This is a genomic window from Bradyrhizobium sp. CCBAU 53351, assembly GCF_015291745.1.
Lineage (GTDB): Bacteria > Pseudomonadota > Alphaproteobacteria > Rhizobiales > Xanthobacteraceae > Bradyrhizobium.
This window is the reverse complement of sequence record NZ_CP030060.1, coordinates 346,029-461,075: the sequence shown is the minus strand read 5'-3', so window position 1 is coordinate 461,075 and position 115,047 is coordinate 346,029. Positions and strand designations below refer to the sequence as shown.

The 115,047-nt window shown below is 59.8% G+C and carries 106 protein-coding genes and 3 pseudogenes (2 of these 109 running past the window's edge); 79 read left to right on the top strand and 30 right to left on the bottom strand.

The features are described from left to right. Positions 1-458, bottom strand: partial view of a hypothetical protein gene (locus XH83_RS37145; RefSeq protein WP_232995564.1) — the 5' portion only. 40 nt of this gene lie to the left of the window's left edge; the window shows 458 of its 498 coding nt (coding positions 1-458); its start codon is at positions 456-458; the stop codon falls past the left edge of the window. Positions 459-1,114: 656 nt separating this feature from the next. Between XH83_RS37145 and XH83_RS37140 the strand changes: the two genes are divergently transcribed. The 7 genes from XH83_RS37140 to XH83_RS37110 all read left to right on the top strand — a co-directional run bounded on the left by XH83_RS37140 (position 1,115) and on the right by XH83_RS37110 (position 8,215). Next, on the top strand, positions 1,115-2,350 hold the full coding sequence (locus XH83_RS37140) for a Tm-1-like ATP-binding domain-containing protein (protein ID WP_232995565.1): 1,236 nt from the start codon (positions 1,115-1,117) through the stop codon (positions 2,348-2,350). Between the two features lie 5 nt (positions 2,351-2,355). Next, positions 2,356-3,186: a phosphoenolpyruvate hydrolase family protein gene (locus XH83_RS37135; RefSeq protein WP_128929488.1), complete on the top strand. Its 831-nt coding sequence runs from the start codon at positions 2,356-2,358 to the stop codon at positions 3,184-3,186. Positions 3,187-3,218: 32 nt separating this feature from the next. Continuing rightward, on the top strand, positions 3,219-4,997 hold the full coding sequence (locus XH83_RS37130) for an FAD-dependent oxidoreductase (RefSeq protein ID WP_232995567.1): 1,779 nt from the start codon (positions 3,219-3,221) through the stop codon (positions 4,995-4,997). Positions 4,998-5,094: 97 nt separating this feature from the next. Further along, positions 5,095-6,507: a pyruvate kinase gene (gene pyk, locus XH83_RS37125; RefSeq protein WP_128929489.1), complete on the top strand. Its 1,413-nt coding sequence runs from the start codon at positions 5,095-5,097 to the stop codon at positions 6,505-6,507. Positions 6,508-6,714: 207 nt separating this feature from the next. Then, entirely contained in the window at positions 6,715-7,095 is a 381-nt protein-coding gene (locus XH83_RS37120; RefSeq protein WP_128929490.1) for a helix-turn-helix domain-containing protein, read from the top strand. A gap of 20 nt (positions 7,096-7,115) precedes the next feature. Further along, positions 7,116-7,496 (top strand): CidA/LrgA family protein, encoded by a 381-nt coding sequence (locus XH83_RS37115; protein WP_128929491.1) that lies wholly within the window; start codon positions 7,116-7,118, stop codon positions 7,494-7,496. Continuing rightward, entirely contained in the window at positions 7,493-8,215 is a 723-nt protein-coding gene (locus tag XH83_RS37110) for an LrgB family protein (protein ID WP_128929492.1), read from the top strand. The genes XH83_RS37115 and XH83_RS37110 overlap by 4 nt, the downstream gene beginning before the upstream one ends. 78 nt (positions 8,216-8,293) lie before the next feature. Here the strand turns inward: XH83_RS37110 and XH83_RS37105 are convergent, their stop codons facing one another. Continuing rightward, positions 8,294-9,190 (bottom strand): LysR substrate-binding domain-containing protein, encoded by an 897-nt coding sequence (locus XH83_RS37105; protein ID WP_128929493.1) that lies wholly within the window; start codon positions 9,188-9,190, stop codon positions 8,294-8,296. A 109-nt stretch (positions 9,191-9,299) separates the two neighbouring features. Here XH83_RS37105 and XH83_RS37100 point away from each other — a divergent pair, with 109 nt between their 5' ends. From XH83_RS37100 to XH83_RS37075, 6 genes are all read left to right on the top strand, one after another. Beyond that, entirely contained in the window at positions 9,300-10,049 is a 750-nt protein-coding gene (locus XH83_RS37100; RefSeq protein ID WP_128955190.1) for an SDR family NAD(P)-dependent oxidoreductase, read from the top strand. 24 nt (positions 10,050-10,073) lie between these two features. Beyond that, the gene (locus tag XH83_RS37095) at positions 10,074-10,925 is read left to right on the top strand and encodes a transketolase (protein WP_128929495.1); all 852 of its coding nucleotides are present in this window, start codon (positions 10,074-10,076) and stop codon (positions 10,923-10,925) included. Further along, complete coding sequence (locus XH83_RS37090; protein WP_188637396.1) at positions 10,922-11,932, top strand: transketolase family protein; 1,011 nt, start codon at positions 10,922-10,924, stop codon at positions 11,930-11,932. The genes XH83_RS37095 and XH83_RS37090 overlap by 4 nt, the downstream gene beginning before the upstream one ends. Positions 11,933-12,111: 179 nt before the next feature. Beyond that, entirely contained in the window at positions 12,112-13,137 is a 1,026-nt protein-coding gene (locus XH83_RS37085) for a TRAP transporter substrate-binding protein (protein WP_128929497.1), read from the top strand. Then, on the top strand, positions 13,134-15,029 hold the full coding sequence (locus XH83_RS37080; protein ID WP_128929498.1) for a TRAP transporter large permease subunit: 1,896 nt from the start codon (positions 13,134-13,136) through the stop codon (positions 15,027-15,029). Before XH83_RS37085 ends, XH83_RS37080 begins: the two co-directional genes overlap by 4 nt. Positions 15,030-15,373: 344 nt before the next feature. Further along, entirely contained in the window at positions 15,374-15,958 is a 585-nt protein-coding gene (locus tag XH83_RS37075; RefSeq protein WP_237864935.1) for a cyclic nucleotide-binding domain-containing protein, read from the top strand. A gap of 57 nt (positions 15,959-16,015) precedes the next feature. Here the strand turns inward: XH83_RS37075 and XH83_RS37070 are convergent, their stop codons facing one another. Next, a complete protein-coding gene (locus XH83_RS37070) occupies positions 16,016-16,246 on the bottom strand; it encodes a hypothetical protein (RefSeq protein WP_128929500.1) in 231 nt (76 codons plus the stop codon). Between the two features lie 319 nt (positions 16,247-16,565). On the opposite strand from XH83_RS37070, the gene XH83_RS37065 reads away from it, so the two are divergent. Continuing rightward, positions 16,566-16,745, top strand: a complete 180-nt coding sequence (locus XH83_RS37065) for a hypothetical protein (RefSeq protein WP_128929501.1) — start codon at positions 16,566-16,568, stop codon at positions 16,743-16,745. A 477-nt stretch (positions 16,746-17,222) separates the two neighbouring features. On the opposite strand, the gene XH83_RS37060 is transcribed toward XH83_RS37065, so the two are convergent. The 5 genes from XH83_RS37060 to XH83_RS37040 form a co-directional block, all read right to left on the bottom strand. Beyond that, on the bottom strand, positions 17,223-18,044 hold the full coding sequence (locus XH83_RS37060; RefSeq protein WP_232995569.1) for an SMP-30/gluconolactonase/LRE family protein: 822 nt from the start codon (positions 18,042-18,044) through the stop codon (positions 17,223-17,225). A 114-nt stretch (positions 18,045-18,158) separates the two neighbouring features. Continuing rightward, the gene (locus XH83_RS37055; RefSeq protein WP_128929503.1) at positions 18,159-19,262 is read right to left on the bottom strand and encodes an ABC transporter ATP-binding protein; all 1,104 of its coding nucleotides are present in this window, start codon (positions 19,260-19,262) and stop codon (positions 18,159-18,161) included. Positions 19,263-19,272: 10 nt separating this feature from the next. Continuing rightward, on the bottom strand, positions 19,273-20,112 hold the full coding sequence (locus tag XH83_RS37050; RefSeq protein ID WP_128929504.1) for a carbohydrate ABC transporter permease: 840 nt from the start codon (positions 20,110-20,112) through the stop codon (positions 19,273-19,275). Continuing rightward, positions 20,109-21,035, bottom strand: coding sequence for a carbohydrate ABC transporter permease (locus XH83_RS37045; protein WP_128969536.1), 927 nt, complete (start codon positions 21,033-21,035; stop codon positions 20,109-20,111). The genes XH83_RS37050 and XH83_RS37045 overlap by 4 nt, the downstream gene beginning before the upstream one ends. 57 nt (positions 21,036-21,092) lie before the next feature. Next, a complete protein-coding gene (locus tag XH83_RS37040; RefSeq protein ID WP_128955162.1) occupies positions 21,093-22,529 on the bottom strand; it encodes a sugar ABC transporter substrate-binding protein in 1,437 nt (478 codons plus the stop codon). A gap of 653 nt (positions 22,530-23,182) precedes the next feature. On the opposite strand from XH83_RS37040, the gene XH83_RS37035 reads away from it, so the two are divergent. Together XH83_RS37035 and XH83_RS37030 are read left to right on the top strand one after the other, a co-directional pair. Continuing rightward, entirely contained in the window at positions 23,183-24,250 is a 1,068-nt protein-coding gene (locus XH83_RS37035) for a HoxN/HupN/NixA family nickel/cobalt transporter (RefSeq protein ID WP_128929507.1), read from the top strand. Positions 24,251-24,552: 302 nt separating this feature from the next. Further along, positions 24,553-26,577: a TonB-dependent receptor gene (locus XH83_RS37030; protein ID WP_128930141.1), complete on the top strand. Its 2,025-nt coding sequence runs from the start codon at positions 24,553-24,555 to the stop codon at positions 26,575-26,577. Positions 26,578-26,579: 2 nt separating this feature from the next. Here the strand turns inward: XH83_RS37030 and cybH (XH83_RS37025) are convergent, their stop codons facing one another. Then, the gene (cybH, locus tag XH83_RS37025; RefSeq protein ID WP_128929508.1) at positions 26,580-27,305 is read right to left on the bottom strand and encodes a Ni/Fe-hydrogenase, b-type cytochrome subunit; all 726 of its coding nucleotides are present in this window, start codon (positions 27,303-27,305) and stop codon (positions 26,580-26,582) included. 342 nt (positions 27,306-27,647) lie between these two features. Between cybH (XH83_RS37025) and XH83_RS37020 the strand changes: the two genes are divergently transcribed. The 43 genes and pseudogenes from XH83_RS37020 to argE all read left to right on the top strand — a co-directional run bounded on the left by XH83_RS37020 (position 27,648) and on the right by argE (position 75,240). Next, on the top strand, positions 27,648-29,759 hold the full coding sequence (locus tag XH83_RS37020; protein WP_164938218.1) for a methyl-accepting chemotaxis protein: 2,112 nt from the start codon (positions 27,648-27,650) through the stop codon (positions 29,757-29,759). Positions 29,760-29,876: 117 nt separating this feature from the next. Beyond that, positions 29,877-31,193: a DUF3422 domain-containing protein gene (locus tag XH83_RS37015; protein ID WP_128929509.1), complete on the top strand. Its 1,317-nt coding sequence runs from the start codon at positions 29,877-29,879 to the stop codon at positions 31,191-31,193. A 69-nt stretch (positions 31,194-31,262) separates the two neighbouring features. After that, on the top strand, positions 31,263-32,279 hold the full coding sequence (locus tag XH83_RS37010) for a HupU protein (protein WP_128929510.1): 1,017 nt from the start codon (positions 31,263-31,265) through the stop codon (positions 32,277-32,279). Continuing rightward, a complete protein-coding gene (locus XH83_RS37005; protein ID WP_128929511.1) occupies positions 32,276-33,715 on the top strand; it encodes a nickel-dependent hydrogenase large subunit in 1,440 nt (479 codons plus the stop codon). The genes XH83_RS37010 and XH83_RS37005 overlap by 4 nt, the downstream gene beginning before the upstream one ends. A gap of 210 nt (positions 33,716-33,925) precedes the next feature. Next, complete coding sequence (locus XH83_RS37000; protein WP_128929512.1) at positions 33,926-35,017, top strand: hydrogenase small subunit; 1,092 nt, start codon at positions 33,926-33,928, stop codon at positions 35,015-35,017. 29 nt (positions 35,018-35,046) lie between these two features. Beyond that, positions 35,047-36,837 carry a nickel-dependent hydrogenase large subunit gene (locus XH83_RS36995; protein WP_128929513.1) on the top strand — a complete coding sequence of 597 codons (1,791 nt, stop codon included), beginning with the start codon at positions 35,047-35,049 and terminating at the stop codon, positions 36,835-36,837. 9 nt (positions 36,838-36,846) lie between these two features. After that, a complete protein-coding gene (gene cybH, locus XH83_RS36990) occupies positions 36,847-37,590 on the top strand; it encodes a Ni/Fe-hydrogenase, b-type cytochrome subunit (RefSeq protein ID WP_128929514.1) in 744 nt (247 codons plus the stop codon). 16 nt (positions 37,591-37,606) lie between these two features. Next, complete coding sequence (locus XH83_RS36985; protein WP_128955163.1) at positions 37,607-38,185, top strand: HyaD/HybD family hydrogenase maturation endopeptidase; 579 nt, start codon at positions 37,607-37,609, stop codon at positions 38,183-38,185. Positions 38,186-38,211: 26 nt separating this feature from the next. Continuing rightward, the gene (locus tag XH83_RS36980; RefSeq protein WP_128929516.1) at positions 38,212-38,508 is read left to right on the top strand and encodes a HypC/HybG/HupF family hydrogenase formation chaperone; all 297 of its coding nucleotides are present in this window, start codon (positions 38,212-38,214) and stop codon (positions 38,506-38,508) included. 253 nt (positions 38,509-38,761) lie between these two features. Further along, positions 38,762-39,208, top strand: a complete 447-nt coding sequence (locus tag XH83_RS36975) for a hydrogenase accessory protein (protein WP_128929517.1) — start codon at positions 38,762-38,764, stop codon at positions 39,206-39,208. Continuing rightward, complete coding sequence (locus XH83_RS36970; RefSeq protein ID WP_128955164.1) at positions 39,205-40,068, top strand: hydrogenase expression/formation protein; 864 nt, start codon at positions 39,205-39,207, stop codon at positions 40,066-40,068. The genes XH83_RS36975 and XH83_RS36970 overlap by 4 nt, the downstream gene beginning before the upstream one ends. Continuing rightward, positions 40,065-40,274: a rubredoxin gene (locus XH83_RS36965; RefSeq protein WP_128929519.1), complete on the top strand. Its 210-nt coding sequence runs from the start codon at positions 40,065-40,067 to the stop codon at positions 40,272-40,274. The genes XH83_RS36970 and XH83_RS36965 overlap by 4 nt, the downstream gene beginning before the upstream one ends. After that, positions 40,271-40,780, top strand: a complete 510-nt coding sequence (gene hybE / locus XH83_RS36960; protein WP_128929520.1) for a [NiFe]-hydrogenase assembly chaperone HybE — start codon at positions 40,271-40,273, stop codon at positions 40,778-40,780. The genes XH83_RS36965 and hybE overlap by 4 nt, the downstream gene beginning before the upstream one ends. After that, complete coding sequence (locus XH83_RS36955; protein ID WP_128929521.1) at positions 40,777-41,868, top strand: nickel-dependent hydrogenase large subunit; 1,092 nt, start codon at positions 40,777-40,779, stop codon at positions 41,866-41,868. The genes hybE and XH83_RS36955 overlap by 4 nt, the downstream gene beginning before the upstream one ends. Next, entirely contained in the window at positions 41,861-42,202 is a 342-nt protein-coding gene (gene hypA / locus XH83_RS36950; RefSeq protein ID WP_128929522.1) for a hydrogenase maturation nickel metallochaperone HypA, read from the top strand. Before XH83_RS36955 ends, hypA begins: the two co-directional genes overlap by 8 nt. Beyond that, positions 42,202-43,107: a hydrogenase nickel incorporation protein HypB gene (gene hypB / locus XH83_RS36945; protein ID WP_128955165.1), complete on the top strand. Its 906-nt coding sequence runs from the start codon at positions 42,202-42,204 to the stop codon at positions 43,105-43,107. The genes hypA and hypB overlap by 1 nt, the downstream gene beginning before the upstream one ends. Positions 43,108-43,109: 2 nt before the next feature. Continuing rightward, complete coding sequence (gene hypF, locus XH83_RS36940; RefSeq protein WP_164933597.1) at positions 43,110-45,365, top strand: carbamoyltransferase HypF; 2,256 nt, start codon at positions 43,110-43,112, stop codon at positions 45,363-45,365. Further along, the gene (locus XH83_RS36935) at positions 45,365-45,601 is read left to right on the top strand and encodes a HypC/HybG/HupF family hydrogenase formation chaperone (protein WP_128929525.1); all 237 of its coding nucleotides are present in this window, start codon (positions 45,365-45,367) and stop codon (positions 45,599-45,601) included. Before hypF ends, XH83_RS36935 begins: the two co-directional genes overlap by 1 nt. After that, a complete protein-coding gene (gene hypD, locus XH83_RS36930; RefSeq protein WP_128955166.1) occupies positions 45,598-46,740 on the top strand; it encodes a hydrogenase formation protein HypD in 1,143 nt (380 codons plus the stop codon). The genes XH83_RS36935 and hypD overlap by 4 nt, the downstream gene beginning before the upstream one ends. Beyond that, entirely contained in the window at positions 46,737-47,777 is a 1,041-nt protein-coding gene (hypE, locus tag XH83_RS36925; protein WP_128929527.1) for a hydrogenase expression/formation protein HypE, read from the top strand. The genes hypD and hypE overlap by 4 nt, the downstream gene beginning before the upstream one ends. Before the next feature lie 8 nt (positions 47,778-47,785). Then, positions 47,786-49,486, top strand: a complete 1,701-nt coding sequence (locus XH83_RS36920) for a hydrogenase maturation protein (protein WP_128955167.1) — start codon at positions 47,786-47,788, stop codon at positions 49,484-49,486. Continuing rightward, complete coding sequence (locus XH83_RS36915; RefSeq protein WP_128929529.1) at positions 49,483-50,937, top strand: sigma-54 dependent transcriptional regulator; 1,455 nt, start codon at positions 49,483-49,485, stop codon at positions 50,935-50,937. Before XH83_RS36920 ends, XH83_RS36915 begins: the two co-directional genes overlap by 4 nt. Continuing rightward, a complete protein-coding gene (locus XH83_RS36910) occupies positions 50,912-52,273 on the top strand; it encodes a sensor histidine kinase (RefSeq protein WP_128929530.1) in 1,362 nt (453 codons plus the stop codon). Before XH83_RS36915 ends, XH83_RS36910 begins: the two co-directional genes overlap by 26 nt. Positions 52,274-52,486: 213 nt before the next feature. Beyond that, positions 52,487-52,729: pseudogene (locus XH83_RS40530) on the top strand (hypothetical protein); the annotation flags it as partial. Positions 52,730-53,300: 571 nt separating this feature from the next. Next, a complete protein-coding gene (locus XH83_RS36900; protein ID WP_128929531.1) occupies positions 53,301-54,176 on the top strand; it encodes an ABC transporter substrate-binding protein in 876 nt (291 codons plus the stop codon). Beyond that, positions 54,173-55,063 (top strand): amino acid ABC transporter permease, encoded by an 891-nt coding sequence (locus XH83_RS36895; protein WP_128955168.1) that lies wholly within the window; start codon positions 54,173-54,175, stop codon positions 55,061-55,063. The genes XH83_RS36900 and XH83_RS36895 overlap by 4 nt, the downstream gene beginning before the upstream one ends. Further along, on the top strand, positions 55,060-55,827 hold the full coding sequence (locus XH83_RS36890) for an amino acid ABC transporter ATP-binding protein (protein ID WP_128929533.1): 768 nt from the start codon (positions 55,060-55,062) through the stop codon (positions 55,825-55,827). The genes XH83_RS36895 and XH83_RS36890 overlap by 4 nt, the downstream gene beginning before the upstream one ends. Before the next feature lie 45 nt (positions 55,828-55,872). Further along, positions 55,873-57,222, top strand: coding sequence for an LLM class flavin-dependent oxidoreductase (locus tag XH83_RS36885; RefSeq protein WP_128929534.1), 1,350 nt, complete (start codon positions 55,873-55,875; stop codon positions 57,220-57,222). A 199-nt stretch (positions 57,223-57,421) separates the two neighbouring features. Further along, positions 57,422-58,357, top strand: a complete 936-nt coding sequence (locus XH83_RS36880) for a LysR substrate-binding domain-containing protein (protein WP_128929535.1) — start codon at positions 57,422-57,424, stop codon at positions 58,355-58,357. 238 nt (positions 58,358-58,595) lie between these two features. Then, positions 58,596-60,191 carry a hydantoinase B/oxoprolinase family protein gene (locus XH83_RS36875; RefSeq protein WP_128929536.1) on the top strand — a complete coding sequence of 532 codons (1,596 nt, stop codon included), beginning with the start codon at positions 58,596-58,598 and terminating at the stop codon, positions 60,189-60,191. Between the two features lie 17 nt (positions 60,192-60,208). Further along, positions 60,209-62,332, top strand: a complete 2,124-nt coding sequence (locus XH83_RS36870) for a hydantoinase/oxoprolinase family protein (RefSeq protein ID WP_128929537.1) — start codon at positions 60,209-60,211, stop codon at positions 62,330-62,332. A gap of 350 nt (positions 62,333-62,682) precedes the next feature. After that, on the top strand, positions 62,683-63,156 hold the full coding sequence (locus XH83_RS40525; RefSeq protein ID WP_128929538.1) for a transposase: 474 nt from the start codon (positions 62,683-62,685) through the stop codon (positions 63,154-63,156). Further along, positions 63,153-63,507, top strand: a pseudogene (gene tnpB, locus XH83_RS36860) (IS66 family insertion sequence element accessory protein TnpB). The gene XH83_RS40525 and the pseudogene tnpB overlap by 4 nt, the downstream one beginning before the upstream one ends. A 50-nt stretch (positions 63,508-63,557) precedes the next feature. Continuing rightward, positions 63,558-65,117 carry an IS66 family transposase gene (locus XH83_RS36855; RefSeq protein ID WP_128929539.1) on the top strand — a complete coding sequence of 520 codons (1,560 nt, stop codon included), beginning with the start codon at positions 63,558-63,560 and terminating at the stop codon, positions 65,115-65,117. Further along, positions 65,114-65,740, top strand: coding sequence for a UPF0149 family protein (locus XH83_RS36850; protein ID WP_232995571.1), 627 nt, complete (start codon positions 65,114-65,116; stop codon positions 65,738-65,740). The genes XH83_RS36855 and XH83_RS36850 overlap by 4 nt, the downstream gene beginning before the upstream one ends. A 486-nt stretch (positions 65,741-66,226) precedes the next feature. Then, entirely contained in the window at positions 66,227-66,721 is a 495-nt protein-coding gene (locus XH83_RS36845) for a flavin reductase family protein (RefSeq protein WP_128929540.1), read from the top strand. A gap of 14 nt (positions 66,722-66,735) precedes the next feature. Then, the gene (locus XH83_RS36840; RefSeq protein ID WP_128955169.1) at positions 66,736-68,172 is read left to right on the top strand and encodes an NAD-dependent succinate-semialdehyde dehydrogenase; all 1,437 of its coding nucleotides are present in this window, start codon (positions 66,736-66,738) and stop codon (positions 68,170-68,172) included. 47 nt (positions 68,173-68,219) lie between these two features. Next, the gene (locus XH83_RS36835; RefSeq protein WP_128929542.1) at positions 68,220-69,491 is read left to right on the top strand and encodes a hypothetical protein; all 1,272 of its coding nucleotides are present in this window, start codon (positions 68,220-68,222) and stop codon (positions 69,489-69,491) included. A gap of 243 nt (positions 69,492-69,734) precedes the next feature. Further along, entirely contained in the window at positions 69,735-70,994 is a 1,260-nt protein-coding gene (locus XH83_RS36830) for a Glu/Leu/Phe/Val dehydrogenase (protein ID WP_128929543.1), read from the top strand. 328 nt (positions 70,995-71,322) lie between these two features. After that, positions 71,323-72,612 carry an NAD(P)/FAD-dependent oxidoreductase gene (locus XH83_RS36825; RefSeq protein WP_128930144.1) on the top strand — a complete coding sequence of 430 codons (1,290 nt, stop codon included), beginning with the start codon at positions 71,323-71,325 and terminating at the stop codon, positions 72,610-72,612. Between the two features lie 64 nt (positions 72,613-72,676). Continuing rightward, positions 72,677-73,093 carry a RidA family protein gene (locus XH83_RS36820; protein WP_128930145.1) on the top strand — a complete coding sequence of 139 codons (417 nt, stop codon included), beginning with the start codon at positions 72,677-72,679 and terminating at the stop codon, positions 73,091-73,093. A 4-nt stretch (positions 73,094-73,097) separates the two neighbouring features. Further along, complete coding sequence (locus tag XH83_RS36815) at positions 73,098-73,772, top strand: DUF1028 domain-containing protein (protein WP_128929544.1); 675 nt, start codon at positions 73,098-73,100, stop codon at positions 73,770-73,772. A 304-nt stretch (positions 73,773-74,076) separates the two neighbouring features. Then, positions 74,077-75,240, top strand: coding sequence for an acetylornithine deacetylase (gene argE / locus XH83_RS36810; protein ID WP_128955170.1), 1,164 nt, complete (start codon positions 74,077-74,079; stop codon positions 75,238-75,240). Positions 75,241-75,699: 459 nt separating this feature from the next. Here argE and XH83_RS36805 read toward each other — a convergent pair whose 3' ends face one another. From XH83_RS36805 to XH83_RS36775, 7 genes are all read right to left on the bottom strand, one after another. After that, positions 75,700-75,855, bottom strand: a complete 156-nt coding sequence (locus XH83_RS36805) for a hypothetical protein (protein ID WP_164934241.1) — start codon at positions 75,853-75,855, stop codon at positions 75,700-75,702. Further along, positions 75,856-76,041, bottom strand: coding sequence for a hypothetical protein (locus tag XH83_RS40520; RefSeq protein WP_367401020.1), 186 nt, complete (start codon positions 76,039-76,041; stop codon positions 75,856-75,858). A 75-nt stretch (positions 76,042-76,116) separates the two neighbouring features. Further along, entirely contained in the window at positions 76,117-76,356 is a 240-nt protein-coding gene (locus XH83_RS40515; protein WP_128929546.1) for an SDR family NAD(P)-dependent oxidoreductase, read from the bottom strand. An 84-nt stretch (positions 76,357-76,440) separates the two neighbouring features. Then, a complete protein-coding gene (locus XH83_RS36790) occupies positions 76,441-77,445 on the bottom strand; it encodes an Ldh family oxidoreductase (RefSeq protein WP_164934240.1) in 1,005 nt (334 codons plus the stop codon). A 31-nt stretch (positions 77,446-77,476) separates the two neighbouring features. Continuing rightward, complete coding sequence (locus XH83_RS36785) at positions 77,477-78,535, bottom strand: ketopantoate reductase family protein (protein ID WP_164934239.1); 1,059 nt, start codon at positions 78,533-78,535, stop codon at positions 77,477-77,479. A 35-nt stretch (positions 78,536-78,570) separates the two neighbouring features. Then, entirely contained in the window at positions 78,571-79,545 is a 975-nt protein-coding gene (locus tag XH83_RS36780) for a flavin reductase (RefSeq protein ID WP_128929549.1), read from the bottom strand. Positions 79,546-79,599: 54 nt separating this feature from the next. Beyond that, positions 79,600-80,517, bottom strand: a complete 918-nt coding sequence (locus XH83_RS36775) for an SMP-30/gluconolactonase/LRE family protein (protein ID WP_128929550.1) — start codon at positions 80,515-80,517, stop codon at positions 79,600-79,602. 205 nt (positions 80,518-80,722) lie between these two features. Here XH83_RS36775 and XH83_RS36770 point away from each other — a divergent pair, with 205 nt between their 5' ends. The 5 genes from XH83_RS36770 (at position 80,723) to XH83_RS36750 (ending at position 86,693) form a co-directional block, all read left to right on the top strand. After that, positions 80,723-82,021 carry an NtaA/DmoA family FMN-dependent monooxygenase gene (locus tag XH83_RS36770; RefSeq protein WP_128929551.1) on the top strand — a complete coding sequence of 433 codons (1,299 nt, stop codon included), beginning with the start codon at positions 80,723-80,725 and terminating at the stop codon, positions 82,019-82,021. Between the two features lie 93 nt (positions 82,022-82,114). Further along, positions 82,115-83,101: a TRAP transporter substrate-binding protein gene (locus XH83_RS36765; RefSeq protein WP_164934238.1), complete on the top strand. Its 987-nt coding sequence runs from the start codon at positions 82,115-82,117 to the stop codon at positions 83,099-83,101. Beyond that, positions 83,098-84,966, top strand: a complete 1,869-nt coding sequence (locus tag XH83_RS36760) for a TRAP transporter large permease subunit (RefSeq protein WP_128929553.1) — start codon at positions 83,098-83,100, stop codon at positions 84,964-84,966. The genes XH83_RS36765 and XH83_RS36760 overlap by 4 nt, the downstream gene beginning before the upstream one ends. A gap of 97 nt (positions 84,967-85,063) precedes the next feature. Beyond that, positions 85,064-85,870 carry an amidohydrolase family protein gene (locus XH83_RS36755; protein WP_164935742.1) on the top strand — a complete coding sequence of 269 codons (807 nt, stop codon included), beginning with the start codon at positions 85,064-85,066 and terminating at the stop codon, positions 85,868-85,870. A 115-nt stretch (positions 85,871-85,985) separates the two neighbouring features. Further along, a complete protein-coding gene (locus XH83_RS36750) occupies positions 85,986-86,693 on the top strand; it encodes an RraA family protein (protein WP_128929555.1) in 708 nt (235 codons plus the stop codon). A 24-nt stretch (positions 86,694-86,717) separates the two neighbouring features. Here the strand turns inward: XH83_RS36750 and XH83_RS36745 are convergent, their stop codons facing one another. Continuing rightward, complete coding sequence (locus tag XH83_RS36745) at positions 86,718-87,584, bottom strand: IclR family transcriptional regulator (protein ID WP_128929556.1); 867 nt, start codon at positions 87,582-87,584, stop codon at positions 86,718-86,720. Positions 87,585-88,239: 655 nt separating this feature from the next. On the opposite strand from XH83_RS36745, the gene XH83_RS36740 reads away from it, so the two are divergent. Then, positions 88,240-88,698 (top strand): helix-turn-helix domain-containing protein, encoded by a 459-nt coding sequence (locus XH83_RS36740; RefSeq protein ID WP_128929557.1) that lies wholly within the window; start codon positions 88,240-88,242, stop codon positions 88,696-88,698. 625 nt (positions 88,699-89,323) lie between these two features. Then, a complete protein-coding gene (locus XH83_RS36735) occupies positions 89,324-91,597 on the top strand; it encodes a hypothetical protein (protein WP_128929558.1) in 2,274 nt (757 codons plus the stop codon). Between the two features lie 546 nt (positions 91,598-92,143). On the opposite strand, the pseudogene XH83_RS36730 reads toward XH83_RS36735, so the two are convergent. Next, positions 92,144-92,416 (bottom strand): annotated as a pseudogene (locus tag XH83_RS36730) (IS21 family transposase); the annotation flags it as partial. A gap of 178 nt (positions 92,417-92,594) precedes the next feature. Here XH83_RS36730 and XH83_RS36720 point away from each other — a divergent pair. Next, positions 92,595-93,335 (top strand): hypothetical protein, encoded by a 741-nt coding sequence (locus tag XH83_RS36720; protein WP_232995572.1) that lies wholly within the window; start codon positions 92,595-92,597, stop codon positions 93,333-93,335. A gap of 374 nt (positions 93,336-93,709) precedes the next feature. Here the strand turns inward: XH83_RS36720 and XH83_RS36715 are convergent, their stop codons facing one another. Then, positions 93,710-94,126, bottom strand: coding sequence for a hypothetical protein (locus XH83_RS36715; protein ID WP_128929560.1), 417 nt, complete (start codon positions 94,124-94,126; stop codon positions 93,710-93,712). A gap of 455 nt (positions 94,127-94,581) precedes the next feature. Between XH83_RS36715 and XH83_RS36710 the strand changes: the two genes are divergently transcribed. From XH83_RS36710 to XH83_RS36690, 5 genes are all read left to right on the top strand, one after another. After that, positions 94,582-94,833 (top strand): multiubiquitin domain-containing protein, encoded by a 252-nt coding sequence (locus tag XH83_RS36710; protein WP_042336969.1) that lies wholly within the window; start codon positions 94,582-94,584, stop codon positions 94,831-94,833. Further along, complete coding sequence (locus tag XH83_RS36705) at positions 94,820-95,203, top strand: E2/UBC family protein (protein WP_082847948.1); 384 nt, start codon at positions 94,820-94,822, stop codon at positions 95,201-95,203. The genes XH83_RS36710 and XH83_RS36705 overlap by 14 nt, the downstream gene beginning before the upstream one ends. A 146-nt stretch (positions 95,204-95,349) precedes the next feature. Then, positions 95,350-96,549, top strand: a complete 1,200-nt coding sequence (locus XH83_RS36700) for a ThiF family adenylyltransferase (protein ID WP_232995573.1) — start codon at positions 95,350-95,352, stop codon at positions 96,547-96,549. Beyond that, positions 96,503-98,107: a phosphotransferase gene (locus tag XH83_RS36695; RefSeq protein WP_128929562.1), complete on the top strand. Its 1,605-nt coding sequence runs from the start codon at positions 96,503-96,505 to the stop codon at positions 98,105-98,107. Before XH83_RS36700 ends, XH83_RS36695 begins: the two co-directional genes overlap by 47 nt. Before the next feature lie 9 nt (positions 98,108-98,116). After that, complete coding sequence (locus tag XH83_RS36690; protein WP_128929563.1) at positions 98,117-98,677, top strand: DUF6527 family protein; 561 nt, start codon at positions 98,117-98,119, stop codon at positions 98,675-98,677. Between the two features lie 297 nt (positions 98,678-98,974). On the opposite strand, the gene XH83_RS36685 is transcribed toward XH83_RS36690, so the two are convergent. After that, positions 98,975-99,244, bottom strand: a complete 270-nt coding sequence (locus XH83_RS36685; protein WP_128929564.1) for a WGR domain-containing protein — start codon at positions 99,242-99,244, stop codon at positions 98,975-98,977. A 266-nt stretch (positions 99,245-99,510) separates the two neighbouring features. Continuing rightward, the gene (locus XH83_RS36680) at positions 99,511-100,104 is read right to left on the bottom strand and encodes a hypothetical protein (RefSeq protein ID WP_128929565.1); all 594 of its coding nucleotides are present in this window, start codon (positions 100,102-100,104) and stop codon (positions 99,511-99,513) included. Here XH83_RS36680 and XH83_RS36675 point away from each other — a divergent pair. After that, on the top strand, positions 100,103-100,555 hold the full coding sequence (locus tag XH83_RS36675; protein ID WP_128929566.1) for a hypothetical protein: 453 nt from the start codon (positions 100,103-100,105) through the stop codon (positions 100,553-100,555). The genes XH83_RS36680 and XH83_RS36675 overlap by 2 nt on opposite strands. Before the next feature lie 12 nt (positions 100,556-100,567). On the opposite strand, the gene XH83_RS36670 is transcribed toward XH83_RS36675, so the two are convergent. From XH83_RS36670 to XH83_RS36660, 4 genes are all read right to left on the bottom strand, one after another. Further along, the gene (locus XH83_RS36670) at positions 100,568-101,686 is read right to left on the bottom strand and encodes a hypothetical protein (RefSeq protein WP_128929567.1); all 1,119 of its coding nucleotides are present in this window, start codon (positions 101,684-101,686) and stop codon (positions 100,568-100,570) included. After that, positions 101,667-101,975: a hypothetical protein gene (locus XH83_RS40510; RefSeq protein WP_210214794.1), complete on the bottom strand. Its 309-nt coding sequence runs from the start codon at positions 101,973-101,975 to the stop codon at positions 101,667-101,669. The genes XH83_RS36670 and XH83_RS40510 overlap by 20 nt, the downstream gene beginning before the upstream one ends. After that, on the bottom strand, positions 101,879-102,310 hold the full coding sequence (locus XH83_RS36665; protein ID WP_210214793.1) for a hypothetical protein: 432 nt from the start codon (positions 102,308-102,310) through the stop codon (positions 101,879-101,881). Before XH83_RS36665 ends, XH83_RS40510 begins: the two co-directional genes overlap by 97 nt. A 164-nt stretch (positions 102,311-102,474) precedes the next feature. Continuing rightward, a complete protein-coding gene (locus tag XH83_RS36660) occupies positions 102,475-103,491 on the bottom strand; it encodes a CBASS cGAMP-activated phospholipase (RefSeq protein ID WP_128929568.1) in 1,017 nt (338 codons plus the stop codon). Positions 103,492-103,650: 159 nt separating this feature from the next. Between XH83_RS36660 and XH83_RS36655 the strand changes: the two genes are divergently transcribed. The 3 genes from XH83_RS36655 to XH83_RS36645 are packed head-to-tail and all read left to right on the top strand — an operon-like array spanning position 103,651 to position 106,929. Then, entirely contained in the window at positions 103,651-104,799 is a 1,149-nt protein-coding gene (locus XH83_RS36655) for a cyclic GMP-AMP synthase DncV-like nucleotidyltransferase (RefSeq protein WP_128929569.1), read from the top strand. After that, on the top strand, positions 104,747-106,480 hold the full coding sequence (locus XH83_RS36650) for a ThiF family adenylyltransferase (protein ID WP_210347026.1): 1,734 nt from the start codon (positions 104,747-104,749) through the stop codon (positions 106,478-106,480). The genes XH83_RS36655 and XH83_RS36650 overlap by 53 nt, the downstream gene beginning before the upstream one ends. Further along, positions 106,477-106,929, top strand: a complete 453-nt coding sequence (locus XH83_RS36645; RefSeq protein ID WP_128929571.1) for a Mov34/MPN/PAD-1 family protein — start codon at positions 106,477-106,479, stop codon at positions 106,927-106,929. Before XH83_RS36650 ends, XH83_RS36645 begins: the two co-directional genes overlap by 4 nt. Before the next feature lie 28 nt (positions 106,930-106,957). Here the strand turns inward: XH83_RS36645 and XH83_RS36640 are convergent, their stop codons facing one another. Together XH83_RS36640 and XH83_RS36635 are read right to left on the bottom strand one after the other, a co-directional pair. Beyond that, positions 106,958-107,854 (bottom strand): hypothetical protein, encoded by an 897-nt coding sequence (locus tag XH83_RS36640; RefSeq protein ID WP_128929572.1) that lies wholly within the window; start codon positions 107,852-107,854, stop codon positions 106,958-106,960. A gap of 617 nt (positions 107,855-108,471) precedes the next feature. Beyond that, positions 108,472-109,053: a hypothetical protein gene (locus XH83_RS36635; RefSeq protein WP_128929573.1), complete on the bottom strand. Its 582-nt coding sequence runs from the start codon at positions 109,051-109,053 to the stop codon at positions 108,472-108,474. Positions 109,054-109,210: 157 nt separating this feature from the next. On the opposite strand from XH83_RS36635, the gene XH83_RS36630 reads away from it, so the two are divergent. From XH83_RS36630 to XH83_RS36620, 3 genes are read left to right on the top strand one after another with little or no spacing between them, the layout of a single operon-like run. After that, entirely contained in the window at positions 109,211-110,209 is a 999-nt protein-coding gene (locus tag XH83_RS36630; RefSeq protein WP_128929574.1) for a hypothetical protein, read from the top strand. Positions 110,210-110,259: 50 nt separating this feature from the next. After that, positions 110,260-110,691 carry a hypothetical protein gene (locus tag XH83_RS36625; protein ID WP_128969537.1) on the top strand — a complete coding sequence of 144 codons (432 nt, stop codon included), beginning with the start codon at positions 110,260-110,262 and terminating at the stop codon, positions 110,689-110,691. Then, a complete protein-coding gene (locus XH83_RS36620; RefSeq protein WP_128958738.1) occupies positions 110,688-112,406 on the top strand; it encodes a hypothetical protein in 1,719 nt (572 codons plus the stop codon). The genes XH83_RS36625 and XH83_RS36620 overlap by 4 nt, the downstream gene beginning before the upstream one ends. Here the strand turns inward: XH83_RS36620 and XH83_RS36615 are convergent. The 3 genes from XH83_RS36615 to XH83_RS36605 all read right to left on the bottom strand — a co-directional run. Then, a complete protein-coding gene (locus tag XH83_RS36615; protein WP_128929577.1) occupies positions 112,381-113,562 on the bottom strand; it encodes a radical SAM/SPASM domain-containing protein in 1,182 nt (393 codons plus the stop codon). The two genes, XH83_RS36620 and XH83_RS36615, sit on opposite strands and share 26 nt — an antisense overlap. A gap of 245 nt (positions 113,563-113,807) precedes the next feature. Further along, positions 113,808-114,014 carry a hypothetical protein gene (locus tag XH83_RS36610; protein WP_050631493.1) on the bottom strand — a complete coding sequence of 69 codons (207 nt, stop codon included), beginning with the start codon at positions 114,012-114,014 and terminating at the stop codon, positions 113,808-113,810. Between the two features lie 294 nt (positions 114,015-114,308). Continuing rightward, positions 114,309-115,047, bottom strand: the 3' portion of a protein-coding gene (locus XH83_RS36605) for a nucleotidyl transferase AbiEii/AbiGii toxin family protein (protein WP_232995576.1). The gene runs 293 nt beyond the window's last position; only the last 739 of its 1,032 coding nucleotides appear in the window; its start codon lies off the right edge, out of view; it ends in the stop codon at positions 114,309-114,311.

Sequence of the window (115,047 nt, the reverse complement as noted above, 5' to 3'; positions counted from 1 at the left end):
AACTTCGCCACCGGCGCTCCTCGCTTCCCGGCGCTTACCAAATCGACGCCATCGCCAATCACGAACTTGAGCGCTTCTTCCGGCATCTGGACCAGGCCGGCCAGATGCGAGCCGATGCGCCGCTCGGCCATTGCGGTCTTAGAGATGTCGTCCGTCGCGAACAACACCCTGAAGTCCAAATTGGCAAACCATTCCAGACGTCGAAGCTCGATCTCCTGTCCGCTTTCAATGGGCGTCCCTGTCGTTGACCGCTCAATGAGAGACGCCGGCGGGAAGTTGATGATCCCCTTGATCCCGGCCTCTTTCAACGCATCGGCAAGATCCTCCCAGCACGCGAAGGGATCGATCATGACGATCGCGGCGTAAACACCCGCAGATCTCTCCTTTCGGAACGTGCGCAGATCCCGTAACAGACAATCGTTCCAGTCAACGACGGGCAAGGTCGCCATGACCAGCATGGAGCCTTCCGGAAGGCTCCCTAAAGCCGGCGCATAGATTGCTAGGCAATAACCCTCGCGCGTGTCCGACCTGCTTGAAATGAGCTCGCCGACTGCTCTTTGCTTCAACCGCCTCTACCCAATCTTACCCATTTAAACATCGCACTGATCTTATACGGCATTTCAGTTCGGTCTAGAGATCTGCACGACATCTAGGCACGTCAGGCTTCCGACGACGTCTCATCTATCCGCTGGCAGGCCGGCCTCGTCTGCTTCCTCCCTCGACTTACGCCGCTGTTGGAGAGCTCCAGCAGCGGTCTCTTTTTAGAATTCAATTCACAGGCATTGAACCGCGCGAGCTGTCCACCCGCCCGCCACTTGGCACTTTTTGCAATGGGTGAAACAGCGTCCCAAGGGCTGGCGGAGATGACCTTCGCCTGCTGCGCACCGCGTGCGTCTCATGGGCCCGAAAGGACGCCGGACAGAAGATGCCGGAAGAGGAGAGGGGAAGACACGCCGCAGACAGGACAGGCAACCTTGGCTAGAGCCACCGGTGCGCTCCCGAGCGCTTCGAGACATCTACCCAATATTACCCAACTCTCCCCGGCGCGGCACTTATTGAGCGTCTCGGCCGCGTTTAGACCATTCGTATCAAGCAGGATCGGAGAGGAAAGATCGTGTCGCACCATTGCACCGACGACGCGAAGTCGGCCAGGCTTGGGCGCTCGCCCAAGGTCGGAGCCGCTGGCGCCGTTGCAATCGTGGCGACGCTCGATACGAAGGGCGCAGAAGCATCTTATCTCCGAAACGTCATCGAAGGCCTGGGCCGCACGACGGTGGTCTTAGACGTCGGTACGTCCAAGGCAGGGTCGGACAAAGAGCCGACAGATGGCGGCCGCGCCGTTTCTCCCGTCGAGCTCTTGAACGACATTGCCCAATCGGCCCGCAAAATGGTCGATGATCTTCGCCAATCAGGCGCGATCAGCGCAATTGTCGGAATTGCGGGTGGCAAGGGCAGCGCCGTCTTTGGCGAAGTCGTCCGCGATTTACCATATGGCTTCCCGAAGCTCCTTGTGAGTAGCGCCAGGCCCGCACTGCTCGCCGAACTGGCCGTCCATAACGACATCATCCTCTATCCGACCCTTGTCGACCTCTTCGGGATCAACGCCTTCACCCAACGCGTGCTGGACAATGCCGGCCGCGCCGTGGCCGCCATGCAATATGAGCCATCCCGTCAGAGGAGACGGAAGAAAATCGTCGCCATCACGGCCTTCGGAGTTACGACGCCGGCGGCCAATCAATGCGTAAGACGTCTTGGAGAGGCCGGCCTCGATGCGATCGTTTTCCCCGCTAACGGGGCCGGCGGGCGCAAGATGGAACAGCTAATCGCGGCCGGTGAGTTTGACGCTGTAATCGATCTGACCACAACCGAGCTTGCTGACGAAATCGTCGGTGGCACCGCCAGCGCCGGACCGGATCGGCTCAAGGCAGCCGCGGATCGATCAATCCCGCAGGTCGTCGCGCCAGGCGCAGTCGACATGGTCAATTTTGGTCCACCATCCAGCGTCCCCGATCAGTTTCGCTGCCGCCAGTTCTACTCCCATACTCGCTACACCACGCTCATGCGCACAACTCCGTCCGAAAACGCAAGCATCGGCCGGCTTACGGCCGAGCGGCTGTCGCGGGCCGAAGCGCCAGCCATCGTGCTCTGGCCGGCGAAAGGCGTCTCCGACTACGACCGCGACGGCGGCGTGTTCCGTGATTGCAATGCCGACCGCGCTTGGCTGGACGCGGTCAAGAACAATCTGCCGCCCAAAATCACGGTGCGCGAATTGAACTGTCACATCAACGATCCCGAATTTGCCGAGGCGGCCGCGAGTTGGATCCTCGAGCAATTGGCGCAGGAAGGCTGACTGCGATGCGGATGTTTGAGCGAAGCGAAATCCTAGCGAAGATCGCAAGCCAGGTGGCCGAGCGCAGAGCGGTTCTTGCCGCAGGCAGCAGCTGCGGCCTGGTGGCCAAATGCGCTGTCCTCGGGGGCGCGGACATGCTGGTGGTCTACTCTACCGGGCTGTCGCGCCTGATGGGGCTTCCGACCAGCCGGATCGGAGACTCCAACGCGCGCACGCTCGAGCTTGCCGCAGAAATCCGCAACGTTGTCTCTTCCATCCCCGTGATCGGCGGCGTTGAGGCCTGGGATCCCGTTCGGCTCGATCTCGATGCGTTGCTCGACAAATTCTGGGCGGCCGGCTTCTCAGGCGTGATCAACTATCCCACCATCTCGACCATGGGCGACAAATGGCGCGACCGCCGCGGCCGCGTCGGGCTCGGCTTCGAACGCGAAGTCGAGATGATCGCATCTGCGCGCAAGAAGAACATCTTCTCGCTCGCCTATGTCGCAAACCCGGACGATGCCAAGGCGATGGCAAGCGCCGGGGCCGACTGCATCATCCCTCATGTCGGCGCCACACGGGGCGGGCTCGTTGGCCATGAGGAAGGGCGGTCGGTCAAAGACGCGATCAATCGCATCAACGACATCAACGCCGCGGCCAGGAGCGGGCGCTCCGACGTTGTCCTGCTCTGCCATGGTGGTGCGATCGCAGAGCCCGCGGATACGGCCGAGGTGTACCGGTCGACGCAATGCGTCGGATTTGTCGGCGCCTCCTCCATCGAACGAATTCCGATCGAACGGGCAGTAAAGGCGGCAGCCGAGGAATTCAAAGCCGTCCCGCTTCCCCAACATCACTGACCTCAGTTCCAAGAAATCGCAGCGAGGCTGGAATGGACACACCGATGGGCCAATCAAGCAAGGGCATGACCGTGGCGATCGCCCGAAGCGCAAGGGCGGATCACGAATGGGCAACCGACGTTCTCGTAGTCGGGAGTGGTGCAGCCGGGCTCTCGGCCGCCCTCTATGCGGCAAAAGCAGGACTGCGCGTCACTGTCTGCGAAAAATCCGCCCGGCTCGGCGGCACGACAGCTCTTTCCAATGGTATGATCTGGGTTCCTTGCTCACCCCAGGCGCGCTCAGCGAAGATCGACGACTCGCTTGCGAAGGCAAGGACCTACCTGCAGCACGAACTTGGCACCTATTACCGGGCAGGCTTCATCGATGCTTATCTCGAGGACGGCCCAGCTGCACTTGCCGCCCTTGAGGACGGGACAGAGGTCAACTTCACGCTGGCCTCGGCGCCCGATTATCATTCGAGCCAGATCGGCGGCGTCGACAAGGGCCGGGCACTGAGCCCGGCTCCCTATGATGGGCGCCTTCTCGGAGCCGATTTCGATCTGATCGGCGATCCCATCCGGGTTGTGCTTGGTGGAATGATGATCTCATCCAGCGAGGTCAGAAGCTTCCTCAATCCCTTCCAATCCTTTGCCGCCCTCAGACACGTCTTGCGGCGTGTCGGTCGCTACGCGCGTGACCGGCTGGGCCACAGGCGCGGGACAGAGCTCAGCGGAGGGAACGCCCTGATCGCGCGCCTGGTCGTCAGTCTGCGCAAGCACGGCGTCGAGATATGGCCTGGCTCCCCGCTGATAGAGCTGATCAGGGAAGATGGGCGTGTCACCGGAGCCGTCGTCAAGCGGAACGGTTCCGACCTTCGCGTGCGCGCCTCGCATGGCGTCATCCTCGCAACGGGCGGATTTGCTCGCAGCGCAGAGTTAAGAGCCAGCCTCAGCGGTCCCCACCAGCACGATGACACGCTGGCCCATGTGGACGTTGTGGGCGATGGCATTTCCCTGGCGTCCAGGCTTGGAGCTGCGATTGACAACAATGTCGCCTCTGCCGGCTTTTGGACTCCCGTCTCAATTCTCAAGAGCGGCAGCTCCTCCCAAGTGGTCCCCTATGGCTGGCTCGATCGCGGCCGTCCCGGCGTCATCGCAGTGGGGCCGGATGCCAAGCGTTTCGTCAACGAATCCAATTCGTATCACGACATTTGCCTGGCGATGTTCACCAGCGGCTATCCGGCAGATAAGCGATTTTACTTCATCTGCGACCTGGAGTTCGTACGGTTGAGAGGTATGGGACATCTGCTGCCCTGGCCCTGGACCTTGAGGATCGGAAAATATGCGCGCCTTGGGTACATCAAGGTCGGCCGGACAATTCCTGAACTTGCCAAACAGCTGGGGCTAGATCCGGCTGCGCTTGAAAAGACCGTCGAAGAGCACAACACGCACGCTGCTGAGGGGCGCGATCCGCTGTTCAAACGCGGTGAATCCGCCTTTAATCGCACGCTCGGCGATCCGGCCGTGAGCAAGAAAAACCCAAATCTCGGACCCATCAAGACAGGCCCGTTTATCGCGCTTCCAATCGTTCCGGCAACGCTCGGCACGGCCACCGGCCTGGCAACCGACACTTGCGGCCAGGTCCTAGACGGGCAGGAAAGATCCATCGCGGGCCTTTACGCTTGCGGCAACGACATGACATCCCCGATGCGCGGCATCTATCCAGGAGCAGGCATCACCATCGGGCCTGCGATTGTGTTCGCGTACCGGGCTGTCAACGCCATCCTATCGGCGACGCAGCAAAAGACAAAGGCTGCCGCTTCTGGAGCTTGACATCGTTTGCATGGGGCGAGCGCGTGATCGACGAAGCATTGGCTTTCGCCAGGAGCGGCTGGCTCGAAGGCGGCTCATCCAAGGGGTTTGATTTTTGATGCGCCGCTCGCGCCATGCCAAGATCGTCGCAACCATCGGCCCGGCAACCGTCGAGCTCGACCAACTCCGTGCTCTCGATCTTGCAGGTGCCGATACATTCCGCCTGAACTTCAGTCATGGCACCAAAGACGATCACGCGCGCGCCTTTACCGCCATTCGCGCGCTCGAGCGCGAATTCGGCCGACCCATCGGCGTGCTACAAGATCTGCAAGGCCCGAAGCTGCGCATCGGTTCGCTTGAAGAGGGTGAGCTCACGCTGCAGGCCGGCGAAACGGTCCGCTTTGTTCTGGACGGAGCAAGAGGCGGAAAGCAGGCGATCCCTCTGCCACATCCGGAGATCTTTGTAGCTGCGTATCCAGGTCAAAATCTGCTCATCGATGACGGCCGTGTTCGCCTAAGCCTCGAAAAGCCAGGCGATGGCGACATGATAGCGCGCGTCATTGTCGGTGGAACGATCCGCGATCAAAAAGGCGTAAACGTGCCGGGAGCGTTGCTTGATATCTACCCCCTGACCAAGAAGGATCGTGACGATCTCGTCTTCGGCCTAGAGCTGGGCGTCGACTGGGTTGCCTTGTCCTTTGTTCAGAAGCCTTCAGACCTGATTGAGGCACGAGCTCTAATCGGTGAGGCAGCCGGCCTCGTCGCCAAAATCGAAACGCCAATGGCGCTTGATCACATCGATGATATCATCAAATTGTCCGACGCCCTCATGGTCGCCCGCGGCGATCTTGGGGTCGAGATTCCCCCGGAAAACGTGCCTGGCCGACAAAAAGAGCTCATTCGTGCTTGCCGAATGGCCGCAAAGCCCGTGATCGTCGCAACCCAAATGCTTGATTCCATGGTGGCAGCGCCGACGCCGACGCGCGCGGAAGCCTCCGATGTTGCGACCGCCATCTATGATGGAGCCGATGCTGTGATGCTATCAGCCGAAACGGCAAACGGCGCTTATCCGGCCGAAGCCGTCGCCATGATGGATCGTATCATCCGGAGTACGGAGCAACATCGTCTCTATCGCTCCTTGATCAGGGCTGCGCAAGTCGACGAAGAGATTACCCCTCCACACGCTGTCGCAGCGGCAGGCGCAGATCTTGCCGCCACGATCGAGGCCAAAGCCATCATCGGCTTCACGGCGAGCGGGACGACCGCAGCCCGCATTTCGCGCAAACGACCACCGATCCCCGTTCTTGCTCTGACGCCAGACGACATTGTGGCGCGACGCATGTGCCTGTTGTGGGGCGTCCATAGTGTCGTGGCCAGCGATCCCTCCGGCCATGAAGAAATAACCCGGATCGCGGCCGTGGCAGCGCAACGGGAAGGCTATGTGCGGTCCGGCGACTTGGCCGTCGTGGTCTTTGGCCTCCCATTCGGACAAATAGGCGCGACAAACAACGTACGCGTTGCTGTCTGCTAGAACAGTCCGTTCGCCCTGAAACGTCTGTCGAGCCATCTTGATGTCGATCCGGACTGCGGCGAGGCTCTACGCATGGTCGTGCACGAGATGCTCCAAGCCCGGCTGCAACTCCGGCCAGGAGCTTACATTGCCTGACGACCACGAGGCAGCTCTGCGCGGATGGGCGGTTTCGGTCGAAACCGCACAGCCTTTTTAGTCGAATGCCGCTTGCAGCGAGCAGACGGGCTGTATCGCTGGCATGAGGGCCTCAGCGGCAGGCATCTGCGTGCCGCCCGCGGCCTGTTGAACTGGTCCGTCAAGGAAGTGGCCCAGCGGGTGTGCGTCTCCACGGCGATCATCTGGCGGATCGAGGAGTACAGCGACACACCAATGTCCGACGCGCAGAGGGAAAGCTTGAGAAAGACCTTTGTCGATGCAGGAATCAAAGTTACCCTTCCGGTCGTAGGCAAGCCCCGGTGTTCAGCCGCGATGACGCTCCATCGGCAAATCGAGATGGCTATCAATCGTTATCTTTTTTGCAGCGCAGGAGGGCAGCGCCGGTCTCAAGAATCAACAAAATTGAGCTTCCGGCAGCTTCTCCTCGTGTGAAAGTGCTACTCAGGTGCCCCATGCTGGCAAGTCTCGGTCTTATCCTCCTCTGCCAATTGATCGGAGAGGCCATTACGCGCGGGTTCGGCCTGCTGCTGCCTGGTCCGGTCGTCGGGCTCCTGCTGCTGTTGATTTTGCTGCTCGTCCGTGACCGTTTCGCAATCATCGCTCAAGGACCGCTGCGAAACGGCGGCGTTGAGACTGCCAGCAGGGGGCTGCTCAACAATCTGTCTCTCCTGTTTGTCCCGGCCGGCGTGGGTGTCGTGGAAAAACTCGATCTCATTTATGCTCATGGGATAGCAATTGTGTTGATTCTTGCCCTTTCCGTCGTAGTGACCCTTCTCGCGACCGTGCTAACGTTTCGCCTGGTCAGCCGGCTGTTCGGTCATGAGGCGCCATGAAGGACCATGCATTCTCGCTCTGGGTCTATCTGTCGCAATCGCCTCTGCTTTGGCTGACGATCACCTTACTGGTTTATGCAGTCTCGGAAGCGCTGTCGCTTGCCCTCCACCGACATCCGCTCGCCAATCCTGTTCTCCACGCGGTCTGGATCATCGGCGTGTTTCTGTTCGTGACCAGCACGCCATATCCGGTCTATTTTAGCGGAGCGCAGTTCGTACATTTCTTGCTCGGCCCAGCCACAGTCGCGCTCGCTATCCCGCTCTACGAGAACCGCAGGATCGTCCTTGCCTCGATCGTGCCAATGCTGGCAGCCCTCGTTGTGGGCTCGGTCACAGCGGCCGCGTCGATTGTGCTGCTTGCGAAAGCTGCAGGCTTGCCGCGCGATGTTGTACTGTCCCTTGCGCCTAAGTCCGTGACAGCCGCGGTCGCAATGGGGATCAGCGAAACACTGCACGCCGACCCTTCTCTGACCGCCGTCGCGGTGATCCTCACGGGGATCATGGGAGCGATCATTGTCACGCCATTGATGAATTGGAGTGGTATCATTGATTTTCGTGCGCGTGGTTTTGCCGCGGGCATCGCCGCGCACGGCATTGGTACCGCGCGAGCGTTTCAGGTGGACGAGGTTGCGGGCGTGTTCTCGGGGATTGCGATGAGCCTGAACGCGCTGGTTACGTCTTTGCTCGTCCCTCTCGCAGTCACACAATTGTTGCGATAAGCCACCGCGCATGGCCGTTCTGACGAGGCCCATCCTCACTTTTTCGGATAGCCAAACCATCGCGGCAACGAGCGATACTTACTGGGAGGAAAGGCTAGCTTCGCCTCCGAGCTGGGCGACGATCCAATCGGCAAAAGCGCGCACCGCCGAGCGTTGCCGGCTGGCGCGCGGATAAATTAGCCTGTGACCGACGTATCGAATATCGGTTGCGCGGCCGGCCAATGGAGCAACCAGTCGTCCGCTAGCCAATTCGCGCTCCGCTAGAAGCGTTGATTCCAAGGCTACTCCCAGTCCTTCGGCGGCGGTTGCAATCGCCAGGAAACTTCGATCGAATCTCATGCCGTGAATCGCTGGAGCTTCCAATCCATTGGCGGCGAACCACTGATGCCATTGAACTTGCTTCACGTCTGAACGGATCAATGTCTGATCCAGGAGGTCGATCGGCTTCTTGATTGATTTTGCAAGCTTCCGGGAGCATAGGGGAGTGACTGTTTCCTCTGGCAGAGGAACAATCTCGACGCCCTCCGCCCTCGGCGGACCGTAAACGATGTCGACATCGAAATCATCGTTACTGAAACGCGCATAGTCTGTGCTGGCAGCCAAGCGAACTTCTAGCTTCGGATGGGCTGCAAGAAACTGCGCCAGTCGTGGCGTTAGCCATTGCGCTGCAAAGCTCGGAGCGGAGTGAACCCGCACCAACTGCGGACCACGAGCAGCGACTTCCTCCAAGCCGCGGCGGAGCTGATCGAATGCAGCGCCGGTATGTCGCATCAGGTTCTCGCCGGCCGGCGTGAGCCGCACCGCGCGTGCACTGCGCTCGAAGAGAACGGTCCGGAGCGTGTCCTCCAGCTTACGGATTGCATGACTGACTGCACTTGGCGTCAGGTGAAGCTCATTCGCCGCATCGCGAAACGATCCGGTGCGGGCCGCCGCCTCAAAGGCGCGAATTGCCGATATCGGAACATTCGAGAGCATCGCATAAGTGAACCAGATTCATCGACCCATGACAACTGTGCGCTTGTCGGCGCGGAGAGCGAGGGTCATTCCTAGCATTGTCAAGGAAAACAATTTGCGGGAGGAACTGATGCTGCTCAGCGGGAAGACAGCCATCATTTCGGGCGCGGCCTCGCCGCGGGGGATCGGGCTCGCCACCGCCCGGCGGTTTGCCTCCGAGGGCGCTCGGGTCGCAATCCTCGATATCGATGCCGGAGCCGCGGCAGGGGCAGCAGCCACTCTTGGCAAGGAACACCTCGGTTTGCGCTGCGACGTCGCTGACAAATCGTCCTGCGAGCGGGCAGTTGCAAGCGCGGTCGAGGCATTCGGTGGTATCGATATACTGATCAACAATGCCGGCATTACCCAGCCGGTGAAGCTCCTGGACATATCAGCCGCCGATTGGGATCGCATTCAAGACGTCAATCTCAAAGGCGTTCTCTTCCTCTCCCAGGCCGTGATCCCGCATATGCGTGCGCGGAAGTCCGGATCGATCGCATGCATGTCGTCGGTGTCGGCCCAGCGTGGCGGCGGAATTTTTGGGGGACCACACTATTCGGCAGCGAAAGCCGGCGTTCTTGGTTTAGCCAAGGCCATGGCTCGCGAGTTCGGTCCTGACAACATCCGCGTCAACTGCGTCACGCCTGGCCTGATCGGCACCGATATCACGGCCGGCAAGCTGACTGATGAAATGCGTGCGAAAATTCTGGAAGGCATTCCACTCAATCGTCTCGGCACCGCAGAAGATGTCGCCGGCATCTACACTTTTCTGGCCTCCGATCTCTCCGCGTACGTCACTGGTGCCGTGATCGACGTCAATGGCGGCATGCTCATCCACTGAGCCAGCAAGAGAAGGTCCAGATCGATGGAAGCGCCGACCAAAACGTTGACCAACACGCCCAAGCTGGCGGACCGCGCCTATAACATTCGCCGCAATGCGCTGCGCATGGGGGAAGTTCAGGGCCAAGGCTATATCGCTCAGGCGCTCGATATCTCCGACGTTCTCGCCGTGGCTTACTTTCACGCGATGCGCTATCGGCCGGAGGATCCGACCTGGGAGGAACGCGATCGCTTCCTGCTCTCAAACGGGCACTACGCTATTGCGCTTTATGCGGCTTTGATAGAAGCGGGGATCGTCCCCGAGGAAGAGCTTGAGACCTATGGCAGTGACGAGAGCCGCTTGCCAATGTCGGGCATGGCCTCCTACACGCCCGGAATGGAAATGTCGGGTGGCTCGCTCGGCCTCGGGCTCAGCATTGCTGTCGGCATGGGCCTTGGCCTCAAACGCAAAAGGTCCGAGGCGCGGGTATACACCTTGTTCTCCGACGGCGAGCTCGACGAGGGCTCCGTGTGGGAGGCCATCCAGTCGGCGGCCCACTACAAGCTGGACAACCTGATCGGCATTGTCGATGTCAACAACCAGCAGGCCGACGGTCCCTCGACGCAAGTCATGGCCTTCGAACCCTTGGTCGACAAGCTCCAGGCATTCGGCTGGTTCGTACAACGTATCGATGGCAATGATCTCGATGCCGTGCTCGCAGCATTCGACCGTGCAAAGTCGCATCCCGAGCCGAAGCCGCGAATGATCGTCGCCGACACCCTCATGGGGAAGGGCGTTCCTTTCCTCGAGCAGCGCGAGAAGAACCATTTCATTCGCGTCGAGCAGCACGAATGGCAACTTGCCCTTGCCGCGCTGGAAGCCGGGAGGCAGGCATGAAGACCGTCAGATCAGCACCGCAAGCGGGCAAGCCGCGCCTAACCACCTCTGCCATGATCGCCTCGATTGCGGCCGAGGGCCAAAAGACGAAGCCAGCGCCGTTCGGACATGCACTCGTCGAACTGGCACGGAGCCGGCCAGAGGTGGTCGGCATGACCGCCGATCTCGGCAAATACACCGACCTGCACATCTTCGCCAAGGAATTTCCAGACCGCTATTACCAGATGGGCATGGCCGAGCAACTTTTGTTCGGAGCAGCCTCCGGACTCGCCGCAGAGGGCTTCATGCCCTTTGCGACGACATATGCCGTGTTCGCATCGCGGCGCGCCTACGATTTCATTCATCAGACCATTGCGGAGGAAGACCGCAACGTGAAAATCGTCTGCGCCTTGCCCGGCCTGACCTCGGGCTATGGCCCAAGTCATCAAGCCGCCGAGGATCTCGCGTTGTTTCGGGCCATGCCAAATATGACGGTGATCGACCCCTGCGATGCCAGTGAAATCGAGCAGGTGGTGCCAGCCATAGCCGCGCATCAAGGTCCAGTCTACATGCGCCTGCTGCGCGGCCAGGTGCCTGTCGTTCTGGATGAATACGACTATAAGTTCGAGCTTGGAAAGGCCAAGCTGATCCGTGATGGCAAGGACGTCCTGATCATCTCGTCCGGCATCATGACCATGCGGGCACTCGAGGCCGTCCAAGCTTTGAAGGATGACCGCGTGGATGCAGCGGTGCTGCATGTTCCAACCATCAAGCCCCTCGACGCAGAGACTATCCTGCGTGAGGCCAGCAAGCCGGCACGGCTTGTCGTCGTTGCCGAAAATCACACGACCATTGGTGGCCTCGGCGAAGCAATTGCCGCACTCCTCTTGCGTTCTGGGGCACATCCGCCTTTCCGCCAGATCGCATTGCCGGACGAATTTCTCGACGCCGGCGCGCTTCCAACGCTGCACGACCGTTACGGGATTTCCACCGCAGAGGTCGCAAGGCAAATCAAACAGTGGCTTTAGCGCCGCTGGGCTGAGGTCCAACAAGCTGTACTCAACGTTGCCCGCCGCACCTTGCAGCGGCGAACGCTGGCTTTTGCCCAAATGCCGGCACTCAAGACGCGGGCACACGAATGAGCGGAACGGCTGCGCCGCCTGCGCTGAGATCGCCACCGCTAGGTAAATAGAACGAGGAGGAAGACATGAGCGTATCGAAACGCAGAGATATCAGCCGGCGTTCCCTGTTGAAAGCTGCAACGGCCGTACCTCTCTGCGCAATTCTCACTCGACCGGCATCTGCGGCCGAATTCGTTTATAAATTTGCAACCGGCCAGGATCCGACGCATCCGGTGAACGTCCGCGCGCAGGAAGCCATCCAACGCATTCTAGAGGCTACCAGTGGCCGGCTCGAGATCAGGCTGTTTCCGGCCAACCAGCTCGGGTCCGACACCGAGCTCATGACCCAGGTCCGCAGCGGCGGCGTCGAATTCTTTAATCAGTCCTCTTCGATCCTCGCCACCCTGGTCCCAAGTGCGGGCCTGGTGAACACCGGCTTCGCGTTTACTGACTACGATAGCGTTTGGAAAGCTATGGACGGAGATCTCGGAACCTACATCCGGACGCAGATTGCCAAAACTCCGATCATGGCGGTTTCCAAAGCGTGGGATAACGGCTTTCGTCAGGTGACTTCTTCCGGACGTGAGATCCGCAGCCCTGACGATCTAAAGAATTTCCAGATCCGCGTCCCCCCGGCGCCGCTTTTGACCTCGCTTTTCAAGGCGCTTGGAGCCGGCCCGACGCCTATTAACTTCAACGAGGTCTACTCCGCGTTACAGACCAAAGTCGTGGACGGCCAGGAGAATCCGTTGCCGATCATTGCAACCGCCCGCCTCTACGAAGTGCAAAGCACGTGCAGCCTGACCGGGCACGTTTGGGACGGATACTGGATCCTCGCCAACAAGCGCGCATTCGAGCGCTTACCGAAGGATGTTCAGGAGGTCGTGACCCGCGAACTAGATCGCTCCGCCGTCGATCAGCGGGCTGATATCGCAAAGCTCAGCCAGTCCTTGCGCACCGATCTGTCGGCCAAAGGTCTCAAATTTATCGAAGTCGATCGCGCCGCCTTCCGACAAGCCTTGTCCAAGACTAGCTTCTACTCCGACTGGAAGGGCAAATTCGGCGAGGAGGCGTGGTCGCAGCTCGAAAAAGCGGCGGGTCAGCTGTCATGAGCAGCGTGAGCCACGCTCCACATGCTGATGACGGTGGAGCGACCGCCTCGACTGAACGGGGTCCCCGACATTGGGCGGTAACAGCGAACACGATGTTGGGCCACCTCGTCGCGGTCCCAGCCGCGCTACTCGTCCTGGCCGAAGTCGCAATCCTGGCCGCAGGAATCGTAGGCAGATACGTATTCCGCTCCCCCATCGTCTGGTCCGACGAACTCGCCGGTATTCTCTTCCTTTGGCTTGCCATGCTCGGCTCCGTCATTGCTTTCCAGCGCGGCGAGCACATGCGTATGACAGCCATCGTCGGCGTGCTCAGTGCCCAGGTGCGTGCGTTTTTGGACGTGGTGGCGGCCGCAGCCTCGCTGGCGTTTCTTTTGCTCGTCGTTTGGCCGGCCTATGAATTTGCCGCCGACGAGGCCTTCGTCACCACGCCGGCGCTGGAGATCATCAACACTTGGCGTGCGGCGGCGCTACCGATCGGAATTGGGCTGATGCTGATCGCCGCGGCCCTCCGGCTCTGCCGAATTGCCAATCTACGCAGCTTGTTGGCCTCTCTAGCGATCGTCGCCGGTCTCATCCTTGCGTTCGTGCTGCTCGCGCCGGTTTTTAAGCCGCTCGGCAATCTGAACCTTCTGATCTTCTTCGTCTTTGTTGTCGGTGCGATGGTCTTTGCCGCCGTTCCGATTGCCTTTGCATTCGGTCTCGCCACCGTGGGTTATCTCACGCTTACGACGAGCACGCCGGACGTAGTGATGATCGGGCGGATGGATGAAGGGATGAGCCATCTGATCCTGCTCGCCGTGCCTCTTTTCGTCTTCCTGGGCCTGCTGATCGAGATGACGGGCATGGCTCGCGCAATGGTCGGTTTCCTCGCAAGTCTCCTCGGCCACGTCCGCGGCGGGCTGCACTACGTCCTGGTCGGGGCTATGTATCTGGTCTCCGGTATCTCAGGGTCCAAGGCGGCAGATATGGCGGCCGTGGCCCCTGTGCTGTTTCCCGAGATGCGGCAGCGTGGCGCCAAACCCGGCGACCTCGTTGCGTTGCTGGCCGCCACGGGGGCGCAAACCGAAACGATTCCGCCGTCGCTGGTTCTGATCACGATCGGCTCGGTGACGGGCGTGTCGATCTCCGCGCTATTCACCGGCGGATTGCTCCCGGGCGTGGTGCTCGCAGTTATGCTCGGGGCGATCGTGTGGTGGCGCTACCGGCGCGAGGACCTCTCTCACGTCAAAAGGGCGACTGGGCGGGAGATCGGCCGAGCCTTTGTCATTGCTCTTCCTGCGATCGCCTTGCCTTTCGTGATCCGGACCGCCGTCGTCGAAGGCGTTGCAACGGCAACGGAGGTCTCGACCATCGGCATCTTGTACTCGGCCTGCGCCGGTCTCCTCATTTACCGCCAGTTCGACTGGCGACGCATCTATCCTATGCTGGTCGAGACGGCCTCCCTGTCGGGCGCGATTCTGCTCATCATCGGCGCCGCGACAGGAATGGCCTGGGCGCTGACCCAGTCGGGATTTTCAGCCTCGCTTGCCAAGTTCATGACCAGCCTTCCCGGCGGTGTCCCCGTCTTCCTAGCGGTGACGATCGTAACTTTCGTGATTCTAGGCAGCGTGCTGGAGGGGATCCCAGCCATCGTCTTGTTCGGTCCGCTCCTGTTCCCGATCGCGCGGCAGGTTGGGGTCCACGATGTCCATTACGCAATGGTCGTGGTTCTCGCGATGGGCATCGGCCTGTTCGCACCGCCGTTTGGGGTCGGCTACTACGCGGCCTGCGCTATCAGCCGCATTAACCCGGACGACGGTATGAGACCAATCGTGGGATACATGATTGCGCTGCTCATTGGCACGCTGATCGTCGCCGCGGTGCCCTGGCTGTCTATCGGCTTCCTGAAATAAGACTATCCGGTCCCGTGACCGGACCGCGATCGGCTGCCACCTTAAGTGACGCGAGCGGATAGAACTTGCTGGCACCGGCAGCAGTTTATAACGCTGGCGAAGCGAAGCGCCCCGATCAGCGTGTGAACTGGTTCATATGCGCGGCGTGCAGCCTTGGATAACCAACAGAGCGAAGCAGGCTCCGGCTCGGCTGAGGCGGTACGTCAGCCGTTCGTCTTCTGATGAACGCTTGGCCCGCGCTTTGCAGGTGATTCATTGCGCCTAAAGCAGCAAAGTAGGCTGCCATGACGTGGATAGAAGCTTGTGGCTATCTGGCCTCTTCGCTCGTCCTCGTGACATTCTGCATGCACACCATGCTGACTCTGCGGGCCGTCGCCATCTGCAGCAATCTCGCATTCATCGTCTATGCCACTGGCGCCGGTATCTACCCTGTGCTGATTCTGCACTTTATTTTGCTTCCACTAAACGCTGCCTACTTCGTCCGCATGGTCTTGGTACTACGCCGCGCCAAGCTCGCCGCTAATACAGATCTTTCTCCGAACTGGCTTCAGCCGTTCATGCACACACAGCGGATCAAGGCTGGAGAGACAATCTTCGAGAAAGGGGATCACGCCGATGCACTCTATCTCATCGGATCAGGACAAGTCGAGCTTCCCGAAATAGACAAGCTCTTGTATCCAGGAGAGGTTTTTGGTGAGGTTGGGCTGTTCGCCGTGGATCGACGCCGCCGCACGCAATCTGCTCGAGCGGCCAGCGATTTGGAGCTTTTCTGGATCAAGGCCGACGCATTAAAGAGGATTTGCGAACGGAACCCTGGCCTCTCGCTGTACTTTCTTCGTCCTGTAGCCACTCGGCTTAGCTCAAATGCTTCCGAGCGAACAGAGCCCCGGCAAGCCCCGTCCGCGCGTTGCGCTGGGGACATTAGATGAACCGCATACGCTCTCGCTGACACCGCGGTGGCGGGCGTTGCGTAGCTTCTTTGATCTCTACGCTTTGTGGTGAGCGATATTGTAATCTCCCGGCATGCATTTGTGCCGCTGAATATGCCAAGTATCTGAGCGGTAAATTGGATGCGCTTCTTTCCACTGGGCCAGCCCTGTCTGGCCGTTCATAACGCAGCCCTGGAAAGTAAGCGTGCTGTCGAATGCAGAGCTCGTCACGATCTTATCAACGCAATCGGCGGATGCAAATTGGCAAAGCACGGCAACCATCGTCACGAACAAATCGTCCTCGAAATGAAACTCTTCAAAAACAAACTATGGACCTATGGACTGCAATTACCACAAGAGCTGCTCTCGTGCTAGCTGATGGTGGCTTTTTGACCAGCTCATAAAGCAAAGACGGGAAGCGGAGTCAGCAAATCGGCCAACTGGTGGAGGAGCATCGAATATCCAGGCTCAAAGTCTTTTGGGTACGTATGCATCCCTGGGGCTGATAATCGATCGGAATGCAGCGACACTTCCAGCTCCATCCTCCTCCTTGTTGATTGTCTCCTTGGTTTGAGATTTGATGCGAAATCATTTCAGATGAGGTCCTATGAGCGTCAAGGCCGTGATGGCAACAATCCTGCAGCACGAGCTCGCCTCCCGTGGCGTGAACTCACTCACGCGTTCTGATTACGAGGCGGTTATTGAGCAGCTGATCAAAAAGCTGACAGAGCTAGAGTTTGAGCTCCGCTCGCGATCAACTAACGGCTCGCAAGGAGTTCCGACCTAACCAATCACTCAACTCGCGTCGTAGCCGGACGAGTAATTGCCCAACTTCCGTTCGCGGCTCCGCGACATAGGCCGTCCTGGTGGGCGACGATCACGGCACTTCAACTGGCGGCACCGCCATGCTGACCAAAACAAAACATAACATCACCTCGCGCCCTGCCATTTACGTTAACTGCAGCCGAGATTTGCGGAGGAGCCGCCGCCGGGCCATCTCGTGCCTGTCAGCTATCGCTACTGCACCTGGGGCAGGGCAATTTCAAGTAGCTGACGCCGGGGCCGGTGGCCATAATCCTCGGCAAGCCAGCGGCCCCACTTGTCTTAGCTCCTGTTTTGAACTGTTCATGCTCGTATGTATCCGCCCCAGGCGCGCCGTCGCGAAATGCTAAGACCGCGAGCTGCCGCCAACTCATCTGCGGCCTGCACCAGCTAGTTGCTCTGTGCCAAGTGCCGCGTGCCGACCGGAAACGAGTTTCCAACCTTAACCGAATTTAGGCAGATGTAGAGGCACCCCTTCGCAGGGCACATCGAGCTCTTCAACCTGGCCCTTGCCGACCTCTGTCACGCGCAACTTCTTGCCTTCAATCGTGAAGGCGCAATTTGTCGGTTGCGGCCCATCCAGCATGAGCCGGTCCACGACGTTGCCGCCGCGGTCGAGCACAGTGACGTTCTTCTGATTATAGACTGTGCAATAGAGCCGGCCGTCGGTGCCAAAAGCCATCCCGTCGGGCCCCTTGAAGTCAGGATTGGAGTCGGGCTGCAGCACATTGCCGAAAACAACACGTTCAGGCATTGGCTTGCCGAGTACGTCATAGCGGTAGATTTCGCCTGTGAACGATGCGTTGGCATAGAGATGGTCGTCGGGCCCGAAAGCAATCCCGTTGGTGAATCGGATCTTGCGATCGAGGACGCGAAGGACCTTCATGGCCGCGGGATCGATTTCGTAGACGCGGCCGTCCCAATCAAGGTCCATATAGCCCTCGACGAAGGCCTGCCCGTTGATGAAATCCTCAGCCGCCATGCCTGAATCAGTCATGTAGAGTAGTCCGTTGGGGCCGAAGCAGAGGTCATTCGGAAATAGAAAGCGATCGGCGCCTTCGCCCTGCATGCGCCGGATCTCGTTTCCGGCTTGGTCGATGCAAATCAGCGCCCGCAGGCCCGCTTCCGCGATCCAGATGCGGCCGTGGCCGTCCGTCGTCAGTCCGTTCGGGCGGCCGCCCGTCGCGCGAACCACTCTGCGATTGCCTCGCTGATCGAGCCGCGTGATGCACAACGTCGATGCGGACATCTCCGTGACATACATCGATCCGTCGGGGAGGCAGATTGGCCCCTCGGGCGCTCCGATTCCGCTAGCAAAAAGTCTCGATGCCATGCTTTTCCCCCTGCATCCCGTTGTTGGGTTTGCGAACTCTTGCGCTTAGGCGATGACCGAGCCTGTGGCCGGATCGATCAGCACCATCCGATTGAGGTCGATGGCGAGCTGGATTCGCTCGCCATGGCTCTGAACATCATGTGCTTGCAGCTCCGCGACTGCGTCTACTCCGCCGATCTTGATGGTCGTGAAGGTACGAGTACCTGTAGGCTGGATGAGATCGGCGACCGCTGAATAGGGCACCACCCCATCGCGCAATGGTCCGTCGCCGGCTCGGCCGAAATGCTGAGGCCGAATGCCGACAATGACCTCACGTCCCGCCACGCTAGAAAGGGCAGTGGCCTTCGCAGGCGGCACAGTCAGGGACTCTCCGGAACCGAAAACGACAGAAAGCCCGCCATTCATCGCCGTCAGGGTTGCCGGTATGAGATTGATCGAAGGAGAGCCGAGGAAGCCCGCCACGAAGCCCGTTCGCGGCCGCTCGAACAGTTCGAGTGGAGCTCCCTGCTGCTCTATTTTTCCATCGCGTAGCAGCACGATACGATCCGCCAGCGTCATCGCCTCGACCTGATCGTGTGTAACGTAGATCATTGTGGTGGTGATCTCGTGATGCAGACGCTTGATCTCGGTTCGCATTTCGTCACGCAATTGGGCGTCCAGATTCGAGAGCGGCTCGTCAAACAAGAAAAGATCCGCCTTGCGAACGATGGCCCGTCCGATCGCGACGCGTTGACGCTGTCCACCGGAGAGCTGACGTGGATAACGCTGGAGGAGATTGCCGATGCCGAGCATCTCGGCGGCTTCGCTGACCCGCTTCCTGATCTCGATTTCTGGCGTCTTGCGGGCGCGCAGGCCGAACGCGATATTCTCATTGACGGTTAAATAGGGATAGAGTGCGTAGTTCTGAAAGACCATCGCAATGTTGCGTTCGCGCGGACGCAGATCGTTGACGATAGCGCCGCCAATCGCGATCGTGCCGTCGTCCGGATCTTCGAGACCGGCGATCGTCCGCAAAAGCGTGCTCTTGCCGCAGCCTGACGGACCCACGAGCACAGCGAATTCGCCATCGCTGATGGTTAAGTCTAGTCCCCGAACGGCATGCACGTTACCGTAGTATTTGTGCACTCCGGTCAACTTGACGTCGGCCACTCTAATCTCCTCAACCTTTGACGGCGCCGAGCGAGATGCCGCGCACGAGATAGCGCTGCATTACCGTAACTGCGACGAAGATCGGCAAAGTCCCCAGGACGGACATCGCCGCGATTTTGGCCCAGAAGTTCGACTGGCCACCGAAATAGTGCGTCAGCATGACCGGAAAAGTGATCACTTCGGTACGCGTGAGCACCAGCGCGAAGAGGAAGTCGTTCCAGGCGAACACGAAAGTAAAGACCGAAGTCGCCATGAGCCCCGGGCGCACCATCGGGAAGACGACTTTCCAGATGACCTGCCATCGGTTCAGTCCGTCGACGAGGGCGCTTTCCTCCAGCTCGAGCGGAACATCAACGATATAACCCCGCATCATCCAGATGACATAGGGCAGATTGAACGCGGTATAGAGCACGATCAGGCCGAAGTAGCCGTCAACCAAACCGAAATAGACGTAGATGAGGAAGATCGGGAAGACGACCGCAATCGGCGGGATCATGCGCTGGGAAATGATCCACATCGCAAGGTTCTCGCCACCCGTGCCGAAGCGGGCGAGGCTGTAGGCGCATAGGGTACCAAGAATGATGGCAATGGCGGAGCTAACGCCGGCGACGATCAGGCTGTTCAGGATGGCCATGACGTCACCATCCTTGAATAGGACATAATAATTCGAGAACTGGATCTGCCCAGGCATCCACAATGGCGGCACGTGATAGATCTCGTCCGGCGTCTTGAACGAAATCATAAACAGCCAATAAACCGGAAATAGAAACAGCAAAGTGACGACGCCGGCGCCGATATAGCGTAGCACCAGAACGCGCCCCTTCCTGGTGGGCAGCTTCATCAGCCTCATCGCGCAATCTCCATGCGCTTGAGGACAAGCGTGGTAATGAGAGTGAGCAGCGCAATCACCAGGAAGGAGATCGCGGCGGTGTAGCTGGTTTCGAATTGCGAGAAGCCCTGCACATAGGTGTAGAGTGAAATCGTCTCGGTCATCGAGCCCGGCCCGCCTTCGGTGAGGGCCCAGATGATGTCGAAGATGCGCACGAGGTCGAGGCCGCGGATAAGGCATGCAACAGCTATCACGGGCGCGATCGCCGGCAGAATGATCGCGCGAAGCACGCGCAGATACGATGCCCCATCGATCTCAGCAGCCTCCAGTTGAGACTGATCGACATTGGACAACGCAGCGAGCAGCAGCAGAAACATGAACGGCGACCACTGCCAAACTTCGCAGATGATGATCGCCGGATAGACGTAAGCAGGGTTGACGGTCCACAGGATCCGGATCGGTTCGCCGGCGAAAAAGCTGAGTATCTCACCGATGGGACCAAAGCGGACGTCGAACAACAGGCGCCAGGTCGCACCAGCAACAATCGGAGAGATCACCGTCGGCAGCACCAAGAGCGCGACGAAGAGCTGGCGCCCGGGCATGCGGTCGATGAAGAGCTGCGCCATCAGGAAGCCGATCAGTAGCTCGAGAGGCAGGGCGATTGCTGTGATGATCGCGGTGTGGCCGAGCGATGCCCACAAACGGGTATCTCTGAACAACTCCGCATAGTTCAGCAAGCCGGCGAAAGACGTATCATTGTCCGTCATCGTGATGCGCTGGAAGCTCACGATCAACGAGTAGATGAGGGGAAAGAGGCCGACGAGGAGAAGAACCAATATTGCGGGCGCAACGATGAGATAGGGTAGGCGGTCCTCGAGCACACGCCCGAGCCGGCTCGGGCGGCGATGTTCAGTGCCATTAAAGCTTAAAGAGAACGTCATCATCAATCCAGGAATCGCGCCGCACGGGAGGCGGTGCCTCCCGCGCGCCCTCCAAGCCAACTATTGCGGATAAGCGCCTGGTTTTGCTGCCCAGACCTTATAAACCGCCTTCTGGTTTTCAATGCCCACCTTCTCGGTGATGGCATCAAACTGCTGCGCCATGCGGTCGAGAATGGTCTTCGGATCTTCGCCGGCCCAGAGGCTCGAAATGGCCTTGGTCATCGCCTCGTCGTACTTGTCCTGCTGCAGCAGGGAGAGATCGAGCAGGCCCTTCTCGCCAGATGTCTTGATCGTGTCGAGATAGGCAGGAGCATCAGGCCAGAGCGCACGGTATTTCTCGCTCGCGTAGTGCGACAGGCGGAAGGGATCGCGGAGCGTATAGGGGAGCTGCACGCGCTCAAGGCTGGTCTTCTTGCTGTTCAGCCATTGGATGAAGAGATAAGCGGCCTCCTTGTTCTTGCTCGTGGCCGAGACGGACAGGTCGAAACCGACGCCAAGCTCCGGGCGACCGAGGGGCGTGAGCGCATACCCGACCTTGCCGGCGACTTGCGATTTGGGTACCCATTTCAGCGCTTCCTCGCCCGAGCCGTAGCCGGCGGCCCAACGCCCATAAGGGGGCCAGGAGATCGTCATGGCGGTGGTGCCCTGGAGGAACGCGGCCAAGTTGTCGACGAAATTCCATTGCTCCACGCCTGGTGGCATGAACTTGTTCTCGGCCAACATCTGCTTGAAGACCTTCAGGCCGACATCGCTGTTCACCGTCGATTTCATCGTATCGGCATTGAAGAACTTGCCGCCCTCCATGCGGAAACGTTCCTGGAACATGTATTGCGGATAAGGCGCAGTTCGGAAGAAGCCGGCGCCATAGACCTTGGGCGCCATCTTGTCAGTGATGAACTGTCCGATGTCGTCAAGCTGCTTCCAATCCTTGGGCGGAGCGAGCTCGTAGCCGAACTTGGCCTTGAACCCCTCCTTCATCTTCGGATCCTCGAAAATGTCTTTGCGGTAGTAGAGCAGCATCACATCGCCGTCGTCCGGGAAGCCGAAGATCTTGCCGTCATACTGCATCTGGTTGTCGCGATAGGCTGCGGCGATGTCCTGCAACTCGTCGCGATAGCCGAACTTGTCGACATATTTGTCCAGGGGCTCGAGCGCTCCGGCCCGGGCCAGGTCGGGCATCCAGGATGGAATGACGTTCAGTGCGTCATAGGCCCCGGCGCCCGACTTGAAATCCTGCATGATCTTGGTGAACATCTGGTCGGTCGGCACCTCGACCACCTTCACCTTGATGCCAGTGAGCTTCTCCCATTTCGGACCCGAATAGTTGAGCGGGTCGAGCGATTGAAGGCCCGCCTCCCAGACGATACTGATCGTCGTGCCCGCATATTTCTTTGCTGCTTCGACAGCAATGTCGGCGGCATCCTTATCAGCGGCAGGAGCCGATACACCTGTGAGCGCAAGGATAGCGGCCACGCCCAACAATGTCCTGAACTTCATGCCTTCCTCCTCTTCATTTGAGCAATCCTAAGCCGCCAAGGTGGCCCCGGAGCTTTTGCCTCGGCGCGTCGACCGGTTACCCATGCTGGACGTCGACTGCCGCACCGTCGGAGGGCTGTCGAACGAACAGATGAGTGTCTTCTGGGGATGGCCATCCGCGCTCAGGCCGCGCTGCCCGATAGGCACGAACGCGATTTCGCCTTGGTAAAACACGCCTTCCCCCCAAAAGCTCTCGATGTATTTGCTTTTGGCGTCACTCTGCTGTGAGGCGGAAGCGGCCGGCAAATGAGAACTTTGCAACCACCGATGAGCCACATTCACCTGTCAGCAGTCTCTGCTGCGGCCCGCTCAAGCCTCAAAGCTGAAGAAAATCCGGTCAAAGCACGGCGGACCATTGGCCAAGCCAGTTGCGCCCTTGCGAGCCTTTGCTGAACTACGAATACGTTTCTTCAGGGATGGGAAGTACCTTGCCGAATATGGTTAGTTAGTTTGCGAGCGGCATCGCCTATTTTAAGGCGTAACTCGCTATCGACAGGGATTCTTTTGCAAGTGCAATCGCTTGGCGCCCTTTTACGCCATGGTCTTACTTGGCCTGAATATTGCTCAGGGTATGAGAGTTCGACAAAAAGATCATACCAGGGGAGTGGCGCCGCATGGGGCAGGTCACGTCACGAAGTGGCCTCTTGAAAGGCCTTAAGTTGAGAACTGTCTTGTTGCTGGCAGGGCTGACGCTGACCAACATTGCAGCCTGGGGCTGGGCCGTTGCGCTGTTCGCCGGTCAGCCGTCGGTAATGGCAACCGCGCTGCTCGCTTGGGTGTTCGGTCTGCGCCATGCCGTGGATGCCGATCATATTGCGGCAATCGACAATGTCGTGCGGAAGCTGATGCATGCCGGCCGCGCCTCCGAAACTGCAGGTCTCTACTTTGCGCTCGGCCATTCCACGATCGTTCTCGCTTCAATGATCCTGCTTGCCGCCGGCGTCATGACCCTCGGCGGAGAGGGTTTGCTCAAAAACTTGGGCGGCCTTCTCGGAACCTCGGTTTCAGCCGTCTTCCTGCTCGGCGTGGCCGCCGTCAACTTTGCGATCTTCGCAAACTTGTGGCGCACAATGCGTGCAGCGCAGGCCAGCGGCGTCTACGGTGCACAATTACTCGATGCGCCCCTAGCCGGAAGCGGTCTTCTTTCGCATTTGCTCGGCCCGATCTTCCGAATTGTGACGCAAAGCTGGCACATGTATCCGCTCGGATTCCTGTTCGGATTAAGTTTCGACACGGCGACCGAAATTGGCCTGCTCTCCCTCTCTGCCTCTGAGACTGCGCGCGGCCTGTCGCTCTGGCAGGCCATAGTCTTTCCTGCACTTTTCGCTGCCGGAATGTCCCTGGTTGATACCTTGGATTCAGCATTTATGGCCAGCGCTTATCGCTGGGCTTTCGTCGATCCGGCCCGAAAGCTTTGGTACAATCTGACAATCACAGGTGCCTCAGTCGCGATTGCGCTGTTCATCGGCAGCGTGGAAACGCTTGGCCTGATCAGCGATCAGCTTGAGCTCACGGGTGCCCTTTCGAGCCTCGTCGATCGCCTCAAGGGATCACAAGCCATCTTAGGCTTCGGCGTGATGTCATTGTTCGCTCTCGCCTGGCTAGCATCTCTCCTGCTGTATCGCGTTGCATGGAAGGGAAAGACCACTCGAACCGCCTTGCCGACATCACGCGCGACTTAGCGGCTGCAGCGATGCTGTCGAGCCGCTCGAAGCCTGCCGTCTTTGCCCGCTGGACGAGCATTGCAGCACTAAGCATCTGCGCCCTCATGATCGACGCTGAACCTAGCTCTGGAGACAATATCCAGACTAGCTACACCTTGCCTGCAGTCATAGTCACTCGTGAGGAGATCCCACGGCGACCGCGAAGAGCTCCAACGCCACGCTCGGATCGAGCGCTCGGCATAGGGTCCAGTAGCCAGCTGGGCGGGCAAGCCTCAGCGGTATCGGCCAAGAGCAGCGCGGCCTTGGCTCCCGCGTCGAGCATGGCAAGCCAGATCACAGTATCAGGCGAAGACGTCAACGCGCGGCCCGTGATGCGCCCGGGCGAAGTGCTCGAAGCTGTACCGGGGCTCATTGTGACGCAGCATTCCGGCGAGGGCAAAGCGAACCAGTACTTCTTGCGCGGCTATAATCTCGATCATGGCACGGATCTCGCGATCTATGTTGATGATGTGCCTGCCAACATGCGCACTCACGCCCACGGCCAGGGCTATGCCGACCTCAATTGGCTGATTCCTGAAGCGATCGCCGCCATGGAGGTAAAGAAGGGGCCTTACTTCGCCGATGAAGGCGACTTCTCCTCGGCCGGCGCCGTGCATATCGGCCTGATCGACCGCACGGTGAAGGGGCTAGCGCAGATGACCGCCGGCAGCTTTGGATATCGCCGCTTCCTCGGCATGGATTCGACGAGGCTCGGCGATGGGACATTGCTCCTCGCCGGCGAGGCTGGGACCTACAACGGCCCCTGGGACAACCCGGACAACCTCCGCAAGCTCAATGGGCTCTTGCGCTACAGTCAGGGCACGGCCACCGACGGCGTGTCGGTCACGGGCATGGCTTACGCCAACAGATGGAATTCGACCGATCAGGTGCCGCAGCGCGCCATGACGGACGGATTGATGGATCGGTTTGGATCTGAAGACCCGACTGACGGCGGCAACGCAAACCGTTTTGCCCTGTCGGCGCGCGTGGCGCAGAGCGATAATTCCGGGGCCTGGAAGGCGAACGCTTATGTCGTCAAGAGCGAGCTCGATCTCTACAATAACTTCACTTATTTCCTGGCCAATCCCGTTGTCGGCGACCAATTTCACCAGCACGACGGCCGCCTAATGGCCGGCGCTAACATCGCACGGACGATGGATGGCTCATTCGCTGGGCTGCCGATGCAGACGACCTTCGGCCTGCAGTCCCGTTACGACGCCATCGATCTCGCGCTCACCGACACCCACCGGCGCAGTTTCCTGTCCAACGTACGCAGCGATAAGGTCGGGGAAGGCAGCATCGGCGCTTACGCCGAGAGTACGTTGCACTTTTCGGACTGGCTGAGGACCACGGTCGGTTGGCGCGGGGACTATTACGCGGCCGACGTGACGTCGCTGTTCGATGCGAACAACTCAGGCCATGCCAACGCTACGATCGGAAGTCCCAAGCTTCGCATCGTGGTCGGTCCCTTTAACAAGACCGAGTTCTTTTTCGGCGCCGGCTATGGCATGCACTCGAACGACGCGCGGGGTGCGACGACGACGGAAGATCCGAGCGATCCCGGGACAAAGCTGCCGCGCTCGCCGCTGCTGGTCCGCACCAGGGGCGCGGAGGTCGGCGTGCGTTCGAGGATCGTCCCGGATCTCGACACCTCGCTCAGCCTCTTCGTCCTCGACCAGGATTCCGAGATCCTGTTCTCAGGCGATGCCGGCGATACCACGACGGCGCGCGCGAGCCGCCGCTATGGATTCGAATGGACCAACCATTACCGCCCACGGTCTTGGATTGACGTCGACGCCGATCTCGCGATGACCCATGCGCGCTTTCGCGGTTACGACAGCGACCAGGCGGAGGTTTATGCCTCACTCGCCGGCTATCCCGCCGCGCAGATCGGCAACGCGCCCGGCAACTATATCCCTAACGCACCGACCATGATGGCGTCCGCCGGCATCTCGCTCGGCGCGAAGACGGGCTGGTTCGGCGCCCTGCGTTGGCGCTATCTCGCCTCCAGTCCGCTGACGGAAGACAACGCCTTCCGATCGCAACCTACCGGCATCTTCAACGCGCGGATCGGCTACCGCACCGACAAGGGCTGGCGCCTCCAGCTCGATTTGCTCAACCTCCTCAACAGCAAGGCGAACCAGATCACCTATGCCTATGGCTCCCTGCTGAAGACGGACAAACTTTACAATCTCTGTGCCGCCAATGCCGCCCCTGCGCCAGTCTGTGCCATTGGTGTGATGGACTATGTGCTTCACCCGGTCGAACCCTTGACCGTCCGAGTGACCCTAGCGGGCACATTCTGATATCAGTCAGGTCGCGAGTCGCGAAACGTCCGTTCGCCGGTAATAATGGCCGATAGCATGCTCTGACGCGACACGATGTCCTCGCGCACGGCAGCATATACATGCAGGATGACGAAAGTCACAATGAACCAGAGGCCGAGATGGTGCACTGTATGCACGTCTTGACTGTTTGGGAAGATCGAGAACCACCAGCCGAACAGCGCATACCATAAGCTGTCGCGACCTTCGCCCTCAGCGTAAAGTGCAAATCCGGTCAGCATCATCAGGATCATCACAATCACGAACAAGAACATCGCAGTATTGGCCAAAGGATTGTGGCCGACGTATTTTTTCGGGTAGCGCACTAGGAACAGGTACCATCGCAGCTCGTACAAAAGGCCCCAGCGCCAGATCCGGTTGTAGATCGGAAACGCGAACAACTGGCGGGCATACTGGTTGCCGACGAACGCCCAGTAGACGCGATAAAGGAACGCGAAGGCGAGCACCTGTCCCGACGCGAAGTGAACAAATCGGATGTAGCCCATCGTGTACCAATTGCTAGCTTCACCAGGCATCGAGGGAAGCGGCGAGGCGATTAGATAACCGGTAACGGCCAGAAGAGAGATCGTTAGCGCATTTAACCAGTGCCAGATCCGTACCGGTGCCTCATAGACATAGATTGATTGGCGATCCGTGCCGACGGCGCCGACGGCGTCCAGCGTACCCGGAATCTCCGAGATTTTCGTCATCGCATGCTCCTGCATTGAGAGTGATTCGACGCAGCGAACAAACGAATCAGCGCATGCCATCGAGAATATCGCGCGCATGCCGGCGCGAAATCACCGCCCTGCAATTTTTTTCTTCACGCTTCAGCGGCCCTACGCAACGAAGAATTGGAAACCCGCTTTAACCGCAGGTGGAAATCCTGCTTTCATATCTTTATTGAACCTCTTTGCTATTTTCCGCTGCATCCACGTGGGTTCGCGGTCTTTTTCCCTGCATGAGCAGCGAGCTTCCTTACCCGGCGCACGACACTTGCTGCGCGGCAGCTCGCTGCAATTTACCGATGATTAGGAGAGACGGCACATCGTTTGCTCATTTCCAGCTCCAGCGAACCGGGTATTTGCGATATGGATTTGAGCTTCATTCGGCGCGGCGGCGCATCGCGCCGGGCAGGCGTCTTCCAGACACAGGGCCGGATGAATGCAGCGGCCATGAGCTTGCCGAAAAGCGAGCCAGTCATCGCCAACCTGTCAATTCGCCTGAAAATCATGATGGGATTTGCTATCGTTCTGCTGCTGTCGGCGGGCACCATGGCGGGCGCCTGGTTTGGCTATGAGGCGATCCTCGACGGCTTCGACGTTTATCGTATCAGCATGTCGGAATCGGATTATGCGCGCGAAATCGACAGCTCGCTCTCGGCATACCAGAGCAACGCGCGCTATTACGCCCTGACGGGCATAAAGGAGGCGGAAGCTGCCGCGGAAGAGGCGCGACGCTTGCTCGAGCGAACGATCACGGCAGCCAAAACCGAGACTGCAACTCTCAGCTGGCAGCAGTCGATAAAGGAACTGTTCGAAGCCTACCGCGCCTATACCGATTCCTTCAACAAAGTGTTGGCGCTGCGCGCCGGGATCGATCGCTCGGCAGCCACGATGGGCGGACAGGCGCACGTCATCCGGACCGCGCTCGATCAGGTGAAGGCGCCGGGCGCTCAAGCAGAAAATATCATTGAGCGTTTCGATACGATCGATCGCCTCGTAACGACAGAATTGAAGCTCCACGATGAAGTCCTCGCGAGGGACGTCTTACAGAGAATAGAAGGGTTTAAAGGTGCGATCGTGCGAGAGCGTCGCTCGCCGGACGTCGGCGGACAGGCGCTCGACGAGCTCGTCGCGTCTTACCGAGATGGGTTCGCCCGAGTGGAGGCCGCAGGCCAAGAGATCGATCGTTTGATGGCGGACATGTGGAAGCTGCGTCACGGACTATCCGGGGCGGCCGCCTCTCTGAAGCGAGTGGCTTTGGCGGAGCAGGCTGATGCCGAGAAAAAGACCGCGGTGCAAATCATCCACGGTCAATCGGTAGTGGTTGCCCTTGCGCTCGCCTCGATTGCAATTGGCCTCGTGCTCTCCTTTGCGATCGGACGCGGTATCGCAAAACCTGTCATCGCGATGTGCAGCTCGATGATCGAGCTGGCAAACGGCCGCTATGAGATCGTGCTGCCGGGGCTCGGTCGGCACGACGAGGTCGGCAAGATGGCTGGCGCGGTCGAGAGCTTCAAGCGGCAAGCCATTGAGCGCGCCGAACGCGAAGCTGCGGAGATCGAAGAGCGTAACAGGTCGGCGGCCGAGCTGCGGCGCGCTGAGCTCGCTAAATTCGCTGGCGGCTTTGAGGCCGCGGTGGGTGACATCGTCAACGGCATTTCGGGTTCTGCTCAGCAACTCGAAGCAGCAGCATCAACGCTGTCACGCAATGCGGAGGCGACAGGGGGCCTGACCAACGCGGTGGTCGGCGCCGCGCGAGAATCGTCGAGCAGCATTGGTTTGGTCGCCTCGGCGGCCGAGGAGCTGTCGCTGTCGATCAATGATATTCGCACCCAGGTCCGCAACTCGAATGCGATCTCCGGTAATGCGGTAGCCCAGGCCAAGAGCACGGACGCCCGCATCGCGACGCTCGCGCAAGCCTCGCACCGGATTGGTGATGTCGTGAAGCTGATTACAGCGGTCGCAGAGCAGACCAATCTGCTCGCGCTCAATGCCACCATTGAGGCAGCCCGCGCCGGAGAGGCGGGCCGCGGCTTTGCCGTCGTCGCAGCCGAGGTGAAGTCGCTTGCAAGCCAAACCGCCCGTGCGACGGAGGAGATCGGCTCTCACGTCGAAGGTATGCAGCAAGCGACCGGAGATTCGATTGCCGCGATCAAGTCGATCGCCGGCATCATTGGCGATATCTCCGCCATCTCGGGTTCGATCGCGTCCGCCGTCGACCAGCAGACCGCGACGACACAGGCGATCGCACAGAGCGCGCAGCAGGCGGCCTCTGGCACCGCGCAGGTGTCATCCAATCTCGAGCAGGTCAATCGCGAAGCAAGCGAGACCGGCTCGGCGGCTTCCGCCGTGCTGCAATCAGCGCGCGGACTAACCGAGGCGAGCCACCGCCTGCGCGCGGAGCTTGACCGTTTCATGGCCAACGTCGTCGCGGCGTAGTCTGGCTCGCAATGCGAGACGCCTGCGACTACCATTGCGCAAGTGCCAGAGACCTGCGCTAGTCAACGGACAAGCCGGCACCCTCGCGTGGGCAAACCGGTATCCTAGGGATCGTCGATGGAGCATGGTCTGGATCTGGCCGGATTCGCGTTGCACCCGCAACGCGGTGCAGTGTTGGGTGAGGTGCATGCGCGTCCGTTCACGCGGCTCTCCGCGCCTCTCGCAGTGCTGCGATTTGCTTTTTTGGGCCAGGGAGAAGCGGCGGCCGCCGACCGGCAGGCCTTTGTAGGCTTTTGCACCGCGCAGGGCTTGGCGGCACCCGAGGTGTCGGCTAAGCACCACCAGGTGTCAATCGGAGCAGTTTCGCTACGCTGGGAACAGCATTCCGAATTCACGACTTTCACCTGGATCTGGAGTAATGAGGCATCCGCGCTGGCGTTCGCTCCCATCGGTGACGAACTTACCGCATTGATCCGGGCACTGCCGCAAACGGGACAGCTGCTTGTGGCGGTGAGGCTCGAGGTGGAGCAGACCGAAGCGGCCGTCGCGCGCGCTGAGGAGCTGTTTGATAAGAGCAGCCTCGCAATGGCGACAGTCCGCAGCGGCCCTGCGGTCGTCGCTTCCGACTTTCGTGCGGATGCGCAGGGCTTTGTCCGCATTCTCATCTGCAACGACGGCCTGTCGCCGGGCCGGCTTGGCGCTCTTGTGCAGCGCGTGCTGGAGATCGAGACCTATCGCACGCTGGCGCTGCTCGGCCTGCCGGCCGCGCTCGAGCTCGCGCCCTCGGTCGATCACATTGGGCGGCGGCTGGTCGAAGTGCTCCAGGAGATGCAGGGCGCCGAGGACCTCAAGCTCAACAATCACCTCCTCACGGAGCTGACCGCATTGGCCGCCTCATTGGAGCGCGGCGCAGCGGGTAGCCTGTTCCGCTTCGGCGCGAGCCGGGCTTATTACGACATCGTGCAGGCCCGCCTTGGCGTGATCGAAGGAAGCGAGATCGGAGGGCGACCGACCTGGTCGTCCTTCCTTGCCCGGCGGATGGCGCCGGCGATGCGCACCTGCGCCGCGATGGAGGACCGCCAGGCCAACTTATCGATCAAGCTAGCGCGCGCCGCCGATCTCCTGCGCACGCGGGTGGACGTGGAACTGGAGGAGCAGAATCGTGACCTGCTGCGCTCAATGAACGAGCGCACCAAGCTGCAATTGCGCCTGCAGAGCACCGTCGAAGGCCTCTCCGTGGCGGCGATCGGCTATTACGTCGTCAGCCTGTTCGGCTACCTCGCTAAGGGCGCACATGACGGCGGCTTGCATGTCGAGCCGTCACTCGCGACAGCATTGTTCGTACCATTTGCCGTCGGTCTAATTTGGATCATCACGCACCGGATCCGCCAGAGGCACCTTAAACATGAAGGCGCGCCGGGCGATCATGACTGAGTTCCTTCGCGCCGAGGGCTTGCCATTCGAGCCGGGTCGGCCGAAGCTGGTGGAGCTGGAGGGCAAGTGATGAGCCAATCGAACGGAATGACCAACCTGCTCTGGCTGCAAGGCGCGAGCTGCGGCGGTTGCACCATGTCGATCCTCGAAAGCGGCTCTTCCGGCTGGTTCGACGAACTGAGGCAGTTCGGCATCAACCTGCTGTGGCATCCCTCGGTCAGCGAGGAGACAGGCGAGGAAGCGGCCGAGGTGCTCAACTCCGTGCGCGAGGGCAGGGTGCCGCTCGACCTACTGCTCCTCGAAGGCTCCGTTGCCCGCGGCCCGAACGATAGCGGCCGCTTCAACATGCTCGCGGGCACGGGCCGCTCGATCTACCACTGGATGCTAGATCTCGCGCCGCGGGCGGACTATGTCGTTGCGGTCGGAAGCTGTGCCGCCTATGGCGGGGTGCCAGCCGCCGGCGCCAATCCAACCGACGCGGTCGGGCTGCAATTCGAGGGCGCCGATGCTGGCGGCGCGCTCGGCGCAGGCTTCCGCTCCCGGCTCGGCTTGCCGGTGATCAATGTGGCTGGCTGTGCGCCGCATCCGGGCTGGATGATGGAAACCATTTTGGCACTGACGTCCAAGGACTTGTCAGCGACTGACCTCGACACCTATGGCCGACCGAAATTCGTTGCCAACCATCTTGCTCATCACGGCTGCTCCCGCAACGAGTTCTATGAGTTCAAGGCCAGCGCCGAAACCATGTCCGAGCGCGGCTGCCTCATGGAGCATCTCGGCTGCAAGGCGACTCAGGCTGTCGGCGATTGCAACCAGCGCTCCTGGAACGGCGGCGGTTCCTGCACGAAGGGCGGTTATGCCTGCATCGCCTGCACGTCACCTGGCTTCGAAGACGCGCAGAATTTCCTGGAGACCGCCAAGCTTGCCGGCATCCCAGTCGGCTTGCCGACCGACATGCCAAAAGCCTGGTTCGTCGCGCTCGCGGCGTTGTCGAAATCGGCGACTCCGCGGCGCGTGAGGCTGAATGCGACCGCTGATCATGTGGTGGTGCCGCCCGGCCGCACCACGGCCAAGCGCACGCCATGACGAGGATTACGATCGGCCCGTTCAACCGCGTCGAGGGCGATCTCGAAGTCCGCCTCGACGTCGAAAGCGGCCGGGTCCAGCGCGCCGAAGTGACGGCGCCGCTCTATCGCGGGTTCGAGCAAATTCTGGAGGGGCGGCCACCGCTTGATGCGCTGGTGTTGGCGCCGCGCATCTGCGGCATCTGCTCGGTCTCGCAGTCGGTCGCCGCCGCTGCCGCGCTTCGCCATGCGATGGGAACCGAGGCGGCGCCGAACGGTCTGCTCGCCACTAATATCGCGCACGCGGCAGAGAATGCCGCCGATCATCTTACGCATTTCTACATCTTCTTCATGCCTGACTTCGCCCGTGAAGCCTACGCTTCGCAGGATTGGTACCAGGAGACTCGCGAGCGCTTTGCGGCCACCCGCGGCAGTGCGGCGCGCGATGCGCTGCCGGCGCGGGCGCGGCTGCTCGAGACTATGGGAATCATTGCTGGCAAATGGCCACACAGCCTTGCCTTCCAGCCGGGCGGCGCGACGCGCGCGATCGAACTCGGCGAGCGCGTACGGCTGTTGTCGATCGTGACCTCATTTCGCACGTTCCTTGAACGTACAGTGTTCGCCGATACTCTAGAGAACATGCTGTCGCTCTCGACCGCAGACGAGCTCGACCGCTGGCGCGCGGGGCGCAGCGGTGATTTCGCTCATTTCCTCAGGCTTGCCGACAGCCTCGCGCTCAGTGAGCTCGGCAAGGGACCGGGCGTGTTGATGAGCTATGGCGCCTATCAAGGCGCCGATTGCGGACTGTTCCCGCGCGGCATTGTTGGTCCAGACATGGTTGTGGAGCCGTTGCCGCTGAGTCAGATCAGCGAGGACGTTTCCCATGCATGGATGCGGGATTGCTCCTCCGATCCTGCGCACAGCAACACCGTACCTGATCCCGACAAGGCAGGCGCCTATAGCTGGTGCAAGGCGCCGCGGCTTTCGGGCCAGCCGGTCGAGGTCGGGGCGATTGCGCGCCAGACCGTGGCCGGGCAAGCGCTGATAGCCGATCTCGTCGCCCCAAGCGGCACCAATGTCCGCAACCGTGTGATCGCCCGGCTGATCGAGACTGCGCGCATCGCACTTGCGATGGAGCAGTGGACCCGCGCGCTACGACTTTCGGAACCGTTCTGTGCTCCCTCGCAGGAGATGCCCGACGGGGCATATGTCGGTCTCGTCGAGGCCGCGCGCGGCAGCCTCGGGCATTGGGTGGCGGTGCGCGGTGGAAAGATCGAGCGCTACCAGATCATCGCGCCGACCACCTGGAATTTTTCACCGCGCGATTCCCTCGGCGTGGCAGGCCCTCTGGAACAGGCGCTGGTCGGCACCGATGTGGGCGAGGCTGGCGCACGTTCCGTTGCGGTTCAGCATGTCGTGCGCTCGTTCGATCCTTGCATGGTGTGCACTGCGCATTGAAACGGGCTCGGCGGCGTAAACCTCGTTACCGCCTGCAAATCGAATTGTTTCCGCTTCTTTCGTGCAGTGCCGCTCGATCTTCGCGTCTTGCACAATTCAGATCTCGCAACCTTTTGACATTCCTCTAATTTCATTTTGCGCCACGCAGTTGGCCTGCTTCTTGCTGTCCCTAAGCGTCATTGAAAGCCAAAGCTGACGGCGGGAGGATTTATGGGCACGGCGACGGAAACATTTTACAGCGTGATCAGGCGGCAAGGCATCACGCGTCGAAGCTTTCACAAGTTCTGCAGCCTGACCGCGACGAGCCTCGGCCTCGGCCCGCTGGCGGCGAGCCGCATCGCCAATGCGCTCGAGACCAAGCCGCGTGTGCCCGTGATCTGGATGCACGGTCTCGAATGCACCTGCTGCTCCGAGAGCTTCATCCGCTCCGCGCATCCCCTGGTGAAGGATGCGGTGCTGTCGATGATCTCGCTAGACTACGATGACACGATCATGGCGGCCGCGGGCCATCAGGCGGAAGCGATCCTCGAGGAGACCCGTGCCAAGCATAAAGGTCAGTACATTCTGGCCGTTGAAGGTAATCCGCCGCTCAACGAGGGCGGCATGTTCTGTATCGACGGCGGCAAACCATTCGTCGAAAAGCTGAAGATGATGGCCGAGGACGCGATGGCGATCATCGCTTGGGGCGCTTGCGCGTCCTGGGGCTGCGTACAGGCGGCAAAGCCCAATCCGACCCAGGCCACACCGATCGACAAGGTCATCACCAACAAGCCGATCATCAAGGTGCCGGGATGCCCCCCGATCGCCGAAGTGATGACCGGCGTCGTCACCTTCATCACCACCTTCGGCAAGCTGCCCGAGCTCGACCGCCAGGGCCGGCCTAAGATGTTCTACTCGCAGCGCATCCACGACAAGTGTTACCGGCGCCCGCATTTCGACGCCGGCCAGTTTGTCGAGGAGTGGGACGATGAGGCGGCGCGCAAAGGCTACTGCCTCTACAAGATGGGCTGCAAGGGGCCAACGACCTATAACGCCTGCTCAACCGTGCGCTGGAACGGGGGGGTCTCATTCCCCATCCAATCGGGACACGGCTGCATCGGCTGCTCAGAGGACGGCTTTTGGGACAAGGGCTCGTTCTACGATCGCCTCACCAACATCAAGCAGTTCGGCATCGAGAAAAACGCCGATCAGATCGGCATGGCGGCAGCGGGCGCCGTGGGTGCGGCGGTGGCCGCGCACGCCGCCGTCACTGCGGTAAAGCGGCTTGCCAGCAAGCGCGAAGACGCCGGCCACAACAGCTGATCAAAAGACACATTAGGGTAGAAACGATCATGGGTATCCAGACTCCCAACGGCTTCAATCTCGACAATTCCGGCAAACGCATCGTCGTCGATCCCGTGACCCGCATCGAGGGACACATGCGGGTCGAGGTCAATGTCGACGCCGACAACGTGATCCGCAATGCCGTATCGACCGGCACGATGTGGCGCGGGATCGAGGTGATCCTGAAGAACCGCGACCCGCGCGATGCGTGGGCATTTACCGAGCGGATCTGCGGCGTCTGCACCGGCACGCACGCGCTGACCTCGGTGCGCGCGGTCGAGAACGCGCTTGGGATCACCATCCCCGAAAACGCAAACTCGATTCGCAACCTGATGCAGCTCGCACTTCAGGTGCACGACCACGTCGTCCATTTCTATCACCTGCATGCGCTCGATTGGGTCGACGTCGTCTCCGCACTCTCGGCCGATCCGCGCGCGACATCAACGCTAGCCCAGTCGATCTCGAGCTGGCCGCTGTCCTCGCCGGGATACTTCAAGGATCTGCAGACCCGGCTCAAGAAGTTCGTCGAGTCCGGACAGCTCGGTCCGTTCAAGAACGGCTATTGGGGCAGCAAAGCCTACAGATTGCCGCCCGAGGCCAATCTGATGGCGGTCGCGCATTATCTGGAGGCGCTCGATTTCCAGAAGGAGATCGTCAAGATCCACACCATCTTCGGCGGCAAGAATCCGCATCCAAACTGGCTCGTCGGCGGCGTGCCCTGTCCGATCAACGTAGATGGGACAGGTGCTGTCGGTGCCATCAACATGGAGCGGTTGAACCTGATCTCCTCGATCATCGACCGCATCATGGAATTCAACGAAATGGTCTACCTGCCTGACGTGGCCGCGATCGGTTCGTTCTACAAGGACTGGCTCTATGGTGGAGGCATTTCGGGTCAGAACGTGCTCGCCTATGGCGACGTGCCAGAACATGCCAACGACTATTCAGCCAAGAACCTGAAGCTGCCACGAGGCGCCATCATCAACGGCAATCTCTCCGAGGTGCTTCCGGTCGATCACGCCAATCCCGACGAGATCCAGGAGTTCGTGGTCCACTCCTGGTACAAGTATCCCGACGAAACCAAGGGCCTTCATCCTTGGGATGGCATCACGGAGCCGAACTACGAACTCGGACCCAATGCAAAGGGTACCAAGACCGCGATCGAACAGCTCGACGAAGGCGGCAAATATTCTTGGATCAAGGCGCCGCGCTGGAAGGGACATGCCATGGAGGTCGGCCCGCTCGCGCGCTGGGTCGTCGGCTATGCGCAGAACAAGGCGGAGTTCAAGGATCCCGTCGACAAATTCCTGAAGGATCTCGATCTACCAATGTCGGCGCTGTTCTCGACGCTCGGCCGCACCGCGGCGCGCGCGCTCGAATCTGTTTGGGCCGGACGCCAGATGCGCTATTTCCAGGACAAGCTCGTTGCCAATATCAAAGCCGGCGACAGCTCGACCGCGAATGTCGACAAGTGGAAACCGGAGAGCTGGCCGAAGGAAGCCAAGGGCTTTGGCTTCACCGAGGCCCCGCGCGGCGCGCTCGCGCACTGGATCAAGATCAAGGAAACCAAGATCGACAACTACCAGTGCGTGGTACCGACGACCTGGAACGGCTCGCCGCGCGATCCGCAAGGCAACATCGGCGCGTTCGAAGCCTCGCTCATGAACACGCCGATGGTTAATCCCGAGCAGCCGCTCGAGATCCTGCGCACGATCCATTCCTTCGATCCGTGCCTTGCCTGTTCGACGCACGTCATGAGCCCGGACGGCCAGGAACTCGCCAAGGTCAAGGTCAGGTAGGAGGCGGCCATGATGGATGCAATTGCTCCCCCGGTGGAAAGCGAGCCGGACCTGACGGCGATCGCGGCCGATGCTGCTGGCGAGCATGCGGTGGGCCGGCCCACCGTCTATGTCTACGAAGCGCCGGTGCGCATCTGCCATTGGGTGAACGCGTTCTCGATCATCATCCTGATGGTCACCGGGTTTCTGATCGGGACGCCGCTGCCGGCGGTCGAGGGGGAGGCGTCGGCCAACTTCGTGATGGGCTATATGCGCTTCGCCCATTTCGCGGCGGGGCAGGTGCTCGCGGTGTTCTTCCTCGCGCGTATCCTGTGGGCCTTCACCGGCAACCACCATTCCCGGCAGATCTTCTATCTGCCGGTGCATCGCCGGCAATTCTGGAAGGAAGTCTGGCACGAGATCCGCTGGTACGCCTTCCTGGAACGTCAGCCGAAGATGTATGTCGGGCACAACCCGCTGGCGCAGACCGCGATGTTCACGGGCTTCACGTTGTTCGTGACCTTCATGATCGTGACCGGCTTTGCGCTCTATTCGGAAGGAGAAGGCATCGATAGCTGGCAGCACAAACTGTTCGGCTGGGTGTTCTCGATCTGGCCGAACAGCCAGGACGTTCACACCTGGCATCATCTGGGCATGTGGGCGCTGGTCGTGTTCGTGATGGTACACATCTACGCTGCGATCCGCGAGGACATCATGTCACGCCAGAGTATCATCTCCTCGATGATCTCGGGCGAACGGCAATTCCGTGACTGAAACTGGAACGATCTCGATGTTGAACGCCCCAAACGACGACCACATCTTGGTGCTCGGCATCGGCAACATCCTGTGGGCCGATGAAGGCTTTGGCGTGCGCGCGGTGGAGGACTTCCACCGCCGCTACGCCGTGCCTGATAATGTCACGATTCTCGATGGCGGAACGCAGGGGCTCTATCTCGTCAACTATCTGGAGGACGCTGATCGCTTGCTCGTGTTCGATGCCATCGATTATGGTCTGCCGCCAGGCAAGCTGAAGCTCGTGCGCGGCGACGAGGTGCCACGCTTCACCGGCGCGAAGAAGATGAGTCTGCATCAAACCGGCTTCCAGGAGGTGATCAGCGCAGCCGACCTGCTCGGCCGCTGCCCGAAGCACCTCGTCCTGATCGGCTGCCAACCGCTCGATCTCGAAGACTGGGGAGGTCCATTGACGGCGTCCGTACGCGATCAGATCGCACCGGCCATCGAGCTTGCCTGCAAAGTTCTGGCCGAGTGGGGCATCGAGGTGAAGCTGCGCGATACGCCGTTGGCAGACTCCGAGCGCCTGCTCGCCAACGACATCGACCATGCGAGTTACGAGATGCGGCCGGCCTGACCGCCGGAGCGTGCCGGAGAAGACGGATGTGCCTTGGACTGCCGATGACTATCGTCGAGACCGATGGAATTTCGGCTTTGTGCGAGTTTCGCGGCGAGCAACGCCGCGTCTCCGTGCTTCTGCTCTCGCATCCTCCGGCCGGTGCCCACGTGCTGGTCTACATCGACACGGCGATCCGCCTACTTGAGAAAGAAGAAGCGTGCCTGATTGCGGCTGCCATCGACGGTCTCGGTGCAGCGCTCGACGGCAACGATTTCGACTGCTTCTTCGCCGATCTGATCGACCGCGAACCGCAATTGCCTGCGCACCTCCTGACTGATTAAGCGGGTTGTCATCCTAGAATGACTTGGCCGGCTGACCTCAGCCGCTGGCCGAGGTGCTCGCCGGAAGACAAGTTTCTAGTCTGGAAAGAAGGCTTTCGTTTGTAGTGGAAAGTAGCTTATCATTCGCATCCACTCGGCTTGATGGCGTTGAAAATAGATCAGTGAATTCAACTACATAAATCCTGACTGTCCCTGGCACGCAGCTTGCTAACACTATCCCGATCAGAAAGATAAGTCTGTTTTGGGAGGTCAAATGGAATTCCAGGTAGGACGGCATGATCTCAGTCGGCATGGCCTCAATGAGGTCGATGTCGCGACCGTCGATCATTTTCTTAAACATGCCGACCAAGCCGGTGCTGTCGCCGTGCTGCTATCGGCGGGTAATCCCAACCGTTTTCCGGAGGCCATTGATGTCGCCGTAGTGCTGCCTGAGCTGGTTACGGCGTTCGGAGGCCGCCTGCGCGCCGCGATCATTGCACCCCATGCCGAAGAGGCGCTTGGCGAACGTTTCGGGGTGCGAGTGCAGCCGACCCTTATCTTCGTGGCCAAGGGCGAGACGCTGGGGCTGATCGCCAAGATCCAGGATTGGTCAGTCTATGTCGACCGCATCACTAAGCTGATCGACCGCCCGCGCGGGCAAAGCGCAGCCATTGCCGTTACCATTGTTCCCCAGCATCGCGCAAAAGGTGTCGAGCTATGAAGGTCGGATTCTGGGATGCGCCGGAAGGCGCCGAGCAACCCGTCAGCGTGTTCCCTATCGGAGAAGAGAGTCTCAATGCCTCAAGTGGCAGCCTGACGGCGGCCGGCGCACTCGCAAGACTCGCAACATTAGACAGTGTCGAGCTCGCTAAGAACTGCCCCAAAGCCGTCACGCTGCTCTCCAACATCGCGGAGGCCATTGCAGGTCAAAGGGCGGACGCACCCTCGCAACTGTTCCGGCTCGGCAATCTCAACGATCTCGAAAGCAAGCTCGTCGCCGATGTTCTCGGCGAGGGGGAGGTCGGCGGCGTCGTAGCGCTGCCGGACGGATCGCTGGCGCAGATTCAAGAATCGGTGCTCGCAGGGATCTGGCGTGTCAGGATCGAAACTGACGCGGCTTCCGAATATATTGAAGTAGGCGCTGTTCCCGAGATCGTCAGACGCGCAGCAGCCGATCTGACAGCCGCCGATTTCGAAATCGGACAGGCCCCTGAAGGCGCCATGAACGTCCTACCGGTGCTCGCCGAGATCCGCGAGCGGGCGCTAGCCTGGCGTCCTGGCATCCGCTCGCAGATCATCAATTTCACTCTGTTGCCGATGAGCCCGGTGGATATGAGCTTTTTGCAGGAGACTATTCGGAACGGGCCGATCCAGCTTGTCTCGCGCGGCTATGGCACCTGTCGGGTGCTGTCGACTGGCATTCGCAATGTCTGGTCGGTGCAGTTTTTCAACGCCATGGACACCATCATCCTCGACACGCTGGAAGTTGGCGGGGTACCCACGGTTGCGCTTGCTGCAGACGAAGATTTCGAGGATTCCGCCGAACGGCTCCAAGAAATCATTGAGGCATATTTCAAATGAGCGCCTTTGAGAACTTTGGCGTGCGCCAAGACGTCACTGAGGCTGCGCGGCTTGAATGCGGCATCTGTTGGACCGTCTATGATCCGGCCGATGGTGATGCGGTGGCGCAGATCGCACCCGGCACACCGTTCTCACTTCTGCCGGAGGAGTGGCGATGCCCCAACTGCGACGCCCCGAAATCGAAGTTCATGGCGATCGAAACATGACTGCCAGCGCGCCAAGCTCTCCCAGCGACGCCGACGCGGTGACATGGGGCGAGCTATTGGCAGGAATGTATCGCCAGATCGGCGAGCGCGCGATGCGCGATTTGCCAATCTACAACGAGGCCCTCGATGTTGAGGCCATTGGTTTCCGTCGCTTCGAGGGAACGTTTGTCGGCATCATGGTCACTCCTTGGTTCATGAACGTGGTGATGCCGGCGAGCGCCGCTGGGGATAGGTCGGGCGCGACCGTGCGTATTCGCTTTCCAGCCGGTGATATCGAATTTACCCTCAGCGAGGTGCAAATGGGCCGCATCGCTAGCTGCTCGCTGTTCTCGCCAATGTTCCAATTTGCGGACATGGCATCGGCGCGAGCAACGGCTGACGCCGCTCTTGCCGAGCTGATGCTGCCGGCCGACAGCGAGGAGGCGGTCCGCCGGCGCGAACCACCGACGACCCCGATTGATCGTCGGAGCTTCCTGCGCGGTACCTTGACGGAGCGGCCGGGATGAGTCGCCCCTTTCGAAACGAAATTGACATAATGGTGTGGCTCACTGGTACCACAATTTCGGACGTTGCTATCCGGCCACGGAGCCGGCCTCCCCTGACGAGGCTGTTTGCCGGAAAGCCGGCAAGCGCGCTCATCCCTGTGCTGCCGCGCCTGTTCTCCTTATGCTCGGTCGCCCACCAAGTGGCCTTCCTTTCAGCAATCGAGGCGGCGCAGGGGCTGGAGACGATCAAGCCGATAGCGATGCATCGTCTCACGGCCGTTGTCGCCGAGCGCTTAACTGAATTGATACGCGGCCTGTTCGTCGCAGGCCTCGAACTCGATCAGGAGAGCGCACCCGCAGTGCGAAGCATGATACAGGCGAGCACCACTCTCAGTGGTGCGGTTGAAACCGTGCCAGATACCGTGCGCCGCGATGTCATTGCACACGTCAAGGCTGCGCTCCGCGCGCTCGGAGTTTCGGGTGAACACCAGCCTCCGGCGCCAGGCAGCGTACTTTCCACCTATCTGACGCGCTGCGATCGTGAGGTGATGTCATTGCCGGCGGCCGACCAATTCTTTCTGACCCCCGCTGACGATCTTGAGATCGTGACGCGCCTCATGGCTGAAGGGACGGCTTATTCCGAAGCGCCGGAACTCTGCGGGAAGGTTCCGGAAACGGGCGTCTGGGCGCGGCGGGCGCAGCGCGAACAGATTTTGTCCTTAAGTGCTAGCGGCGCCGCGCGCGTGAGAGCGCGCATCGACGAGATCGCCCGGCTCACCTGTTGGCTGGACGCCAGGCGGGACGCTCCCGATAATGGCGTCGTTGCGAGCTATCGGCTCGGCGAGCGCCGGGGCGCAGCGGCAGTGGAATGCGCCCGAGGCCGGCTCCATCACGCGGTTAAGCTCGATGAGGAAGGACGTATCGTCGGCTTCGAATATATCGCTCCGACCGAGTGGAATTTTCACGAACGCGGACCGCTGGTGCGAAGCCTCAAGGGCGCGCTCCTCTCCGCCGGCCGGCAGGGCCAAGACGCGGTGCGGACACTTGTCGGGGCGTTCGACCCCTGCGTCGGATTCAGCGTCAGCTTCCGCGAGGCCAGCCATGCATGAGATGGCCTTGTGCGAGGGCATCATCGGGATCGTCGAGGAAGAGGCGCGCAAGCGCTCGTTCTTGCGAGTGAAGGCGGTGTGTTTAGAGATCGGTGCGCTCAGCCATGTCGCGCCGGACGCAATGCAATTCTGCTTCGAGGCCGTCGCGGCGCGGACCATCGCGCAAGGCGCAAGACTCGAGATCATCGCGACGCCGGGCACGGCCTGGTGCATGGCCTGCTCGCAAAACGTCGAGATCAAGCAGCGCTACGAGCCGTGTCCATCCTGCGGCAGCTATCAATTGCAGGTCACCGGCGGCGAAGAGATGCGTGTGAAGGAACTGGAGGTCGACTGATGTGTACGGTCTGCGGCTGCAGCGACGGCAAAGCGTCCAACGAACATACGCATGATCATAATCAGGATCACGAGCACGCTCATGGAGGTCATCATCACCACCATGGCCCCGGTCACCATCACCACCACCATCACGACGGAAGCCACGATCATGGGCCTGGCGATACGGGCCTGCTCGACTGCAGTGCAGACGCCGCCGGCCAACAGATCGCGGGCATGAGCAGCGATCGCATCATCCAGATCGAACGCGATATTCTCGGCAAGAACGACAGACTCGCCGCCGACAACCGCGCTCGCTTCCGTGCCGACGGCGTGCTCGCCTTCAACTTGGTTTCGAGCCCCGGAGCCGGCAAAACCTCGCTGCTAGTCCGCACCGTCAGTGAGCTGAAGGACAGTTTCCCGATCGGCGTGATCGAGGGTGACCAGCAAACCTCCAACGATGCCGAGCGCATCCGCGCAACCGGCGTGCCGGCGATCCAGGTCAACACCGGAAAGGGCTGCCATCTCGACGCGGCCATGGTCGGTGAAGCCTATGACCGGCTGCCCTGGCTGAACGGTGGGGTCGTGTTCATCGAGAATGTCGGTAATCTCGTCTGTCCGGCGGCATTCGACCTCGGTGAAGCCTGCAAGATCGTGGTGTTCTCGACCACCGAAGGCGAGGACAAGCCGCTGAAATATCCGGACATGTTCGCTGCCTCCGCGCTTATGCTGATCAACAAGATCGATCTTGCGCCCGTGCTCGATTTCGACCTCGCCAGGACCATCGAATATGCGCGGCGGGTCAATCCCAGGATCGAGGTGCTGACGGTGTCGGCGCGCACCGGCGAAGGCTTCCTGGCCTTCTATGCCTGGCTCCGCAAGCGGGCTTCGAAGGCGAAGCCGGCCGAGATGACGGCAGCGGAGTGAGGATGAGCGACAAGGCCACAGCGCGGGACGGACAGCGGCTGCGCCTGCATGTGCGTGGCGCCGTGCAGGGCGTCGGCTTTCGTCCCTACGTCTATGGTCTCGCCACCCGCTATCGCCTCGGCGGCTTCGTCGCCAACGATCCGAACGGCGTTCTTATCGAAGTCGAAGGCGAGCGGGCGTCCGATTTCGTCGCCGCGCTGCCACTGGAAAAGCCGCCGCTTGCCAGGATCGACGAGATCTCGGTTCAGCCGATCGGCGCCGCCGCCACCGAGGAGTTCTCGATTCGCACCAGCGAGCAGGGTAGGGTGTCGACGCGCATCGTCGCGGACGCCGCGACTTGCCGGGAATGCCTGAGCGAGCTGTTCGATCCGGCAAGCCGATTCCACCGCTATCCCTTCATCAACTGCACGCATTGCGGTCCGCGCTACACCATCGCCGAGCGGCTGCCCTATGATCGTCCGGCCACCGCAATGAAGCGCTTTGCGATGTGCGCAGCCTGTGCCGCTGATTATGCTGACCCCGGCAGTCGCCGCTTCCATACCGAGGCGATTGCGTGCCCGCGATGCGGGCCGCGGCTCAGCCATGGCATCGCCGAGATCGCCGCCGCCGTCGCGGGCGGCAAGATTGTCGCGATCAAGGGCCTCGGCGGTTATCAGCTCATCTGCGATGCTCACAATGATGCGGCCGTGCGGCAACTGCGCCTGCGCAAGCAGCGCGATCAGAAGCCCTTCGCCGTCATGGTCGGTACGCTGGAGGCAGTCGCCGAGTTCGCCGAGGCCGACGCTGTCGAACTTGCGCTGCTCGAGTCACGGCCGCGGCCGATCGTGTTGCTGACGTCGCGCGGGCGCCTTGTGCAGTCAATCGCGCCGGAGCTGGCGCGCATCGGCATCATGCTGCCGGTCGCACCGCTTCACCACCTGATTTTCGATGCGCTGAATGCGGCGCATGCGCCGGTCGGCGAGAGCTGGGCGATTGTCGCGACCAGCGCCAATCTCAGCGGCGAGCCGCTGCTGATCGATAATCGCGAAGCGGAGCAACGACTTGCCGGCATCGCCGATCTCATCGTCACGCATGACCGCGACATCGTCACCCGCGCCGATGATTCCTTGGCTGCGGTGGTCGCCGGACGGCCCCAGTTCATTCGGCGTGCGCGAGGCTATGTCCCGGAGCCTGTCCGGCTTGCGCGCTCGGTGGCGCCCCTGCTTGCCGTCGGCGGAGCGCTGAAGTCGACGGTGGCGGTGACGCGCGGCAACGAGGCCTTTGTCTCCCAGCACATCGGCGACCTCGACACCGCAGAAGGCATCCGATTCTTCGAGGAAACTGTGGACCATCTGCTGTCTACCCTCGACGTCGAGCCTGTCGCCCTGATCCACGACTTGCATCCGAACATGGCATCGACCCGTTTCGCCGAGGCACGCGGGACCAGGCTGATCGCGGTCCAGCACCATCACGCCCATGCGGCCTCGGTGATGGCGGAGCATGGCATCGCAGGTCCGGTGCTTGCCTTAGTGCTTGACGGGTTCGGCTACGGCAGCGACGGCGGCAATTGGGGGGGCGAACTGCTTGCCTGTGAAGGCGCGCGGTTCCGGCGGCTCGGGCATCTGGCGCCGCTGAAGATGCCGGGCGGCGATCGGGTCGCGCGCGAGCCGTGGCGGATGGCCGCCAGCGTGCTGCACGCGCTTCGGCGCGGCGATGCGATTGCGTCTCGCTTTGCGGCACAGCCGCAGGCCGCGCGCCTATCGGCTCTGCTCGAACAACCCGGTATGCCCACGACGACCAGCGCCGGCCGGCTGTTCGATGCGGCCGCAGGGCTGCTCGGGGTCTGCACCGTACAAACCTACGAAGGCGAGGCTGCCATGAAGCTAGAGGCGCGGGTCCGCGAGCCGCGCGTTGTGTCCGGCGGCTGGGTGATCGAGAATGGCGTGCTGTCGCTGCTCCCATTGCTCGACCGTCTGGTGGTCGATGCGCCGGATCCCACCGACGGGGCCGGGCTGTTTCACGGCACCTTCGCTGCCGCTTGCGTCGATTGGATCTCCCAAGCGGCTCGTGAGACCGGACTTGAGACCGTCGCCTTGAGCGGCGGCTGCTTCCTGAACGCCCGCCTCAGCACCGGGATTTCGCGCGGTTGCATCGCTGCCGGGCTCACCCCGCTCTTGCCGCGCCAACTGCCGCCGAATGATGGCGGCCTAAGCCTGGGTCAGGCCTGGATCGCGGGGCTGCAACTTCTCGAACACCAAGGCTTAGAAGGAACCGCCTGATGTGTCTTGCCATACCCGCCGAGGTGACAAAGCTCCTGCCTGACGACATGGCCATTGTGTCCATCGACGGCGTCAGCAAGGAGATCTCCGTCGCGCTCATCGAGGATCTCGCCATCGGCGACTACGTGATCATCCATGTCGGCTACGCGCTTACCAAAATCGATCCGGAAGAGGCGCAACGGACGCTGGAATTGCTGCACGAGCTTAGCGCCGAGGCCCTGGGAGCCATGCCATGAAGTATGCCGACGAGTTCCGCGACAAGGAGATCGCGCTCGGGCTTGCGAACGCGATCCAGTCCGAAGCAGATCCGCAGCGCCCCTATCGCTTCATGGAATTCTGCGGCGGCCACACGCATGCGATCTCGCGTTATGGCCTGGAGGACATGCTGCCTAAAAACGTGCGGATGATCCACGGTCCGGGTTGCCCGGTTTGCGTACTGCCGGCGGGGCGCATCGACATGGCGATCCGACTGGCCGAACGGCCCGAAATCATCTTCTGCGTCTATGGCGATCTGATGCGCGTGCCGGGCTCGCAAGGCGCCTCGTTGCTGAAGGCAAAGGCGAAAGGCGCCGACATCCGCATGGTCTATTCCACCATCGATGCGCTCAGGATCGCCGAGGAGAATCCGCAGCGCCAGATCGTATTCTTCGCCATCGGCTTCGAAACGACGACGCCGCCCACTGCGGTCATGATCCGTTTGGCCGAAAAGAAGCAGCTCGCCAATTTCAGCGTCTTCTGCAACCACGTGCTGACGCCGCCGGCGATGCAGAACATCTTGGAGAGCCCGGATATTCGCAACATCGGCCGGGTCGAGATCGACGGCTTTGTCGGACCTGCGCATGTCTCGACTATTATCGGGACGGCTCCTTACGAGTTCTTCGCGGAAGAATTCGGCAAGCCGGTCGTGATCTCGGGCTTCGAGCCTCTCGACATGATGCAGGCGATCCTGATGCTGGTGCGGCAGGTCAATGAGAACCGGCACGAGGTCGAGAACCAGTACAGCCGCGCTGTAAAGCGTGACGGCAATCTGCGCGCCAAGGAGGAGGTCTCCGACATTTTCGAGCTGCGCGACCAGTTCGAATGGCGCGGGCTCGGGCAGGTACCCTATAGCGGCCTGAAGCTGAAGCGCGCTTTCGCGAAATACGATGCCGAAGCGCGCTTCGACATGAAGGAGCTCCGCGTTGCCGACAATCCGGCCTGTGAATGCGGCGCCATCCTGCGCGGCGTGAAGAAACCGGTCGATTGCAAGCTGTTCGGCACGGTCTGCACGCCGGAAACGCCGATAGGGTCTTGCATGGTCTCGTCCGAGGGCGCCTGCGCTGCGCACTGGACCTATGGCCGCTTCCGCGACCATCAGCAGAGGCGGGCATCATGAAGGCCCATCAACGCAAGCTCGACATCAAGAACGGCTGCGTAGACCTGTCCCACGGCTCTGGCGGCCGCGCGATGGCACAGCTGATCTCGGGTCTTTTCCACTCGGCCTTCGGCAACGAATGGCTGGCGCGCGGCAATGACCAGTCGGCCTTCGATGTCGCAGCCGGACGCATGGTCATGACGACCGACGGTTACGTGGTCTCGCCGCTATTCTTCCCGGGCGGCAATATCGGCTCGCTCGCCGTGCACGGCACGGTCAACGACATCGCCATGGCCGGCGCGCGGCCGCTCTACCTCTCGGCGAGCTTCATCATCGAGGAGGGCTTTCGCTTCTCCGACCTGAAGATGATCGCGGAATCTATGGGCGAGGCGGCGCGCGCGGCCGGCGTCCATATCATCACGGGCGATACCAAGGTGGTCGAGCGCGGCAAGGCCGACGGCCTCTTCATCTCGACCGCCGGCGTCGGCGTCGTACCCGATGGCCTCGATCTATCCGCCGAGAAGGCTCGCGTCGGCGATCGCGTCCTGATCTCCGGCACGCTCGGGGACCACGGCGTCGCTATCATGTCGAAGCGGCAGAACCTCGCCTTCGAGACCGAGATCGTCTCGGACTCAGCCTCGCTGCATGATCTCGTGGCAAAGATGGTCACCGCAGGCGGAGAGGGCATCCGCCTGATGCGCGATCCGACCCGCGGCGGGCTAGCCGCCGCGCTCAACGAGATCGCCCAGCAGTCTGGCCTCGGCTTCCGTGTGCAGGAGGAGGCGATCCCAGTGAAGCCGGGCGTGGCCGCGGCCTGCGAACTGCTGGGCCTCGACCCGCTCTATGTGGCCAACGAAGGCAAGCTGGTTGCAATTGTGGCCCCGGAGGCGGCCGCTGCCGTGCTCGCGACGATGCGCGCGCATCCGCTCGGCTGTGATGCGGCCGACATCGGCGAGGCCGTGGCCGACGATCACCATTTCGTGCAGATGGCGACGAGCTTTGGCGGTGGCCGGATCGTCGACTGGCTGTCGGGCGAACAACTGCCGAGGATCTGCTGAGGCCGGTCATGCGCATCCTGCTTCTCACGCACTCCTTCAACAGCCTGACGCAACGGCTCCACGTCGAGCTCAGGGAGGGCGGCCACGAGGTCTCGGTCGAGCTGGATATCCACCCCGACGTTACGCGCGAAAGCGTGGCGCTGTATCAGCCAGATCTGGTGATCGCGCCGTTCCTCAAGCGCGCAATCCCCGAAGATGTCTGGCGTAGCGTGCGCTGCCTGATCGTCCATCCCGGTCCGCCCGGCGACCGCGGTCCGGCGGCGCTCGACTGGGCGATTCTGGAAGGTGTTTCCAATTGGGGCGTGACTGTGCTTCAGGCCGACGGCGGGTTCGACGCTGGTCCGATCTGGGCTTTCAGAACCTTCCCGATGCGGTGCGCGGCTAAATCCAGCATCTACCGCAACGAGGTCACGACGTGCGCGGTCGCGGCGGTGCTCGAAGCCATTGCAGCAATCGAAGCCGGACAGCCGACACCGTCGCCGATGCCTGCCGATGATCCCCGCATTCGGGTGCGCGGGCCCTGCCGGCAGGCCGACCGGATGATCGATTGGCAGCACGACACGAGCGAGACCGTCCTGCGCAAGATCCACAGTGCAGACGGAATGCCGGGCTTGGTCGACAGCTTGTTCTTCAAAGATGTCAGGCTGTTCGACGCCCACGAGGCGCGCGGCATCTCCGGTGTGCCCGGAACCATTGTGGCGCATTGCGATGGAGCCTTGGCCCGGGCCACGGTCGATGGTGCCGTCTGGATCGGCCATGTGCGGCAGCTTGTACCGAAAAGCCTGAAACGATCCGCAGCAAAGGTCTTTGCGGAGCAGGCGATGCGCCTGCCGTACCGACCCGATTGCGGCTATGCGCCCATACGATATCGCGAGCAGGGCGAGGTCGGCGAGTTGCAGTTTTCCTTTTACAATGGCGCCATGGCGACCTCTGACTGCGAAGCGTTGTTGAACGCCTACCGAGCTGCGCTGGCCCGCCCAACCAAGGTGCTTCTCCTGACCGGTGGACGTGATTACTGGTCCAACGGCATTCACCTCGCCGAGATCGAGGCGGCTGACAGCGCTGCGGACGAGTCTTGGCGCAACATCAATGCGATCGACGATCTTGCGCACACTGTCATCGAGACCACCGATCGGCTCGTCGTTTCCGTCATTCGCGGCAACGCCGGGGCGGGAGGGGTATTTTTAAGTCTCGCTGCCGACGAGGTCTGGGCGAGCGATCAGGTCGTCCTGAATCCACATTATAAGGACATAGGCAATCTCTTCGGCTCGGAATACTGGACTTATCTGCTGCCGCGCCGCGCGGGTGCAGCGAACGCCACCCGGATCACGCAATGCCGCCTGCCGATGGGCGTGGCAGAGGCGGGGCGCCTTGGCATCATCGATCGTGCTCTGTCGGGCGGGGAGCTGGCGGAGGGCCGCCTCATGAGCCTTGCCGCGAGCATGGCGGCGGATGAACGCTTTGCGACGCGTCTTGCTGACAAGCAGCGACGTCGCGCAGCGGACGAAGCCCACAAGCCCTTGCAGGCCTATCGCGACGAGGAGCTGCGGCGGATGCGGCTTAATTTCTACGGATTCGATCCGAGTTACCACGTCGCCCGCTACAACTTCATTCACAAGGTGCCGAAGTCGCGCACGCCACTCACAATCGCACCCCATAGGTCGCCTCGCGCGCTCGACAAATCTACCCGCATGGCGGTGCGCATATGAGCTTCCAGGGTACTATTTTGGTAGTCGACGACGAGGTCAGGTCACAGGAGGCGCTACGCCGCGTCCTCAACGAGGATTTTGAGGTACTCTGCGCCGGCAGCGCAGCAGACGCTGAAAAGCTGCTCGAAGGGGAGATCGTCCACGCCATCATCTGCGATCAGCGCATGCCGCACGAATCCGGCGTCAGTTTCCTCAAGCGGGTGCGCGAGCTCTGGCCCGATCCGGTTCGCATGATCATCTCCGGCTATTCGGAATCGGACGACATCATCGCAGGGCTCAATGAGGCGGGCATCTATCAATACATCACGAAGCCCTGGCAGCCGGACCGGCTGATCGACATTGTCAAGGAGGCGGTCCAGCTCTATCGGCTTCAGAAGGAGACAGAGACCGCAGGGGTCGACGTCAAAGCAACGCCCGAGCACATCAAGAGGGTCGTTTCGGTCAAGCGCGGCGCAGCTAAGCATCTCTATGACTTCAACCGAATTGTGCACGCCCCGGACAGCCCGATGCATGCGGTCATTGAACTCGGCCGGCGGGCGGCCGAATACGACATCTCCGTGCTGATCACGGGCGAATCCGGAACCGGCAAAGAGCTGCTGGCACGCGCGATCCACTACGGCTCAGCCCGAGCCGGTAAGGCTTTCGTCGTTGAGAACTGTGGGGCGCTGCCTGACGAGCTCCTCGAAAGCGAGTTGTTCGGGTGTAAGAAGGGCGCTTTCACAGGCGCCTACCAGGATCGCATCGGTCTGTTCGAAGTTGCCGATGGCGGTACCATCTTCCTTGATGAAATCGGAGAGACCTCGCCGGCGTTTCAGGTGAAGCTGCTCCGCGTGCTGCAGGAGAGCGAGATCCGTCCGCTGGGCGCGCAACGTGTAAGGAAAGTCGACGTCCGTGTGGTGGCAGCCACCAATCGGGATCTTGAGGCCGAGGTGGAGGCGGGCCGCTTCCGCCGTGATCTCTATTACCGGCTGGCGGCGTTCCCGGTTCACATGCCGGCGCTTTGGGAGCGGCCGATGGATATACCCTTGATCGCAGAAGGAGTACTGTCTCAAGTCAAGACTTCCTTCAACCGGCCAGGTCTGCGCTTTGCCTCCGCTGCTCTTGAGGGCTTCGTCAAATACCTTTGGCCAGGGAACGTGCGCGAACTGCAGAACGAGATCCAGCGTATGGCCGTGCTGGCTGACTCGGACGAATTGCAGGCTCCCACGCTGCTCGGCCGGCGCAACGGCAGGCGGACCGCCACGGGGGTCATACAGAACCTGAACGGCGCAGCGAGCCTGAAGGACAGGGTGGAGGATCTGGAGAAGTCGGTTATCATCAACTCCCTGGAGAAGTATGAGGGCAATATCAGCCGGGTTGCCAGCGAGCTCGGCCTGTCCCGGGTAGGCCTGCGGAACAAGCTGTCCAGGTATGATTTGAGAAAAAATGGCAAAGGCGACGCATTCTCCTGACGGATCCGACTCGCTGCTCAAGTTGATCAGCGATCGCGGTGCTATCGAGTTCGACCACGAGCGTGAGGGCGCTTGGATCGAAGTCATCCGCAAGATGGATGAGGTTTATTCCGACCTATTGCGTTATGAGGTCGATCTGGAACACAAGAATGCCGAGCTCGAGGAAGCTCAAGCATTTGTCACCAACGTCATCGAATCTGTCTCTGATATCCTCATCGTTTGCGACGCGAAAGGCCAGATCCAGCAAGTCAATTCCGCTTTACAGCGCACGCTTGACCGCGCCAATGACGAAATCGTCGGCTGGAGGATGGCAGACATCATTGACGCTGCCGATGGCGCCAAGCTCATGTCGCTCCTCAAGCCTCGGAGCCCGTCCGAGGTTGTGGATGGCGAACTCCGTTTCTTGACCGAAGGCGGCAGCTCAGACCTGTTCGCAATCAACAGCTCGCCCCGACACGACCATCGGGGCCGCTTCATTGGCGTGGTTCTGACTGGAAGGCCTATCGGCGAGCTTCGCCGAGCCTATGAAGCATTGCACACGGCTCATCAGGAGCTACAGCGAGTGCAGCGTCAATTGGTAGAACAGGAGAAAATGGCAAGTCTCGGCCGACTGGTGGCCGGTGTCGCTCACGAACTTAATAATCCCATCAGCTTCGTCTATGGAAACGTGCACACCTTGATGCGCTATCGCACGGCGCTGACATCCTACCTTGATGCCGTCCACGGCACATCGATAAGCTCCGAAGCTGCAGCCTTGAAGAAAAGCCTCCGCATTGACGCCATTCTAGAGGATCTCGGCCCGCTCCTGGACGGGACAATGGAAGGCGCCGTGCGCATTAGCGAAATTGTAAAAAACTTACGCCGGCTTTCCCTCAGCAAGCTCGGGGAGTTTGATCGCGTCAACATCGAGCCTCTGATCAACACCGCCGTGCTCTGGGCAGTCCGCACGAAGCAGGTTCGCCTCGACATTCACATGGACATCGAGGCGGATCTTTGGACTTGCGGGAATGAAGGGCAGCTCCACCAGGTTATCGTAAATCTCGTCGAAAACGCAATTGACGCGACGCGCGGCACTCAGGAGCCACGGCTAAAGATATCGGCTCGCCGCAATCAGAACGAGATCCTGATTCGTTTGTCCGATAACGGGCCCGGGATCGAACAGCACAACATAGGTCGCATATTTGAGCCGTTCTTTACGACCAAGCGCGTTGGAGAGGGCACCGGGCTCGGCCTTTGGATCAGCTACGGAATCGTGCGCGAACATGGTGCCGAACTGACTGTTGTCAACGCACCAGAGGGAGGGGCAATATTCTCCTTCGCTCTCCCGGCGGCGTAGAGTTAGTCAGGGCTGCGACGGTTCGGCGCCGCTTCCGCCCTCAGGGCTTCTAATTTACTCGCTAGCGCGAGGTTCGGCCGCTGGCCAGGCTGTCGGCCAAGCCGGATGCGGAGGCTGTCGGCGCGAGATTAACGATCTCGACGTCCTGGAGCGCTAGCGCGTACGACCACATTCGACGTTCTCGTCAACAAGGCCGGTCAGTCGCAGCGTAGCAACATCCTAGACCTTGCGTCTGACGAAATCCACGCGCTGCTCGACGTCAATCTGCGCGCGGCACTGCACGTGAAACGGCTGATCGTGACAAGAATGCCGATGCGCGCCGCTACGTGGTTGACGTCTGGTCGGTCGCTGGCCACTACGCCTTTCCAGAACGCCCTGGCTTTCTTCATCCCTAGCCATCATGCCACCAAGGCCAGCGTATTGCGCGTTCGCGGGCTGAGCCCCGTTCTTTACTGATCTCGCGCTCGCGTCACCGAGATCTCGCCCGGTCGTGTGGCGACAAGCATCTTTAAGTGCGTTCGATACACTTCAACTCCGAGGACATCGCCCATGCCGTTGCCATCGCGCAGGTGTCACGGAAAGAGCACCTCCCTTTCCCGCTCCGGAGCTCTAATAATGGAGACCGCCATCGAGACTGCCGCTCAGCGGTTCGCGAGGCCCCGCAACGCACAATCAATGGATGGCGCGTTTTGTCCTAGCATGGGCCATTTTTTGTGCTGAGGGTCGGCCTATGCCTTGGATGCATACTGACCTTGATAGAATGAATTTGATCCAAAATAGCCCGCCCCTTAGCGTTGCTAATTAGCACCGTCGAGCTGTGGCGGCAGGAAAGCAACACTTTACGAGTTGCGAAACTGCCGCCCAGCTTCCCGTGTCGAGCCCAAGCACGCTTCGCGGTTTGCCGTGCTGGCCAATGGAAGACGTCGGTGCCGCGTCATTGAGGTCTAATTTCCTACCCTCAACAGCACGCGGCCGAGTGAAACACGTGCCCCTGAAGGCAAGGGCTACCAATAGGGAGGAGAAATAGATGGGACCGTGGCGAGTAAACGGGTTCACCAGTCAAATCGCGAAAGTTGTTGCCCTATCAGCAATTGTAGGGCTTTCCATTGCCTCCTGGAGGGTAGTGAGTGCAGCAGAGATCCAGGTGCCCGACGCAGTCAAAACGGCGGGAGTCCTGCGCATGGGTCTCAGCAATGCATTGCCACCGCTGCAGTTCAAGGATCCGGAGACGGGCGAATTCAGAGGGATGAATGTAGATATTGGCCGGGAAATCGCAGCACGTTTGGGCGTCAAGGCCGAATTCAATGAAATGCTATTTGCGCAGTACATCCCGTCACTGCAGACCGGTCGGATCGATATCATCATGGGTGGACTTAGCGACCTCCCTGAACGTCATTCCATTATGGAGATGGTCGATTACTTCAGGGATTTCTATCAGGTCTACGCACTTTCCAATTCTCAGCTAAAGGAGTTGTCCGATCTTTGCGGTAAGCGGGCCGGCGCCATTCGGTCCACTGTTTGGTACAAAGTGATGCTTGCAAAGAGCGAGTCGGACTGCGTTCAGAAGGGAATGCCGGCTGTGAAGTTGATTGGCACCGAATCAACGCCAGATACGCGGCTGCAGCTAACGCAAGGCCGAATTGATGCAGCACTGCAGGGCTTCGTCGAGGTTCCTTACATGATTGCGGAGTCCAAAGGCCTTTACAAGACGATCGGCGAGCCCTTCGCGCCAGAATTCAAGGCAATTGGTGTGCGTAAGGGCGATGTCGCGCTGCGTGACGCGATCGCCGACGCTCTGGATGCGATGATTAAGGACGGCACTTATGCAAAGATCCTGGCTAGATATCAGTTGAGCAAACTCGCTATTTCGGAAGTATATCTAAATTCGGAACCGCGAAAATGAGCGCGGTGTCAAACAAGCCTGTACGATCGAGCAGCGGTTCCTCCACTCTCTTTTCACGGCCCGATCTGTCGTTGGTCGAGATCGTGCCGCCGCGTTACGTCGGCCGCTGGATAATGGGCGTACTAGTTCTTGGTCTGTTGGTCCTTATTGTAAGGGCCTTCGCTAACGCGCAGATCGAATGGAACGTTGTTGCCAAATACTTAGCGGCGCCTACAATTCTCGCGGGCTTCTGGCATACGATGATCTTGTCCGTGCTGGCGATGATTGTCGGTGTCGCGCTCGGCTTGGCTATCTCGATTATGCGAATGTCGGATAATCCGCTCCTAGTCATCGTCGCATTTGGCTACCAATGGTTCTTTCGCGGGACGCCGGTAATCCTCCAGCTTCTGATTTGGTATAATCTAGCCTTAATCATCCCAGTCATCGGCATTCCCGGTCTGTGGACGGCCCCGACTGTCGATGTCATCACGCCCTTTTGGGCCGCGCTGCTTGGCCTTGGCATCAATCAGGGTGCCTATACCTCGGAGGTCATTCGCGCCGGAATCCTCTCGGTTGATGCGGGCCAGCACGAAGCGGCACAGTCGATTGGCATGACCCGTCTACACGCGCTCTGGAGAATCGTCCTACCTCAAGCAATGCGCGTGATAGTTCCGCCGATTGGTAACGAGTTTATTGGAATGGTAAAAATGACGTCACTCGCCAGCGTGATCCAGTACACCGATTTACTTTACAGCGCACAGAACGTGTACTTCGTCAATCAGCGCGTGATTGAGCTACTGATCGTAGCAGGCGCTTGGTATCTCCTCGCTGTCTCCATTCTCACGCCGCTTCAGTTGCTGCTCGAATGGCGGTTCGCGCGGGGAACATCTGTCGTGAGGGTCCGATGACCAAGCCTTTGCTCTCAATGAGAAGAGTTAAGAAGCGGTATGGAAATCTACAAGTTCTGGACGGCGTCTCCCTCGACGTCATGCCCAATGAAGTAGTGTGTTTGATCGGCTCATCAGGCTCAGGCAAAACGACGCTCTTGAGATGTATTAATCAACTGGTTTCCGTCGACTCAGGACATATCTGGATAGACGACGAAATCGTGGGCTATCGCCAAGTGGGGTCGCAATTGCGGCCACTAGGCGGTGCGGAACTCGCCCGCCAGCGGACGAAGACCGCGATGGTGTTTCAACGATTTAATCTCTTTCCCCATATGACTGCTCTTGACAATGTCATTGAGGGACCCGTGCGTGTCTTAAAGCGCAATAAGGCTGACGTCGTTTGTGAGGCGGAAGCCCTCCTAGCACGCGTAGGCTTATCCGAGAAGCGTAACGCGTACCCTTCCAGCCTGTCTGGCGGCCAGCAACAACGTGTGGCCATCGCGCGGGCTATGGCTATGCACCCGCGCCTTATGCTCTTCGACGAGCCGACATCTGCACTCGATCCTGAACTCGTTGCCGAAGTCCTCGCGGCGATGAAGGAATTGGCACGCACCGGCATGACTATGGTGGTCGTTACGCACGAACTTGGATTTGCGAGCGAGGTCGCAGATCGCGTGATCTTTATGGAACAAGGCCAAATCGCAGAAGAAGGCACTGCCCGAGAGGTTCTTATGCACCCCAAGGGCGCAAGGACCAAAGAGTTCATTTCGGCGGTGCTCGATTAACACGCAGCATCTCTACATACGACCAGAGAGGAATTGAGGAACGAAATGGCAAAGGAAATCGCTTTCGCCGCACTCATACATGCAGCCGGTAGCGCAAGTGCCGCGTGGCGCCATCCAGATACGGATCCAAAGAAGGCGTTGAGTCTTCAGTACTACACAGAGCTCGCAAAGCTATGTGAAGCAGGCCGCTTCGATCTGATGTTTCTAGCGGACAGTCCGGGCGTTGATGTCGACAATCTCCACGCAATGGCGCAATGGCCACGCGGGCAAAACGTACTTGAGCCCTTGACGCTTCTCTCTGCGCTAGCTGCGAGCACAGAAGAGCTTGGCCTCGGCGCCACGGTATCTGCGAGCTTCACTGAGCCGTTTAATATCGCCCGGCAATTCGCATCGCTCGATCACCTTTCGGGAGGGCGAGCAGCGTGGAACGTTGTGACGACTGCAAACCAGTATTCATGCCGCAACTATGGCTATAAGACGATGCCGCCACACGACGAGCGCTATGCCAGAGCCAGAGAAGCCCTGGAGGTGGTCCGAGCTTACTGGGATACTTGGGACGATGATGCCTTCATCTTCGACAAGGCAAGAGCTATGAACTTCGATCCGAACCGATTTCACCACGTTCGATACGAAGGGAAACATTTCAAGGTACAAGGCGGACTCAATATTGCACGTGCTCCGCAGGGGCAACCCGTCATTATCCAGGCGGGCGCGTCCTCGGTGGGTAGGGAATTTGCCGCAGAAACCGCTGAGGTCGTCTTCGGAACGGGCGCAACTCTTGAGGAGGCTGCGTCCCTCTACAAGGATATCAAAAGCAGGATGGCGAAGTACCGCCGTGATCCTTCCGAACTTAAGGTACTCGCCGGCTTCCGCGCGATGGTCGGTTCAACCGAAGCAGAAGCGAAGGAAAAGCTTCGCCTACTAAACAGTGTGATGCCGATTGAAGCCAAGGTCGCGTATGTCAGTACGGACCTTGAAGTCGACCTGTCGAAGCTGCCACTGGACGAACTCGTTCCCGAACAGATGATCCCGACTTCCTCAAACCTTCATCAGGGTTATTTCAATATACTTGCGGACATGATCCGATCGCGTAAATTCACGCTAAGGGAGATTGCACAGCGCTACGAACGCGGATTCGAGATTTTCTGTGGCACTCCAAGCCAGATCGCCGACGAGATGGAACGTTGGATCGACAATGAAGCTGGAGATGGGTTTATGATAACGTTCCCTTACATGCCGACCTGCCTGGAAGATTTTGTGTCGATGGTAGTCCCCGTGCTCCAGGAACGCGGACTTATGCGCAAAAGCTACCGCGGCAAGACACTTCGCGAAAACCTCGGGTTACGCTATCCCAAAAACGTCAATACGAAACGTCCAGCTACAGGCGTTCCATAAGAGATCTCGTGGCGCGCCGCCTTTGTCGAGCCTTTCAATGCGCATACAAAAGGGCCGCGGTGCAACAAAGCGCCGCGGCCTTTCTTATTGTGGGAGCTGAAGTTCATCCGTCGAACGACTTGACGCATGGCCGAGAATACCATTTGATTTATTCGAATCGGGCTTATGCATCTAAAATGTAAATTTGTTTGGGCGGCATATGGCTAGAGCGCTCAGTTCCCGCGAGATCGATGCGTTTCGGGCTATGATGCAATGTGGGACAACGCTTGCCGCAGCCGAAATTCTAAATACAACGCAACCGTCGGTGAGCCGGCTGTTGGCGCAAGCGCAAGACGCTGTGAAATTTCGACTGTTCGATTATCGACGGGGCCGTTTGGTTCCAACCCCTGAAGCCAAAATGCTCTTTGAAATCGTCCAAAAGCACTATCTTGGCTTGGAAACGATACAGCAAGCCGCTGAAAGTATCAGGTCATCCGGCACCGGCCTATTGCGCATCGCTGCCACTCCGTCCCTGGCTATGGGCGTTATTCCAACGATCATGAAGGCATTCCGGCAGTCTAGCCCCGGTGTGAGCATCAACCTTCAGACGGGAGGGTCGCTGCAGATCAGAGACGGGCTCCTCAATGGCATTTATGATGTTGGCCTGACGACGAGCGGAGCTCATTTCCGAACAGGAGAGTTCGAAATCGAGGTGTGTGACGAATCTGAGGCCCTATGTGCGGTCTGCGCAAACAGCCCGCTTGCTTCGAAGAAGGAGGTTGCGGTCTCTGATTTTCAAGAGGCAACGCTGCTCACTCTCAATCGTGGAGACGATCTAAGTGATTTGTGGCGTCAGACACTCGCGCAGCACGGCGTGAAACCCTCGTCCGAGATCGAGGTCACCTATTCGGCGATCCTCTGTTCGCTCGCCGCCGCCGACCTTGGCATCGGCGTCGTAAGTCCCTACATCAAACCGCTTATTTCCGATAACGTTCGATTTGTTCGTATTTCGCCGAGAATCTCGGTTAAGATGTTCGCAATCTTTCCGGGACATCTTGTGAAGTCATCGCTGTCGCAGCGTTTCACGCGTAGCTTGAAGGAAACGTTCCTGCACAACGACCCCCATGTCGTGAAGTGCGGCGACTGCACGGAGTAAGCCCCCTAGCGGGATTTCGGATCGAGCTAGGCAACTCTCGCGGGCCGACGTGCCCGCCAAACAATCCCAATGCTATATCACCCGCGTATAGAGCGTGCAGCAAGAAGAATTGGCTGACGCGTTTAGCCTGACTTAATGTCCCGCAGAATGCCCGAGCTGGTGCGACTGTCGCGCAGCGCTTCGTGGGCGAGTGCAAGACCGTAGGGCAAGGCCGCGGGCGCTCCAAGGAGACTGACACGTGCTTGATGCAATCCAGCTTGAATTGATTTGGCGAAGGCTGATTTCTCTGACTGAAGAGGCCGCTACGACGCTGCTGCGTACCTCCTTCTCATCCGTCGTTCGCGAGTCTAATGATTTTGCGTGCGTTCTCATGGATGCCGAAGGACGCTCGTTAGCGCAACCCGCTAACAGCATTCCATCCTTTATCGGTACCGTTCCGCGGACGGTTCGTGGCTTTCTCAAACAGTTTCCACATGAGACCCTCTCCGAGGGCGATATCCTGATCACCAACGATGTCTGGCTTGGCACCGGCCATCTGCCCGATATCACGGTAGCCAAGCCCATTTTCTTGAATGGCAATATTGTTGCGTTCGCTGGGTCGGTCACGCACGCTCCTGACATTGGTGGACGCATCCGTTCTGCCGATGCACGCGAGGTGTACGAGGAGGGATTCCAAATCCCAATGATGAAGGTGGTTGAGGCGGGTCGAATGAACCGCACATTTGAAAGCCTGCTTCGCCAGAACGTTCGTACGCCAGATCAGACGGTAGGCGACCTTTATGCGCAGTTTTCTGCACTGCATCTGATGGAGGTGCGCCTCATTTCTTTGCTAAAGGAGTGGGAGCTCCGTTCATTCTCCGAAGTGTCTCAACAGATCCGCGGTCGGACGGAAGCCGCGATGCGGCGTGCGATTTCCGCAATACCGGATGGCGTCTATCATGCCACCGCCGTCAGCGATGGATTTGAAAATAGCATCGTGTTGCGGATGGCGCTTAAAGTTCATGGTGATGAAATCGAGGTTGATTACCGAGGTACAGATCCTCAAGTGCAGCGCTCCATCAACGTCTGCGCTGCTTATACGACGGCATACACTGCCTATGGAATCAAAGCCGTTCTTACGCCCGACACGCCAAACAATGACGGTGCGTTGGAACCGCTCAATATTCATGCACCTCTTGGCTCAATTCTTAATTCAAAGCCGCCCGCAGCGGGCGGGGCACGCGCACTTATCGGACATTTCCTGCCGGCGATGGTCTTGCGTGCGCTGTCACAAGTCGTGCCGGAGAGAGTCATCTCCGACGTCGGCTCACCTCTCTGGTGCGTAAACCTGGCCGGCGTCAAAGAGGATGGAAAGACTTTCGCTAACTTATTCTTCCTGAACGGAGGCTATGGGGCCAGCGCGGCCTCGGACGGCGCAAGCGTGTTGTCTTGGCCGAGCAACATTTCCTCCACGCCCGTCGAGGTGCTGGAACGAACCGCGCCGATCAGAATTTGCCACCGCCGAATCCGATCGCGGACAGCGGGCAGCGGTCGGTTCACAGGGGGGGCTGGGCAGGAGTTTCTCTTCGAGAATCTAAATAAAGGGCCTACCATAATTTCCTTTATGGCTGAACGAACTAAGCCAGAAGCTGTGGCGAATGGCTTAGCAGGCGGCGATCCCGGCGCTGCCGGTGAGATCCAGATCAACACCGTTCGGGTTGATCCCAAGATACAACACACTATCGACTTTGGTGCCCGCGTTCTGCTGCGCACACCTGGCGCTGGCGGATTTGGTGTTCCGATCCGCGCTCAGGAAGCGCTGGCCGAAGCCGATGGCGCCAAAGATTTTGTATAAGAAGGGTTAGATCCGATATGTACTCGCTTGGTATCGATATTGGCGGCACGTTCACCGACATTGTCCTCTATTGCACTGATGATGGTCGCGTTGTCGCACACAAGGAGCTGACGACGCCCCATGATCCAACAATTGGAGCCCTCGCCGGCGTAAAGCAGGTCGTTAACGCCAGCGGCACCGATCCCGATCAGATTGGTCGCGTGGTCCATGCGACAACGTTGTTCACTAACGCTCTCATCGAGCGTCGTGGCGCAAGGACCGGATTGATCACAACGAGCGGCTTTAGGGATACGCTCGACTTACAGCGGGAGTTTAAATACGATCTGTATGATCTATTTCTGAAATTGCCAAAACCATTGATTGAGCAGGATGATCGCGTTGAAGTTAATGAACGCACCTTGTTCAACGGGCACATCCAGCATCCACTCAACGAAGACGAACTTCTAATAAAAACACGCCGGCTGCTCGACAGGGGCGTCACTTCGCTGGCAGTTTCATTCTTGCATTCATATGCCAATGGGACAAATGAACTGCGAGCCAAGAGCCTAATCGAGCGGCATTTCCCACAAGTCCAACTGTCGATCTCGTCCGAGGTCTGCCCACAAATCCGGGAGTACGAACGAACGTCAACGACCGCCGCGAACGCGTATATCAAGCCCATTGCAGACAAATATTTGCGTGAACTCGAGGTGCAGCTAAAGGCCTTTGGAATACCAGGAGCACTTTTCATGATGCTCTCAAACGGCGGATTGACGCATATCGAGGAAGCGCGCCGTACGCCGATCGAACTGTTGGAGTCGGGGCCGGCTGCTGGCACATTGGTGGCCGCGTATTTCGGCAAACGCTCCGGATTTGACAATGTGCTTGCCTTCGACATGGGCGGGACAACTGCAAAGCTTGGCGTGATTGAGAACGGCGAGCCCCTGATCGCGTATCAGTTTGAAGCGGCTCGCCAGAAGCGGTTCGCCCCAGGAAGCGGATTGCCGGTGAACATCTCGACTGTTGAGCTTATCGAAATCGGTGCGGGCGGCGGGAGCATCGCACATGTTGATGAGCTAGGAATGCTCAAGGTGGGGCCGCAAAGTGCGGGATCGCGACCTGGCCCCGCCTGCTACCCGAACGGCGGAACTGCGCCAACGGTTACCGATGCAAACGTTGTTTCGGGGGCGATTGACGTTGATAACTTTGCCGGTGGCACTATGGTTTTGCGCCGCGGAGCTGCAGAGGCGGCGCTCACAGGCGTCGGGCACGCCATAGAGATGCCATTCATCAAAGTGGCGAATGGCATTCAGGCCATTGTTAACGAGACGATGGCAGCCGCCGCGCGTGTCCATGTTGCTGAGCGAGGCCACGATATAACTAAGTACAAGCTCATCGTGACGGGCGGTGGCGGCCCGATGCACGGTTGTGACGTCGCCAGACGTCTCGGCATCAAACAGGTTATCTGTCCGCCGAATGCTGGCGTCGCGTCGGCACTCGGCTTGTTGATTGCACCCGCGCGTGTTGATCGCTCGAGAACGCTTGGCGCCCTGCTGGGATCGATGGAAATCGAGAAACTCGAAGCAGCCTTCAGGCGCCTGGAAGACGACACAAGGCGCGTGATTGCGCAGGCCAGATCTCCGCACAGTACACTTCAGATGGAGCGCCGCGCCGACATTCGCTTTGTGGGCCAAGGGTCGGAGCTGGTAACAGGACTGCCCGTTGGACCCTACAGCGAGAGCGAACGTGAAACTATTCGCGCTGCGTTCATCCAGACCTATAAAGGTATCTTCGGCGATATCATACCCGATCTTGATCTTGAGATTATGAACATCCGTGTAACCCTGAAAGAAGTACGAGAACCCGCGAAACTTGGTCGGATGGAAGACCCTCCTCGCTCGGAGGGATCTCGCTATCGACCCGTGTATGATGATGCAACTCGCGCTTGGGTTAAAGTCCCAGTTCTTCGACGATCGGAACTCGGGATTGCAGGATCGATCGAAGGCCCGGCCCTTTTGGATGAGCAATCATCAACACTAGTTGTGCCGCGCGGGAGCCGCATGACGTTGGACGCCTCTGGCAATGTCATTGTTCAGCTCAGGGATGATGGTGACAGTGTTACCGTTCCAGTAGCAGAGCACGCCACCGAAATCGGGGCGTAGGGCTCTAATATGCAGGCCTGTCACGTCACGGCAGTCGCGTGGCGCCGCAGGATGTCATGCCGGGAGGCCTTCGGATCTCGAAGTCAACCAAGGCGCGAGGCAAGCTCTCGGATGGAAACGATCATACTCGCCCCCTCAGTCGCGTTCGTATGCATGCTCTAGCGACACCACCGGGCGGCAACGCGCGAGCCAGGAGGTGTCGAGCACGATCCGCCGATCGATCGGCGGTGTTGTGCGGTAGAACGGTTTTCTACCGTTGCCCTTCTGTAACCGGCATGAGCCCCCCACCTGGGCATCGCGCGAATGAGCTGCGATACAGCCTGGCATGAACTGTTTTTTGGAGGTGGGCTATGGCAGATGCCATGCATGAAGCCAGGCTTGATGCCAGGCAGGAAAGCGGCTCCTATCGTCGGATCGAGGTGATCACAGGGCAGCGTCGACGACGGCGCTGGACGGCTGAAGAGAAGGCTCGGATCGTGGCCGAGAGCTTCGAGGAAGGGGCCAATATTTCCGAGGTCGCTCGGCGCCATGGCGTTGTCCGTGGGTTGCTGACGGTGTGGCGGCGCAAGTTCGCGACGGCAGTGAGCTTTCAGGCGCCAGGCTTCGTGCCGGTCCGGATCGCTTCCGAGAGCGGTCCGGCGACGGCAGACGAGTCGGACCGGTTAGCGTGCGCGCATAAGGTGCCGCCGCAGATGGCATCGGCTCCAGGCAAGCTTGGCGGAATGATCGAGATCGAGCTGGGCGGGGCACGCATCCGGGTCGAGCCCGGAGTGGAGCTGGCGACGCTTTCGACAGTGCTATCGGCGCTTCGGGGCATCCGTTGATTGCATTACGGTCTGACCTCAAGGTGGTGCTGGCGGCACAGCCAGTCGACTTTCGCAAGTCGGTGCACACGCTGTCGGCGCTGGTGAGCGAAGCGTTGCACGCGAACCTCGTATTGCGGCGACATCTTCGTGTTCCGCAGCAAGCGCGCGGACAGAGTGAAGCTTCTGGCATGGGATGGTAGCGGCATGGTGCTGGTGACGAAGTGGCTGCACCAGGGACACTTCACCTGGCCGCCGGTCCGCGACGGCGTGGTGCATCTGAGTGCGACACAACTCGCGATGCTGCTCGACGGACTTGAGTGGACGCGTGTTTCACACAAGCCTGTGAAGCAGCCGGCCGTTGTCGGCTGAGAGGCGAAGATTTTGCTGGAGCCTGTGATGGGCGGATATATCGTTCGATCATGGCGATTCGTCCCGAAGCTCTTCCGACCGATGCAGCGGCTCTGGCCGAGATGGTGCTCGCGCTTGACGCCGAGAACGAGAAGCTACGTGTGGCGATGCAGACGCTGAAGGAGATGATCTTCGGCAAGCGCTCAGAGCGGCTGGCGGCGATCGTGGCCGAGCAGCTCGCGCTCGAACTGGACGATCTCGCGACTGGCGTCACATCACCTGCGCCAGCCAACGACGATTTGCCTGCGACGAAGCCGGCTGGGAAGCCGCGCAAGAAGGCGAGGCGCAACATCGGCGCGCTACCCAAGCATTTGCCTCGCTGCGAGCAGGTGCTCGAGCCAGACACGACAGCGTGCCCGTGCTGCCAGGGCCTTCTGCACCGGATCGGCGAGGATGTGAGCGAGGTACTGGACGTGATCCCGGCGATCCTGCGGGTACTGCGCACGATTCGTCCCAAATACGCCTGCCGCGGCTGCACCGACGGCGTGGTGCAGGCGAAGGTGCTGCCGCGTCTGATCGACAGCGGCATGGCATCGACGGCACTCGTGGCTCACGTGGTGATCTCGAAGTTCGCCTGGTATCTGCCGCTGTACCGCCAGGTGCAGATCCTGGCCGGTCAGGGCCTTCATCTCGACCGCGCGACGCTCGCCGGCTGGGTGAAGCGTGCGGCATGGTGGCTTAAGAGTCTTTATGAGCTTCAGCTGCGGACGATCCAGGCTTCGCCGCGGCTGTTCTGCGACGAGACGCCGATGCCGGTGCTCGATCCCGGACGACATCGCACTCGTATCTGCCAGTTCTGGGCGCATGCGATGGATGATCGCCCATGGGGTGGCCCATCGCCGCCGGCGGTCGCCTATGTGTTTGCGGATGGCCGCGGCACCGAGGAGATCGCCGGGCAATTGGCCGGCTTCTCCGGCATTCTGCAGGTGGATGGCTATGCCGCCTACAAAGCGCTTGCCCGCGGTCAAGGCGGGGCGATCCAGCTGGCTTTTTGTCTCGCGCATGCCCGACGCAAATTCGTCGAGGTGTACAAGACGATGCAGTCGCCGTTCGCTCACGAAGTGATCGAGCGCCTGCAAGCGGTCTACGCCATCGAGGCCGAGATCCGTGGCTTGAGCGCCGAACAGCGGCTTGCCGCCCGCCGCACCAGGTCCGCACCGCTGATGGAGGTGCTGAAGGCGCGACTGACCTCGATGCTCGACCACCTGTTCTCCCAATCGAAGCTAGTGGAGGCCATCAACTATACGCTCAATCACTGGGACGGACTGACGCTATTTCTCCGCGATGGCCGCGTCGAGGTCGACAGCAACACCGTCGAGCGTTCAATGCGCCCGATTGCGATGGGGCGCCGTAACTCATTGTTCAGCGGCAGCGAGGGCGGCGCCGAGAGCTGGGCAATCCTTGCGTCGCTGGTCAATACGGCAAAGCTCCACGAACTCGATCCGCAGGCCTATCTGGCCGATGTGCTGGAGCGCATCGTCTCCGGTCAGACCAAGAGCCACCAGCTGCACGAACTTCTCCCCTGGAACTGGAAGGCGACCCGCGAGCTCAGCGCACGGGTGGCCGCATGACCCGCCGCCGCCGTTCATCATCTTCATCATCGATGGCGGCAGCCGCGATGCCGCTCGACGAACTTGAGCCTTGGCTACAGGCTCGTGCCGAGCAGCATCCCGTCGCCACCAGTCTTCCCATGCTCGACGGCTATGTCGCCGCGATCGTGGCCGGGCCGGTGTCGATGAGTCCGCTCGACTGGATCTGTCCGCTGCTCGCCATCGACGCCGACGCATTCAACCATGGCGGCACGCCGGAGTTCGCCGCGATTTCGGCCGTCGCGCTGCGCCACAACGACATCAGTAATGTTCTTTCCACCGCACCACATCGGTTCGCACCGGTCCATGGCCGCAAGCCGAATGGCGACGTTGATGCGCGGCCGTGGTGTCAGGGATTCCATGCCGCCATGCGGTTGCGACTATCAGCCTGGGGCCCACTGCTCGACGTCAGCAACATACACCACGGCTTGCTCCTGCCCATCCTGCTGCATTGCGTCGACGATCAAGGGCGTCCACTGCTTGGACCACCAAGGAAAGGCCGCGAGACCGAGGAATTCCTGCGCAACGCCCATGCCGACATTCCGGACGTCGTCGAGGCCATGCGTCAGTACTGGATGCCGACCCGCTACGCTCGCACAGGCTGATCACTGCAGACGTGGGAGCTCATACCGGTTACGCCCTTCTGTGCGTCCCTCCCGAACTCGGCCGCCAGCCTCAGAGGTCGGCGCTCCTTTTTTCTGAGGAGTGAATGGCTACCGTCGCGGTTTGAGAGCGGCTTGGCTCGAGGATGAACGGATTCTGCGTAGGGGACTCCGAAGCATCGTCGCCTGGTCATCGTGACCGTTGGAGACCACCGGGCTGCCTAACACAGCTGGCATTTGAGGCGCCCGTGACCACGGATGAGTGGCGTTGGTAGGAGTATAATCAACGGTCAATGGCAATCAGCGCGCTGCGCGCCGCGCGCGGAACATGCGAGTTTGGTGCAACTATGCCTGATCCGAATACATGCCTTCAGTATCTCAATTGGATGAAGGCCAATGGCAATGATACGTCTTTGTTCGCTGTGGACGGGGCCGTCCTTCGCCACCGCTATCATGCTTTCGCTGGTACCTCAAAGGAGGGTCCATTAGATGATCGATGCAGGTCGCGCCATTGCCACAGCGACGCCCGAAACATTTCGAGAAGTGTCGCGGAAGTGGGCCTCTGGAATCGCCGTCGTAACTGCAGTCGATAGTCACGGAGCGCTTTTCGGCACCACGATGAGCGCCGTCGTCAGCCTATCGATCAGCCCCCTGCAATACCTGATATGCATCGACAGAAAGTCGAACTCGCTCCCCGCCATCACTTCGACAGGGTGGTTTTGCATCAACATGCTCTCCTCATCCCAAGAGCGCATTGCGATGACGTTTGCAAAGAAGGGGACAGATAAGTTTTCGGCGATTTCCTATCGAGAAGGTCTAAATCGATTACCAATTATCCAGGACGTCGCCTCATATATTATCTGTCACCTGAACAGCAGCTTTGATGGCGGCGATCACGTCATAATCGTTGGCGATGTCATCGAGATCGGTCTCCACGATGCGTCTCCGCTGGTCTATTTGAATGGACGCTTTAATAACGGATGACTTGCGGGGAACACATGAAATATGAGAATACGCTCCTCTTTATTGACGGAGAATGGTGCTCCGGCTCTGAGAAGCAAACGATCCCGATCTTTAATCCAGCAACTGACGAGGAGATCGGTCACGTCGCTAAGGCGACGGTGGCCGATCTCGACCGTGCAGCTGCGTCCGCCGAGAAGGCGTTCCATGTTTGGCGGAGAACGCCCGCGGTGGAACGCGGAGTTACGCTACGTAAGGCAGCTGGCCTGCTCCGCGATCGACTAGAGTCCATCGCCCATGTTCTCACCTTGGAGCAAGGTAAGCCTCTTTTGGAAGCGCGAGCGGAGATCGCGAGTTGCGCCGATGCCTTCGAATGGGCTGCTGAAGAGGGAAGGCGGCTCTATGGGCGCGTGATACCGTCGCGTGCAGCAGGCGTTGCGCAATATGTCGTACGTGCTCCAGTAGGCCCGGTTGCTGCGTTCACCCCGTGGAATTTCCCCGCGAGCCAAGTCGCGAAGAAGCTTGCTCCAGCGTTGGCTGCCGGATGCTCCGTGATCGTCAAGGCCTCGGAAGAGGTGCCACGATCTGCCGCGGCAATCATCACGTCACTTGTCGATGCTGGCATTCCAACAGGTGTTGTCCAGCTCGCATACGGCACTCCCGATGAAATATCGCGGCACCTGATTGCCCACCCGGCGATTCGGAAGATCTCCTTCACCGGCTCTGTTCCGGTTGGAAAACATCTAGCTGCGCTCTCGGGCGAGCAGATGAAGAGGACGACGATGGAACTCGGCGGGCATGGGCCGGCGATTGTCTTCAAAGACGCCGACATATCCTCAGCCGCGGCGCTGCTCGTTTCAGGCAAGTATCGCAACGCCGGTCAAACCTGCGCCGCGCCGACGCGGTTTATGGTACACAACGATGTTTATCATGAGTTCGTCGCAGCTTTTGTTGAAAAGACACAATCGCTTGTCGTTGGCAACGGTCTGGATGCGACAACGCAGATGGGCCCCCTCGCGAACGAACGCAGAGGGAAACTCTTCGATCAATTTGTGGACGACGCGAGGCAGCGAGGCGCAAAGCTCATGTGCGGCGGCGAGAGCTTATTTACTCGCGGAACATTCAGGCAGCCAACAGTACTTGCGAATGTCGATCCATCGATGCGAGTCATGAACGATGAGCCATTCTGCCCAATCGCGCTCATTAGCGGCTTTGACAATCCAAATGAAGCTGTTGCAGAGGCTAACCGATTGCCCTTCGGGCTCGCCGGATATGCCTTCACGGAATCATCGGCGAACGCTCAGTTCCTGGCGGAGAATCTTGAGGTCGGTATGCTCAGCATCAACCACCTGGGCCTTGCCTTGCCGGAAACGCCCTTTGGCGGCGTCAAAGAGTCTGGGTACGGTTCCGAGGGTGGCCTAGAATCAACTGAAGGCTATCTCAATACCAGATTCATCACCAATAAGGCCTACTAGGCGTCATGCCATTTGGGCAATCGACCACGACGACTCTGTGAGGAGCAATGTCCCCTTCAACTATCAACGAAAGAGTCAGCATCACACGACTTGGTGGTCAGGATTACAACTTCTTTTTTGGTTACTATAATAAGACGCCGTGGGACGGGCAGGGTCGCCTTATCCTAGGCCACCAAGTCGATGAACCTAACTTCCGCATTGGCAGAAATAGCGGCTGCAATGTCGGTTATTTTGATGAAGCGCGTGAGTTTCGGCTGGTTGATCGAACCCAAGCCTGGAACTGGCAAATGGGGAGCCAACTACAATGGCTCACCGGCATGCCTGGCCGTAACATAATCTACAATATTCGTACGTCGCACGACGCGGGTGGCCCGTATCCCAACATCGGTGCGCGGATTACCGACGTGGATACGGGGCGCACTCGCGATCTCAATATCCCGATTTACGTCGTAGCCGCGAACAGCAAATTCGCGATGTGCATTGACTATCGACGTCTCTACAAAACGCATGAGACGATCGGCTACTGCGCACTCGCGGGACGGCTTCCACTGGATAATGCACCGGACGATGATGGCATTTGGCGCCTCGACATTGCAAGCGGCGACTCGACACTCGTTGTCAGTTACCGCCAACTTTACGAGCTTGCTCATAAGCCATCCATGGATAAGGCAATTCATTGGGTGAGCCATATTGAGATAAATCCGTCATCAACACGTGTGCTCTTCCTTCACCGATGGACAGAGCGTGTTGAAGACGAGACCTGCTTCTTGCATCGCTTGATCACAATGGATCCGGATGGAAGCAACTTACGTCTCCTTGAATGCTCTGATCATCCATTGCCGCAGCTGGCTCGGCGGTTCGATTCAAAGGCCGTAGGTACCTACGACTACGAAAAGTCCGAATACCAGATCTCTCACCCGTTATGGCGGGATGATAGCAGCATCGTCGTCTGGGGACCTCACGCCGGACGTATAAACTATCAGGTTTACCAAGACGCGCACAATGGCTTAGTCCAGACTATTGGCGACGGCCTCCTAAGAGAGAACGGACACATGTCCTATTCACCTGTGAATATGCGCTGGCTTTTGAGCGATACGTATCCGCATTCCGAGACCAACCTGCGTGATCTCTTCCTTTTCGATGCCAACAATGAAGTCCGGCTCGACCTCGGAAGCTTTTATACTGATCCAACTCTGGCTAAAGAGAACCGGTGTGATCTTCACCCAAGGTGGAGCCGCGATGGGAAGTGCGTTTGCATCGACTCCTATCACGAGAGACGGAGGCGAATGTACACAATTGATGTCTCCGCTCTCGTGTAGTGCTTGTTGTTTTCCCTATCCAGCGACAGCAGGTGTCTAAAAGCAAGGGAACGTTGTTTTCCGCAAGGCATCCGTCCAAGGGCATTTCGACCTACCTTGAGCGCTCAGCTCATCGAATCTCGTTGAAATTCAGCATAACGACCTCGCTGAAGGGGCTTGCTTGCCTCTTACAGCGGCGGGAATACTTCGAATGGTAGCTATCCGCCGTCCGATCCGGTTTCGATCGAGTACAATGGAGCAAACGTGACCACATACAGTGGACCTGTCTTTGACATGGCCGTACAACAGTTCGAAGTGATCGCTGATCACCTGTCTGTGCCGCAGGACGCGAGGGCGCGCTTGTTAATACCAAAGCGCGCGATCACTGTATCTTGTCCTATTCATCGAGACGACGGCACGACGGCGGTTTTTGAAGGGTATCGAGTTCAGCATCACCTCACGCTAGGACCTACGAAAGGCGGCACGCGCTTCGCGGCTAGTGTGGACCTCGGCGAGGTTGCTGCGCTTGCGATCTGGATGAGTTGGAAGTGCGCCCTAACCGGCTTGCCCTATGGTGGCGCCAAGGGCGGCATCAGCGTCGATCCATCGAATCTATCAAGGCGCGAACTAGAGGCATTATCACGCCGCTACATGCAGGAGATGATCCCCTTCGTTGGCCCTCACACTGATGTCATGGCCCCCGATATGGGGACCAACGAGCAGGTGATGGCGTGGTTTATGGACACCTATTCGATGTATCAGGGCCGGACCGTGACGGAGATCGTTACCGGTAAACCGGTCAGCGCCGGAGGGACATTGGGACGCCGCGAGGCGACAGGGCGGGGCGTCGCGCATCTGACGCGCCGCGTGATGAACGAACAGGGCATCAATCTGAACCATGCAACGGCTGCTGTGCAGGGCTTCGGAAATGTCGGCTCGATCGCCGCACTTGAGCTTCACCATATGGGCGTTAAAGTGATCGCCGTCAGCGACCACACCGGCGCGCTCTACTGCGCTTCCGGCCTCAACATTCCAGAACTCGTGGTACATGCGGCAACACATGGCAGTCTCTCGGGGTATTCGAGTGAACTAGCCTTCGATCCGCAGGAAGTCCTCACGCTGTCTTGTGATGTTCTTGTGCCAGCCGCGATGGAGCGGGTCATCGACGCTGCTGTCGCCACGAAGCTGCGTTGCCGTATTGTCGCTGAAGGGGCCAATGGGCCGACGACACCGGAAGCCGATCTGGTTCTTACGCAGCGACAGAATGAGATCTTCCTGATCCCGGATATTCTGTGCAATTCCGGCGGGGTAGTGGTGAGCTATTTCGAATGGGTGCAGGATCTGCAACAACTCTTCTGGGAAGAGGAGGAAGTAGTACGACGCGAATACCAGATTCTCGATCGAGCGTTCGATCGGATGGTGGCGAGGGCGAGCCGCGACAAGGTGTTCAATCGCACGGCGGCCATGGCCATAGGCGTCGAGCGGGTGCGGGGCGCCAAGAATACGCGAGGTCTATTTCCATGAGGGACGGCCTGGTCGGATTCCGTGATGTATTTGCCCGAACCCGCAATGGTTCACATCGAGCCTTATTAGCGCCGGCGAGCCGCAATGGCCACAACCTGAATGGGATGGCGGTTGTATCAAGCGCACGGATAGTCGCTAATTCCATAGCGGTATGATGCCATCATGTTGCAACTCCGCGCTCAGTTTCAGAACAGCTTCTGCGGCGCATAGATGCAGGCCTAAGCGCTCCGACATAATCCCACATGATCATGCTCGCCTCCAAACTCTCGAACCGGATTTCCTCCATGTTCGACGCGATCACTCAATCGAATTAGAAATGGATACAGAGATGTCATTAGAAGTAGTAGATACGATCGTGATCGGAGCCGGTCAGGCAGGGCTGGCTATGAGTGAACATCTGACTTCGGCTGGTATTCCTCACGTCGTCTTGGAAAGGCACCGGATCGCGGAGAGATGGCGAACAGCCCGGTGGGACTCGCTGGTGGCTAATGGTCCCGCGTGGCATGACCGTTTCCCCGGCCTAACATTTCAGACGCACCCTGATGCGTTCCCGGGTAAGGAGGAGATCGCGGACTATTTCGTTGCCTACGCAAAGAAGATTGCCGCGCCGGTGCGCTGTGGGGTGGAGGTTACGGCCGTACAACGGAACGAGGGACGATTGGGCTTTCGAGTGGAAACCTCGCAAGGGACGTTGGAGGCAAATAACGTAGTTGCAGCGATCGGTCCATTCCAGATTCCGACAATACCTCAAGTAGTACCGCAGGACATTGGAGTCGTCCAAATTCACTCGAGCGACTACCGAAACCCGGAGCAGTTGCCTAGAGGGGCCGTGTTGGTTGTTGGCGCAGGATCTTCCGGAAGCCAGATCGCAGACGAACTTCTGCGCTCTGATCGGAAGGTCTATCTCTCCGTGGGCCCCCACGAACGCCCCCCGCGCTCCTACCGCGGCTACGACTTCTGCTGGTGGCTCGGCGTCTTGGGAAAGTGGGATAATGAAGCAAGAGTTCGCGGTACCGAGCACGTAACGATCTCCGTCAGTGGGGCCCGTGGGGGATACACGGTCGACTTCAGGAAGCTCGCCGCAGACGGAATGATGCTTGTTGGCTCAACTGAAGCGTTCGAGGCAGGCAACGTAACGTTTGCCAGTGATCTCGCGAAGAATGTCGCGATGGGTGACGCCTCGCTCTTCACTCTGTTGGATGAGGCCGATGAATACGTTAGGCGGAATGGACTTGCACTTCCGGAGGAGCCTGAAGCGCGCAGGTTACTCCCGGACCCGGACTGCCTAATGAATCCGCAGCGTGAGCTCAATCTAAAGACTGCCGGCGTGAATACGATCATCTGGGCGACGGGCTTTTCGTCGGACTACAGCTGGCTTAAGGTCAAGGCCTTCGACGAGGCCGGAAAACCCGAACACCAACGTGGGGTATCCTCGGAGCCGGGCGTCTACTTTGTGGGCTTGCCTTGGCAATCTAGGCGAGGGTCCGCTTTTATCTGGGGTGTCTGGCATGACGCTAAATATATTGCTGATCGTATCTCTACTCGGCGGCGTTACCTGGAACATCACGTCGTAAAATCGGAGAAAGTTGATCCACGAAAAGCGACGGGAGGCCCCTAAGTTTTTTGGCGAAACAGTTCACCAGTTGGGGTTGCGGGTGCTGACACGTAAGAAGGAGCAAGAAGTGGCTCATAGGCGGATTCGGAAATTCAATACGAAACACACTTATCCGGAGCAGAAGCTCGACAATGATCTATGTCAGGCAGTGGTGACTAGCGGCGGAAAAATTATTTGGCTACGGGGCCAGTGCCCCCAGAGCTTGAATGACGCCGTCAACATCGACAGCCATGATCCTGTCGAGCAGACGCATAAGGTGATGCAGAATATTAAGCAACTCATCGAAGAAAGTGGCGGTAAGATTGAACATTTGGTCAAGGTTGTCGTTTACCTTACCGACGTGCGGCATCGGGAGGCCGTTTATCGAACGATGGGTCAGTACATAAAGGGCGTGCATCCCGTGTCCACAGGACTTGTTGTCCAAGCGTTGGCGCGACCTGAGTGGCTTGTTGAAATCGACGCCACAGCGGTGATACCCGAGTGAGCGTATGACGTTTTCCCTAGTTGCTCGGTGCGACCAGACTGGAATGTTCGGCGTAGCGATTTCGTCTTCATCTCCGGCTGTCGCTTCAAGGTGTTCATTCGCGCGAGCTGGTGTCGGCGCGGTCGCTTCGCAGAACGTAACTGATCCCTCGCTAGGACCATTGGCCTTGGATGCGATGGAGAGCGGCATGTCCGCGTGGGAAGCCGTCGAAGAAGTGAAACAACGTAGTCGATTTATCGAGTATCGCCAGCTACTGGCAGTTGACCGCGACGGAAATGCCGCTGTTTATTCAGGGCCCAATTCACTAGGCATATGGGCTCAGACGAGCGGAGAAAATGTCGCGGCCGGCGGCAATCTCCTAGCAAATGACGGAGTACCGCACGCAATTGTCGATGCATTCATTGGTTCGTCAGGGCATCTTGGTGACCGCCTGATTGCGTCACTAAGAGCCGGGTTGGCCGCCGGCGGGGAGGCCGGTCCGTTACACTCAGCCGGCATGAAGCTTGTTGACCAAGTCAGTTGGCCAGTCGTGGACCTGCGCTGCGACTGGACACAAGAGTGTCCGATCGAACTGCTCGTTTCTGCCTGGAAGGTCTACAAACCCCAACTTAACGCCTACGTGAAGCGCGCGCTTGATCCACGAGCGGCTCCTTCGTTCGGCGTCCCGGGTGACGAATAGCGCTCCGACGAGCGCTCGCCATTGGCCGCACCGCTCCCTTGATCGTCTTCATGACGCGGTGCCAGAGCACAGAGTAGATTGAGCTATACGCTTCAAGTCAGCAGTCTACGCAAACCCGCGGATGTTGACAGAAGACCCCTGAATTGTGGGCATTGGCAAATGTCGGGCAGATTGGGGTTAATTTTGTATCGACCTTTCATAGCGGAGATCTGATGCTGTCTCGGACAACCATGATGACGCTGTAGTCTGGCGACGAGCGAACGCTACGAACCTCAGAAGAACTGGAAAACTGAGCAAAATACAGATGGACAGCATCGCCATTATTCAGAGGTTGGTTGCGTTTCCGACCGTCAGCCAGGAATCAAACCTCAATTTGATTGACTTTGTCGTTCAGCTGCTTCGCGAAAACGGCGTGACCTGCCGTCTTGTCTATTCGCAGGACGGGCGAAAAGCGAGTTTGCTGGCTACGATCGGACCCGATGATCGGCCAGGCGCAATTCTCTCAGGTCATACGGACGTCGTTACGGCCGATGATCAGAGCTGGACCAAACCGCCATTTAGCGCCACACGACAAGACGGTAAGCTGTATGGTCGTGGAACTGCAGACATGAAAGGCTTTGTGGGCTGTGCCATTTCCGCCGCGCTTAAGGCGTCGAAGACACGCTTAAATGCGCCTCTCTACCTGGCACTATCATATGATGAAGAGATTGGCTGTGTAGGAGTGCGAGGTCTGCTTGACTCGATGGTGAATGAGCTGCAACGGCAATCTTTCTGTATCGTTGGTGAGCCAACAAATATGAACGTTGCAATCGGACACAAAGGCAAGGTTGCGGCTCGCGTTACTTGCGTTGGCCGGGAATGCCATTCCGCATTGGCGCCTACCGGGATAAACGCGATCCATTTGGGTTGCGAATTTGTCGAAGCCATCCGCAGAGAGCAAGCTAAGTTGTGCGACGAGGGCGCGCGGGATGCGAGCTACGAAATTCCGTATACAACGCTTCACGTCGGCACGATTAAATCGGGGGGAATGCTCAATATTGTGCCGAGCCGATGCGAGTTAGAGTTCGAGATCAGGAATGTCGCAGCGGAGATACCTGAGGAGATATTGAGTAGGCTGCGAACTAGAGCGAGTGAAATCGCCAATGGCGCAAGGACCATCGCGTCCGAAGCCGCTATAAATATTGATGTAGTCAACAGTTATCCCGGGCTCAATATCGCCTGCGACGCCCCGGTCGTCCATCTTGTCAAGTCTCTCACCGGTGACGCCAACGTGGTGAAGGTGCCATTCGGAACGGAAGCCGGCCTGTTTTTGCAGAGACTGGGGGTTCCAACGATCGTTTGCGGACCGGGGTCGATGCAGCAGGGTCACAAGCCGGATGAGTTTATCGAAATTGACCAGATTGACCGCTGCGACAAGATGTTAGATAGATTGATTGACCGACTAGCAAGCGGCCATGGCTTCCCCTGAGCGAGGCGTTGCGGCCCGATGCGGCAGGAACTCGCGCAACGATGTGACTTGCGCCCAGACATAGAGTGAGCCCGGGAGACCGCGGCGGTGAGATCGCCGAACTACCCCGCTAGACCATCACCCACTTGGGTGGCGCGGGAACCGAGCTGCCTGCGGGGTTGGACCAGCCGCTCCCGCCCGGCTGGGGCGAGACATAGGCTTCTTGGCACCACCGACCATCAAATCAGCACTCGAAGACTGCGAAGCTCGGACTGCTCAAAATCCAGCTCGCGAAGGATTTCAGCCGGCGTCCGCTCGAGGATATCGCCTCGCGAATCGCTGACGCCTGACGCGCTCTGCTCTGAACTCGACCGGACGCAAGACTGCAAGCTCAAGTTCAAAGGCGGGAGAGCTGTTGGCCACCGCCAACGTCGATATGAATGCCGATCGCATAAGGGATCTCTCCGCGAACAGGGAGGGTCACGGCCCGGCCGATCTCTTCAGGCCCCAGCGCGCCATTGGAATGCCGCCGGTGGCGATCAAATCGTCATAACGATCCTTCGCCGCGGCTGTCATCTCGGTGCGAATGATGACGAAGCTGTTCGCCTCACGACTGGCTTCCGAGCCTATCACCATCTACGACGTCAGGCCGGGTGTCATTCCAACGCCCGCCTTGCTGATACAACAGTCGGCCCTGTTTTCGCCGATGATCTCTGCATTCGCCGAGCCGATGAAGATCACCGATCCCGGGCGCCTTTCGACGAGGCCCAGGCACCTCCTCGCAAAACACTGTGTGAGGAAAAAGCCGGCACGAAGGTTGATGTCCAGCGTCCGATCGTAGCTTTCCGGCTCAAGGTCGAGGATATCCCCGCGCTGCAGTGCTGCAGTGAGCTTACGCTAGCATTGTTGACCAGGCAGGTGGCTCGCCGAGCTCTCCCGCAATCCGGGCCAGCAACGCATCGTTTCCCGATCTCGGAAAACATCGTATCTATAATACCGGTCGGGAGCCGGAATTGGCTCCTGCTCCAGATCCTCGGGACTCACGTGGGCGACGGTGAAATTGGCCTTACCGAGCGCGTCGGCGATTGCACGACCGATTCCACGCCCTGCGCCCGTAACGACCGCCACGTCCCTCATCGGTCGCGTCCTCCCACCGGCGCCGCCAGCGCACGAGACGGCCACCACAAACCGCACCTCGGAGCTCACCTGCGAACGATTGAACTAAGCTGGAAGTACCGCTCCGCCTTCTCGACCGAGTTCGGCAAGTTGTTCGAAGAGATTGCGCTCGATCGCGATCCCGACCTGGTCCGCTTGCGCGCGCAGTTCTGCCGCGCGCTCGCCGGGAATGCGGCCATTTCCTCCGACCGCTGCGAGATAGCGCTGCGTCCAAGCCTGCATGTTCTGATCGAAAGCATCTTTGCCGATGAGCGCCGCCGGATCGAACACGAAGCCGAAGGCGCCGACGCCGCCCGGGGCGCCGCCTTCCGACAACAGGGGCCTTGCCCCGGTCAGCACTCCCGCAAGCACTTCCACGATCATCGCCAGCGCGAGTCCCTTGTGACCGGCGGCCGGTAGGATCGAGCCGGCGAGCGCCGCGGTCGGGTCGGTCGTCGGCCGGCCCTCCGCGTCGATCGCCCAGCCTTCCGGGATCGGCAGGCCATCGCGTAGGGCGACGTGGATCTTGCCGCGCGCGACATTGCTCATCGCGAAGTCGATCAGCAGCGGTGGTCCGTCCGGCCTCGGCGCTGCAAATGCAATGGGATTGTTACCGATTGCCGGCCGCGTTGCGCCCCCGGGAGCCATCACCGGCTGGGTCACCTGCGACAGGAAGCCGACCCTGCCGCTTTCGGCGACGTCGAGCAGATGCGAGCCGACTGCGCCAAGATGTCCGGCGTTGCGGATCAAAAAGGGGACGAACGGTCGGGTCGGGCCAAGCGCATCCATCGCCAGTGCCAACGCCTTGGGGCCAACGATTTGTCCAAGCCCAAGATCGGCGTCGATTACCAACACCGTGCCATGCCAGCCGCATTTGATATCCGGCCTCGGGTTCAAGCCGCGGCGCGCGAGCTGGCGCCAATACGAGGGCAGACGCGCGATGCCATGGGTCCGTACGCCCGTGATGTCGGCGAGCAGCAGACGACGGGCTGCCAGCCTCGCGTCATCTTCGCCGAGTCCGGCCCGCGCGAAGATGGTTGCGACCCACGCTTCGAGCGGCGGCAGCAGCATGTTGATCGTCTCCATCGCCCGGCTTTCTATCTCAAATCTCGAACAGCAGCTCCGGGCGCGGGGTAACCTCGCCGCGTTCGACCTTGCGGACGATATCGACGATCCGCTCATGCGCCGGCGCTGCGCAGCCGGCCTCCTTCGCCTTGCGGACGATGAAGCCGTTGATCTCACCGATCTCGGTGCGCCGCCCCTTCTGGATATCCTGTGCCATCGAGGGACGCTGCAAATTGCTGCGCGCCTGCGAACCGGTTCCCTTCTGCATGTGCCGCTCGACCTCGGCCAGCGCCGTGGCGTCGCCTTCGGATGCCGAGCGTAGCAGGTTCGGCTCGATGCCCGTGATGTGCTCGAGGTCGAGGCCGAGCGACTGGCCGGTCCGGATCGCTTCGCCGCCGAGGCGGATGACGAGGCGGCGGATCACGGGATGGGCGTCGCGTTCGTTTCCGCTCATGCCGGTCGCGGCGCTGACGCCGTTGCGCATGCCGTTGACGCAGAGCTTCGACCAGCGCACGCCCCACAGATTGGTAGTGACGCCAGAGCCGTCGATCGGGGTAAACAGGGCGTGCAGCTCCTTCACGCGCGGCGTCACGCGCCCATGGACCTCACCGACGAGAATCGATTTGGTCTCGAAGTCGCGCGGCATGGTGCGACGGACGCAGCCCGGTTCATAGAGATCGACGGCGAAATTATTGCCGACGATGCAGCCGACCGTGCGTCCCCATCCGACGACGCCGGCGATGATCTCCTCGTTGATCGAATTCTGCGCCGAGACGACGTAGCCCTGCGGCGAGAGATACGGCCTGATGAGGGTCGTGCACCATTCGGTATCGTAGGATTTGCTGGAGATGATCGCGATATCGATCGGCCGCTGCCTCGAAAGGCTCTGCACCTCGGTGAGGTGCATCGTCGGGACCGAAACGATGCAGGTTTCCTCATCCCTCATGCCGGACAGATGCAGCCCGCGTTGGCGGATCGTCTCGATGTGCTCGGGCCAGGGATCGATCAGCGTGACGTCGTTGCCGGTGCGCGCCAAATGGCCGCCGAGATAGCTGCCGACAGCGCCGGCGCCGACGATTGCGATACGTTTCTTCATTACCATTGTTCCTTCGTCGTCGGCCTTGGTTCTTACTATGCCGTCGGTGCGCGGCGAACGAGCTTGTCGAGAACGTGCCGGCAACTCGCGATCTCGCCGGGCGAAATGCCGGACAGTTCCTTTGCCTCGATTGCGCGGGCGCGCGCGTGTAGTGCGTGGTTGCGGTCGCGTCCCATGGCCGTGAGTGTCAAGCCGCCGCTAGCGTCGGCCTCGACGAGGCCCATGCGCACTAGCTCGTTCACGGTGCTCTCCGCGGCGTTGAGCCCGAGAAACAATTCAGGCAGCAAGCTCGCGAGCGTGCGTCCCGGCAACGTTTCGATCGCGGCCATCAACCGGCTCTGCAGGACGCTGAGACCTTCGGCATGGCGACCCTCGTCGAGCGCTGCCGAGAGCACGCCATGGGCACGATACATCAGCGCCGTCATGAACTCATTCATCGGGCCGCCGGCGTGCGCCTGTCCGGTCGCCTTCGACAGGTCGGTGGGATCGGCGAAGTCGGCGGCCATGCAATAGCGTCCTTGCGCAAACAGTAGCGGGCCGCGGTCGTGGCGCACGAAGCGTTCGACTTCACCCAGCATGATCAGATGATCGCCGCCGGGATATTCGGCCGCCTTGCGGCATTCGAAGCTGCACAGCGTTCCCTCGAGCAGCGGTGCGCCGCCGATGCCGCGCTTCCAGGAGACGCCCCCGAACTTGTCGCCGCCCGAGCGGCCAAAATGATTTGAGAGAGCGATCTGGTCGCTGGATAGAATGTTTACGGCGAAATGCGTGGCGACCTTGAAGGTCGGGAAGCTCTGGCTCGTTCGCTTGGCCGACCACAGCACGAGCGGTGGATCGAGCGAGACCGAGGAGAACGAGTTCGCCGTCATTCCGACGAGCTCGTCACCGTGAGCGGCGGTGACGACGGTCACGCCGGTCCCGAATTGGCCGAGGCAGCGCCGAAACGCGGCCGGATCTGCCTTGGGATCGCCGCTGTCGACGGCCGCGATGGTCGGGGAGAACTGCTGCATGGCGTGCACTCGGCCTTCTGGTCAGTCGCTCGGAGGTTGCTGCGAATATCCTGATCACGCAGCGTGGGAGTACATCGGCCGTCCCGCCACCGGCATTTCCGCTGCGAGGATCGTACCGCTCTTCGATTCCGTGATGAAGAGTGTCCGCCGATCCGGACCGCCATAGGCGCAATTGGTGGTGAGAAGTCCCTTCGGAGACTTGATGCGCAGCATCGGTTCTCCGAGCGCGCTGAACAGCCAGGTGGCGCCGAGGCCGACGTGACAGATCGCGATATTGTCGTCCTCGTCGATCGCAAGGCCATCGGGGCCGCCACCTCCGGAAAGCTGGATGAAGGTGCCAACCTTGCTTGCGGTGCCGTCGCGCATCAGCGGCACCCGCCAGATCGCATTGGCGCGCGTCACCGCCAGAAACAGCATCGTCTCGGCCTTGTTGAGCACGAGGCCATTCGGGCTCGGAATCCGGTCGAGCACGCAATCGAGCTGGCCACTGGGTCGCAATCGATAGAGGCGGCCGCTCGGATCATGCAATCCGGTCTGCCCCTGATCGGTGAAGTACATGTCGCCGTTCGAGGCGAACACGAGATCATTGACGCCCTTGAATCGCTGCAACAGCGAGCGCTCCAGGAAGGGCTCGACGCGACCCGTGGCCGGGTCGAACACCATGATGCCCTGCTTGTGGTCGGTGATGAAGCCGCGCCCGTCCCTGTGAAACTTCAGGCCGTTCGGCTCACCGTCGTACTCCGCGCCAACACTGACCTCACCGTTCGGCGTGATGCGCAACAGGCGGCCCCAAGGAATGTCGACGACCCAGAGATCGTCATTGCGGTCAAAGGATGGGCCTTCGAGAAAGGTCGGCGTCGGTGCGCCGTGAAACTGCACCTCAGCCCATTCCGAGCGCTGGCCGCTCTTGAACAGATGCTCGGGGATTGCAGTGAAGACGCGCGCCTCCACGCTTGGCGGTGCTGCATACATCGTCGAGTTCTCCCGTGCGCGGAGTTAATCCGCGTCTCGTTAAGCCGCGCATTCCGTGACGACACGTGAGCGCAACCGGCTTGACAGCCGTGGTGATTGGCTATCTATTCTTATATAAGGATAACGTTCCGAAATGAGAACGCAAGGAAAAACCGGGGCGTCGCGCCAGCGCGATGCGGCTCGGCTTTTCGGAGGGAGCGACTTCATGCGTGGCGGCATGCACTTGATCGGGTTTCTGATCAACTCGCCTATCAATCACACGATCCTGAGCTGGTCGGATCCCGCCGATCAGCGTCTCGAGGCGATGGGAAGCCTGAAGCGCTGGCAGAGGCTTGCGCAGACCTATGAGCGCGGCCTGTTCGATGGGCTGTTCTTCGCGGATACGCCGGGTGTGTTCGACCGCTACAAGGAGCGTTCCGACGAGGCGGTGCGCTACGGCGTGTGCTGGCCGCCGCACGATCCGGTCGTTCTGCTGAGTGCACTCGCCGCCGCCACCGATCGGCTCGGCCTTGCGGTGACGCTCTCCATTTCGGCCAATCATCCCTATCAGGCGGTCCGCTCGCTCTCGACGCTCGACTATATGAGCGGCGGTCGGGTCGGCTGGAACATCGTCACTGGCCATCTGCGCGGCGAGTACCGTGCACTCGGTCTCAATCAACTCGATCACGACCAGCGCTACGATCGCGCCGATGAATATATGGAAGTCTGTCGTGCGCTCTGGAGCGGGGTGCGCGAGGGCGCGGTCCAGGCCGACAGGACGACAGGCGTCTATGCTGATCCGGCCAAGGTGGACATCATCAATCACGAGGGCGAGTATTTCCGCTGCCATACGGTGCCGCCGGCTTTGCCGTCGCGGCAGGGCCATCCGGTGCTGTTCCAGGCCGGATCCTCCGGCCGCGGCCAGCGCTTCGCGCAGAAGCACGCCGACGTGGTGTTCTCCATTCAACCGCATCTGGGCGGCATGAAAACCTTCATGCAGGAGCTCGGCGCAGCATCGGGGAGCGCGGCCGCGCCCAAGGTGACGTTCGGCGTGCAGCCGATTCTCGGAAGCTCCGAGGCGGAGGCGAGGCGCCGGCTCGACGAATTCGCCGCGCGCATTCCGCTTGAGGCCGCGCTGAGCCGCTTGTCCGGTTCGCTCGGGGTGGATTTCAGCCAAGTCGAGCTCGATCTGCCGCTCGAGGAGCAGAAGACGCAGGCATCGCAGGGTCTGATGAAGGCCATGTCGGCCTCGTTCGAGAATCGCCGCTTCACGCTGCGCGAGGCGGCGGTACGCTGGGGCCTTGCGGTCGGCATGCCGCAACTGATCGGAACACCGGAGCAGGTTGCCGATCAGCTCGAGACGATCTGGCGGGAGACCGGGTGCCACGGTTTCAATATCACGCCGACGACCACGCCCTCCAGCGTCGAGGAATTCGTTGACCAGGTGATCCCAATTCTGCAGAAACGAGGTGTGTTCCGCACCGCATATGAGGGCGAGACGTTCCGCGAAAATTTGCTGAACTGAACGGCAACGGCCACGCGAGTTGGCCGCGTTCCAACGAGTATCGTTACGAGCAGGGAGGAGATCGTGACAATGAATCACACTCGGAGAGCGTTCGTGAAGACGACGCTGCTCGCGGGCATCGGCGCGCCGGCCCTTGGTCTTTTCGCGCCGAACATCGCGCGGGGGCAGGGGGCGGTCACCCTGAAATTCGCTCATCCCGACAGCAACCTCCATCCCAACCACAAGATGGCGGAAGCCTTTGCGGGCCGGGTAGGCGAACGCACCAATGGCGCTGTCAAGATCGATATCTTCGCCGGCGGACAGCTTGGCTCCAGTGTCAGCATCGCGACCGGCGTTGCGACCGGGACGGTCGATCTCGTGTACCACACCGCGGGATTCCTCTCCTCCATCTTCCCAATGATGCAGGTGCTCGATCTGCCGTTCCTGTTCCGCGACGCGCGCAGCGGCGAAAGGGTGACCGATGGCGAGATCGGCCAGATGATCTTCGCCAGCCTCGCGCCGAAGAATGTCTATGGCCTGGCCTGGAGCACCAATGGCTGGCGGGTGGTGGAGACCACCAGAAAGGTCGTGCGAGCTCCCGACGACCTTTCCGGGATGAAGTTCAGGATCCAGCAAAGCCCGGTCTTCGTCGCGATGGCCAAGGCATTCAACGCCCAGCCCGTGTCGCTCGACGTTTCCGAGATGTATCTGGCGCTGACGCAGAACACGATCGACGGCTACGAATTCCCGCTGCTCTCCGTCGTCGCGACCAAGCTGCACGAGGTGACGAAATTCGTTTCCGAAACCAATCACACCTACAACGCGATGGCGCTGCTCGGCTCGAAGTTCAAGCTCGACAAGCTCGATCCGACGCACCTGAAGGTCCTGCGTGAGGAAGCGCTGCGGTTCGGCAACGACACCCGCAAGTCGATCGTCGAGGCCTCCGCCGCGGCCAAGAAAACCTGCCAAGATGCCGGCATCCAGTTCAACCCCGTCGACTACGCGCCGTTCAGGCAAAAGGTCGAGCCCGTGTTCGCTCAGTTCCGCACGTCGATGGGCGAGCAGCTCATCGACAAACTGCTGAAAGCCGCCGAGGGATGACCGAGCAGGTCTGTGATGTTCCGGCTTCAGGGCACAGCCACGCTCTGTCGCGCTTTGGTCTCGGTGCCATCGCCGAGATCATGGTGGCGATCGCGCTGGCGTTGCAGCTGGCCATCACGCTGCTCTCCGTGCTGATTCGCGAGGTGACGCCGTTCTCCATCCTGTCGGTGGACGAAACCGCAAAATTGTCGCTGAGCGTGATTGCCTTCATGGGCGGCGCCATCGCCTATCGGCGCGCCGAACATGCCTCGATCGAGGTCATCACAAAGCGTTTGACCCCGCACTGGCGACAGGTCCTGGGCTGCGTGGTCGACCTTGGGGTGCTGGTGACGGCGATATCCATCCTCCGGGGCAGCGCCTCGCTGTTCATGGTCCGTCTCGACGAGCATCTGCCGATCACGGGTTGGCCGACCGCCACCCTGGTCGTGCCGCTCGGGCTCGGGCTGCTGCTGATCGCCCTGACCGCCGCCGAGCGGCTCTTGGCAAAGCGCGGGCGACCGCTCCTGGTCGCGCTTGCCGCCGCTACCGTGCTTGCCGGCTGCCTGTTCGCCGATGCCAGCCTCTTCACACAGACTTTCAGCTCGCGATATTCGCTGGTGGCGCTCTTGATCGTGCTGTTCGCCATGATCGGCATCGGCATGCCGATCGGCTTCGCACTGATGGCGGGCTCGCTGATCTACCTCCTGGCCAACGACATTCCACTGGTCGCGATCGCGCAGAGCATGATCGACGCCAACAGCAACTTCATCCTGCTGGCGTTACCGTTCTTCATCCTCGCCGGCGGTATCATGGATCAGGGCGGAATCAGCGTGCGCTTCGTGCGCTTTGCGATGTCGCTGGTCGGCCATTTCCGTGGCGGTCTGCTCCAGGTGGTGGTGATCACGACCTATCTCGTGTCGGGTATCTCCGGATCGAAAGCGGCCGACGTGGTCGCCGTAGGATCCGTCATGCGGCGAGAGCTTGAAAGAACGGGCTACAAGCCCCAGGAATCCGCCGCGGCGCTGGCGGCATCGGCCGCAATGTCCGAGACGATCCCGCCGAGCATCGCGATGCTGATCCTCGGAACGGTGACACCGGTTTCGATCGGCACGCTGTTCGTCGCCGGTCTGATACCCGCGGCAGTGATTGCCGTGATGCTCATGCTGCTGATCTATGTTTCCGCCCGCAACAGCGGTTTGTCCGCCAATCCCAAAGCGACCGCCGGAGAGCGAGCCAGGGCCGGCACGGACGCGTTGCTGCCGCTCGGCATGCCGGTCATCATGATCCTCGGCATCAAGTTCGGCTTCGCCACACCGACCGAAGTGTCCTCGATCGCCGTGCTGTATGGGCTTGTCCTCGCATCCGTGTTCTATCGCGCGCTCACGCTCAGGGCATGCGCCAGAATCCTGATTGAAGCCGGACGGCTGACAGGGATGGTTCTGTTCATCGTCGCGGCCGCGGGCGCATTCGGCTGGGTGTTGACCGCCGCCGGGCTGAACGCGCATCTGAGCCAGGTCGTCGCGCTGCTCGGCAACAGCAAGTTGCTGTTTCTCCTGGGTTCGATCGCCCTGATCATCATCGTCGGGGCCTTGCTGGAGGGGTTGCCGGCGATCATCATCCTCGCACCCGTCCTGATGCCGATCGCCAATCAACTCGGCATCGATTCCATTCATTATGCGATGGTAATCATCCTGTCGATCGGCGTAGGCGTCTTCATGCCGCCTGTCGGCATCGGCTTCTATATCGCTTGCGCTGTCGTACGCGCGGACATCGACCAGGCGTCGCGATCGATGGTGCCGTACCTCGTTGTGCTCTGTCTCGGCGTGCTGCTCATCGCCTATGTCCCCTGGTTTACGCACGCGCTGCCAAATCTGATCGGGAAGTGAGGCTCCGGACCGTCTGCCGCGGTCGAAGGTCTCGACGATGTCGTGCCAAGAAGAAAGAAGAACGGTGACCCGGAGTTCTCAAGCAAGTTTCAAGACCATGCCGGGACGGACCGATACCCATTTCCATGTCTTCGGCCCGGAGGCCCGATATCCCTATCGGACCGAGCTGACCTACGCGCCGCCTGCTGCAACACCCGCAGCCTATATGGCGTTGGCCGAGCGGCTTGGCATCGATCGTGCCGTCATCGTCCAGGCCAGCGTCTATGGATCGGATAACAGCCGGCAGCTCGATGCGATGCGCGAAATCGCAGGCGTGGAAACACGTGCAGTTGTCGTCGTCGATCCCGATGTCTCGGACGAAGAACTCGACGAGCTACACCACAAGGGCGCGAGAGGCGTGAGGTTCATTGCGACCCGGCCAGGCAGCTTGCCGCTCGCACAGCTGGAGCGAATTGCATCCCGGATTCGGCGATGGGGCTGGCATGTCGCGCTGATGCTCGACGGTCGCTCCATCGTCGCGCTTGAGGACCGGCTGCAAAAATTGCCGTGCCCCTTCGTGATCGATCACCTGGCCGATCCCGACGCCCAAAAGGGAACGGAACAACCTGCTTTTCAGGCTCTCCTTCGGCTGCTCCGATCGGGCAATTGCTGGACGAAGATTTCGGCGCCGTATCACATGAATACCGCTGCACCGGCTTATGACGAGCTCGAGCCGCTCGTCGAAGCCTTATTGGCTGAGGCACCGGATCGTCTGCTGTGGGCGACCGACTGGCCGCATGCCGCAACGCATGGACCGACCCCTGACGCGACAGATCTCCTTTCGGCGCTTTATTCGTGGTGCGACGAAACCGTCCTGACCAAGATCATGGTTCGAAATCCGGCGGCTCTGTACGGATTTGGCTGATGCAATGCTCGATCATGACCGTTGGCAGATGCGGCTCGTGTGAGCACCCGAGGATGCGGCTCCGGGCAACTTGAAAACCCTTCGTACGTGAAGAACGCTTACAGAAAGAGGAAACATGCAGTCCGTCATCTACAAGCGCATTCCGCAATGCCCGGCAGACCTCCTGGCCGAGGTCGCAAAATATCCGGTCTCCGATTTGCACGAGGCACTCGGCCCGGTCGAGGGGCGCATGCAGCTCATGAGCTCGCGCATGCGGCCGATCGCGCCAGGCCAGCGGATCGCGGGCCAAGCCGTCACGTCGTATAATTTCCCTGGCGACAACCTCATGATCCATGCCGCCCTCAACGTCGCGCAGCGAGGCCAGGTGCTCGTCCTCGTCAACGGCGGTGGCGCGCACGGCTCGTTGTGGGGCGACGTGGCCGCGACCTTCGCCAAGCAGAAGGGGATTGCGGGCATCATTGTCGATGGTCCGGCCCGGGATGTCGCTGCGCTGCGTGAGCTCGGCTCGCTGACCTGGTCGACGTCGATCTCCTCCAGTCATCCCGAAAAGCGCGGCCCCGGCGCGGTGAACGTGCCGATCGTTTGCGACGGCGTACGTGTGGATCCCGGTGACGTGATCGTCGCCGATGATGACGGGGCGCTCGCGATTCCGCTGCGCTCGCTCGAGCGTGCGGTGAAGGGCGCACGGGAGCGCAATCGGAAGGAGATCGAGCTGCGCGACCGTCTGAAGACCGGCTCGTCGTTGTTCGAGCTGCTGCAGATGGACAAGAACGTGCAGGCCGCCGGCGCTGAAATCAGGGATACTCTCTGGATTGACGGCTGACCGGACGGCGTCCCTGGCGCGAGGTCATTTCTTGCGCCGCTTGCCGGTGTCGGCCCGCTCGGCAGAATCTTCTGCCGGCGGATATGGGCCGCGATAGCCGAGGATCTGCGAGATCTGTTCGGCGGCCTTGAAGGTCAGCCGCTCGATGTGCTCGCGCGCAAGCAGCAGGCGCGCGGTAGGGCCGGCGATCGTCACCGAGCAGCTGACGAGGCCGGCCTCGTCAAAACAGGGGCTCGCGATGCCGGTGGCGCCATCAATTATACCATTAGCGTCGACAACGACGCCGCGGTGACGGATTTCGGGGAACATGGCGACGAGTTCCTCTTTCGAGGATGTGTCGTCCGTGAACTTTACAAACTTGGTCTGGGTCAGATACGCCGTCTGAACATTCTCTGGTAGGAATGCCAGCATCGCCTTTCCTGCGGCCGTACAATACAGCGGCCGCCGGTTGCCGATGCGGACCGCAAAGCGCAGCGGCTTTTCCGATTCGATGACATCGACGTAAGATATCTCGTGGCCCTCCTCGGAGAGGACACCGAGCAGGATCGTCTCCTCGGTCTCTCGTGCGAGCCGCTCCAGGACGGGACGCGCACATTTCGGGAACGATCGAGCCTGAGCCAGGCTCGCGCCAAGCTTGATCGCTTGATCGCCGAGAATGTAGTGGCCGTTGTCGCTGCGAGCATATCCCCCGCCTTCGAGCGCGCGCATGAGGCTGAAGACGCTCGTTTTCGGCAGTTTTAGGCGGTCACTGAGCTTTGCCAGCGTAAGACCTTCCGGTTCGGCCGCTAACGCCTGCAGGATATCCATCACCCGAAGCGCCGAACGAGGGCCGCTGAAGGCCCGTTCGGTTGTCCTCGCGTTGTTGGACATTTGTTCGTCGTGGCGTTTCATCGGTTGATCTTACTTTCATTATTCCTGTCATTCGATTAGCCAGAGCGCAAGCAGCCCAAGCGAGCATCAGTTGAGGGTCCAGATAGACCGTTCTAACAGCTATAGGTTATACTCCACGCAGCCGACCGCGACGCGGCTGGCCGTTGTCTACCCATGTCATCGCCAATGGGGCGGATTGGGCTCAGGTGCTGAAAGAATATGAAGATCTCCCCAGCCATGCCTCGCTAGGTCCGTTTAATCGGCGTGGAACGAGAAGCGCACGAGCGCAAGCTCCGACTGCACGACCCTCGGATGCGTATCGAGGGTCAGAGCCGAGCCACATTGCGGATGAAGCCGTCGGTCCTGTTAGGATGTGAGAGCAGGGCCGGGGGGCTGAACGGAAAAAGATCAGTCTTGATAAAACAGCCTTCCCCCTATGCGTAGGCTCTGCCCAGAATTACTTCTGGACTTCACCGGGCGGTTGCCCGGTCCTGGGCCAGTTCCGCAGCATTCCATGCTTATCCGGGGCGGCCCCGAAAGTCTCACCTTGCATTGAGCTACTTGACCCCGGGGAGGGGACCCCAGCCAACCGGAACTTCAGTATTTTCGTTTATTTCACTTGTTGCGTTTATTTCGAATATAGCCTACATACAATGCCGTACCGAGGAGAACAACGATTACGATGCCAGCCTACGCCGAAGAGCTGGGAGGTACTCGCCTGCCTTCCGCGAGCGAGAAGGCGGCAGCCAACCAGCTTCGTCAAATACTCGCGTCGCATGCGACTGGGGATGCCAAGCTACGCGTGCTCGACGATGCTCAAAAGGCTGCTGAGATAACCTTGTCGCCGGCCCTGTCGAGCCTCTTAATGGAATTGCTTCGGCACATCGGCCGCGGCGATGCGGTGACCCTTGTGCCTGTGCATGAGATGTTGACCACACAGCAAGCTGCCGACATCCTAAATGTCTCACGTCCGTTTCTGGTTTCTCTGCTAGAGAAGAACGAAATTCAGCACGTGACAGTGGGGCGTCATCGCAGGATTAGGGCAGAGGATCTATTCGCCTATAAGCGCACGCGTGATGAGAAGCGAGGCAACGCGCTTGCGAATCTCGCCGAGCTGGACGCGGAGCATCTGTAAGCTTGTTTGCGAATCGTTTCACCGCATTCGTCGATGCGTGCTCCCTTGCGAGTGCCCTCAAAAATAGACTGGCCTCAGGCAGCACAATTTTGATGCAGCTCTGATTTCGGATATTCCAAAATGAAGGTTGTGCAAATCAACGAAAGCTGACTGAGATCAATCGCCTGCGTGTAAAACGACCCGCTGGCTGTCTCCTGCACTCGCGCCACTCTCGGTCTCTGCGCCGAACTAGCGCTATCAAAGGCAGTATTCCCGCGACTGGACCACCGATAGATCATCGCTTCCAACTGCCCGCGAAGGTCAATCGAATGCTCTGCGTATTCAGCCCGACTGTGATCGCACCATCGGCTCTGCAGCGTGCGCGTCCGATACCTCGCCTGCTGAGGGCCCACCAGCCTCTGCTTTAGGGCGGGGAGTGTTGCGCTCCGTCTCCACGGCCTGGTTGCAAAGCAGGACGCGTGTCTGCAGACCGGAAACCTCAAACCAAGGCATCTTCTATGGAATTGGAAGCACGGTGATTCTGATTTTCGTGGTGAGTCCGGGAGAATGCCGTTCGTCAGCTGATCGTCAGCCAAGCCGTCTATCTAATTAGGCTTCACGTTCTCGCCTGGATCGGAGTTAGAATATGACGGGTATTGGCCGGCCTGGCAAATCGCTCGTTGGGGCTCCCGGAGCCGACAGCACTTGGGACTCGAGCAGTTTGCGTTCAGAATCGAGTCTCGCCGCTGGGGAGGGCGGCCAATCCTTCTATTCCATCGTGGAGCGAATGCGCTCTTGGCCTCAGGATAGAGCGGCGTTGGTCGGCAGCCAGCCGCGAACTTCGGATATGGCAGTCCCCATTTCATCGACGGGTGACGAGATCAAGGCAACAAAGCGACAAATGGAAAGCCTGCTCTCGGAAGTTGGCGCTCGCAGTAAGGCGGCCATGCAAGCGCGGAGCTCGTCAGAGGCACAAGAGCTGATCGACAAGCTCATCCAGGTCGGCTCAAAAGTTCTGGAGTACTACGCCAGCCTGCCCCAGCACGAGGCGCGCAGGATTCTGTCTGACGATCAGGCTCGCGGTCTCCGGGACGAGGTGCTCCATGCGGCGGAGCAATGTAACGCTCTGGCCACCCCGACCATCTACGCCTTGGAGCAGAGCAGGAAAAGTGCAACCGTCGTGCTCCAACGGATGCTATCCAACACTCCCTCTGACCTACTGAACCGAGCGGTTTCCGGCGTAGCAAACCGCTATGCGGACTGCATGGAGTGGTGGGGAAAGAAGGCGTTGCGTTCGGAACGGATGCAATGCGTCTGCGCCGCTACTGCTAATTTACCCAATGTAACGGCCCAAAAGCGGCAGGCCGACGAGGCCGCACTGCGGCTGCACAGCGGTTGGGCACTGCACACCAAGTGCATGCATCTGCAATCGCAGGTCGCTCTCGCACAAATCATGATTGAGCCTCTCGAAAGCACGTTCGACCCAGCCACGAGGGAAATCCTCATGGCCGAGAACGGACGGGCTCGCCTGCTCGGCACTTTCATCGATGACGTTTTTCCGGCATTCATATCGACAAAGGACGCAGTTCTACAGAGCCAAGGACGCGCACTCGACGCGGCGCACTGCGCGGTCCTGGAAGGAGTTATGGAGCGGCTTTCTGAATTTGCGTTGGGAGTGCACAACCTCGTTTCAAAGCTAAGGGGTCAGGGGACCGGTGACGACCTGCCATTGAAACTGTTGCATCAGATCGTGGAAAGCGCGTGGGTCACTGCACACGACGTTATGCGGCTGCTGGATCTACAGCCCAAAACGTCGGCCATCAATTCACCGGCGGTCGAAGCAGGGGCTGCGAAGCCGGCCAACGCTACGCGAGAGGCTGTAGCGGCCGAAGGCACTTCTGCGCGCAGGAAGGGTAAAGCCAAACGTACACCGAGCACTCTCGCCGGGAGTTCGGCACGCGACGGGACGCAGCTGCAGATCGCTACAACCGACAAAGCCACGGCGCCAGCAGCCAAAGTTGTGGTGCTCTCGGATCTGGGTACGAAGAAGCTCGTGAGCGCGGAAGAGGCGCATGCGAGGGCGACATCCTCGGCGACGGCACACTTGGCGATCTGGCAGGCCCCGCCATCAATGGAGACGCTGGCGCGCCTACTCGAGCGGTTGGACGCACTTTTGCAGTTTGATCTGGCTGGTCAGCAACGGGCCGTCTCGCAAGCCCGCCAAATGAAGCCCGAGGACGCCGACCACGTTGTGGATGCCGTGATCGAGCGCCTGCAGACCCAGGCCGCCGAAATGCAGGCTTGTGAGGGTTCGCTCGCGGAGCCTGGTCGACGTATCCTACTCACGCCAACGCAAGTGCCCGAGGTGCATGGCAAGCTAGTCCGACTCAAGATGATGCGGGCCGAGGCGCAGGGGCTCGCCAAGACTTTGGACGAGCGAAGGGCATTGACTAGGATTGAATGCATGAAGACCTACGGCTTTCCGTCGCAGAAGTACCTTGAACAGTTGCGCGCGGCCGGGGAGTTGGCGCCTGCCGATCTACCGCGCGCGTTAAAGGGCGAGCCAGGGGTGCTGTTTCAGGTTAAGCTGCAACCCAAGGCGCTGCGCAATGGTGCAATGCCGAGCCCCATGTGGGTTCACATCCATACGAAGCGACCGGTACATACGGGCCAGTTGGCGACGCTGGATGACGCCGACTTCGCCGCTTGCCACGTCAAGTCCAACGAACAACGCGGCTATAATCAGCAGTGGCAGAACGCCCGGGCGGCGACGGGCTGCGAAAACGTCGTGATTCACCGCGGCAAGCTCACGCCTGCGTTCTGTAAGTCCTTGTTGGCCACAGTGCGTAGTGACATCCCACCCTATCGGCTTGCCGAGGCGGAGCAACTGTCAACGCAGGCCGCTCGACTTGGGATCTAGGGGCTTTAACGGTAGAGTACCGAGTGGCGACATCATTGGTCAGACCAGGAAATCCGAAGCCAGTGGGCCGTAATCGGGGTCGTGGGCCTACAAGCTGGCCGGCGACAGCTTGCGCGCGACTGTCCGGTCTGGCCGCAGCGATTGGAAGGAGACAAACTGAGCGTCGGGCGCACCCTTTCGCCGACGCGGACGATCAGCCCGCGTAAGTAGGTCAGGCAGGCTTTGTTGCAGCGAGTCGCCAGCGCGATGTTTCGACAGGAGATTTGGTACAAGTGTTGCAGGTACGAGGTGAGGTCTTCGATGCGGAAATTCTTTCGGTGTTGGGAAAGATCTATGATGAAGCGGTGGCGGCGCTGCCTGCAAGTATGCGAACTCCCGTCAATCGAACAGAGCTTGCCAAGCTGGTACTTAGGCGCACGGCCGCTGGTGAGGCCGAACTGGCTCTCCTAAGAAGGCTAACGGTGGCTATTGCGCCAGTCGCTTAGGCGAGCAGCGGTTGAATGCCTCTACTTGAATTCCAGAACTATAACCGCGTTACCACGGCCGGCGCAGGTCTTCGAAGATCCGGATCAACGTCAGCTGTTCACGAGCCGGTTTAGCATCGTTCGCCGCGAGCAGTCCGTCAAGCTCTACTGGCCATCCTCCCAGCTTTGGCCGCGGCTGCACTTGGCGGTCAAACTCGAAGGAGGTCTCCCCAGACCTCAGTACCTTTCGGACCGTGTTCCGCGACACCTTCGGGTCACAGGCGATCTCCTTGATCGTCTTGCCTCTGATGAAGTGCTCACGCCGTATTCGCGCAATCGTCTCCATGACCAGCATCGCCGACCACCTGCTTCATTCCAAAGCAGGCAGCGCAACAGCCCAACTGGGTCAATGTTGGGCGCGATCCCGGCTTAGGGGGGCAATATTGCAGACGATGACGTAATTGCGGTCGCGCCCGCGGCACGAAAGGTCCACTATCTTCAAGCCCTCCACCATCTTACGAATCGGAGGGGCTATGAAGCAATATGTTGGGCTGGATGTCTCGCAGAATGAAACGTCAGTGTGTGTGCTCGACGAGGTCGGTCAGGTCTTGTTAGAGGGAAAGGCCAAGTCCGACCCCGGGCGCTCACGGCACTGCTCCGCAAGCGAGCTCCACACGCCGAGCGCATTTGTTTTGAGACCGGGACGATGGCGAGTTGGCTGTGGCACGAGCTTCGTAGGGCTGATCTTCCAGTGGTCTGTATCGACGCTCGGCATGCGCAGGCGCCTTTGTCAGTGCTCGAACCGCTCGGATTCTCAGTCATTCTCGCGCAGTCGCGCTACGACTCTCCCCTCGCAGGATCGCCTGCTGACTGCACTGCTGTCGCGGCGGCCGGAGGCGATCATCATGGTCGGATCACCCGCAACGGAGGAGGGCGCTCGCCTGCTGCGGCATGCACGCAGTCCCGTAGGTGAAACACGGGAGCTGCCATCGTCTCCAATCGATGCAGTCGTCGGTTTCGATAACTACCAGGCGGGCGATACCGTCGCCCGGCACTTCGTCGCGCAAGGACGCAAGAACTTAGCGTTCATCGACGGCACCGACCCGCGCACGACCCGCCGCCGGCTCGGATTTCGCGACAACGCCGTTGCGAGCGGCCTTACTGACCCACGTCGGCTGATCCTGGACCGCAACACGGCCTGCACGACGCTGGCGCATGCGCAGCTTCCCGGCGTAGACGCCGTGTTCACGGCTAATGATGCTGCCATCGGTTAAATGGCGGGCTTGCGCAAAGCCGGTTCTTGCGCGAGGCCTGCCTCTGAGGCCCACACTTCTTTGAACGTTCCAACGGTTCCGCTACAGCGTCCAGCACCAACATCCGGCCGACGCTTGCGACCTGCGCCAGCATACACTTCGATACGCGGCCACAACGGTCGTCTTATGTCGTCCGAATAGTCGTCCATTGTGAGCACCCTTGCTGAAGATGACTTTTCTAGCGGGGATCACGCGACTACGCAACCGACGACAGCAGGTACTTAGGGACCAACTTCAGACTACACAATTTGATGCAAACTCAACTTCGGATATTACATAATGAAGGTTATACGAATCAATCATCTTCGATGCTGGAGCCAAGGCCCGTCCTTTGCTCACGAGCGAGCTCTCGCACGTTGCAACTGCCGCAACGCTTGGCGTCGGGTTTGTTTGCGCAGGCGTCGAACCGGCGTGATCGACGGCATCGGCGACAGTGTCGTGGCTGGCGCCGGCTCCTCGACCGCGCGGGCATCAGGCAGCTCCATTGGCTGAGCTGGTGCGGGCCGCGCCTCCATGACCGCGAGAACCTCGCGTCCCTTATCAGTGATGCGCCAGCCGCCGTTCCTTCGCTCGATGAGACGTTGGGAGAAGATATCCAGGTCAGGCACGCGGGCCGCCAATCGCTTCGTGCGTTCGGCCCAGTCCCGTCCGCTGGTGGCCAGAATCGCCATATCGCGCTTGATGTCCTCCAGGACGGCGAACCCGTCCGGATAGCTGACCAGCACCTTGAGAACCGTCACCTGGAAGTTCACTGCCCCACCCGTACGCGGCTTCCGCGAACTTACTTCCCTACATCTTAGAGGCACTCGAGACCTCCTGTCGACTCACGCCATTCATTCGTTGGTTTGTCTTGGAGGTGCGGGCGTGGTGATGGCGTAGCACTCCAGCTCGGAACGGTCATGCCCGCGTCGGGATTGAGGATAGTTGACGTGCAAGCTTGAAGAATTCACCCGCGCGCGGCGCCGCAAGCAGCCGCTTAGATTGCTTCCGCGATCCAGGACGCAGCTAGGCCCGCGCGAAGCGGCGGCGTTTCGCCACTCGCTGGTAGCCGCCAGTCACGTTGAGCCGCACGAACTCGGCGCAACTGACAGGCACCTAGCTGCAAGATCCAAGGGGAGAAGACCTTGACACTGTTCTTTATTTGTTCTAGCTGATAGCATGCGCATCGGTCTTCGTCGGGAGGCCGCACCGGAGCAGGTAGGAGATCATGAACGACAAAAAAGAAAAGGAATTCCACTTTTTCGTTGATGGGGTGAAATACGAGACCGAGCATTCTTATCTCTCCGGGGCCGACATTAAGCGGATCGCCAAGATCGAAGCGAATTATCAGCTTTTTTTGGAAGAGCAGGGAGACACGCCGGATCGTCCGATCGCTGACCCAGATACAGTGCCCCTGAACGATCGGATCAAGCATTTTTTTGCAGTGCCGCCGGCGACATTTGGACATGGAAATCATTGATAAGCAGTTTGCGGCGCTCCAACAGCATTTTCCCTTGGCGCGTCGAACCCCGATGTCCAACGGAGCTGTATTGGTTGAGATTCCGGAATTCGATCTTCCAGAAGGTTGGAGCATCGCTAAAGGGACCGTCATTTTTCTGCTGCCACCGGGATATCCTTCGGCACAACCGGATTGCTTCTGGTTGGAACCGGGGCCTGTTCGCTTGGTGGACGGCGGCGCTCCAACCGCCTCGAACGATGCCAATCCGGTCCCAGGGGGTGAGCCGCGAGGCACTTGGTTTTCGTGGCACTTGCAATCTTGGAATCCAAATCGCGACAACATGCTGACCTATGTCAACGTCATCGCGCAACGTCTAAACCCCGCACGATAGTGGACGATCTTCTCATCACCTTTGCCGATCTCGACTTCGTCCGGCGCTCCGTGCTGGGCGGTCGAACCGAGTTATGCTTGGTCTTGATGTGCGGCAGAACGTCTCGGGCCGACGGTCGTGCAAGGGTGTTGGTGCGAGAGGTCGTAGTGCCCGCTGAAGACGACTACACTCGGCGCAGCCAACTCGAAGCAGAGCTGCGGCCTGCGTTCATCGCCAGGTGGGCAAAGATTGCTGCGCGGACCAAAAGTAGCCTGGTGTTTGTGCATAGCCATCCCGGGAGGGCCGCGCCCGAGTTTTCGCGCATTGACGATGCGGGCGAGGAGGTTCTCGCACACTTCTTTCGGCATCGAACCCCTGACTTGCAGCATCTGGCCCTTGTTGTGAGCGACGGAGGGTATGCATGTCGCTACCTTGGAAGCGACCGACATCTTCGTCTGATTGCGGTAGGGGATGATCGACGAGTCCTGTTTGATCCCAGTCGATCACACGACCCTTCCGATCTTTACGATCGGCAGGTTCGGGCCTTCGGTCGTGCCGGGCAGAGCATCCTCCAAAGCCTCAGGGTGGGGATCGTGGGACTTGGTGGCACGGGATCGCTGGCCGTGCAGCAATTGGCTCACCTCGGCGTCAAGGAGTTCGTTCTAGTTGATCCAGATGACGTCGAGCTGACTAATTTGAACCGCTTGGCAGGGTCCGCATCTGCCGATACGGGGCAGGCCAAAGTCGCGGTGGCCGAGCGATATATTCGCGCAGTTCAACCTCGTGCCGTAGTCACCTCTTTTCAAGAGAACGTCGTCTTCGTCGAAACCGCAAAGAAATTGCGAGACGTTGATGTGCTGTTTTGCTGCACCGATTCACACGGTAGTCGAGCCGTCCTTCAGCAATTAGCTTATCAATATCTCATTCCTTGCATCGATATCGGGACGGTTATCGCCGTTAAGGGGGGCAAGATCACTCACATTACCGGCCGCGCCCAGATGCTGTCGCCTGGATTGGCTTGCCTCACCTGCGGTGGCCTCTTGGACGGTAACGAGGTCCGCCGCGACATGATGTCGGAGGCCGAGCGCAAGCAGGATCCTTATCTCGTCGGCGCTCGTGAACCTGCGCCCGCGGTGATCTCGATCAACAGCACTATTACCTCGCTCGCCATCACCATGTTCTTGTCCGCTGTTGTCGGCGTGCCATCGCCGGCGCGGCATCTTCTGTATGATGGTCTGAGAAGTCGCCTCCGGTCGGTCAAGGGTGAGCCCGTCCAGGACTGCATCGTCTGCTCGCGGGCAGGCGTTTTGGCAAGGGGCGATGGATTGGCTCTCCAAGGCCGTCTCGCTCAAAATGTCAATCGTTGACGTTACAGCTTTTGGTCGGTCGGAGGTTGGCTGGATCGGCGCCGATCCCCCGGCTGAGGCTAAGGCGCCGTTTCAAGACCGCGGCCTCACGATCAGACAACAGCAGATTACCGCTTTTCAGCCGATGGAGCCTGCTCTGTTGGCGAGCCTTGCCGCCGTCGTAATCGTCCAGCAACAAGATTACCCATCAAGATTCCAGCGAATCGTTCGAAGCTGCCTTAAGCACCTGCTTGATTACGAATGCCGCGTCTTTGTCGTGCCGTTCGGCGTTGCTGGTCTTCCGCAAGTGTATAGATGTCTGGAAGAGGCGCGTGTGTTTGCCAGCAACCTTCCGAGCGACGTCCTGCGCAATCAGTTCACGTGGCAGAGATCATTGGGCGATCCGATGCCTCTCCCCCCGCTGCCGCACGTCACCATCTTGTCGCCCATTGCCAATTGGTCGGAAGCGGCCAACTTCTTGGTTCGGCATCTCCCCGGCGAGGCCGTACAAGAGTCTGTCAGTTTCAGCTTCGCTCCCGAATGCGAGTTTGGAGAGAACGACGCTGGTGTTGGCCAAGTCCTTCTGAAGCGCGCATTCAGAGGTTACACGGCCGTGCATTTCAGTCCAATGACCGAAGGCCGGTCCGGGGCTGCCGTATACCGTGCCTACCCGGTCTTCGGCGCCTTTCATACTATGCCGCGTTTTGTCAAACTCGGTGATCGCAGCAAGATCTTTCAAGAATTTCAGAATTACCAATTGAATGTCGAGAAATACGTGCCTTTCAATCTCGGGCCGCGATTGAACTACGATTTATGCTGTCTCGGATCGACACGCGGTGTGCTGGTCGGCGATCTCATCGAATCCTGCGAGAGTCTAAGGCTTGCCGCACGGAGCGGCCGGGCCGGGCCGGCAATATCGTGCCTGTTCGATCGAACGCTGCAAGCGTGGTATCGAAATATCGAACGCCGAGATACGCCACTTTCGCAGACCCTGGGTCCGCGCTTTCCAAAGCAATTTGACCGGCGCCGGATGCAAAGGGCGCGATCGATCGGCTCGAGATGCGACCGCGATCGACTGTTTACATTGTTCGAATACTGCGCAAGTTCTCCGGTGTTATTCGCAAAGATTCATGGCGATCTCCACGTCGACAATGTTCAGGTGAGGGGGCACGAGGCGCTCGTCATCGACTTCTATGCCAATCAGGATGGACCGCTGGTGTGGGACATAGCGACCTTGGAGGCCAGCCTATTGGTCGATGCCTTCGATAATCATGAGCTCTGGTCCTTCGATGAGTGGTGGAGGTCGATTGAGCAACCGTATGGTGGTAAGCCGCTCGACATGCTGCTCGGGCACGGTGATCCGCGCGATCCGCATCGCTGGTTTCACGAAGCCGTGCGACAGATCCGGCACTATGCCGCGCGTGTCGCGTCAGCAGATCAATACGGAGCGGCTCTTGCACTGGCCCTTCTGAACAAGGCGGCCAAAGATCCAAACCTGAAAGGTCCTGAGGATGAGCGTCGCGCCGCTGCGTACGTGTTAGCAGAGCGCATTCTCAACAACAACTTCGCACCGCAGTGAGGCGAATTCATGGGCATCGTCATTCTCAACTTTCGGGCGAAGGTTTCTTCACGAGGCGAGGCGGACCAGCACCTGTCGAAACCCGGCGATGCTGTCCTGGTCAACCGCGGTGGTCCACGTTGGCTTGTGTTGTCCTGTCCTTGCGGTTGCGGCGAACGATTTCCAGTCAACCTCGATCCAAGAAGTGGGCCCGCCTGGCGTATCTACAATGCGGAAGGAGGAAAAATGAGTGTGTTTCCTTCTGTTTGGCGCGATACCGGCTGTCAAAGTCACTACATCATCTGGCGCGGACGTATTTATCTGTTCGGATCAGACAATGATGCGGAAACAGACGCTGGTATTGCATTGGACGATTTGCTCGAGCCAGTGTCGAAACGATTGTCGTCCGCCGCTTGGCGGTCATTTGTCGAGGTCGCCGATGACCTCGGAGAGATCCCTTGGGACGTTCTGGAGGCCTGTCGGACCCTCGCTCGCAAGCGGGTGGCCGAGGAGGGAACTGGCAAGCTGAGAAGCCACTTCCGTTTACGTTCGGCCTTGGGAAGGACGGACAAGGTCGACTTCACGGCTTGAGAACGTTTGCTTCAAACGGCTGCGAATATCGAAGATAAAATAGTCAGCTCGCGTACTCGTCACTTGATTGATCAGCACGAGAGCGCGTTGGGGCAGGGCAAGTTGGGTTGAATTGCTGCGCTGGCAAATAGCTCGTTCTGCAAATGCTCGATACTAAAAGAGGTTGTGATCGGCTAGGATTACTTGGATTCGCATAATGAAGATTATGGAATACTTTTGCAATTCTTGCGAATAGGACTGAAACGACCTTAGATTACTTTGATATACTTATTTCGGCTTTTCGTCCAGCCCAGCATCTCACGCCGGGTCACAGCTTGACGAGTGCCGCTGGACGTAACCACGACTGGTTTTTCGCCTGAGCCAACACTCAAGGGCCTCGACGGCCTGCGCGTGACCATCGAACAAATCGAGCCGCCGTCGACCGCGCCCACCGAGGCGCCCCCATTCACGCACCAATGCCGTATCGCCAAACAGCGTCGGCTCGATCGTGAGCACATAGAACCGCGCCATGTTACGGGCCGGATCGCGACGCTCGAGCACGAGATATTGCACGGTGAGTTCGGACATGCGCCAGAATCGCAATTACCGAATCGACCGTCCAATTAAATAAATGAACCGATCAGGGCCTAAGATTCAGAAATTTCATTGTGGCAACAAACGCCGAGGCCAAGCGTATCCGCTTTCCGCCGATGACCCCGTCAAGCGCCGCCCGATAGAGCTTATGCCGTTGCGTCGACAACTGCGCCCAATCGATTGCGAGGCCTTTAGCGGTACAGCCCGGTCATGGATGCGCCCACACCCGCCGATCGCAAGATCGGGCGCGGCATCGTCGCCTAAAACCAGGCGTGCCTCTCCAGTTTGAACTCGGCGATGCCATTTGTCGGCTGGTCCGTAAAATATTCACCGCTTAAAGTCTTCGTCCCCGACATCCCAACACTCATTATAGCCACGCCTCGATAAATCGTAGGAAGCCCAGGCTTAGTGTACTCAGCCTTCCGTCGATTCTCGAAGACGTAGTACACATGGTATTGCGTGCCGGTAGGATCGCGTGTGGCTACAACCGCCAGCGTAGTCGAGGTCGATTCCCTGGTTTCGAGGACAAGAGACATCCCGCTCAAGTGATGTCGGATCGTCAGCGTGGCATCCCTGAGCTCCTGCCTGTCGGGTGGACCATAGCGCAGCACACCGGTCCACCGGCCACCCAAATAGGGGAATGTCATACGCTGAAGTATCGGGATAGCACGCCATGCCCCGTAGATGACGACAGCAAGAGCAGCAGGTATGCCAAAGACATACCTGGAGAATATCCAGACGTCTTCGTAGGTGTTGCCGGTGAATACATCGGCAAACTTCAACCCTGCGAATATCGCTATCGCCAGACAGACGACTATCGTAAATAGAAGCCGGGTCTGAAGAAAGTTGATCATGTCGAAGACCGAAGCCGCGATGACTGGAATAGACGAAATCTTCAGGATTCTGGCTGGACGTCCAGCAGCTTTCGATCCGCTGATTTGCTGTCTCTACCATCAGAATAACCTACCACGTTTCGCCGAGCCAATGCCGCGCGATCCTTCCCCCGAGGTGGGCCAATTCCTCGACCAGAATTTTGCGGAGACCGTGCGAGCAGCAATCGCTTTTAACGAGGCGATTCACGATGGAGCGATCATGGCTGCCGTAGATCATCATTCGCGCTGTACCATCACGGGGTGGTCCTACCGCCTCTTCCCTCCCCCCTCAGAGATACCCCCACCTGTCAACAAAGGATCGGCGTTCAACAGTTGCGTGGCGATGTCCCTCGTTCCCGGGATCCTGGCTCTCTACCTGGTCTCCAAGGGCACGACGTGGAGATTCGAACGCGGCAGCGTCAATAGGCTTTAGCGGCCCGACGACTTAACTCGGTATCTCGATCGACTCGATGGCGCCTCGCGCCACCCCCCAGGGTATGCCCAGATCGAACGTCAGTTGCGGCTTCTGCTCCTTGGCGACGTTCTTCACGAGATCATCGATTTCATGTGAGAGCGCCTTCATGCCTTCGTACTTCTCCTGTGTGTCGAAAATGAACCGGGAGCTGTCCGGGACGCGCAACTTCTTTGCTTCTTCAGGGTTGTGATACAGGTAATCCAAATGTCGCTGCACCTCCGCGAGGACCCGTAACTCGTAGAGATATCCGATTTTCAAGGCCGTCTGATCCGCGTGATACATGGTAGCGGCTATGTCGAAGCTGGGGAAATTGATCTTGGTACCCTCCTCGACCGCATCAGCCTTGACGTTCTTGCAGAGCCGTATGGCCTTCCTCAGGCCGCCGAGACACGAACTGCAACGATCTTCGATCAGCTTTATGTGTTTGAATGGGAAGTTCTCGATTGTCTTCGGCACTTTGCGATCGAGAATAACAACTCCTCGGTCGTGAATCTGTCTAGACTGCTGGTAGACGACGGTATCGTACCAGTGGGACGGAACAACATCCACCGGTCGCGCCAGAGACCCTCCAGAAACGGCGACCGCCTTCCCACCGGACGTATCGACGTCGGCGGCTGGAAAGTTCAATGGCAGGATCTTCTCGATCGAGGAACGTAGTTCGCCTAGCACTCCAAGCGAGTTGCGCGCCGTGGGAACATAGGTGCCTGCCGCGGGCCCCGACGAGTGGAATATGAGGAAACCGGTCTCCAGCACGAGCAGATCGACGTCGCTGACTCCCCGGATATGGACGTTGAGGGGCACCGACCCCTGAAGCCGAAATTCGACCGAATCGATGGATTTCTGGATTTGGTTGCCCACGCGCTCGGCCGTTTCGACACTGATTCTGGTGTACTCAGGTCCCACCTCCTGCATCGCGCCAAGCGCATATCGCGTGTAAGCATGCGACGGAGCCCTATTCTGCCAGCTTTCCGCAGCCAAGCTCTTCGACAACACTTCCTTGCGGGAAGCCTCGTTGAGTTTTCCAAGACGGTCGACGCCCCTGCGACGCAGGCGCAGTTTGTTCAGTCGACTATTGATGTCCCTTACCATGGTCCCTCTTCAAACTAATCGTGCCAAATGTGAAGCGGCCGTGACCGTTGAAATACTCGCCCTCTGCTGATTCCAGATCTTTCGAGAAAATAAGCATGCAGGAACCGAGATGGCTTCTTAAGTCCACCTCTCCGATAGCCGGGTCGTTCCGATAGTTGTACAGAAGCCTATATCCCTCTGCGTCGTCGCAGATCAGGGCTGCCCAATGCTGTCGGAGCCCGATTGATCCGTCTTCAGCCTCACTCGGATCTTGTCCCAGGTCTGAAAGATCGTGAGGGTCGCCCTCCATGCGTAGCCGAGGCTCCCGTCGGGCTTGAGGCTTCGTCCTTCGCAGGACCAGCTCCCAGCGAGATCCGGGACCTTCAGCGCCGCATTCAGAAAGGGCCATCGCCACGCGTACCGATCGAGCGTCCAATAGAGCGCCGCAAAGACCATGCCCGCACCGACGAGGGAAAGGACCGATGGTGGCAGGTTGACATTGAGCCCGAAGCGGTTCGCCACGTCGACCACGGAAAGCAGCGTGAAAACGATCGCAGCCGATACCGACGCGGCGATCAACGTTAGGTAGCGTCCGACCTTGGCTCGGTTCAGTCCACCGTGCAACGAATAGTCGTGTTGTTTCACTTCAACGTTCCATTTGGCAAATCTCGATTGCGACACATTGACCGAAACTTTAACCTCGATGATCCCGCACTAGCTTTCCGGCCCCACGAGTAGCTCGCATCTCAACCTGCTCGCGGCCTTCAGGCAATCTGCCGATGTTACGCGTTGGATCCCTCTTGCGTAGTTCACACGTGATAGAACGTCGGCTTGGTAGGCCGATGTGCCAACATATCGATGACGCGCCTATCGTTGCACAGCGCTTGATAGCAACCGTCCGCCATCCCTAGCAGGGTCTTCCGCCGGCTCTCGGTCGCGAGGTCCATCCCGAGATCGGAAATCTGCTCGGCGGAGGGCTGCTCGTCGAACCTGATGTAGCGATCGCCGAGCTGATGCTTGAGCATGAAATCGACCAGCTGTTGCTGCGAGGAAATGATGGTCGATGGAAGCCGGTTGTTCTCGAGCCAGTCCCTTTGGCCGAAATTGCGTCCCGCCGACGTCGGCAGCGAGAATTTGCTGGTGGTCGTGCCAATGCTCATCACCGATACGTCCTCGATCTTTTGATCCAGGAACTGGACAGCTTCGTGCAGCGCACAAAGGTCAGGTGCGTTCGCGACCACGCCGCCGTCAATGAAATAGCTGTTCCCGATCTCGGCCATCGGGAAGTACAGCGGCGCGGCCGCCGTCGCCATGGCGATGTCCGCGGCCTTCACCTTGTAATCGGTCATGAACCTCGGATTATGCGCGGTCTTGAACATCTGGACGCTTCCCTTGGTCATGTTGACCGTCGGAACAAGCACGCGCGTCTTCGCGTCGCCGAGCTTGGCGTCGGCGCCGAGCACGCCCTCGATCTTGCTCCGGAGCACCGTACCGTCGTACTTGGGATGTCGCCACTCGAACCACCGGGCCTGCATTTGCGCCAGCCGGCTTTTCGGCGTCTCCCCGCGGGGGAATATCTCTTCCCCGTGCTTGAGAAACATCTCCTGAATCGTCTCGGCCTTCTTTCCCATCGCCAGACCGAGGGCGATAATGCCGCCTGCCGATGTCCCCGAGATCAGGTCAAAGCATTCGTGAAGGGGGCGCTTTGCCTGCTCCTCCAGGCGCGCCAGGACCGAACTTGTGAACAGGCCTCGAAAGCCACCGCCGCTGAGAGCAAGTATCTGAAAAGTCATTGCAATCTCTAGTTTCGGAGCACGCTGTGGCATCGGAGATCCACCGAGGCTCGGGAATCCCGTATGAAATGTTCATTTTCTGTTCTACAATCTAGTGGACTCTCAAGATAGAGTCTGATTCGCGCGGTTGTGCGACTGGAGGGCATTGTCCACCGTCTAGATCTCCCTCGCTTTTCCAGATGGAGATCGGCCATGGCCAACGTCTCGAAAGTGCTGCACGCGTCTGGCGACGCGGCGTGTTTCCTGAAGAACCTGAACATCGCCGATACCGACCGCGCGTGCCTCATGGAAGCGCGCGAGAAGGTTCGAGATTGCCTGCGCAAGACGTTCGCGGCTTTGACCAAGCAGGAGCTCGGCGTGACAGTCCATCCCCGGTTTTTCACGCAGGGCAGCTTCGCATATCGGACCATCAACGATCCGTGCTGGACCCCGCCGCAGCAGATGGACCTCGACGACGGCGCCTACCTCCCGATGACGTTTATCCAGGGCGTACAGCGGCCTTCCGTCGCCGCTACCGCCTTCTTCAAGGTGGTTGACGCCGCGCTCGAGAAGCTCGCGAAGGAAGAAGGCTGGCAGTTCGGGAAGAAGCCGACCTGCTCGCGGCTGGTGATCTCGTCGAACTCGCACATCGACGTGCCGCTGTACGCGATTCCAGATGCGGAATTCGAGAAGCTCGAGAAGCAGATGAAGTCGTTCGACGCTATGGCCCGCGATGCGCGCGTCGACAGCGATGATCGTTGGGACGCGCTGCCGTCGGACTGCGTCCTGCTCGCCCATCGCGAGCACGACTGGATCTCGTCGGATCCGCGCAAGATCCGGGACTGGTTCGTCGAGGCCATCAAGATCTATGGTCCGGTGCTTCGCCGCGTCTGCCGGTACCTGAAGGCCTGGCGCGACCACCACCGCCCCCATCTCGACGACGTATCGTCGATCCTTCTGATGGTGTGCGCCTTCGAAGCGTGCGAGGACCTCGGCCGTCCGAACGTTCCCGGCCGTGACGACCTGGCGCTGCTGCGGATCGCCGAACGTCTTCCGCGCCTGCTGGAAGGCCCGGTCTACAATCCCACCGACCGCGACGAGCGCGTCGACGGCAGACTGAGTGCGGCCAGCCGCCGTATCGCGATCGACATGGCCAAGAAGTTCGATGCGGAGCTCACAGAGATCGTCGAGAAGTGCTTCGATCCCGAAGAAGCCATTGAAAGGCTGACCGCATTGTTCGGTGACCGCATTCCGGATCAGATCGATCTCGTCGACGTCACCAAGGCCGCGCATGCCGAGATACGCTCGCATGCTCCGAGGATCGCCGCCGCCCCCACGGTCGGCAAATCGACCAGTGCCTGAGCGGGACGACGATTCTGTCCGGCGCATTCACGACGCCTTCAGTCAGCGCAACTTCCGGCGCGACTTTTCGCGTCGTGGCCTTCACTACATCGGCCTTCTCGACGAGACCGGACTCAAGGTCCCGGCGGTCGTATCCGTCGACGACCTCGACTTCATCAGGCCTCCGGTCATTTGCCTGACCGACCCGGAAGCGGGATCGAAGGGGCAGGTCCCGCATGTGCTCCGCTCGGACGGCACGTTCTGCTATCTCGACCGCAAGAGCGTCGTGCTCGACCGCTACAAGCCCGCCGAGACCATCATCCAGTGCCTCGAGCGTGCGGACCAGGTGCTGCGTGACGCCGTAAGGGGCCGCCTGGTCGACGACCTCGCCGAGGAGTTCGGCGGCTACTGGTCGGACGGCGAGGTCTTGGTCGATCTGCCCCCTTCTTTCGAAGGCGACGCGAAGGTCCACATCCTCAGGCTGGACCGCGATCCGGAGCACAAAACCATCGTCGTCTCCCACGACAAAACAAGTTTCGCGAAGCTGCACCGGAGGAACACCGTGAAGGATCCTGGTCCAGGTATCCTTTGCCCGATAATTCTGGTGCCGCCGCTTTCGTTCGATCCGAAGCTGCCGTGGCCGCCCAAGGATCTGGCGCAGCTCAACGGCTGGCTGAAGAAAATGGCCCCCAATGCGCTCGGATCGATCGAAGCGGCGTTCGCCAGGACGAAAGATCTCCACATCCAATGGATCTGCCTGTCCGCGCCGAACGGAAGGTTCTTCGTATCGGCGGAGATCGCCAAACCCTATCGGACGCCGGAATTCCTGAAGAACAGGCGAGCCAGCATCGCGCGAACGCTCGATCGGATACCGGCCGCTGTCGAAATTTCGGGCTATGTGGGAGTCCCCGCCGATGAAGGCTATGTCTTTTCGAGGAATCTCGGTCACATGAAGAACCTCGCAGGAAAGCGCATCCTGCTGATCGGATGCGGAACGGTCGGCGGATTTCTTGCGCAGCACCTGGCTCAAAGCGGTGCCGGCGCCGGCGGCGGAAGATTGATGCTCGTCGACGACGACGAACTCCAGGGCGCGAATCTCGGCCGGCACCTCCTCGGCGCGCCGTATCTCACGTGGAACAAGGCCGAAGCCTGCGCCGATTTTCTGGGCCAGCAGCTGCCGCACCTGGACATCGGGTTCAGCTGCGATTCGATCATGAAGCAGCTGGCAATCCTGCAGCGGTACGACCTGTGCATCGATGCCACAGGCGAAGAAGCGCTGTCGATCGCGCTGAACGACTACGCCGTAAGAAAGCGTCCTGACTTCCCGCCGATCCTCTATACTTGGCTCGAAGGAAACGGTGCCGCCGCCGTCGGCTTCATGTCGCACGATCCCGATCTCGCCTGCTTCAAGTGTCTGAAGGTTGAGCTCGCAGGCGAGAAGAGATTCCGGCTGCTACGCGAGGGAGTGGAAATCGAGACCGCCCGGAATCTCGCGTGCGGAGACGCCCACTACATCCCCTTCCCCGTGTCGCGGGCGGCTAGCGCGGCCGGCCTCGCGTGCGACATGGTTCTCGATTGGGCGAACAACGGCGAGCGTCATCGCTGGCGGTCTCTCACGATGGATCATCGGACCGCCAACGAGGTGAAGGACGGCAATCCCAAGCGGGTCGTCAAGTGTCCCGCCTGCGGCGGAAGCGCATGATCTTTCTCGCGAAGGGCCGTCTGGTGACCCTCGCCGACGCCGTCGCGCAAGAGCTCGCGCGCTTCGCGGCTCCGCCGGAGTCGGATCGCGAGGCCGGCGGCATACTTTTGGGACGCTACCGAGGCCCGCACGTCGAAGTATTGAAGTGCACGACTCCGATGCCGGAAGACCGCCGCACCCGCTTCGGATTCGTGCGGCAGGACAAGGGCCATCAGGAAATCGCGAGCAGAGAGTGGTTCGAAAGTGGAGGGGCCGTGAACTTCGTGGGCGAGTGGCACACCCATCCCGAGCGGCATCCAACGCCGTCCTGGGTCGACCGGCGGTCGTGGCGCAAGCAGTTGCGAAGGCACAAGTCCGACCCTTTGGTATTCATCATAGTCGGTACAGCCGCGACGTACTGTGAGATCGGCTCCGACGGGCACCTCGTCGCCATGGGCAAGATCGGTTGAGCCGGCGCAAGCGCTGATCTCCCGCAAATCACAAGCCGAAGTCCCAGGTAGGCGAGCCGAAATGAATTCGGATCAGCCTAGTGAGTGCGGAAACAGATTGCGCGCTTCCTGCGATCAGCTTCAAAAGCCTCTTGCCGTCATCCATTTTATCGACTGCGAAGAGCGCCAATGCGCCCTTCATGACGGAATCGCAATCCTCGTTCGAGGCGACCGATCCAGCATATTCCACCTGATTGAAACCGATCGACAACCAGGCGCTGGCCATGTCGAGGAGCCGATTCCTTCCGCTGCCATCCGGTTGCATGTGTTTGTCCAAGGCGTGGACTCCATGCGCCAGAACGTAGGACAAAAGCTTGCCTGACGTCGTCTGAGGCGAGGGGTCTGCGATTTTCTCGAAGCAATCCGGCTTGGTTCGACAGTAATTCTGGTGATGCCGGACGAAGTCCAATCCCGAGATGTCCGACAACGGAAAATCATCCGCAACCATAAACTCTGAACAGAAATCCGGATGCCACCGCCACTTCCCGTCGACACGCCTCAATGGGCCGTCATCCTTCTCCGGATCGTACTTCGTCACCAACGGCGAAGCGATATCCTCGAACGCCATGAGAAAACGGAAGGCCGGCGGGTGGTAGTTCGGCATCGCCTCGACCCAGTAGATCTTCTTGTGTTTGACGAGTTTCTCCCAATCGAACTGAAATTCGACGGTCCCATAGAGTGACCCCAGCGACCAATTATTGGCCGACAGCCAGGTGACGCTGATGCGTGATTTGTTGAGCCGGCTCTTGTCGAAGACAAGCCCGGACTTTATCCGTCCGTCCTCGATGATCCGGCGGGCGACAGGCAGGTGCACGATATGCCGCACGGTAGTGAGTTCGGCGTACTTGTCGGCAATCTTGTATCGCTCCCATTCTGGCTGGGGCATTTCAGTCCTCGGTTGTCTTCGAGCTCCAAGTGTCGGAACCTGCCCTATCTATCGAACGAGAGGGATCGTCCTTCCGTCAGATCGCCAAGGAACGCGGCGCAACGCGATCTATCGGAGCATAGAGCAGACCGTCTCCGCCGATCTGAACCGGTCCGTCGCTGCGGCGCGCCCTCGCGTCGAGGCGTTGGCCTGCGAGAGCTCTCCGGATGACATCCGCATCGACCCCTACGAACCGGATCGAGTTCGGCATCGCTTGGGCGAGGGTCTGAGCTTGACCGAGGGGAAACGGCAGCACGCCAAGCGGCCCAACGGGTACGCCTAGATAGGTGGCGGAGTCCTCACCGTCAGACCCGAGGAACGCTCCCTCCAGAGGCCTGTTGCCGCCGGCAACGTGCTCCGCCAAGAGCTGCGATGCCATCTCGCTGAACCCCATGCCGGCCAGAAGGTAGCCGACATGAGCCCGGGCAATGTCCTGAACTATATCGTCCCGTTCGTGGGCCGACGGGGGTTCGCCGTGCGTGTCCGGATCCAGCACGTAGAGGAAAGCACCTCGTGGTGGGATTTCGACCCCCCAACGCGACATGACCGCCCAGCCCTTTGCGCGAACCGCGGTCCAGCTATTCCTTCCCGGCCACGTTCCGCAATCTCTCGACCACGACTCCCTTGAGTTGGCCGTCGGCAGTTTTTATAGGACCAGGCAACCCGGTGCCGGTGCCGTTCGATGCCTGACTGGTACCCTTTGCCTCGGCGACCGCAACTCGACCCGATCCGGAGCCGCAGATCCAATCCGGAAGCTCGGTCCCCTTTCCGGCTAGTCTGGTGACACGCAGACGCTTCGAGACGTTCGTTGGATCTCCGTCGATCGGTGTGAACCAATCGAAACCGTGGTATCGGGCGAGGTAAGCCCGGGCGAAAAATCGCCCGAACAACCCCGAAAACGCGCGCCGCATCTCCTTGCCGCGGCCAGGCCCCTTGCCCTTCCAAATGAGTCCGTCTCCGCCGGGGACGAGGAGCTCTTCGAACAGCAGGGCCAATGGCCTGCTCGATCCGCCACCGGTCTGAAGGAGCTCTCCGATGGCACATGCGGCCACGAAATCGGTATCCACCTCGCATTGGCCGCCGGGACTTATGCCGGAAAGCAACTCCTTTGGGCAGGCGCTGGGCGGCCGGACTACATAGCGAATCTTGTGAACGCTCATCTGTCCCCACGCCCCTCACAAATCTCCGTTAAAATCTAATACCATGCACGAATGTCGCAGCCTTTCCTCCCGCGCGACCATGGATTCACTTAGATTGCGCCGGACTTGTCCTGCAAGCGAAAATTGAGCAAAATTCTACCGTGCGGAGACAATCGACGTGGATGCATTCGTTTTTCTGAAGGGATTGCCAGCCGTTCTCGGCATCGTGGGCTTCTTCGTCTATCTCTGGGCCGGCCAGTACCGCATCGGCGGTGACCTCATGAAGGGCGTCGTCGATAAGCTGCGCGCCGCTCCAAATGTCGACATCAAGGATTACGCATCGCTCACGCCGACGCGCATCGGTCAATTGATCGAACGGGACACGGCCGTCCGCAGTGTGGTGAACGATCAGGACGTGAAACTGATCCGCCTCATCGTCATTCTCCATAACGTCTTGACCTTGATAGTGCTTCTAGTCTGCGCCGCACTCGTCGGCCTCGGCATTTGGCTCATCGCAAGGCCTGAGCCCCTGTCAATCGTGGCCAGACCGCCCGTTGCCGCACGTGCGAACGCCGACCTCGCGCTGACCGTTCTCGATCTGGTGAAGGTCGAATGGGATGCGAAGGGGCTGACCGAAAGCGTCAGCGTTTTCCTAGAGAACGTCGACACGAATGCGAGAACGAGCAAGAAGGCGGTATTGGCGGACGTCCGGAGCGTGACTTTCAGTGCCGACGATCTCCACGACGTCGCGAGCAACCGGAATTATCGCGGTAAGAACCGGGTACGCACGGTCATCGAATGGAGTGGACAAACCGTACATTCGGACATCGCGGATATCCTCGTTGGAATCAAATACAGGCTGATGGTCGGTGGGAAGCTGATCACTCCGCAGGGAAGCCGGTCGATAAATACTCTTTTGGCTACAATCGACGACAGTACGGAGCAGATGCCACGAGAATATTGCTTTTCGGTCGACTTCGCCGGCTGGAGCCACTCGAACTCGGCCTTAGTGGCTCCCCTCAAAGCCTGCAACTCCAAGGCGGAGGTGAACCTGCCCTTCCTTCAGCAGGTCGAATGGGGCCGCCCACCCGGCCTTGTTCTCAACGATCCTCTGGCCGACAGACCTATTGCTCGGCTGTGCATTGCCGCGCCGCAGCATTCCGGCAACAATTGCTGACGGACCATGTCGATGGCGGCACCTGCACTGCCTTTCCTTGGAGAGAGATCATGACGGAAGTGAATAGTGAAAACCTCAAGAAATGGGCCCTTGCTATCGTCGCCGAGGTCGAGCCTGACGACACGTTCGTCGTGGAAGACGGCTTCGATGCGCTGGTGGAAGAATGGCATCGCGCGGACGCACAGGATGAGGGCCGCTTCATCGGCGGGGCCGAAGTCGCGACTTTCGCCGCCATGGTCGCTCCGTTTCTTCTGGCGTTCTTCGGGGACGTCGCCAAGGACGTCGTGAAGGACAGAGTAAAGACGGCCATAGGGTCCCTGCTCGATCGGGTGCTGGATCGTCGTGCCAGGAAGGACGACGTGGAGAAGCTTCGCAAGGAAGTGTCGTCGGCGATCAATAAGAGCCGCTTCTCCGCGGCCGAGAAGGCTAAACTCGAGGCCGGTTTCGCCAAGCTGTTTGCCAAGGTTGGCCCGAAGAAATGAAGGGGACCCATCCCAGGAGTTTGCTGCGCCGCCTCGGCATTTCCGACGGCCCCGCCGCGGCGGCGATCATCATCTCGGTTTGTCTGCAGTATCTTTTTCTCGCAAAATTATGGGAGGGCTACCCGATACGGTACATGGGCGACGTCATCCATCAGAACGTCGTGCTTTCGATGATCGGCCTGACCGTGCTTGGCGCGATCGTCATCGCAGCTGCATCGCTGTACCGATGGCGAAACGGAACGAATGCCGCGTCGAAACTAGAACGACTTGCCGTGAACCCGTCCTTCGATCCCATCCGATCAACGCTGGAGCAGATCGCGGCACGTTCGACCCTGCGTTCGCAGCCTCGCCTCCTGTACACTCCGAAGAACGGTGACGCGTTGGAAGCCAGAGAACGCGTGACGCCGTCCGGCGATGCGGTCGTCGTCGGTCTCAATCAGCGTGCTAGACAACGCGATCAACCACGTGCCTTCGAAGCCATGATTGGGCATGAAGTATCGCACCTCGAACTTGGCGAAACCTGGCTTGAAATTTGGGCAAGACGCGGCATCCTCCTGCATTTTCGAACGCTCGGCTGGGCGGTCGCGATATTCTGCCTGGTGCTCGGTTTCATCGATCGCAGAGGCATCGGCAGCCATCCCCCTTTCGGAGGCTTCATTCCGGTCTTCGATGGCGCTATCTTTGCCGGCCTGTCCTCCCAGTTCGCGGTTCTGATCCTCTCGAGCGCGATCGTTTTCGTCTATTCATACTTCTTCGTCGTTCGCCGCGAGCACATCCACGATTTCCGCGGCTCCCAACTTGCCGGAACGGACGCCTTGGCCGACGTCTTCGCCGCCCAGCAGCCGCCGGCGTTCCGGCCGTTCGACGCCTTCAAAGATTTCTTCAATCTGCATCCTGATCCGGCCGCACGAACCCGCGTGATCAGAAATCGTGACCTGATCCTGATTTCGGTGATCCTGTATCCGTTGGTCATGTCGGGCTTGCAGCCGTTGACATTGTTGCTGACGGCGGGCTGGCGCGACTTTTTCGGCGTGGCGAGAGAGGCTTGGAATTTCGGCCTGACTGTCGCCTCCGGCCTCTTCCTGTATGCCGTTCTGCGCGCTGATCTTGCAAGGTTGGGTTTGGGTCTGCTTTTGGACCCACGTCGGTACGCCCTGTTCGTTCCGATCTACGCTCTGGTCGCGGGTCTAGCCACACAGATCCCGCGCATCGTGCTGGAAGTCCTATACGGCTGGCGTCATGAATTTTCGCTCGACCAGATCGCCGATCGGATTTGGAGCGGAACGCTGATCGGGGGTGCTCGCATCGCGCTCATGACGGCCGCCATCCTCGGCCTGCTCGCCTTCCTGAACGGCGTCCGCATCGCCGCAACCGGCGAAACAAGGCCGGGCAAATGGAGCGCTATAGGTGACGCGGTTGCCGCCATTCTGGTGGTCGGAGCGTTCACCATCGCAAGCCTATCGAGCCTTCAGTTCGCTATCGGCGTGCTGGCATTCTGCGCGCCTCTGATCTTCGCTTATGCAATATTGTTTGCATTAGTTTGTCGATGTCTGGACTGCGGTCGCAGGCGCACTTCTGCTCTGCGGCTGTCGACGCGATGCAGTTGCGGGAGGGACCATTTGTCTCTGCCAAAGCTTTGGACTCGACATCCATTCGAGGTCCAGCTGTCGGTACCGAACCAGGTGGACATCAAGGGTCGAGAGAAGCCGGCCTAAACTGGTCGGACTCGGCGAATGTGAATTCGCTTTCCTGGAGGGCCACTCCGAATTGCCAGGCGATCTTCTGCGGCAAAGCTTTGCGCCAGTACAAGCTCTGCTCGTGCAAGGAATGCGAGTCGCCTTCCAAGTGCTTCTTCGGACAGCCGCCCCAACAGACCGGAAGGAACGAGCAGCGGCTGCAATTGGGCTGCCGCGTTGGGTCGAAGCCGGTCCACCAGGCCGCATCGCGGCCGGGCACCATGTCGCCTCCGGCACGGCGGATGGCGACGGGGCGGTCCTTCTCGCCCACTTGAAGCCCGCACCGATAGTGATTGCCGTCCGCTCCGATCACGATCGAATCGTTGGCCAGCGCTGCACAAACGGAGGTCCTTGGCAAAGGATAGAGCGAGCGGGTTGTGGTTTCGTCGAGAGTTGCTTCGTCGGGGACCATCTGCCGGGACCGTTCGCGAAGTCTCTCAAACTCTTCCTCAGAAAGCTTCGTGCGGCTAAGAAATCCGGCGCGCTCGGAAAAGTCGGATATCCGTGCGAGTTGAAAAACGCACGGAAACGCTCTGTCGAACCAGCCGCGGTCCTTGCAGAAGGCGATGAAGCCGTCCAAATCGCATTGGTTTCCGTGATCGGCATTGAACCTTACGTCGACGCGTACCACCTCGAGCAATCCGTCGACCACCGCGGTCGCCTGATCGAACGAGGAGACAGACGGATCGGGCGCCCTGCCCCTTCTATATCGGCGTCTCTTGTCGTGGTTCGGTTTGAGGCCGTCAAAGGAAATCTGCACCTGCCGGAGGCGGTGTCGCCTCACGAAGCCGGCGATGTCGTCCGGCCAGCATGTCCCGTTCGAAATTACGGAAGCGGAGTAACTTACCCCGATCTCCTTGCATAACGATTGAAGCGCAGCGGACGCTGCATCGATGAAATCGACGTTGAGGAGCGGCTCTCCGCCGTACCAGTCGACGTGAAGGCTGTCCTTACCCGACGCGACAAGGCGCTGTCGGGTCCAATCGACTATCGCCGGAACATCGCCTTCTGCGAGAGCATCGCGGGATCTCTCTTCGTAGCAGTAGTAGCAACCCAGGTTGCAGTCCTGCGTCGTCGTGAGGGTGATGACCATAGGCGTCCGTCCACGCGCATGCCAATAGCGCTCGCGGATCATGTCTAGCTCGTCGAATTCGTGGTCGACGAGAAAGCCCCCTCGCCGTAGTGTGGCGAGGAGCGTACGCGGGATCGTCTTGGCGGCGACCCTCCGCGGAGGACCGCAAAGCAGCTGCGCAAGCTCGCGCGCGTCCTGGCCCGACAGCCGAACCGAAGCGCCCGTACCCGCGTTGTACAGGACGTTGTCGTCGCCTAGCGGGACGCAGAAGTTGTAGCGCGATGATCGCAGACGATGCCGCGCTGCAGTCACTTGTCGATATCGACGATGGCGAGGCAGATATTCGTGCCGTACCCGCAAAGCCGAGCACCGACGCGACCGGCCTTCTTCAGATCCGGAGTGATAGTTTCGACCTGAACGACGTGCAGCTTGCCGGGTCGGACCTTCAACTTTACGTCCTTGTCGTCGGAGACGATCAAGCTCACCTTCGGCTTCTTGGTCGGCTTTCGCGCCATGGCTTCCTCCCGCCCCGTTTCCGTGAACAACCTATGGTCGCACATTCTTCGCAATCGTCAAGTGCAGCCTTTTGCCCGTCCGAACTTAGGAATCCCTGACGGCGGCGTGCGCCTGGCATCGAAGCCGTATCGAGGCTAAGCGTCCAGCGAACTCGTTTTCAATCGCTCCACCGGGTTTCGCCGATGATGTGGGTACCCGACTTCGCGACGGCCGCCGACGGCAGGCACGTCGGCAAGTCCATCGGCAGGGTTGTAGCCGGTGGAGGACCGATTGAGACTTTGGTCAGGTGGCGTTCAAGGTCGCTTCGGCTGCTTTAATCTTGCCGAGGATATCCTCGAAAGAAGGGATCCTCCGAAGATCATGCCGGCCATCTTCTGGTAGTCCGCCTTCAAAGGTTCGAGCATGCCGTCGACCGGTACGATACCGAACGTTCCGGGAGTCGCCTGGTCGAGATCGAGAGGCTTCCGGTTGAAGTAGAGGCGGGCATGGCGAACGCAGCTTTCCGCGAGCTCCAGATCTTTAAGTGCGGCTTCGCCGTGTTCGGAGGTCAGAAGCCGGAATATGTCGTAGTAATGGCGCGACAATCGCTGCCCGTCCTTGTAGAGCTCCCCTCTGTTCTGGAACCAGTGTCGCTGTCCGTGTAGGATGATGATCTTGTCCCAGAACGTCCTCTCGGGCTTGATCGTCAGCACGTTTGGCACGGTGAGGTCCAGGCCGTCGGTGTCGGTGGCAGAATATGGACTGATCGTTTTCGTCTCATGCGGATCGAGCGCCGACTTAGCGCCGGATTCGATCTTCACGACGCGTCGGACGTACCGCTCGTCGGAATCCGCGAATGCGCTTGGATAGTGGAAGAGCAGGGATTGAGCGTCGGGGTCGTCCGGATCGGGCTCGATCTTGAACGTCAGTCCTTCGAGCTCACCAGCGGCGAAGTTCGTCAGCGCGTTCTGGAATTCGCCGTTAATGAAACTGCTGCACCGCTCCTTTATTTCGTCAAGCTTTCGCTTGCGTTCGTTCGATCCCATCGCGCGG

What these genes read in the sequence shown, in the direction of transcription:
- XH83_RS36680 (WP_128929565.1), bottom strand. Translation starts at nt 100,104, where the DNA reads ATGATCAACTTTCTTCAGACCCGGCTTCTATTTACGATAGTCGTCTGT.
- XH83_RS37005 (WP_128929511.1), top strand. Translation starts at nt 32,276, where the DNA reads ATGACGAGGATTACGATCGGCCCGTTCAACCGCGTCGAGGGCGATCTC.
- XH83_RS36645 (WP_128929571.1), top strand. Translation starts at nt 106,477, where the DNA reads ATGATCTTTCTCGCGAAGGGCCGTCTGGTGACCCTCGCCGACGCCGTC.
- XH83_RS37015 (WP_128929509.1), top strand. Translation starts at nt 29,877, where the DNA reads ATGGAGCATGGTCTGGATCTGGCCGGATTCGCGTTGCACCCGCAACGC.
- XH83_RS36660 (WP_128929568.1), bottom strand. Translation starts at nt 103,491, where the DNA reads ATGCCACAGCGTGCTCCGAAACTAGAGATTGCAATGACTTTTCAGATA.
- XH83_RS37065 (WP_128929501.1), top strand. Translation starts at nt 16,566, where the DNA reads ATGAGCGTCAAGGCCGTGATGGCAACAATCCTGCAGCACGAGCTCGCC.
- XH83_RS37060 (WP_232995569.1), bottom strand. Translation starts at nt 18,044, where the DNA reads ATGTATGTCACGGAGATGTCCGCATCGACGTTGTGCATCACGCGGCTC.
- XH83_RS36790 (WP_164934240.1), bottom strand. Translation starts at nt 77,445, where the DNA reads ATGCTGCTGCCGCCGCTCGAAGCGTGGGTCGCAACCATCTTCGCGCGG.
- argE (WP_128955170.1), top strand. Translation starts at nt 74,077, where the DNA reads ATGGACAGCATCGCCATTATTCAGAGGTTGGTTGCGTTTCCGACCGTC.
- XH83_RS36915 (WP_128929529.1), top strand. Translation starts at nt 49,483, where the DNA reads ATGAGCTTCCAGGGTACTATTTTGGTAGTCGACGACGAGGTCAGGTCA.
- XH83_RS37100 (WP_128955190.1), top strand. Translation starts at nt 9,300, where the DNA reads ATGCTGCTCAGCGGGAAGACAGCCATCATTTCGGGCGCGGCCTCGCCG.
- XH83_RS37135 (WP_128929488.1), top strand. Translation starts at nt 2,356, where the DNA reads ATGCGGATGTTTGAGCGAAGCGAAATCCTAGCGAAGATCGCAAGCCAG.
- XH83_RS36735 (WP_128929558.1), top strand. Translation starts at nt 89,324, where the DNA reads ATGACGGGTATTGGCCGGCCTGGCAAATCGCTCGTTGGGGCTCCCGGA.
- XH83_RS37045 (WP_128969536.1), bottom strand. Translation starts at nt 21,035, where the DNA reads ATGATGACGTTCTCTTTAAGCTTTAATGGCACTGAACATCGCCGCCCG.
- XH83_RS36880 (WP_128929535.1), top strand. Translation starts at nt 57,422, where the DNA reads ATGGCTAGAGCGCTCAGTTCCCGCGAGATCGATGCGTTTCGGGCTATG.
- XH83_RS36615 (WP_128929577.1), bottom strand. Translation starts at nt 113,562, where the DNA reads ATGATCCGCGAGCGCTATTGGCATGCGCGTGGACGGACGCCTATGGTC.
- XH83_RS37090 (WP_188637396.1), top strand. Translation starts at nt 10,922, where the DNA reads ATGAAGACCGTCAGATCAGCACCGCAAGCGGGCAAGCCGCGCCTAACC.
- cybH (WP_128929508.1), bottom strand. Translation starts at nt 27,305, where the DNA reads ATGACGAAAATCTCGGAGATTCCGGGTACGCTGGACGCCGTCGGCGCC.
- XH83_RS36755 (WP_164935742.1), top strand. Translation starts at nt 85,064, where the DNA reads ATGCCGGGACGGACCGATACCCATTTCCATGTCTTCGGCCCGGAGGCC.
- XH83_RS37080 (WP_128929498.1), top strand. Translation starts at nt 13,134, where the DNA reads ATGAGCAGCGTGAGCCACGCTCCACATGCTGATGACGGTGGAGCGACC.
- pyk (WP_128929489.1), top strand. Translation starts at nt 5,095, where the DNA reads ATGCGCCGCTCGCGCCATGCCAAGATCGTCGCAACCATCGGCCCGGCA.
- XH83_RS36890 (WP_128929533.1), top strand. Translation starts at nt 55,060, where the DNA reads ATGACCAAGCCTTTGCTCTCAATGAGAAGAGTTAAGAAGCGGTATGGA.
- XH83_RS36670 (WP_128929567.1), bottom strand. Translation starts at nt 101,686, where the DNA reads ATGGTAAGGGACATCAATAGTCGACTGAACAAACTGCGCCTGCGTCGC.
- XH83_RS37110 (WP_128929492.1), top strand. Translation starts at nt 7,493, where the DNA reads ATGAAGGACCATGCATTCTCGCTCTGGGTCTATCTGTCGCAATCGCCT.
- XH83_RS36910 (WP_128929530.1), top strand. Translation starts at nt 50,912, where the DNA reads ATGGCAAAGGCGACGCATTCTCCTGACGGATCCGACTCGCTGCTCAAG.
- XH83_RS36685 (WP_128929564.1), bottom strand. Translation starts at nt 99,244, where the DNA reads ATGTCCGAACTCACCGTGCAATATCTCGTGCTCGAGCGTCGCGATCCG.
- XH83_RS36935 (WP_128929525.1), top strand. Translation starts at nt 45,365, where the DNA reads ATGTGTCTTGCCATACCCGCCGAGGTGACAAAGCTCCTGCCTGACGAC.
- XH83_RS36980 (WP_128929516.1), top strand. Translation starts at nt 38,212, where the DNA reads ATGTGCCTTGGACTGCCGATGACTATCGTCGAGACCGATGGAATTTCG.
- XH83_RS36625 (WP_128969537.1), top strand. Translation starts at nt 110,260, where the DNA reads ATGACGGAAGTGAATAGTGAAAACCTCAAGAAATGGGCCCTTGCTATC.
- XH83_RS36855 (WP_128929539.1), top strand. Translation starts at nt 63,558, where the DNA reads ATGGCGATTCGTCCCGAAGCTCTTCCGACCGATGCAGCGGCTCTGGCC.
- XH83_RS37130 (WP_232995567.1), top strand. Translation starts at nt 3,219, where the DNA reads ATGGACACACCGATGGGCCAATCAAGCAAGGGCATGACCGTGGCGATC.
- XH83_RS36825 (WP_128930144.1), top strand. Translation starts at nt 71,323, where the DNA reads ATGTCATTAGAAGTAGTAGATACGATCGTGATCGGAGCCGGTCAGGCA.
- hypD (WP_128955166.1), top strand. Translation starts at nt 45,598, where the DNA reads ATGAAGTATGCCGACGAGTTCCGCGACAAGGAGATCGCGCTCGGGCTT.
- XH83_RS37030 (WP_128930141.1), top strand. Translation starts at nt 24,553, where the DNA reads ATGGCAAGCCAGATCACAGTATCAGGCGAAGACGTCAACGCGCGGCCC.
- XH83_RS36720 (WP_232995572.1), top strand. Translation starts at nt 92,595, where the DNA reads ATGAAGCAATATGTTGGGCTGGATGTCTCGCAGAATGAAACGTCAGTG.
- XH83_RS36775 (WP_128929550.1), bottom strand. Translation starts at nt 80,517, where the DNA reads ATGTATGCAGCACCGCCAAGCGTGGAGGCGCGCGTCTTCACTGCAATC.
- XH83_RS36650 (WP_210347026.1), top strand. Translation starts at nt 104,747, where the DNA reads ATGCTCCGAGGATCGCCGCCGCCCCCACGGTCGGCAAATCGACCAGTG.
- XH83_RS36995 (WP_128929513.1), top strand. Translation starts at nt 35,047, where the DNA reads ATGGGTATCCAGACTCCCAACGGCTTCAATCTCGACAATTCCGGCAAA.
- hypE (WP_128929527.1), top strand. Translation starts at nt 46,737, where the DNA reads ATGAAGGCCCATCAACGCAAGCTCGACATCAAGAACGGCTGCGTAGAC.
- XH83_RS36640 (WP_128929572.1), bottom strand. Translation starts at nt 107,854, where the DNA reads ATGCCCCAGCCAGAATGGGAGCGATACAAGATTGCCGACAAGTACGCC.
- XH83_RS36900 (WP_128929531.1), top strand. Translation starts at nt 53,301, where the DNA reads ATGGGACCGTGGCGAGTAAACGGGTTCACCAGTCAAATCGCGAAAGTT.
- XH83_RS36840 (WP_128955169.1), top strand. Translation starts at nt 66,736, where the DNA reads ATGAAATATGAGAATACGCTCCTCTTTATTGACGGAGAATGGTGCTCC.
- XH83_RS36760 (WP_128929553.1), top strand. Translation starts at nt 83,098, where the DNA reads ATGACCGAGCAGGTCTGTGATGTTCCGGCTTCAGGGCACAGCCACGCT.
- XH83_RS37040 (WP_128955162.1), bottom strand. Translation starts at nt 22,529, where the DNA reads ATGAAGTTCAGGACATTGTTGGGCGTGGCCGCTATCCTTGCGCTCACA.
- XH83_RS36745 (WP_128929556.1), bottom strand. Translation starts at nt 87,584, where the DNA reads ATGAAACGCCACGACGAACAAATGTCCAACAACGCGAGGACAACCGAA.
- XH83_RS36805 (WP_164934241.1), bottom strand. Translation starts at nt 75,855, where the DNA reads ATGGTGATAGGCTCGGAAGCCAGTCGTGAGGCGAACAGCTTCGTCATC.
- XH83_RS36920 (WP_128955167.1), top strand. Translation starts at nt 47,786, where the DNA reads ATGCGCATCCTGCTTCTCACGCACTCCTTCAACAGCCTGACGCAACGG.
- XH83_RS36815 (WP_128929544.1), top strand. Translation starts at nt 73,098, where the DNA reads ATGACGTTTTCCCTAGTTGCTCGGTGCGACCAGACTGGAATGTTCGGC.
- XH83_RS36850 (WP_232995571.1), top strand. Translation starts at nt 65,114, where the DNA reads ATGACCCGCCGCCGCCGTTCATCATCTTCATCATCGATGGCGGCAGCC.
- XH83_RS36675 (WP_128929566.1), top strand. Translation starts at nt 100,103, where the DNA reads ATGTCGAAGACCGAAGCCGCGATGACTGGAATAGACGAAATCTTCAGG.
- XH83_RS36895 (WP_128955168.1), top strand. Translation starts at nt 54,173, where the DNA reads ATGAGCGCGGTGTCAAACAAGCCTGTACGATCGAGCAGCGGTTCCTCC.
- XH83_RS36970 (WP_128955164.1), top strand. Translation starts at nt 39,205, where the DNA reads ATGAAGGTCGGATTCTGGGATGCGCCGGAAGGCGCCGAGCAACCCGTC.
- XH83_RS36835 (WP_128929542.1), top strand. Translation starts at nt 68,220, where the DNA reads ATGTCCCCTTCAACTATCAACGAAAGAGTCAGCATCACACGACTTGGT.
- hybE (WP_128929520.1), top strand. Translation starts at nt 40,271, where the DNA reads ATGACTGCCAGCGCGCCAAGCTCTCCCAGCGACGCCGACGCGGTGACA.
- XH83_RS37095 (WP_128929495.1), top strand. Translation starts at nt 10,074, where the DNA reads ATGGAAGCGCCGACCAAAACGTTGACCAACACGCCCAAGCTGGCGGAC.
- XH83_RS40510 (WP_210214794.1), bottom strand. Translation starts at nt 101,975, where the DNA reads ATGGAGGGCGACCCTCACGATCTTTCAGACCTGGGACAAGATCCGAGT.
- XH83_RS36705 (WP_082847948.1), top strand. Translation starts at nt 94,820, where the DNA reads ATGGAAATCATTGATAAGCAGTTTGCGGCGCTCCAACAGCATTTTCCC.
- XH83_RS36710 (WP_042336969.1), top strand. Translation starts at nt 94,582, where the DNA reads ATGAACGACAAAAAAGAAAAGGAATTCCACTTTTTCGTTGATGGGGTG.
- XH83_RS40525 (WP_128929538.1), top strand. Translation starts at nt 62,683, where the DNA reads ATGGCAGATGCCATGCATGAAGCCAGGCTTGATGCCAGGCAGGAAAGC.
- XH83_RS36785 (WP_164934239.1), bottom strand. Translation starts at nt 78,535, where the DNA reads ATGAAGAAACGTATCGCAATCGTCGGCGCCGGCGCTGTCGGCAGCTAT.
- hypA (WP_128929522.1), top strand. Translation starts at nt 41,861, where the DNA reads ATGCATGAGATGGCCTTGTGCGAGGGCATCATCGGGATCGTCGAGGAA.
- hypB (WP_128955165.1), top strand. Translation starts at nt 42,202, where the DNA reads ATGTGTACGGTCTGCGGCTGCAGCGACGGCAAAGCGTCCAACGAACAT.
- XH83_RS37000 (WP_128929512.1), top strand. Translation starts at nt 33,926, where the DNA reads ATGGGCACGGCGACGGAAACATTTTACAGCGTGATCAGGCGGCAAGGC.
- XH83_RS36985 (WP_128955163.1), top strand. Translation starts at nt 37,607, where the DNA reads ATGTTGAACGCCCCAAACGACGACCACATCTTGGTGCTCGGCATCGGC.
- XH83_RS37105 (WP_128929493.1), bottom strand. Translation starts at nt 9,190, where the DNA reads ATGCTCTCGAATGTTCCGATATCGGCAATTCGCGCCTTTGAGGCGGCG.
- XH83_RS36975 (WP_128929517.1), top strand. Translation starts at nt 38,762, where the DNA reads ATGGAATTCCAGGTAGGACGGCATGATCTCAGTCGGCATGGCCTCAAT.
- XH83_RS37115 (WP_128929491.1), top strand. Translation starts at nt 7,116, where the DNA reads ATGCTGGCAAGTCTCGGTCTTATCCTCCTCTGCCAATTGATCGGAGAG.
- cybH (WP_128929514.1), top strand. Translation starts at nt 36,847, where the DNA reads ATGATGGATGCAATTGCTCCCCCGGTGGAAAGCGAGCCGGACCTGACG.
- XH83_RS36965 (WP_128929519.1), top strand. Translation starts at nt 40,065, where the DNA reads ATGAGCGCCTTTGAGAACTTTGGCGTGCGCCAAGACGTCACTGAGGCT.
- XH83_RS37075 (WP_237864935.1), top strand. Translation starts at nt 15,374, where the DNA reads ATGCACACCATGCTGACTCTGCGGGCCGTCGCCATCTGCAGCAATCTC.
- XH83_RS36620 (WP_128958738.1), top strand. Translation starts at nt 110,688, where the DNA reads ATGAAGGGGACCCATCCCAGGAGTTTGCTGCGCCGCCTCGGCATTTCC.
- XH83_RS40515 (WP_128929546.1), bottom strand. Translation starts at nt 76,356, where the DNA reads ATGAGGGACGTGGCGGTCGTTACGGGCGCAGGGCGTGGAATCGGTCGT.
- XH83_RS36845 (WP_128929540.1), top strand. Translation starts at nt 66,227, where the DNA reads ATGATCGATGCAGGTCGCGCCATTGCCACAGCGACGCCCGAAACATTT.
- XH83_RS36885 (WP_128929534.1), top strand. Translation starts at nt 55,873, where the DNA reads ATGGCAAAGGAAATCGCTTTCGCCGCACTCATACATGCAGCCGGTAGC.
- XH83_RS36750 (WP_128929555.1), top strand. Translation starts at nt 85,986, where the DNA reads ATGCAGTCCGTCATCTACAAGCGCATTCCGCAATGCCCGGCAGACCTC.
- XH83_RS36955 (WP_128929521.1), top strand. Translation starts at nt 40,777, where the DNA reads ATGAGTCGCCCCTTTCGAAACGAAATTGACATAATGGTGTGGCTCACT.
- XH83_RS37010 (WP_128929510.1), top strand. Translation starts at nt 31,263, where the DNA reads ATGAGCCAATCGAACGGAATGACCAACCTGCTCTGGCTGCAAGGCGCG.
- XH83_RS37035 (WP_128929507.1), top strand. Translation starts at nt 23,183, where the DNA reads ATGGGGCAGGTCACGTCACGAAGTGGCCTCTTGAAAGGCCTTAAGTTG.
- XH83_RS36780 (WP_128929549.1), bottom strand. Translation starts at nt 79,545, where the DNA reads ATGCAGCAGTTCTCCCCGACCATCGCGGCCGTCGACAGCGGCGATCCC.
- XH83_RS37050 (WP_128929504.1), bottom strand. Translation starts at nt 20,112, where the DNA reads ATGAGGCTGATGAAGCTGCCCACCAGGAAGGGGCGCGTTCTGGTGCTA.
- XH83_RS36870 (WP_128929537.1), top strand. Translation starts at nt 60,209, where the DNA reads ATGTACTCGCTTGGTATCGATATTGGCGGCACGTTCACCGACATTGTC.
- XH83_RS36770 (WP_128929551.1), top strand. Translation starts at nt 80,723, where the DNA reads ATGCGTGGCGGCATGCACTTGATCGGGTTTCTGATCAACTCGCCTATC.
- hypF (WP_164933597.1), top strand. Translation starts at nt 43,110, where the DNA reads ATGAGCGACAAGGCCACAGCGCGGGACGGACAGCGGCTGCGCCTGCAT.
- XH83_RS36655 (WP_128929569.1), top strand. Translation starts at nt 103,651, where the DNA reads ATGGCCAACGTCTCGAAAGTGCTGCACGCGTCTGGCGACGCGGCGTGT.
- XH83_RS36610 (WP_050631493.1), bottom strand. Translation starts at nt 114,014, where the DNA reads ATGGCGCGAAAGCCGACCAAGAAGCCGAAGGTGAGCTTGATCGTCTCC.
- XH83_RS36695 (WP_128929562.1), top strand. Translation starts at nt 96,503, where the DNA reads ATGGATTGGCTCTCCAAGGCCGTCTCGCTCAAAATGTCAATCGTTGAC.
- XH83_RS36635 (WP_128929573.1), bottom strand. Translation starts at nt 109,053, where the DNA reads ATGAGCGTTCACAAGATTCGCTATGTAGTCCGGCCGCCCAGCGCCTGC.
- XH83_RS37085 (WP_128929497.1), top strand. Translation starts at nt 12,112, where the DNA reads ATGAGCGTATCGAAACGCAGAGATATCAGCCGGCGTTCCCTGTTGAAA.
- XH83_RS36690 (WP_128929563.1), top strand. Translation starts at nt 98,117, where the DNA reads ATGGGCATCGTCATTCTCAACTTTCGGGCGAAGGTTTCTTCACGAGGC.